Origin of the sequence: Pseudomonas sp. PAMC 26793 (assembly GCF_000313235.1) — a bacterium.
In the GTDB taxonomy this organism is placed as follows: Bacteria; Pseudomonadota; Gammaproteobacteria; order Pseudomonadales; family Pseudomonadaceae; genus Aquipseudomonas; species Aquipseudomonas yamanorum.
This window is the reverse complement of sequence record NZ_AMXG01000040.1, coordinates 1-115,343: the sequence shown is the minus strand read 5'-3', so window position 1 is coordinate 115,343 and position 115,343 is coordinate 1. Positions and strand designations below refer to the sequence as shown.

The following is a 115,343-nucleotide window of genomic DNA, read 5'->3' as shown; positions in this document are numbered from 1 at the left end:
CTGCGATAGCGGTAGGTCAGGCGACCCGGTATCCAGGCCGAACAATCTTCATGCTCAGCACACAGGTCAAAACAAATGGCACGACAATCGCAACGACCATGCCGATGACAAAACTTGGGATGTATTGCGGGATGATCGAGATGAACCCGGGCAAGCCACCCACGCCAATGGCCGAGGCCTGGACCTTGTTCAGCGACAGGAAAATACTGCCCAGCGCCGAGCCGGTCAGGGCGGCATAGAACGGAAACTTGAAGCGCAGGTTGACCCCGAACATCGCCGGCTCCGTGATGCCGAAGTAAGCGGAAATCGCCGAGGTGGACGCCATGCTTTTGTCCCGCGCATTGCGGCTCATGTAGAACACGCCAAGCGCCGCGCTGCCCTGGGCCAGGTTGGACATGACGATCATCGGCCAGATAAAGGTGCCGCCCTGGGTGGAGATCAGTTGCAGGTCCACGGCGAGGAACATGTGGTGCATGCCGGTGATCACCAGCGGTGCGTACAGCAGGCCGAAAATGGCGCCGCCGACCATGGGCGCCAGGTCGAACAAAGTGACCACGCCTTCGGTGATCAGGATGCCGAGGTGACGGGTCACCGGGCCGATGATCGCCAGTGCCAGCACGCCGGTGACGACGATGGTAGTGATCGGCACTACCAGCAATTGGATGGCATTCGGCACCCGCGCCCGCAGCCATTTTTCAATCACGCTCATCACGTAGGCGGCCAGCAGGATCGGCAGGATCTGGCCCTGGTAACCAACCTTCTCGATCTTGAACCAGCCGAAAATATCGAAGTACGGCAGGCTCTGGCCGTCGAGGCCGGCGACCGCCTTGCCGTAGTTCCAGGCGTTGAGCAAATCGGGGTGCACCAGCATCAGGCCGAGGACGATGCCGAGGATTTCACTGCCACCAAAGCGCTTGGCCGCCGACCAGCCCACCAGCGCCGGCAGGAACACGAACGAGGTGTTGGCCATCAGGTTGATCAGGCTCCACAGGCCATCCAGGTTCGGATAGGCGTCGAGCAGGGTCTTGTCCGCGATGAACATGCCCTTGGCGCCCATCAGGTTGTTCACCCCCATGAGCAAGCCGGCAATGATCAGCGCCGGCAAAATCGGCATGAACACGTCGGAGAACACCCGCACGAGGCGCTGCATCGGGTTTATTTTGTCGGCGCTTTTCTGTTTCACATCCGCGATGGTCGACGCGGCGAGGCCGGTTTGCTCACGCAGGGCGGCGTAGACCTTTTCCACTTCGCCGGGGCCGATCACGATCTGGAACAGGCCGCCGGTGAAGAACGAACCCTTGACCAGATCGACCTGGTTCAGAGCGCCGCTGTTGGCCAGGCTCGGGTCCTTGAGAGCCAGGCGCAGGCGGGTGACGCAGTGGGCAGCTTGCTCAAGGTTGTCGCTGCCACCGAGGTTCTTGAGAATCTCGCGGGCAATATTCGGATAGTCGTGGCTCATGCTTGGTATCCACTTTGGTTTTTTTTATTGGGGCGGTCATAGGCAGCACGCCGAGGCCAAAAGTACTCGTCTGTACGAGTTAAAGCAATAACTCGTATGTACGAGTTTGAAAATGATTAATTTTCTGTTTTTCGAGTCAGAAATTTCCGAGTTCTAAAATGGGTTGCATGGACAAACCCCATCGCTGCCACTAAGGTTCCTGCCTTGAACGCCAACGCGGCACAGAGCCCTCCCCCATGAGTAAATACAACCAGATCTATACCGATCTGCTTGCCAGCATCACCACCGAACGCCTGCAACGCGGCACGCGCCTGCCCTCCGAAACCGAACTGATGGACGCCTACCAGGCCAGCCGTGGCACGGTGCGCCGGGCGATCGAGCAATTGCAGGAGCGTGGGTTCGCACAAAAAATCCATGGCAAGGGCACGTTCGTACTGTCGCCCAACCCCATCGAATTCCAGCTCGGTGGCATCGTCAGCTTTCGCGAGACCCATGCCGCCCTCGGCGATGACGTCAGCACCGAAGTGGTGGAGTTCAGCCAATTCCCCCTGGAAGGGCCGCTGATGCAACACATCGAAGCCGAAGCCGGCAGCCTGATAACCCGGGTCAAACGGGTACGGCGGATCGACGGCAAGCGGGTGATCCTCGACATCAACCACTTCGTCGCCGATCTGATTCCGGGGCTGGACCGCTCGATTGCCGAGCAGTCGATCTATGCGTTTATCGAGCAGACGCTGCAGCTTCAGATCAGCTATGCGCAGCGCACCATCGAAGCGCTGCCGCGGGGGAAGGACGATCAGACACACTTGGACCTCGAAGGTCAGAGCCATGTGATCGTGGTGAGCAACCAGACGTTTTTGCAGGATGGACGGCAGTTCGAGTACACCGAGTCGCGGCATACGCTGGATAAGTTTTACTTTTCGGATATTGCGCGGCGGTGAGGCCTCACGCTGCCCACTGCACAAGCCAGCCTCCTCCAGATATGTCATGGGGCTGGCGCGCTTCTCCTCGACGAATGCCAAACACCTCGCGCTGACACTGATCAACTCGTCGATCGAGGCAACTGGCCGAGCCGCTTGAAAGCGTTGGATCAGGCAATGTCTTCCGCCATCGCCAATGGTTCAGGGCAGGCGAAGATGAATGTCAGACTGGAGTTACTAAGAGGGCTTGGAAATTGAGAGACGAATTTTTTTCAATCATTGATCGATAATCTAGGCGAACCAAACTCGCGTCGAGAAGTGCCCAAGTCAAGTATCGACAAGTATCACTCAATATTACCCAAGGCTCTGCTTGGTTATTGGCAGAATGAAGGTTGGTGCTCGTATGCTGATGGGCTGTTCTGGATTGTAGATCCGGAGCCATACAAGGCGACGCTCGATAGATGGCAGCAGGGCAGTGGCTTGGCAGAAGTCGACAACTATAATGTGATCGCCAGGGATGCATTTGGTTCGTTGTATGCATGGGGTGAGCGTTACCAGCGCAAAATTACAATATCAAGTCTAGCGGGCGGCATTGTTGCGCTGAAGAACCAATTGAGTAAGCCCAACCCGGTCCCGGATAGAACGCTGGGTATATTCCTTGGTTCTACCAGTCGAGAAAGTCTCGACTTCGAGGACAATCTAGGCAAGCCGCTGTTCCAGCGCGCACTGGCAAAGCTTGGGCCGGTTGGCGCAGATGAGATGTACGCATTCGAGCCTGCCCTTTGCATTGGAGGAAAGGCTGAGCTGAAGCATATGAAAAAGGTGGATATCCATGCTCACCTGATGATTCTTGATCAATTACGACGTTGAATAAGATTAAATAAATAAAAATAACTATTCCGTTCGCAACAGGATCAATTGTGGAATTAACCAGTACTCATCATGGGTCTAAGGAAAATGGTGCATGATGGGCGATTGGCTTGGGACGGTGTACTCAGCAGAGGAATAGCTAAATGATTCGCGCACCATTAGAGTAGATAAGCTACTGGTCTGAGTGGATTGAGCACAACGACGATTACATAAAAAATAATCTGTAGCCGCTGATAACAACTCAGGTGACCAGGATTATGCGCCCCAATTCCAATTTACACTTGCTCAGAAATACTGGCACTAAATCCTGCGCAAATACTCTTCCGAATACCCAATTACTGACTTGGCGCATTATTTCCCCGGCCTGTTAGAGGCGCGGGAAGAAGCTGAGCGTCTCGGGGCAGCAGTGTGGACTGCAGAGCAGCAATTTACCTGGCACTACTGGCGCTTCAATTACGACCACTACATCATTTGCTTCTGGCTGGTCGGCTTAGCACTCGCACTCGAAATTCCAAACGAGCAATGGCATCGCTTGCTGGCCTTGATCGACAATGATGGCGAAGATTTACTGCTTGATCGGATCATTGTCAGCCGCAGCCCAGACCGCAAGATAGGAACCGTGCTTCTCTACCCCAAGCCGTATGGTCGTTTGTTGAAGGCCGTGGATGCCCCAGCAGACTCTCAGGCACCGCTGCTCAAAGCCTTTGTTGAACACTGGTACCAGGCGCCAAATCCGGATAAGACCCGCAGGCGGTCAGCTATCGGCATCCTTATTGGTTTACCTATGGCGCCTCACGTGTTTACGACTTAAAGCGCCCCACCAGCCCGTTCAGCTCACTCGACAGATGCGAAAGCCGGCCCGAGTCTTCCTGCGCAGAACTGGCAAGGCTCTCGACCAGTCGCGCTTCGTCGTAGATCTGTTGGATATGCCGGTTGATTTCTTCGGCGACGCTGTGCTGCTCTTCGGCCGCGGCGGATATCTGCAGGTTCTGATCCCTGATTTCATTCACCGACAGTTGGATGCCTTCAAAGCTTTCACGTGCGTTTTCAATAGCGGACACGCTGGCGCGTGAGAGGTCCAGGCAGCTTTCCATCTTCTGCGACACTTCCTGGGTCTTGCCGCCGAGCGCGCTGAGCAACTGGTCGATTTCCCCAGTGGAATCCGAGGTACGCTTGGCCAACGCGCGGACTTCATCCGCGACCACCGCAAACCCTCGGCCCTGGTCACCGGCCCGTGCCGCTTCGATTGCCGCGTTCAGTGCCAGCAGGTTGGTCTGCTCAGCGATGGCGCGGATGGTGCCCAGAATCTGGTTGATGCTGCGGCTACCCTCCTCCAGCTCCACCATGGCCTGCGAAGACTCGGTCAGGCGACGCCCAAGGCGATTGACGTTGTCGGTAGTCAACTCGATCTGCTCTTTGCCTTCGGCGACACGATGATGGCCACTCTCGGCGGAATTGGCCGCAGCGCTACACGAGCGTGCCACTTCATTGGCAGTAGCCACCATTTCATTGAACGCCGTGGACACCAGTTCCACCGCCTCACGCTGGCGTCCAGCCGCCTGGTTCATGTTATTGGCCACTTCACTGTTAACACGTGAGGCATCCTGCAGATTGGTCGATGCAGCGCCGATGCTCTGGATCAACTGGCGTATCGCGGTGAGAAACTTGTTGAACCAGCCTGCCAGCTCTGCCGTTTCGTCTTTGCCCTGTACCTCAAGATCACGGCGCAGGTCGCCCTCACCTTCAGCAATCGACTGCAGCCCGGTGCTGACCTGGCCGATAGGCTTGACAATGACCTTGGCGAAGGCCGCCGCCAGCAGTGCAAACAGCAGCACCAGTACCACCACGATAGCGACCGTCAGGTAGGTCATGCGTGTGGCCTCGGCCATGACTTCGCTGTACTCGATCAACCCTACGTAACGCCAGCCCAGACCGGGCGATGTCCACACGTTGGCCATATAACGGACGCCGTTGATCTGCACCTCGGTGGCCCCTTGCGCAGTGGCGGCCAGTTTGGCGTAAGGCTCACCCAAATCCTTGAGCTGCTTGAAGCTGTGCCCGGCATCACGCGGGTCGACCAAGACTGTGCCGTCCTCGATGAGCATCACGTAGCCGCTTTCGCCGAGCTTGATGCTTTTGACCAGTTCGGTGAGGTTGGCCAGCGATACGCTCACCACAAACACGCCCTTGGCCTTGCCCGCTTCATCGAGCATGGCCCTGGCGCTACCGACCAGTGCTACCGCGTCCTTGTCGTAGTAATACGCTGCGGTTCTTACAGCCTTACCGGGGCTGGCCATGGCGGCCTTGTACCACGGGCGCGTACGCGGGTCGTAGTTGGACAACTGCGGGTCATCCGGCCATTTCGCGTAACTGCCGTCTTCCAGACCAATGGACAGGATTGCCGCTGCCGGATGCGTCGCGCCATACCGCGCAAACGCGTCTATGACTTGCCGGGCTGCCGCAGGCAACGGCTGGCTGGCTGCGTCGGCAGCCTCATAGTGTTTGAGGCTGCCGACCGATGTGTAGGTGGGGTCTGTGGCCATCTGATCGACGTTTTGCTGCGTGCCATCAAAAAACTGCCGGATGTTACCGTCGATCTGGCGTATTTCTCGGGTGCTGCCATCCATGAACTGGTTGACCGCTTCAGACCGGGTATTGAGCACGGATATCACGGCTACCAGGCTTACGGGAATGAACGCGACGAGCACAAAAGCCAGGACGAGCTTGTTCTTTATTTTCATTTTGCAGAGCACTGCCTGAATAAGTGAGATAAGCACCCGAAGCAACCCTGCTGGAAGCGAGTCGCGACCGAAATTATATCGGCCTGTGTCGCGCAACCTTTACTGTCACCTACTGTGAATCGGCTTCAGAACAAATGATTGTTACGGTTGCCACTGATGCCATCTTGACCGAGGCTGCCAAAAGTCACTGACCTGCGGGGATATTCAACGAACGAGGAAAGAGGTCTTTGCGCGGAATTTCAGGGGCCACCCACATAATGCGACTCTTTAATAAGCAACAATAAGCCCTTATCGCGGGCATGAAAAAACCGGCAAAAGCCGGTTTTTTCATGCCTCACTGTGGGCTCACTCCCACTCAATCGTCGCCGGCGGCTTGCTCGACACGTCATAAGTCACGCGCGAAATACCTTCGATCTCATTGATGATACGACCGCTGACGGTTTCCAGCAGCTCGTACGGCAGGTGTGCCCAACGGGCGGTCATGAAGTCGATGGTTTCCACCGCACGCAGGGCCACGACCCATGCGTAACGACGGCCATCGCCGACCACGCCAACCGACTTGACTGGCTGGAACACTACGAACGCCTGGCTGACCTTGTGGTACCAGTCGGCCTTGCGCAGTTCTTCGATGAAGATGTGGTCAGCGCGACGCAGCAGGTCGGCGTATTCCTTCTTCACTTCACCCAGGATCCGCACGCCCAGGCCCGGGCCCGGGAAGGGGTGGCGGTAGACCATGTCGTACGGCAGGCCCAGTTCCAGGCCCAGACGACGGACTTCGTCCTTGAACAGTTCACGCAGCGGTTCTACCAGCTTGAGGTTCATTTCCTCAGGCAGGCCACCCACGTTGTGGTGGGACTTGATCACGTGGGCCTTGCCGCTCTTGGCGCCTGCCGACTCGATCACGTCCGGGTAGATGGTGCCCTGGGCGAGGTACTTGATGTTGTCCAGTTTGTTGGACTGGGCATCGAATACGTCGATGAAGGTGCGGCCGATGATCTTGCGCTTCTTCTCCGGGTCGGACTCGCCGGCCAGGTTGTTCAGGAACTGATCTTCAGCGTTGGCGCGGATCACCTTGACGCCCATGTTCTCGGCGAACATGGCCATCACCTGCTCGCCTTCGTGCAGGCGCAGCAGGCCGTTGTCGACGAAGACGCAAGTCAGCTGGTCGCCGATGGCCTTGTGCAGCAATGCCGCAACCACGGAGGAGTCAACGCCGCCGGACAGGCCCAGCAGGACGTTGTCGGTGCCGACCTGGGCACGCACGTTGGCGATGGCGTCTTCAGCGATCTTCGACGGGGTCCACAGGGCTTCGCACTGGCAGATGTCGAGGATGAAGCGCGACAGGATGCGACCGCCTTGCTTGGTGTGGGTCACTTCCGGGTGGAACTGCACGCCGTAGTAGCCGCGCTCGTCGTTGAACATGCCGGCAATCGGGCAGCTCGGGGTGCTGGCCAGGATGTGGAAGTCTTCCGGCATCCTGGTGACCTTGTCACCGTGGCTCATCCATACGTCGAGGCCGAACAGGCCGTCGGCATCGATATGGTCTTCGATGCCGTCCAGCAGGCGGCTCTTGCCGACCACGTCGACACGGGCGTAACCGAATTCACGCAGCTCGGAACCTTCAACCTTGCCGCCCAGTTGCTCGGCCATGGTCTGCATGCCGTAGCAGATACCGAAGACCGGCACGCCCAGGTCAAACACTGCCTGCGGGCAACGCGGGCTGTTGGCTTCGTGTACGGACTCGGGGCCGCCGGCGAGAATGACGCCTTTTGGAGCGAATTCGCGAATCGCTTCGTCGTCCATGTCGAACGGATGCAGTTCGCAGTACACGCCGATTTCACGCACGCGGCGGGCGATCAGCTGGGTGTACTGGGAACCGAAGTCGAGGATCAGGATGCGGTGGGCGTGAATGTCGAGGGCCATGAGATCAGTCTCGTCTAATGAATCAGAAACAACTCGGGGCTGAATAAGACAGCCCCGGTTACTTAACTATTTGCTGGAAGCATCAACCTACGCGGTAGTTTGGCGCTTCCTTGGTGATCTGTACGTCGTGGACGTGGGACTCGGCCATGCCGGCACCGGTGATCCGCACGAACTCAGGCTTGGTGCGCATTTCTTCGATGTCGGCGCTGCCGGTGTAGCCCATCGAGGAACGCAGGCCACCCATCAGTTGATGGATGATGGCGCTCAGGGTGCCCTTGTACGGAACACGCCCTTCAATGCCTTCCGGTACCAGCTTCTCGGCGCCCGCGGAGGAGTCCTGGAAGTAGCGGTCGGAAGAACCTTGAGCCTGGGACATGGCGCCCAGGGAACCCATGCCACGGTAAGCCTTGTACGAACGACCCTGGAACAGTTCGATCTCGCCCGGCGCTTCTTCAGTACCGGCGAACATCGAGCCCATCATCACGCAGGAAGCACCGGCGACGATGGCCTTGGACAGGTCACCGGAGAAACGGATGCCGCCGTCGGCGATCAACGGTACGCCGGTGCCTTCAAGGGCAGCGGCAACGTTGGCGATAGCGCTGATTTGCGGCACGCCTACACCGGCCACGATACGGGTGGTGCAGATCGAGCCAGGGCCGATACCGACCTTGACCGCATCAGCACCGGCTTCGGCGAGGGCCTTGGCGGCAGCACCGGTGGCAATGTTGCCGCCGATCACTTGCACTTCAGGGAAATTCTGTTTGACCCAGCGAACGCGGTCGATCACGCCTTTGGAGTGGCCGTGGGCAGTGTCGACCACCACCACGTCAACACCTGCAGCCACCAGGGCTGCTACACGGTCACCGGTGTCTTTGCCGGTACCGACCGCAGCGCCTACGCGCAGACGACCTTGATCGTCCTTGCTGGCCAGCGGGTAAGCTTTGGCTTTTTCGATGTCGTTGACAGTCATCATGCCCTTGAGGGCGAATTTGTCGTCGACGATCAGTACGCGTTCGATGCGGTGCTTGTGCAGCAGTTCACGCACATCGTTCTTGTCGGCGCCTTCCTTGACAGTCACGAGGCGCTCTTTAGGCGTCATCACTTCGCGGACGGTGACTTCAAGACGGTTCTCGAAACGCACGTCACGGGACGTGACGATGCCGACCAGGTCGCCATCGTGCAGCACCGGAACGCCGGAGATGTTGTGCAGGCGGGTCAGGTCGAACAGGTCACGAACGGTGGCATCGGCCTCGATGGTGATCGGGTCCTTGACCACACCGGCTTCGTAACGCTTGACCTTGCGAACTTCGGCAGCTTGCTGCTCGATGGTCATGTTCTTGTGGATGATGCCGATGCCGCCTTCCTGAGCCATGGCGATTGCCAAACGGGCTTCGGTGACGGTATCCATGGCAGCGGAAACCAGGGGAATATTCAGCTCGATGCCACGGGTTAGGCGGGTCTTGAGACTGACTTCGTTAGGAAGCACCTCGGAATAACCGGGCACTAGGAGAATGTCGTCGAATGTCAGAGCTTCTTGGCTGATACGCAGCATCGCGGGGGCTCCCGAGCGGGAAAATGGAAGCGCGCCATTATAGTCAGACACCCCCTCGGGTTCAATGTAAAACTCTGACAAACTTGGTAATACTGATAGATGGATGATTTTTGCAGCACTGATCGTTCACACGCTCTGCGTGGGAATGCCGCTTTGGACGCTCCGCGTCCTGGCCAGGGCGACGCGGAGCGTCAGGGGAAGCGTTCCCACGCGGGAGCGTGGGAACGATTACATCGGGTCAAAGCTCGACTTTGACCCAACTCATCTTCTGGTCCAGCCAGTCGGCAAATTCGTCGATAAAACTCTGCTTGAACCCCGCCTCCGCCCAGTTATTGAAGATAAATCCCAGGTTGGAAAAGCCGCATTCCTGCAGGAACAGGAAGCCATTGATGTCGTCTTCATGCCCACACAACGGGCAGGTGAAGTTATCGGTGTGACCGGGCATCCAGTCTTCCAGGCTTTCGAACAGGGCTTCGCCGACTTCCTTCAGGCATTCCGGGCAGCCGGCTTCTTCGAGAAAACCCTTGGCCGGGGTGTAGATGCAGCGCTTGTAGATAATCTCCAGGCCGTTGATTGGCTCGTTGAACGGTAGCGCATCGGGATGCAGCACCACGGCGCGGGCACCGTCGGCCAAGGCATAGCCCATGCGGTTGCCGGTGCGCCCGCAAGTGGTGAGTTCTTCCTTGACGATGTTCTTGCGCACCAGCCAGCGCACAATCGCCCGGGCGCGGGGTTCGTGGACGGGCAAGGTGGAGATCTTGGGGACAAGGATGCTTTGGGAGTTCATGGTGCCTGGGTGTCCTGCGGTGTGGCTTCTGACGCCTTCGCGAGCAAGCCCGCTCCCACATTCGACCGCATTCCTACAGGATAAATGCAGTCGAATGTGGGAGCGGGCTTGCTCGCGAAGAGGCCCTAAAGCCCGGCAGCTTAATCCCTGACACCCACAGGTCAAGTACTCAAGTAACGGGCAATCAAGGCAATGCCACTGGCCAGCACCAGCCAGGTCACCAACCGCACGAATGCCTCGCGAGACATGCGCAGGGTCAACCGCCGGCCCGCCCACAGCCCGAGCGCCATGGCCGGCAACAGGCACACCGCCAACATCAATAAGGGTAGCTCGGCATACACGCCCGCGATCAGAAACAGGCCCAGGCGCACCACTGTGCTGCAACTGATCAACGCGCTCTGGGTCGCCCGCGCGCCGTCCTTGGGCAAGCGGCTGTTGAGGTAGATCGCATATAAAAAGCCGCCGCTGCCGAACAACGCCCCGAACAGCCCACCGACAACCCCCATGGGAATCGCCCAGCCGGCCGCCAGCTGTGTGGGCTTGGCCTTCACCGCCAGGCTGTAGATCGCATAGGCACTGATAAACAGCCCCATCAATAGCAACAATAAATCAGAGTGCAGGTTGAGCAGGAAGATCACCCCAAGGGTGCAGCCAATCGCCATGCACGGCAGCAGCCTCAGCAATTCCGGTTTCACCACATCCCGCCGCGATTGCAGGAGGTTGCCAAAGGCCGCGACAAAATCCAGCAGCACCAGCAACGGAATGATCTTCGACAACGGCATGAACAGAATCAGGATCGGCCCCGCCACCAGCGCGGTACCAAAGCCTGCGATACCGAACACGATATACGCTAGGGCAATCGCCACGCCGATCACCAGCCAGTCAACACCGCCAAACGACCAATGACTCAACAGTTCGACCGGGCTCATGAGGTATTCCTTATTGGAGATGGCCATCACTTTAGCCATTGGCGAGGGTTGCGACTAATATCTTCAAAGCCCATCACTCATCTCGAAAAGGCATGACTTGTGATTTCCACCCGGCAGTTGCGTTACTTCGTCGAAATCGCCGAGAGCGGTAGCTTCAGCGCGGCGGCCGAGCGGCTGTTTGTGGCGCAATCGGCCCTCAGCCGGCAGATCAAGGAACTGGAAAACCTGCTGCAAACGCCCTTGTTCGAACGCACTGCGCGCCAGCCGCGGCTGACGGCTGCGGGCGAGGCGTTTTACCCACGGGCACGCAACCTGCTGGGCGAACTGCACAAAGCCAGTGAAATGGCGACGCAAGTGGGCAATGGCCAACTCGGTACCCTGCGCATGAGCCATTCGAGCACGGTACCGATGAGTGGCCGCTTGCTGCGCGGCATCGGTGCCTGGTTGGAACAGTGCCCGGGCGTGTCGATGGACATCGCCAAACTGTCCTCCGAAGCCCAGCTGGAAGAAATCGCCGACGGTCGGCTGGAAGTCGGGCTGTTGCGCTTGCCGGTGTTGCGCCAGCGCGAGGGCGTGCGCATCGTGCCTTTATATAGCGAGCGGCTGTTGCTGGCGGTGCCGCCGAATCACCGGCTGGCCGGGCACACATCCGGTATCGATTTGGCGCAACTGAAGAACGAAGCGTTTATCTCGATCCCTCACCCCCAGCGTGGAGGGCTGAGTTACCTGTCAGCCGAGTTGTGCATGCGTGCAGGATTTTTCCCAAAGGCCGCTCGGGTGATGTCGCGCAAGACCACGCAGTTGCAGCTGATCCAGGCCGGATTCGGGATCGCCCTGCTGCCGGAGTCGATGCAGGACATCGCGCCGGCCAACATTCATTTTCTGCCCTTGGCCGACCCCGATTGCCAAAGCACCGTCGCCCTCGCCTGCCAGCACACGCCGAGTGCGCTGGTGGAGCAGTTCTGTCAAACCCTGCACGAATGCCTATAAACTGCCGCCCATGATTAAAGATCCCTTTGCCCGTCTGGGCCTGGACCGCGAAGTCCTGACTGTCAGCCAGCTCAACGGCCGTGCGCGGGTGTTGCTGGAAGACGTGTTCACCAATATCTGGGTCGAAGGCGAGATCTCCAACCTCGCCCGCCCGGCCTCCGGCCACGTGTACTTCACCCTCAAGGACAGCGGCGCCCAAGTGCGTTGTGCGCTGTTCCGGCAGAACGCCGCACGGGTGCGCCAGGCGTTGAAAGACGGCCTGGCGGTGAAGGTACGGGGCAAGGTCTCGCTGTTTGAAGGCCGTGGCGACTATCAGTTGATTCTCGACACGGTGGAGCCCGCCGGTGACGGCGCATTGCGCCTGGCCTTCGACGCGCTGAAGGAAAAACTCAGCGCCGAAGGCCTGTTCAGCGCCGAGCGCAAGGTGCCGCTGCCCGCCCACCCAAGGCGTATCGGCATTATCAGCTCGCCCACCGGCGCGGTGATTCGCGACATCATCAGCGTGTTCCGCCGCCGGGCACCCAACGTGGAGCTGACGTTGATCCCGACGGCCGTGCAAGGCCGTGAAGCGGTCGCGCAAATCGTCCGCGCACTGAAGCTGGCCGACGCACGGGGCTTCGACGCGTTGATCCTGGCCCGTGGCGGCGGCTCGCTGGAAGACCTCTGGTGCTTCAACGAAGAAGCAGTAGCGCGTGCGGTGGACGCCTGCGTGACGCCCATCGTCAGCGCCGTTGGCCATGAGACCGATGTGTCGATCAGTGACTTTGTCGCCGACGTACGCGCCCCGACCCCCTCCGCCGCTGCCGAACTGTTAGCGCCGGACTCCAGTCACCTGACTCGCCAGGTAGAGAATCTGCACCGTCGCCTGGTGATGCTGATGCGCAACCGCCTGACCCACGACCGCCTGCGCCTGGAAGGCATGGCCCGTCGCCTGCGTCACCCGGGCGAACGCCTGCGCCAGCAAGCCCAACGCCTCGACGACCTGGACATGCGCCTGCGCCGGGCCTTCGAGCGCAACCTGAATACCCGTCGTGAACGGCTGATCCGCCTGGAAACCCGCCTCGCCGGCCAACACCCAGGCCGTCAACTGGCCCTGCTCCGCCAGCGCCTGGACAGCCTTGCCGAACGCCTGCCCCGCGCCATGCGCGAAGGCCTCAAGGCCCGTCGCCTGCAACTGCAAAGCCAGGTGCAGACGCTGCACGTGGTCAGCCCGCTGGCTACTCTCGGACGCGGCTACAGCATCCTGCTCGACGAACGCGGCCAGGCGATTCGCAATGCCGCGCAAACCCACACCGGCCAGCGTCTCACCGCGCGCCTCGGTGAAGGCCAATTGCAAGTGCGGGTGGAAGACAACCACCTGACGCCCGTCACCCTCTCGTTACTGGATTGATTGATGCCACGCTTTTTAAGTTTGTTGATGCTGCTGTGCCTGACCTTTAACGCCCATGCCGACAGCTACATCACCCGGCTGCTGAACAAGCCGGTGCCCGGTGGCGTCGCGGTGGTCGACCTCGGCACATCGGCGACAGCGCCCAAAGCCACCTACCTGAACCGGCCAGTGCTGGTGGTGAAGGAACAGAACAACTGGCTGGCGATTGTGGGCATTCCGCTGACGGTCAAACCCGGCACCCAACGCATCACCAGCGGCAGCCAGAACCTGCCGTTTGTCGTGGGGTTCAAGAAGTACCCCGAGCAGCACATCACCCTGAAGAACAAAAGCCAGGTGAACCCGGACCCGGCGCAACTCAAGCGCATCGAAGGCGAACTGGCGGTCCAGCTCAAGGCGTATCGCAGCTTCAGCCCGAACACGCCAAGCAACCTGCTGCTGGACAAGCCGGTGAACGGGCCACTGTCGAGCAAGTTCGGCGTGCGACGTTTCTTCAATGGCGAGGAGCGTAATCCGCATTCCGGCCTGGACTTTGCCGTAGGCGCCGGCACGCCGATCAAGACCCCGGCAGCGGGCAAGGTGATTCTGACCGGCAACTACTTCTTTAACGGCAACACCGTGTTTGTGGACCATGGCCAGGGCTTTATCAGCATGTTCTGCCATATGTCGAAGATTGACGTGAGCGTAGGCCAGCAACTGGCCCGTGGTGCGGTGGTGGGCAAGGTCGGTTCCACGGGCCGGGCGACCGGGCCGCATATGCATTGGAACATCAGCCTGAACGACGCCCGGGTGGATCCAGCGATCTTTATCGGCGCGTTTCAGCCCTGACACTCAATTGCGCACCCGGCAACGGGTGCGCAAACAAAACAGCATCACGCACAATTCTCAACCATAAAATCTCGTTTTCCGCACCAATATCAGAACTTCTCTCAATTTTTTTCGACTGCTTGCCATCTTTCACCCCGGCGGTTAGGGTTGGACCTATGAAAACCTCTCACACCCTCATTCAGCTCCGCCAGCACCGCAGCCTGTGCCTAGTCAGCGCACGACTGCCAGGCTGAATCGATCTGCCTCGTCTTCTGCTTTTCCCCCAATAACAGTTTTACGGCAGGCCGCCTTTTTTCGGCCCTTAAACAAAGGATTTCCCGATGAGCATGCTCAAAGATCCGTCTTCGAAATACCGCGCGTTCCCGACCATTGATATCCCGGACCGCACCTGGCCGTCGAAGACCATCACCACCGCGCCGATCTGGTGCAGTTCCGACCTGCGCGACGGCAACCAGTCGCTGATCGAGCCGATGGACGCGGTGAAAAAGCTGCGCTTCTGGAAGACCCTGGTCGCCGTCGGCGTGAAGGAAATCGAAGCCTCCTTCCCGGCCGCATCGCAAACCGATTTCGACTTCGTGCGCACCCTGATCGAAGACAACCACATCCCCGAGGACACCACCATCCAGGTGCTGACCCAGGGCCGTGAAGACTTGATCGCACGCACCTTCGAATCCCTGCGCGGGGCGAAAAAAGCCATCGTTCACTTGTACAACGCCACGTCGCCGTCGTTCCGCCGCATCGTGTTCAACCAGGACAAGGACGGCATCAAGGCCATCGCGGTCAACGCGGCCAAGCTGTTCGTCAAATACGCCGCCCAGCAGCCGGAAACCCAGTGGACCTTCGAATACTCGCCAGAGACCTTCAGCGCCACCGAGCTTGAGTTCGCCAAGGAAGTCTGTGACGCGGTGATCGAGGTCTGGAACCCGACGCCTGAGCACAAGGTGATCCTCAACCTGCCGGCCACCGTTGAATGCGCCACCCCGAACATCTATGCCGACCAGATCGAGTGGTTCGGTCGCCATATCAACCGTCGTGACAGCGTGATCATCAGCCTGCACACCCACAACGACCGTGGCACCGGCGTGGCGGCTACCGAGTTGGGCCTGATGGCTGGCGCCGACCGTGTCGAAGGCTGCCTGTTCGGCAACGGCGAGCGTACCGGTAACGTCGACCTGGTGACCGTGGCGTTGAACATGTACACCCAGGGCCTCGACCCTCAGTTGGACTTCTCCGACATCGACGGCATCCGCAAGGTTGTCGAAGAGTGCAACCAGATCCCGGTGCACCCGCGTCACCCGTACGTCGGCGACCTGGTTCACACCGCCTTCTCCGGCTCCCACCAGGACGCCATCCGCAAGGGCTTCTCCCAGCAGAAAGACGATGCCCTGTGGGAAGTCCCGTACTTGCCGATCGACCCGGCCGACATTGGCCGCAGCTACGAAGCGGTGATTCGCGTCAACAGCCAGTCGGGCAAAGGCGGCATCGCTTACCTGTTGGAGCAGGAATACGGCATCAGCTTGCCGCGCCGCATGCAGATCGAGTTCAGCCAGGTGGTACAGGCCGAAACCGACCGCGTGGGGCTGGAGATGACTGCCGCACAGATCTACAGCTTGTTGCAGCGTGAATACCTGCAAGCCAACATTCCTTACGCGCTGGTGAGCCATCGCTTGCAGGAAGAGAACGGCAACAGCTCGGTGGAAGTTGAAGTCTCCGGCAAGGGCCAGGGCGAAACCAACCTGCGCTGGCACGGTAAAGGCAACGGCGCCCTGGAAGCGCTGGTGGCCGGCCTGCCGATTGGTGTCGAGATCATGGACTACAACGAACACGCGATTGGTGCCGGCACCCATGCCAAGGCCGCTGCTTACATCGAGCTGCGGGTGAACGGTGAGCGTCCGGTGCACGGTGTGGGTATTGATGAAAACATCACCACGGCGAGCTTCAAGGCGGTGTTCAGTGCGCTGAACCGCTCGCTGAGCCAGCTGGAAGCGAAAGCGGCGTAAGCACTGACCGCTGACATGCAAAAGGCCCCGGGATGAAAATCCAGGGGCCTTTTTTATGATCGTTCCCACGCTCCGCGTGGGAGTGCAGCTCGGACGCTCCGCGTCCCGAAGCGTGACGCGGAGCGTCACAAGAGGCGTGCCCACGCAGAGCGTGGGAACGATCTATACGAACTCGAAAATGTCCGCATCCAGGTTCGCCGGGAAGCGTGTGCGGTACTCCGCCAATTCCGCTGCGTCCAGGCACACCTGGAACACCCCGTCCGCCTCCCCTGCGCTCAGCAGGCTTTCGCCCTGGAAGTCCACGACCTGGCTGTCGCCGGTGTAGGCAAAACCCTTCCCGTCCGTACCCACCCGATTCACCGCCGCCACGTAGCACAGGTTTTCAATGGCCCGTGCCGGCAACAAGCGGTTCCAGTGCTGACGCCGTGCACCCGGCCAGTTGGCGGTGTACAGCAGCAGGTCCGTGTCCTGGGCGTCACGGCTCCACACTGGGAAGCGCAGGTCGTAGCAGATCAACGGACGAATCCGCCAACCCTTGAGTTCAAACTGCACCTGACGCTCGCCCGGGGTGTAGTGGTCGTGCTCACCGGCCATGCGGAACAGATGACGCTTGTCGTAGTGCAGCACCTCACCATCCGGGCGCGCCCACAGCAGGCGATTGCGGTGGCTGCCGTCGGCGGCCTGGATGATCACGCTGCCGGTGATCACGGCGTTGTACTTCTTCGCCTGGGCCAGCAACCATTGATGGGTGGGGCCGTTTTCAGGCTCGGCGAGGGTTTGCGATTCCATGGAAAAACCGGTGGTAAACATCTCCGGTAGCACGATCAGGTCGGCACCCTTGGCCTGTTCCAGCAGCAGTTCGAAATGCTCCAGGTTGGCCTGGCGGTCGTGCCAGGCCAGGGTGGTTTGCACCAGGGCAATGTTCAGGTTGGGCAGTGCACTCAGATCACGCATAGTTTCTCGGCTGCTTGGCGCAGCGTCTCCTCACGTTTGGCAAAGCACAGTCGCACCAGGCGCTGGCCTTGCGGTGGGTTCTGGTAGAACACCGAGACCGGGATGGTCGCCACGCCATGTTCGCGGGTCATCCACAGTGACATGGCGACGTCATCCAGGTCCGGGCGAATCTGTGAGTAATCCACCAGTTGGAAGTAAGTTCCGGCCACCCGGGTAAAGCTGAAACGCGACGGCTCCAGCAGGTCGCAGAACAGGTCGCGCTTGGCTTGATAGAAAGCCGGCAGTTCCTCGACGTGTTCCGGGTGTTCGGCCATGAAGTCTGCCAAAGCGTACTGCAACGGGGTCACCCCGCAAAAGTTGACATATTGATGCACCTTGCGCAGCTCGGCGCTGAGGGCCGGCGGCGCGACCACATAGCCGGTTTTCCAGCCGGTAACGTGGTAGGTCTTGCCGAAGGAGCTGACCACGAAGGCGCGCTGGTACAGTTCCTCGTGGGCCAGCACGCTGACGTGGGGTACACCGTCGAATACCAGGTGCTCGTAGACCTCGTCGCTGACCAGGTAGATGTCACGGTCGCGTATCAACGCGGCCAACTGGTCCAGCTTGGCGCGGCTGATCAGGGCACCGGTGGGGTTGTGCGGGCTGTTGAGGATGATCATGCGGGTGCGCGGGGACAGCGCCGCCTTGATCTGTTCGAAGTCCAGAGCGAAGTCATGCAGCCCCAGTTGCACGTGTACGCAGCGACCGCCTGCCAGCTCCACAGAAGGCTCATAGCTGTCGTAGGCCGGATCGAACACGATCACTTCATCACCGCTGCGGATCACCGCCTGGATCGCGCAGAAGATCGCCTCAGTGGCGCCAGGGGTGATGGTCACTTCGCTGTCGGCATTCACCGTGGCGCCATAGCTGCGGGCGATCTTGGCCGCCACCTGCTGGCGCAGCACCGGCAGGCCGGTCATGGGTGCGTATTGGTTATGGCCAAGGGCAATGTGCTTGCCCACGCCATCGAGCAAACCTTGAGGCCCGTTGAAGTCGGGAAACCCCTGGGACAGGTTGAGCGCACCGGTTTCGGCGGCAAGTTGCGACATGGTGGTGAAGATGGTGGTGCCGACATTCGGCAGCTTACTGGTGATCATCGGTGCGCCCCTTGCGGTGAGCCCCAAGTTTTAAGCTGCATGCCGCGAAGGGTCAACCGCCAGGCACAAAAAAGGGCTCTTAAAGAGCCCTTTTTCAACCGATCAGGATCAGCGCTTGTCGCGGCGCTTTTTGTCGGCTTTCTTGTGGTGCGTCATCATCCGGCGCTTTTTGTTGACCTGGCGGTCGGTGAGGCTGTTCTTGTTACCTTCGTACGGGTTCTCGCCACCTTTGAACTCGATACGGATCGGCGTGCCGACCAGTTTCAAGACACGGCGATAGGTGTTTTCCAGGTAACGCACGTAGGACTTCGGCACCTTCTCCAGCTGGTTACCGTGGATCACGATAATCGGCGGGTTGGCACCACCCAAGTGGGCGTAACGCAGCTTGATCCGACGGTTGTTGACCATCGGTGGCGCGTGCTCGCTGACCGCATCTTCCAGAATCTGGGTCAGGCGGTTGGTCGGCCAGCGGGTAACCGCGGACTTGAACGAGTTCTGCACCGAAGCGTAGAGGTTGCCCACGCCGGTACCGTGCAGTGCCGAGATAAAGTGAATATCGGCAAACTCGACGAAGAACAGGCGACGCTGCAGCTCGACCTTGACGTAGTCGCGCTCGCTCGGCGTCATGCCGTCCCACTTGTTGATCGCGATCACCAGGGCACGACCGGCTTCCAGGGCAAAGCCCAGCAAGTTCAGGTCGTGGTCTACCACGCCTTCGCGGGCATCCATGACGAAGATCACCACGTTGGCGTCTTTGATCGCCTGCAGGGTTTTCACCACGGAGAACTTTTCAACTTCCTCGTGGATCTTGCCGCGCTTGCGCACACCAGCGGTGTCGATCAGCGTGTACTTCTCGTCGTTACGCTCGAACGGGATGTAGATACTGTCGCGGGTGGTGCCGGGCTCGTCGTAGACGATTACCCGATCTTCACCGAGCATACGGTTGACCAGGGTCGACTTGCCGACGTTCGGACGGCCGATGATCGCGATCTTGATACCGTCTTTTTCGCTTGGGCCAGGAATGCGCTTGGCTTCCTCGCCTTCGGCAACGATTTCTTCTTCGCCTTCGACTTCATCCACGTCATCACGCGGGAAATCGCGCAGCGCGATTTCCAGCATCTGGGTGATGCCGCGACCGTGGGCACCGGCGATAGGGATCGCGTCGCCCAGGCCCATCGGGCTGAACTCGGCACGGGCCATTTCAGGATCGATGTTGTCGATCTTGTTGGCCACCACATAGGAACGCTTGTTGCGCTTGCGCAGGTGCTCGCCAATCATCTGGTCAGCAGCGGTGTAGCCCGCGCGGGCGTCCACCAGGAACAACACGACATCAGCTTCTTCAATGGCCAGCAGCGACTGCTCGGCCATCTTTTCGTCCATGCCATGCTCGTCACCGGAGATACCACCGGTGTCGACAATAATGTAGGAGCGCCCTTGCCACTTTGCCTCACCGTATTGGCGATCACGGGTCAGACCGGACAAGTCGCCGACAATGGCGTCGCGAGTCCTGGTCAGGCGGTTGAACAAGGTGGACTTGCCGACGTTCGGTCGGCCCACCAGGGCGATTACGGGAACCATGCGGCTCTCCACTTCGTTATTTCAGAAAATACAAAAGCCGCTGCAAGGCAGCGGCTGGTGCTCGGGGCAGCATATTCAAATGCCGCATGCCCCGCCGAAGCGGGGCCGCCTGGGTGTTACCCCAAGCATAGTCAAACCATTACTTGATGGTCAGCGCTTCCAGTTTGCCGCTGTTGCCATACACGTAAAGCATGTTACCCACCACCAGCGGACGGGCACGCAGGCCGTCGCTGTCGATGCGTTCGCGACCGACGAAGCGACCGTCCACCTGGCTCAGCAGGTGCAGGTAGCCTTCAAAATCGCCTACCGCTACGTAGCTGGAGAACACTTCCGGTGCCGACAACTGACGGCGAGCCAGGGAGTCGTTGCTCCACAATGCAGTGGTGGAACGCTCGTCGACACTTTCAACCGTGCCAGACGCCAGGCTTACGTAGACGCTGCCAAACCCTTGGGCGACACCGGCGTAGCTGGAAGCATCACGCTGCCAGTTGATCCGGCCGCTTTGCACGTCCAGCGCCGCGACGCGGCCCTGGTAAGTGGCGACGTAAAGGGTATCACCCGACAGCAGCAAGCCACCGTCGATGTCCACTACGCGGTCCAGTTCCGAACGCCCCTGAGGAATAGCGACCCGGGTTTCCCAGGCCGGCACGCCGTTCTGGGTGTCCAGGGCGACCACTTTACCGGTCGACAGGCCTGCCAGTGCGAGGTTGCTGGTCACAACCGGACCGCTGGTACCGCGCAAGGTCAGGACTGCCGGCGTGCTGTCGTACAACCAGCGCTGGTTACCGGTGGCAGCGTCGAGGCCGATCACACGGTCATCCTGGGTCTGCACGACAACGATGTCGCCGTTGGTAGCCGGTGGCGAGAGCACTTCACTGGTCACGCGAGCGCGCCATTTCTCTTCACCAGTGCTCTCATCCAGCGCCACCACATCGCCTTTCAGCGTGCCGAGCAGCACCATGCCGGAACCCACGCCAACGGCGCCGGACACAGGCAAGTCGAGATCTTTCTTCCATTTGACGTCGCCGTTCATGCGATCCATGGAGACCACAACGCCGGTGGAGTCAGCAGCGAAGATGGTGTCACCGTCGATAGCCGGAACCATCAGGTTGTACAGATCACCCTGACCGTCACCAATGGAGCGGCTCCACTGCTTTTGCAGGACCACTTCTTCCTTGAAGCTGGTCAGCTCGGCCGGAGGCAGTTCTTTTTTGCTGTTGCTGCTGCAACCCGCGGCCAAAACGGCCAGAGCCAGCAATGCTGCATGTTTCCAACGGATCACGTCACGCATCCCCTTTGGCCAAGTCGTCGAGCTTGATTTGTAAGCCACCGACCGCCGCTTCATCAGACAGCGCCGCCTTGGCTTTTTGGTACGCAGCATTGGCTTCGTCGGTACGACCCAATTGGACCAGGAGGTCGCCCTTGAGCTCTTCACGAGTGGCCAGGAATGCCTTGTCAGCATCGCCGTCGAGCAGTTTCAGTGCTTCGTCGGCCTTGTTCTGTGCCGCGAGTACCTGAGCCAGACGCTGACGTGCGATTTCACCCAGTGTCGGGTTGGCCGGCTTGTCGGTGATGGCTTTCAGCTCGGAGGCTGCGTCATCCAGCTTGCCATTGTCGACCGCAACTTTTGCGACGAACAGGCTGCCGTATTGCGCGTAGGTGCTACCGCCGAACTCGCTCTTCAGCTTGCCGGCCAGGTCTGCAACCTGGGCAAGGTCAGGCTTGCCGTTTGGCGTCAGCGTGGTTTCCAGCAGTTGCTGATAGATAATCGAGGCGCCTTGCGACTGGTTAGCCTGATACTTGTGCCAGGCTTGCCAGCCGAACACCACTACTAAAGCCAGCAAGCCGCCAGTGACCAGGGGCTTGCCGTTGCGCTGCCACCAGTCTTTGAACTCGGCCAGCTGGTCATCATCAGTACTCGACACCCCAATACTCCTTAATCGCTAAATCGGCTGTTTGACAGCTTCAACCCTGCACGATGCAGGTGGCCAGGTGCGCTGCAAGCGCATCAAAGGCAATGCTTTGTTGTTCACCCTGACCACGCAGGGGTTTGAAACTTACCACTTGCTGGGCCAACTCATCATCACCCAGGATCAGTGCATACAACGCACCGCTCTTGTCGGCTTTCTTGAACTGGCTTTTGAAGCTGCCGGCACCGGCATTGACTTGCAGGCGCAGGTTCGGCAGTTGGTCGCGCAGCTTCTCGCTTAGGGCCAGGGCAGCCAGTTCGGCCGCCTCGCCAAAGGCACAGAAGTACACGTCCACCTGACGGGAGATTTCTTCGGGGACCTGCTCCAGGGTTTCCAGCAGCAGGATCAGCCGCTCAATACCCATGGCGAAGCCAACACCAGAGGTCGGCTTGCCGCCCATCTGCTCGACCAGGCCGTCGTAACGGCCACCGGCACAGACGGTGCCTTGGGCGCCGAGCTTGTCAGTCACCCACTCGAACACGGTCTTGCTGTAGTAATCGAGGCCACGCACCAGTTTCGGATTGATGACGTATGGAATACCGGCTGCATCCAGGCGAGCCTTGAGGCCCTCGAAGTGGATGCGGGACTCGTCGTCCAGGTAGTCGGCCATTTTCGGCGCGTCCACCAGTACGGCCTGGGTCTCGGCGTTCTTGGTGTCCAGTACCCGCAGCGGGTTGGTTTTCAGGCGGCGCCGGCTGTCTTCGTCCAGCTTGTCCAGGTGGGCCGACAGGAATTCCACCAGGGCTTCGCGGTAGCGGCCCCGGGACTCGCTGGTGCCCAGGCTGTTGAGTTCAAGCTTGACCGCATCGCGGATGCCCAACATGCCCCACAGGCGCCAGGTCAGCACGATCAACTCGGCGTCGATGTCCGGACCATCGAGGTTGAACACCTCCAGGCCGATCTGGTGGAACTGGCGATAACGGCCTTTCTGCGGACGCTCGTGGCGGAACATCGGGCCGATGTACCAGAGCTTCTGCGGCTGGCCACCGCCGGTGAGGCCATGCTCGAGCACCGCACGCACGCACGCCGCAGTACCTTCCGGACGCAGGGTCAGGGAGTCGCCGTTGCGGTCGTCGAAGGTGTACATCTCTTTTTCGACGATGTCGGTCACTTCACCGATGGAGCGCTTGAACAGCTCGGTGAACTCGACGATCGGCATGCGGATCTGCTTGTAACCGTAGTTATCCAGCAGGCGCGCGACAGTGCCCTCGAAGTAGCGCCACAGGGGCGTCTGCTCAGGCAGGATGTCGTTCATGCCACGAATGGCTTGCAGAGACTTGCTCACATCAAATCCTTAAATTCGTTCTTAGCCGCGCGCGATCAGCGCTGCGTCAGCCGCGACCTTCTCGGCCGCTTTCTGGCGGATCAGCCGTTCCAGCTCATCCACCAGATTGTCATTCGTCAGTTTCTGCGACGGCTTGCCGTCGATGTAAATCAGGTTTGGCGTACCACCGGTCAGGCCCACATGAGCCTCTTTGGCCTCACCCGGCCCGTTGACCACACACCCAATCACCGCAACATCCAGCGGCACCAGCAGGTCTTCGAGGCGTACTTCCAGTTCGTTCATGGTTTTCACCACGTCGAAGTTCTGCCGCGAGCAGCTCGGGCAGGCAATGAAGTTGATGCCACGGGAACGCAAATGCAGGGATTTGAGAATGTCGTAACCGACTTTCACTTCCTCTACCGGGTCTGCCGCGAGGGAGATGCGAATAGTATCGCCAATCCCGTCGGCCAGCAGCATACCGAGACCCACCGCAGATTTCACTGTGCCTGAGCGTAAACCACCGGCTTCGGTGATACCCAGGTGCAATGGCTGGACGATTTCCTTGGCCAGCAGGCGGTACGCTTCTACCGCCATGAAAACGTCGGAAGCCTTTACGCTGACTTTGAAGTCCTGAAAATTCAGGCGCTCAAGGTGTTCAACGTGGCGCAACGCGGACTCGACCAGGGCAGCCGGAGTCGGCTCGCCGTATTTCTTTTGCAGGTCTTTTTCCAGGGAACCGGCGTTGACGCCGATGCGGATGGGAATCCCGCGATCACGGGCGGCATCCACCACGGCGCGAACCCGGTCTTCACGGCCGATGTTGCCCGGGTTGATCCGCAGACAGTCGACGCCCAGTTCGGCCACGCGCAACGCGATCTTGTAGTCGAAGTGGATATCGGCGACCAGCGGAACCTTGACCAGTTGCTTGATGCGGCCAAAGGCTTCGGCAGCGTCCATGTCCGGTACGGAAACCCGCACGATGTCGACGCCCGCCGCTTCCAGGCGATTGATCTGGGCGACAGTGGCCGCCACGTCATTGGTGTCGCTGTTGGTCATGCTTTGTACGGCGATGGGGGCATCGCCGCCCACCGGCACCGAGCCGACCCAGATCTTGCGCGATACGCGACGTTTGATTGGAGATTCGCCGTGCATGACTTTATTGTCCCAACTTCAGGCGAGCAGTCTCGCCACTGGTGAACGGCGCCACGTCCACAGGCTGGCCGTTGTAGGCCACTTGCGCGCCACGGGCAAAGCCCAGACGCAGCGTCAAAGGAGGCTTGCCGCCCTGGTCAAGCGTATCTCCCTTACGCTTCAGACCACTGAACAGCACCTTGCCGTTGCCATCGGAGACTTGCGTCCAGCAGTCAGCGACGTAGGTAATTTGTACTCGGCCATCACCGGCGATAAGCGCTGGGGTGGTTGGCGCGGAAATCGCCGGGGCGGCCGGAGCGGCTGGAGCCGGAGCCTGCACCGGGGCGGCTGGCGTATGAACAGGAGCAACTGGCGTCGCGGCGACCACTGGAGCGGGAGCGACAGGAGTCGTGGCAGGTGCAGTACCCGCTTCAGGAGCAGGCTGCTCGGCGCTCGGCTCTGCCTCAGGCGCCGCCTGGCCCTGGGCCACGGCCTGGTCTTCCGGCTCGTCCAATGGATGAATCTGGGTGGTGCCGTCGGCACTTTCGACTTCGACATGCTCCATGGCGTTGGTGGACAGATCCTTGCCACGTTGGGAGGTCTGATCCTGCCACCATACAAAACCACCACCTATCACGGCGATCAGCAGCAACAGGCTGACAATTCGCAAAATCGTGTGGGAAACACGCACAGGCTCTTCAATGCGCCCCAGGCCATGGACATTGCTGCCCTGGGAATCGGTACCGGTGATCTGGTCGAATTCCTGGACCAATGCGGCCTGGTCGATACCAAGCAACTTGGCATAGGCGCGGATATAGCCGCGGGCAAAGGTATGCCCTGGCAGCTTGTCGAACGCGCCAGCTTCAAGGTTGCCCAATGAAGTCGTGGTCAAATTGAGCTTGAGGGCCACTTCTGCCAGCGACCAACCATTGCTTTCGCGGGCCTGACGCAAGGTCTCGCCTGGGTTTCCACGATTAGCTGCTACAACTTCCGGGTGCGCCGCTTTCATCATTGCTCCGACAGGTATTGCTGATATTCCGGCGTACCGGGATAGAGTCGTTCGAGTTGCTGGCCAAAACGTGCGGCCTTGTCGCGTTCTTCATGAACCGTCGCCAGGCGCACACCGAGCAATAGACTACGTGCATTTTGCCCGCTCAGCAGGCTAAAACGCTCGTAATAGTCACGTGCCGGCACATAATGCCTGTCTTCGAAGGACAACTCAGCCATTTCGAGCAAGGCTCGAGGCTGACGCTGGTTCAGGTGCAGGGCTTTTTCCAGTTGCTGGCGGGCGGTGTCGCGCTGGCCGAGAAGCATTGAGGTCACCCCAAGATTCTCGAAAACCCGCGAGCGCTCAGGATAGAGGGTATCGGCCGCAGCCTGCTGGAAATATTCGGACGCCTGTTGATAACGCTTCTGCGCAAACAAAAAACTGCCGTAATTATTCAGCAGTCTTGGGTCGCCAGGACGTATGGCCAGGGCCTTTTGGAAATATTGATCGGCCAATTCAGGCTCGGCCTGGGCCTGGAACACCAAGGCTAACGCAGCATTGGCGTCTGCGTCGCTGCCATCCAGTTCAAGGGCCTTCTTCAGCGGCACCTTGGCCTGTTCGGCCATTCCTTGCTGCAAGTACCCCAAGCCCAACTGCACATAGGCCACACGCGCCTCGTCACGGCCCTTGCCGGTTTGCAACGGGCTGTCATGGCCCGATGAAACACAGCCAGCCGCAAGGCTGGCAACAAGCAAAAGCAGCGCAAGGCGCAAGGGCATAGAGATCCTCTCTCAGGTTCGAGTCGCGGCGCTTTGCGGCATATCGTCGGCGGCACTCAGTTCACGCACGGCGATATAACGTTCGCTGCGACGGGTGCGATCCAGCACCTGTCCTACCAATTGGCCACATGCCGCATCGATGTCTTCGCCGCGGGTGGTGCGCACGGTGACATTGAAGCCTGCATGGTGCAGTTGATCCTGGAAACGGCGGATGGCGTTGTTGCTCGGCCGCTCGTAGCCAGAATGGGGAAACGGGTTAAACGGAATCAGGTTGATCTTGCACGGTACGTTCTTGAGCAACTCGATCATCTCGACCGCATGCTCGACCTTGTCGTTGATGTCCTTGAGCATGGTGTACTCAATGGTCAACACACGTTTCTCACCCAAGGTCGCCATATAACGCTGGCAAGATTCGAGCAGCATCTTAAGCGGATACTTCTTGTTGATCGGCACCAATTGGTTACGCAATGCGTCATTCGGTGCGTGCAGCGACAACGCCAGGGAGACGTCGATGTGCTTGGCCAGCTCATCGATCATCGGTACCACGCCGGAGGTCGACAGGGTCACACGGCGCTTGGAAATGCCGTAGCCCAGGTCATCCATCATCAGGTGCATGGCCGCAACAACGTTGTCGAAGTTCAGCAGCGGCTCGCCCATGCCCATCATCACCACGTTGGTGATGGCACGGTCGGCGGTCGCCGGGATGCTGCCGAACGATTTATTGGCAATCCACACCTGGCCGATGACTTCGGCGGCGGTGAGGTTGCTGTTGAAACCTTGCTTGCCGGTGGAGCAGAAACTGCAGTCCAGGGCACAGCCTGCCTGGGACGAAACGCACAGAGTGCCGCGCTTGCCCTGGGGAATGTAAACGGTCTCGACGCAGCTGCCGGACGCCACGCGCACCACCCACTTACGGGTGCCATCGGTGGAGATGTCCTCGCTGACCACTTCGGGGCCGCGAACTTCGGCAATGGCCTTGAGCTTGTCGCGCAGGGCCTTGCTGACGTTCGTCATGGCGTCGAAATCATCGACGCCAAGATGGTGAATCCACTTCATTACCTGAGCGGCACGAAAACGCTTCTCCCCGATTGAGTCGAAGAATTTTTCCATTTCCTGTTGAGTCAGACCCAGCAGGTTGGTTTTTGCAGTCAATGTAGTCATGGATTCACCTTCGCTCTTTTAAGCCAATGCTTAGCGAGCGGTTACTTCAGTAGCAGCGAAAAAGTACGAGATTTCGCGGGCAGCAGCGGCTTCGGAGTCCGAACCGTGAACGGCGTTGGCGTCGATCGATTCAGCGAAGTCAGCACGGATGGTGCCGGCAGCCGCTTCTTTAGGGTTGGTAGCGCCCATCAGCTCACGGTTCAGAGCGATAGCGTTTTCGCCTTCCAGAACCTGAACAACAACAGGACCGGAGATCATGAAGGCAACCAGGTCGCCGAAGAAACCACGAGCGCTGTGCTCAGCGTAGAAGCCTTCAGCTTCAGCTTTGGACAGTTGCTTGAGTTTCGAAGCTACAACCTTCAGGCCGGCTTTTTCGAAACGAGTGGTGATCTCGCCGATGACGTTTTTTGCAACAGCGTCAGGCTTGATGATGGAGAAAGTACGTTGAACAGCCATGGTGTAACTCCAGAAACGGTAATTTGCGAAAAATTAAACCCGCGAATTATACGCGGGTTCTTGGGTATTGCCTAACCTGCGGGGATGATCAGTCTATTTCTTCGATCCAGAGGGCCTGGACCGCTTCCAATACCTTCTCGCCGCAGCGGCCAGAGGTATTGTCGAAATCCGGAAGCTCCATGATCCATCGCTGCAGGTCGACGAAGTTGACAGTGAGCGGGCTCACATCGGGCTTGGATTCAGCCAGTTCTTCAGCAATGCGTTGTACATCATTCCAACCGTAACTCATGACAGTTCTACCAGTCAGTGCGGCGCTTCGGCGGCATGGTTAAGCGAATATTTCGGAATTTCAACAGTGAGGTCTTCTGTGCCCACTTTTGCCTGGCAGCTCAAGCGCGATGTCGGCTCCAGACCCCACGCCCTATCAAGATAGTCCTCTTCCAGCTCATCAGCCTCTTCGAGGCTATTGAAACCTTCGCGAATGATGCAATGGCACGTGGTACAGGCGTTAACGCCGCCGCAGGCGCTTTCGATCTCGATGTGGTTGTCGTGAGCGACTTCGAGAATGGACTTGCCGGTCTCAGCCTCCACGACCATACCGTCCGGGCAATGCTCGGCGTGTGGCAGAAAAATGATCTGCGGCATCAGTTAATCCTCAAGTTCGTTCAAGTTGCGGCCCGCCAGGGCGGCTTTCACCGACTGGTCCATACGACGGGCGGCAAAGGCATCCGTCACTTGCGACAGACGCTTGGTCTGCTGCTCGATGGCGTAACCATCGGTGCCTTTCATCAATTCAGCCAGCTCCTGCATCTGCAGGTCGATAACCATGCGCTCTTCGGCATCCAGCAGGCGCTCGCCGTCAGCCTCAAGGGCGCCCTGCACCGCTTCGAGCAGGCGCTGGGCGTCGACTTGCTGCTCTCGCAACACGCGGGCGACCTTGTCGTCACCGGCGTACTGGAACGAATCCTTGAGCATCTTGGCGATTTCGCCGTCGGTCAGGCCGTAGGACGGCTTGACCTGGATGCTGGCTTCAACGCCGGAGGCCAGTTCGCGGGCGGCGACGCTGAGCAAGCCGTCGGCGTCGACCTGGAAGGTCACGCGAATCTTCGCCGCACCGGCCACCATCGCCGGAATCCCGCGCAACTCGAAGCGAGCCAGGGAACGGCAGTCGCTGATCAGTTCACGCTCACCTTGCAGCACATGAATCATCATGGCCGTCTGGCCATCTTTGTACGTCGTGAAGTCCTGGGCACGGGCAACGGGGATGGTGGTGTTGCGTGGAATCACCTTCTCCATCAGGCCGCCCATGGTTTCCAGCCCCAGGGACAACGGAATCACGTCAAGCAGAAGCAGTTCGCCACCATCGCGCTTGTTACCGGCGAGGGTGTCGGCCTGGATCGCGGCACCAATGGCCACCACTTGATCCGGGTCGATTTCAGTCAGCGGCTGGCGACCGAAGGCTTCAGCGACCGCCTCACGAACACGTGGCACGCGGGTCGAACCGCCCACCATGACCACGGCAGCCACGTCTTCCAACTCGACACCTGAGTCACGTACGGCTCGGCGGCAGGCTTTCAGGCTGCGGGCGACCATCGGCTCGATCAAGGAATCGAACGCTTCACGGGTCAGTTGGGCCGACCAGCTACCGTAGGAAACTTCCACCGACGCAGCCTCAGTCAGCGCTTCTTTGGCGGCACAGGCGGTTTGCAGCAGATTACGTTGAGCGCCCGGATCCAGGTCGGCAGACAAGCCGGCGCTGGTGATGATCCAGCCCGCGATGGCGTGATCGAAGTCATCGCCGCCCAGGGCCGTATCGCCACCGGTAGCCAGCACTTCGAAGACACCGCCGGTCAGGCGCAGGATCGAAATATCAAAGGTACCGCCGCCCAGGTCGTAAATAGCCACCAGGCCTTCGGCGTGCTGGTCCAGGCCGTAAGCCACAGCGGCCGCAGTCGGCTCGTTGAGCAGGCGCAGCACGTTCAGGCCGGCGAGCTTCGCCGCATCCTTGGTGGCTTGGCGCTGAGCGTCATCGAAGTACGCAGGAACAGTAATCACCGCCCCCACCAGTTCGCCACCCAAGGTGGTTTCCGCACGCTGGCGCAGCACCTTGAGGATATCGGCCGACACTTCCACCGGGCTTTTCGGGCCCTGGATGGTGTCGATGAACGGCATATGGGATTCACCGCCAACGAAGCGGTAAGGCAGTTGGTCACCCAGCTGCTTGACGTCGGACAGACCACGACCCATCAAGCGCTTGACCGACAGCACGGTGTTCAAAGGATCGGTAGACGCTGCCAGCTTGGCCGACTCGCCCACTTCAGTGCGGTCAGCGTGATAGCGCACGGCAGACGGCAGGATGACCTGGCCATCCGCGTCAGGCAGCGGCTCGGAAAGACCGCTGCGCAATGCAGCGACCAGCGAATTGGTAGTGCCCAAGTCAATCCCGACCGCCAGACGACGCTGGTGCGGTTGAGGACTTTGGCCGGGTTCGGCGATCTGCAGTAGGGCCATGGTAATCAGGACTTATCTGTATATCAGGCGTGCAACCTGGGCGGCACTGGGTTAATCGTCGAGGCGCTCTTCTAACTGGCGCACTTCGTAGGTGAGCTTGTCGAGGAACTGCATGCGCCGCATCAGGCGTTCGGCCTGTTCACGTTGCGCTGCATCATCCCAACAGGCTGCGAAGCTTTCGTTGAGTTCATCCTGGGCCATTTTCAGACGGCGCTTGAAGACCGCGACGCCGGCCAGATCGGCCTCGTCCTGCAGCTCTTCGAGCTCCTCGCGCCATTGCATCTGCTGCATCAGGAAATCAGGGTCCTGGACCGTGACCTCAAGCGGCAGCTCGCGACCGCCCATGGCGAGCAGGTAGCGCGCGCGTTTGGGAGGGTTCTTGAGCGTCTGATAGGCTTCATTGAGGCTGGCTGATTGCTCCAGCGCCAAGCGTTGCTCACGCTCGGAAGCGTCAGCAAATCGGTCCGGATGCACCCCACGCGCCAGTTCACGGTAGCGCGTGGCAAGCTGTTCAAGGTCCAGTCGAAAACTCGGCTGCAGCTCGAATAAAGCGAAATGACAAGGAGTACCCACAATCAGCCTCAGATGTTGAAGCTTTCGCCGCAGCCACATTCACCGCGTACGTTGGGGTTGTTGAACTTGAAGCCTTCGTTCAACCCTTCCTTGACGAAATCGAGTTCGGTGCCGTCCAGGTAGGTCAGGCTTTTCGGGTCGATGATCACTTTTTCGCCGTGACTTTCGAACACCTGATCCTCCTCGACCACCTCGTCGACGAACTCCAGCACGTAGGCAAGGCCGGAACAGCCCGTGGTGCGAACACCCAGACGAATCCCCTCACCTTTGCCGCGCCCGTCAAGGGAGCGTCGCACGTGTTTAGCCGCCGCTTCTGTCATGCTGATAGCCATCGTGACTCCTTACTCGTCGCCAAATGCTTAGATCAAGCCTTTCTTCTGCTTGTAGTCGCGAACAGCCGCCTTGATGGCGTCTTCTGCGAGTACCGAGCAGTGGATTTTCACTGGCGGCAAGGCCAGTTCTTCGGCCAGCTGGGTGTTGCTGATAGTCACAGCCTCATCCAGGGTCTTGCCTTTCATCCATTCGGTCGCCAGGGAGCTGGAGGCGATGGCCGAACCGCAGCCGTAAGTCTTGAACTTGGCGTCTTCGATAACGCCAGCTTCGTTGACCTTGATCTGCAGGCGCATGACGTCGCCGCACGCCGGAGCGCCGACCATGCCGGTGCCGACATCAGGGTCTTCCGCGTTCATCTTGCCGACGTTGCGCGGGTTTTCGTAGTGGTCGATGACCTTTTCGCTGTAAGCCATGGTACTGAATCCTCACTCATCAGGGCCGCTCTGGAACCCTGTAAACACGCCTGCGTTTTCCGCCACGTCTTTACAGAGCCTTTTGGGTGGCGGCTTCTATAGTTAGTGTGCCGCCCACTCGATCTTGGAAATGTCGACACCGTCCTTGTACATGTCCCACAGCGGGGACAAGGTACGCAGCTTGGTGACGGCCTCGCAGACTTTCTGCGCGGCGTAGTCGACTTCTTCTTCGGTGGTGAAACGGCCGAACGTAAAGCGGATCGAGCTGTGAGCCAGTTCGTCGTTGCGGCCCAGGGCGCGCAGGACGTAGGACGGCTCAAGGGAAGCCGAGGTGCAGGCCGAACCGGACGAAACCGCCAGGTCCTTGAGCGCCATGATCAGCGACTCGCCTTCGACGTAGTTGAAGCTCAAATTCAGGTTGTGCGGTACACGGGCGGTCATGCTGCCGTTGATGTACAGCTCTTCAAGGTGCTCGACCTGCTTGTAGAAGCGATCGCTCAGGGCCTTGATGCGCACGTTTTCAGCAGCCATGTCTTCCTTGGCCACACGGAACGCTTCGCCGATGCCGACAATCTGGTGGGTCGCCAGGGTGCCCGAACGCATGCCGCGCTCGTGACCGCCGCCGTGCATGGTGGCTTCGATACGTACGCGAGGCTTGCGGCTCACGTAGAGGGCGCCGATGCCTTTAGGGCCGTAGGTCTTGTGGGCAGAAAACGACATCAGGTCGACTTTCAGTTTCGACAGGTCGATATCGACCTTGCCGGTGGACTGAGCAGCATCGACGTGCAGCAACACGCCCTTGGAACGGGTCAGCTCGCCGATGGCGGCGATGTCGTTGATGGTGCCGATTTCGTTGTTCACGTGGATCACGGAAACCAGGATGGTGTCTTCACGCATCGCGGCTTCGATCATCGCAGGGGTCACGATACCGTCGGTGGTTGGCTCGAGGTAGGTAACCTCAAAACCTTCACGCTCCAGTTGGCGCATTGTGTCGAGGACAGCCTTGTGCTCAATCTTGGTGGTGATCAGGTGTTTGCCTTTGGTCGCGTAGAAATGCGCCGCACCCTTGATTGCCAGGTTGTCGGACTCGGTGGCACCGGAGGTCCAGACGATTTCACGTGCGTCGGCATTCACCAGGTCAGCGACCTGGCGACGAGCGTTTTCCACGGCTTCTTCAGCTTTCCAGCCGAAAACGTGGGAACGGGACGCCGGGTTACCGAAGTTTCCGTCAACCAGCAGGCATTCGCTCATCTTTTGCGCGACACGCGGATCAACCGGGGTGGTCGCTGAGTAATCAAGGTAAATCGGCAATTTCATGGACTTTCTCCTAAATCAGGCTGGCTGGCGTGCCGTTAGCTCTTCGGCTGTCACTCGACGGCGGACGCTTCAATCTTGTCCAGACGCGGCGCCTTGGTGTTGCAACGGCGCTGGTCCTGACGCTGGGCTACTTCTTGCACCTCACGGCGAGTCACAAGATCAGCCAAGCTGATACCACTCAAAAACTCATGGATCTGCAGGCTCAGGTCACACCACAAGTGGTGCGTAAGGCAGGTGTCACCGGCATGGCAGTCACCCAGGCCCTGGCATTTGGTGGCATCGACGGATTCATTCACCGCGTCGATCACCTGGGCGACCTGGATGCCCTGCATGTCGCGGGACAGTTGATAGCCGCCGCCTGGACCACGAACGCTGGAAACCAGATTGCTGCGGCGCAACTTGGCGAACAACTGCTCGAGGTAGGACAGGGAAATGCCTTGGCGCTCGGAGATATCGGCCAGGGACACCGGCCCATTTTGCGCGTGCAAGGCCAGGTCAAGCATGGCGGTCACCGCGTATCGGCCTTTTGTAGTCAGTCTCATGGACAAGTACCAAGGTGTTTCAGAATGGGAGCAAGTATGCGATTCCCGAGTATTTAAGTCAACTATAAGACCTAGTACTTTAGTCAGGATTACCCGTAAAAAGGGCGCGCGAATAATAGCAGGGCGGGACGGGATGGACCAGCGGGAACAGGGCCAAGCCGGGAATGCGGGACCAATGGAGGTCAAAATGTGGGAGCGGGCTTGCTCGCGAATGCGGTGGATCAGTCAATATATTCGGCGACTGACACGCAGCTTTCGCGAGCAAGCCCGCTCCCACATGGGCTTTGCAGCGATTGAGAGACTTCAGCCAGCCTTGGTGGCGGCGCTTTCGTCCTTGATCTCGGCGAAGTCCTCGGTGCGCAGCTCAGGCAAGTCCTTGGCGCAGTAGTTGCTGCCAAGGTCTTTCAGGGCACCGCACATACCGTCCAGCTTGCCATCCACCGCTTGCAGGTGGTCGAGCAATTGGCCAATCGCTCGCGCCACCGGGTCGGGCATGTCTTCGCTGACACCATAGGCATCGAAGCCGATTTTCTCGGCCATGGCCTTGCGCTTGGCTTCCTGCTCATCACCGACTTCCGGCTTGACGATAATCCGCCCCGGAATGCCGACAACCGTTGCGCCAGGCGGCACGGCCTTGGTCACCACGGCGTTGGAGCCGACCTTGGCACCCGCACCGACGGTAAACGGGCCGAGGACTTTGGCGCCCGCCCCTACTACAACGCCATCTTCCAGCGTCGGGTGGCGCTTGCCCTTGTTCCAAGTGGTGCCGCCCAGGGTCACGCCCTGATACAGGGTCACATCGTCACCAATCTCGGCAGTTTCACCAATAACGATGCCCATGCCGTGGTCGATAAAGAAGCGGCGACCGACCTTGGCGCCCGGATGAATCTCGATCCCGGTCAACCAGCGGCCAAAGTTGGAGACCAGCCGCGCCAGCCACTTCCAACCCATATTCCACAAGGCGCCGGACAGGCGGTGGATCCAGATCGCGTGCATGCCCGGGTAGCAGGTCAGCACTTCAAAGGCGTTGCGCGCCGCCGGGTCACGGTGAAAAACACTCTGGATATCTTCTCGCAAACGCTCGAACATTTTTAATCCTTCCGCTTAAGAAGCTCGCCACGGGCCGCTTTCTGGGTTTCCGTGAGGATGCCACGCAATATATTCATTTCCGCCCGGCTGACCGAACTGCGTCCGTACAACCGACGCAGGCGCGCCATCAAGTGCCGTGGTTTTTCCGGATCGAGGAATTCGATGGCCACCAGGGTTTGCTCCAGGTGCTCATAGAACCGCTCCAGCTCATCCATGGTGGCCAACTCGCCACTCTTGGTCGATGCAACCTCGTCCTTCTCTACCTTGCTTGGCTGGCCTTCAGCGGCCAGCCAGGCCATGCGCACTTCATAACTCAACACCTGCACCGCTGCCCCGAGGTTCAGCGAACTGAACTCAGGGTCTGATGGGATGTGCACGTGATAATGACATCGCTGCAGCTCTTCATTGGTCAGGCCGGAGTCTTCACGGCCAAAGACCAAGGCGATTTCAGCGCCGCCGGCGGCCTCTTCCACGACTTTGGTCCCGCATTCGCGAGGATCCAGCAGCGGCCAGGGGATACGACGGTCGCGAGCGCTGGTGCCGAGCACCAGGTTGCAGCCGACCAGAGCGTCTTCCAGCGTGGCGACGACCTGGGCTTTTTCGAGGATGTCATTGGCGCCGGACGCGCGAGCATCGGCCTCGTGGTGCGGGAACACACGCGGCTCCACCAGCACCAGGCGCGTCAGCCCCATGTTCTTCATGGCGCGCGCCACGCCGCCGATATTGCCGGGATGACTGGTATTGACGAGGACGACACGGATGTTTTGCAGCAAGGGAGGCGCTCTCGGACACGGGAAAGGGGAGCAAATCTTACAGAACAGCCTAAGGTTATGCCATGAAAGGTAACGTCGTCCTTCACCTGAAGAAAGTTTCTGCTAGAATGCTCGGCTTTCTTTAACAACCTTAGGTGACACATCCATGCAGCCCATGCTGAATATCGCGCTGCGCGCCGCCCGCAGCGCCAGTGAATTGATCTTCCGCTCCATCGAGCGCCTGGATACCATCAAGGTCGACGAAAAAGACGCCAAGGATTACGTATCCGAGGTGGATCGCGCCGCCGAGCAGAAAATCATCGACGCGCTGCGCAAGGCCTACCCTACCCACGGCATCCTCGGTGAAGAAACCGGTTTGCACAAAGGTAGCGGCGAAGGCGAAGACTACCTGTGGATCATCGACCCACTGGATGGCACCACCAACTTCCTGCGCGGCATCCCGCACTTTGCCGTGAGCATCGCCTGCAAATACCGCGGCCGCCTGGAGCACGCTGTTGTTCTGGACCCGGTTCGCCAGGAAGAATTCACCGCCAGCCGTGGCCGTGGCGCCCAACTTAACGGTCGTCGCCTGCGTGTCAGCGGTCGCACCAGCCTGGACGGCGCCCTGCTGGGTACCGGCTTCCCGTTCCGTGATGACCAGATGGACAACCTGGAAAACTACCTGGGCATGTTCCGCGCCCTGGTTGGCCAGACCGCCGGCATCCGTCGCGCCGGCGCAGCCAGCCTGGACCTGGCTTATGTCGCTGCCGGTCGTTTTGATGCGTTCTGGGAGTCGGGCCTGTCCGAGTGGGACATGGCTGCAGGCGCACTGCTGATTCAAGAAGCGGGCGGCCTGGTGAGCGACTTCACCGGCGGTCACGACTTCCTAGAGAAGGGTCACGTCGTTGCCGGCAACACCAAATGCTTCAAGGCAGTACTGACGGCGATCCAGCCGCACCTGCCGGCCTCGCTGAAGCGCTAAGCGAGCGAGCACAAAAAAGCACCCCTCGGGGTGCTTTTTTTATATCTGAAATTACTGCTGCGGCTGGTTCTGACCGATAACCAGGCGCCCTTCCTTGTCGACCGGGATCTGATTGCCTGGATCACGATCCATGCGCACGGAGCCTTCCTTGCCGTCCAGGGTGTAACGCACGTCGTACCCGACAACCTTGTCGCTGATGTCGTTAACGGTGTTACAACGGGTTTGCGTCGTGGTGTAGGTATCGCGGTTCTGCATGCCTTCCTGAACCTTGTTACCGGCATAACCGCCACCGACCGCACCGGCCACCGTGGCCAGCTTCTTGCCATTACCGCCGCCGACCTGATTACCCAACAGGCCGCCCGCCAGCGCACCGACCACCGTACCGACGATCTGATGCTGATCCTGCACAGGCTTCTGCCGGGTTACGGCAACGTCCTTGCAGACTTCACGCGGGGTTTTAATCTGGGTTTTCACCGGCTGCACCGCCAGCACTTGCGCATACTCAGGGCCGCTTTTTACCAGGCTGTAGGTGGCAACAGCACCCCCGGCAGTCACACCGACAGCACCCAATACCGCACCAACCAGTAACGACTTGTTCACGTGAACCTCCTGACCATCACAAACGGACCGAACGATCCGCGCTATACCCAGCCTTGGAGCAAAAAAAAAGGCGCGAGTTCAATACTCACGCCTTTTTTGTAACAGCTGATCAACAAACACCCATCAAGGGCGGTCGTCGACCTCCTTGCCGGTGCTGGCAGGAGGGATCAGGTCTTCGCTGTTGAGGTTCAGCCAGATCAGTACCACGTTGGCGATGTAGATCGACGAGTAGGTACCCGCCAGTACGCCGATGAACAGCGACAGCGAGAAGCCCCACAGGTTGTCACCACCGAACACCATCAGTGCGGCAATTGCCAGCAAGGTGGAGATCGAGGTCGCCATGGTGCGCAGCAGGGTCTGGGTGGTGGAGATGTTGATGTTCTCGATCAACGTCGCCTTGCGCAGCACCCGGAAGTTCTCACGAACCCGGTCGAATACCACGATGGTGTCGTTGAGGGAGTAACCAATGATCGCCAGCACAGCCGCCAATACCGTCAGGTCGAAGGTAATCTGGAAGTAGGCCAGGATGCCCACGGTCACGATCACGTCGTGGATCAGCGACACAATGGCGCCGACACCGAACTTCCACTGAAAGCGGAAAGCCAGGTAGATCATGATGCCGACCAGCGCCATCAGCATGCCGAGGCCGCCCTGATCGCGCAACTCTTCACCCACTTGCGGGCCCACGAACTCGACGCGCTTGACCGACGCCGGGTTGTCACCACCGACCTTCTGCAAGGCCTCGGCTACCTGGTGACCCAGTTGCGGGTCTTCGCCCGGCATACGCACCAGCAGGTCAGTGGTAGCACCAAAGCTCTGCACGATAGCTTCGTGATAGCCGGCCTTGACCAGCTCGTTGCGCACCAGGCTAACGTCGGCCGGCTTCTCGTAGGTCAGCTCGATGAGCGTACCGCCGGTGAAGTCCAGACCGTAGTTCAGGCCCTTATGGAACCAGCTGAACAACGCCAGAACGGTAAGGAGCACGGTGAAGCTGAACGCAACGTTGCGAACGCCCATGAAGTTGATTGTACGTAACATGGCAGCCCCTTAAATCCACAACTTCTTGAAGTCACGTCCGCCAAAGATCAGGTTGACCATTGCGCGGGTCACCATGATGGCCGTGAACATCGAGGTAAAGATACCGAGGGACATGGTCACCGCAAAACCCTTGACCGGGCCGGTGCCCATGGCAAAGAGAATCCCGCCGACCAACAGAGTGGTCAGGTTGGAGTCGAGAATCGCGGTAAATGCCCGGCCGAAGCCTTCGTTGATTGCCCGTTGAACGGTCATGCCCGCAGCAATCTCTTCACGAATCCGCGAGAAGATCAGTACGTTGGCGTCTACCGCCATACCCATGGTGAGTACGATACCGGCGATACCCGGCAGGGTCAGCGTTGCACCCAGCAGCGACATCAGGGCCAGCAGCATCACCATGTTGCCCGCCAGTGCGACGGTAGCGATGATGCCGAAGAAGCGGTAGATGGCGATGATGAACAGAGAGACGAACAGCATGCCCCACAGTGCAGCGTCGATACCCTTGGTGATGTTGTCAGCACCCAGGCTCGGGCCGATGGTACGCTCTTCAGCGAAGTACATCGGGGCCGCCAGGCCACCGGCACGCAGCAGCAGCGCCAGTTCGGACGACTCACCCTGGCCGTTCAGGCCAGTGATGCGGAATTGAGCACCCAGCGGCGACTGGATGGTCGCCAGGCTGATGATCTTCTTCTCTTCTTTAAAGGTTTGTACCGGTACGTCTTTCTCGACGCCGTCGACCACTTGCTTGGTGTAAGTAGTGACAGGACGCTGCTCGATGAAGATCACCGCCATGCTGCGACCGACGTTGCTGCGGGTTGCGCGGCTCATCAGTTCGCCGCCGTGGCCATCCAGGCGGATGTTCACTTCAGGCGTACCGTGCTCGCCGAAACCGGCCTTGGCGTCAGTAACCTGGTCACCGGTGATGATCAAGCCACGCTCGATCAGTGCAGGTGGACGATTGCCTTCACGGAACTCGAACTCTTCAGCAGTCGCGCGGGTAGCACCCGGCTCAGCCGCCAGACGGAATTCCAGGTTGGCAGTCTTGCCCAGGATACGCTTGGCTTCAGCAGTGTCCTGCACGCCCGGCAACTCAACCACGATGCGGTTGGCACCCTGCCGCTGAACGATCGGCTCGGCCACACCCAGCTCGTTGACGCGGTTACGTACCGTGGTCAAGTTCTGCTTGATGGAGTATTCACGGATTTCCGCCAGCTTGGCCGGGGTCATCGCCAGACGCAGTACCGCCTGACCATTGAGGTCGGCCGGAACAATGTCGAAATCGTTGAAGTTCTTGCGGATCAGTGCACGGGCCTGTTCGCGGGTTGCTTCGTCAGCAAAGCCCAGCTGGATGGCACCGTTGAGCTGCGGCAGGCTGCGATAACGCAGACGCTCTTTACGCAGCAGGCTCTTCACATCGCCCTCGTAGACTTTCAGGCGAGCATCGAGGGCCTTGTCCATGTCCACTTCCAGCAGGAAGTGCACACCACCGGACAAGTCCAGACCCAGCTTCATCGGGTGCGCGCCAATCGCGCGCAGCCATTTTGGCGTGGTCTGTGCCAGGTTCAGCGCGACGACGTAGTCATCACCCATGACCTTGCGCACAACGTCTTTGGCCGGCAATTGGTCTTCTTGCTTGGTCAGGCGCAACAAGCCGCCCTTCGCATCAGCTGCCAAACTTGCCGCTTTAACCTGGATACCCGCGTCAGTGAGCGCTTTGCTCGCACGGTCCAGATCAGCCTGATTGACCTGCAACGCAGTGCTGGCGCCAGTGATCTGGATCGCCGGGTCATCAGGATAGAGATTGGGAGCGGAATAAATAAAACCGATCGCCAGCACCGCCAGGATCAGTACGTATTTCCACAGAGGGTATTTGTTCAGCATCACGCCGCCCGCTTATAACGCGGGGCGCCTTGCGCGCCCCGTCGATTGGTAAAGGTTGTTACTTAGATCGCTTTGAGCGTGCCTTTTGGCAGCGTGGCAGCGATGGCGCCCTTCTGGAACTTCATTTCTACGGTGTCGGAGACTTCCAGAACCACGAAAGCGTCGGACACTTTAGTGATCTTGCCGGCGATGCCGCCAGTGGTCACGACTTCGTCGCCTTTCTGCAAGCTGCCCAGCAGGTTCTTCTGCTCTTTGGCGCGCTTGGCCTGTGGACGCCAGATCATCAGGTAGAAGATGACCAGGAAGCCGACCAGGAAAATCCACTCAAAACCACCGCCCATAGGACCGGCAGCGGCCGGTGCAGCGGCATCAGCCATGGCATTAGAGATAAAAAAGCTCATTTAGCACTCCAGTTGCAAATAGTGAATCTTAGGGTCGGAAAACTCAGTCCAAGGGCGGCACAGGCAGCCCGCGCTTGGCATAGAAGGCATCGACGAAGGCGGCCAATGTACCCTGTTGAATAGCCTCGCGCAAACCAGCCATCAGGACTTGGTAGTGGCGCAAATTGTGGATGGTATTCAACATGCTACCCAGCATTTCCCCACACTTGTCCAGATGGTGCAGATAAGCACGCGAGAAGTTCTGGCAGGTGTAGCAGTCACAGGTAGGATCCAGCGGCGATTCATCATGGCGATGGAACGCGTTACGGATCTTCAGCACGCCTGTATCGATGAACAGATGCCCATTGCGGGCATTACGGGTTGGCATCACGCAATCGAACATGTCCACACCGCGGCGCACACCCTCTACGAGATCTTCCGGTTTGCCAACGCCCATAAGGTAACGAGGTTTGTCAGCCGGCATCAGGCCCGGCAGGTAGTCCAGCACTTTGATCATCTCGTGCTTGGGCTCGCCCACCGACAGACCGCCGATGGCCAGGCCGTCAAAACCGATCTTGTCCAGGCCTTCCAGCGAGCGCTTGCGCAAGCTTTCATGCATGCCGCCCTGCACGATACCGAACAGCGCCGCGGTGTTATCGCCATGGGCATTTTTCGAGCGCTGGGCCCAACGCAGCGACAGCTCCATGGAGATCCGCGCGACGTCTTCATCGGCCGGGTACGGCGTGCATTCGTCAAAAATCATCACGATGTCGGAACCCAGGTCACGCTGGACCTGCATCGACTCTTCCGGGCCCATGAACACTTTGGCGCCGTCCACCGGGGAGGCGAAGGTCACGCCCTCCTCCTTGATCTTGCGCATGGCGCCCAGGCTGAACACCTGGAAGCCACCCGAGTCGGTCAGGATCGGGCCTTGCCACTTCATGAAGTCATGCAAGTCGCCATGCTTCTTGATCACTTCCGTGCCCGGGCGCAGCCACAGGTGGAAGGTGTTGCCCAGGATGATCTCGGCGCCGGTGGCGACGATGTCACGCGGCAGCATGCCTTTTACCGTGCCGTAGGTACCGACCGGCATAAAGGCCGGGGTCTCGACGGTACCGCGAGGGAAGGTCAAACGGCCGCGGCGAGCTTTACCATCCGTGGCCAGCAATTCAAACGACATACGACTCATGATTGTTCCTCTGGGCCGCACGGCGCCGGGTTACGGGTGATAAACATCGCATCACCGTAGCTGAAAAAACGGTATCCGTTATCGATGGCGGCTTGATAAGCGGCCATGGTCTCGGGATAACCGGCAAATGCCGACACCAGCATCAACAGCGTGGATTCCGGCAAATGGAAATTGGTCACCAGGGCATCGACCACATGAAACGGCCGGCCCGGGTAGATAAAGATGTCGGTGTCGCCACTGAACGGCTTGAGCACGCCATCACGTGCCGCACTTTCCAGCGAACGCACGCTGGTGGTACCGACCGCCACCACCCGCCCGCCACGCGCCTTGCACGCGTCAACCGCATCCACGACTTCCTGGCTGACTTCCAGCCACTCGCTGTGCATATGGTGGTCTTCGATGTTATCCACACGCACCGGCTGAAACGTGCCGGCCCCCACGTGCAGGGTCACATAGGCCGTTTCAACGCCTTTGGCGGCGATCGCATCCAGCAGCGGCTGGTCAAAATGCAGCCCCGCAGTCGGTGCCGCCACGGCACCCAGGCGCTGGGAGTACACCGTCTGATAACGCTCGCGGTCCGAGTCTTCGTCGGGGCGGTCTATATAAGGAGGCAACGGCATGTGGCCGACACGCTCCAGCAGCGGCAACACTTCCTCGGCAAACCCAAGCTCGAACAACGCATCGTGACGGGCCAGCATTTCAGCTTCGCCACCGCCATCGATGAGAATCTTCGAACCCGGTTTCGGCGACTTGCTGGAGCGCACATGGGCCAGCACGCGGTGGCTGTCCAGCACCCGCTCCACCAGAATTTCCAGCTTGCCACCGGACGCTTTCTGGCCAAACAGCCGTGCCGGAATCACCCGGGTATTGTTGAAAACCATCAAGTCGCCCGGGCGTAAATGCTCAAGCAAATCAGTGAATTGACGGTGTGCGAGGGCACCGCTGACCCCGTCCAGGGTCAGCAGTCGACTGGCGCGACGCTCGGCCAAAGGGTGGCGAGCGATCAGCGAATCAGGGAGCTCAAAAGTAAAGTCAGCAACGCGCATGATGGGGTTCGTCTAGCAGGGCCGGGAAGTCTAGCGGAAATAGTGAAAATTGACCATGAAACGTGATTGACCAACGGTAATCTCATCTCTATACTTCGCCGCCATTGAGCCCTGATGGCGGAATTGGTAGACGCGGCGGATTCAAAATCCGTTTTCGAAAGGAGTGGGAGTTCGAGTCTCCCTCGGGGCACCATACAGCAGTATCTGAAAGTCTCTACCAGACTCTCAGCAACAGAGAAACCGGCCACTTGAGCCGGTTTTTTTGTGTCTGGCTATCTACCTCTGTACCCCCTTATCCGTTGTATCCCTGTATCCCTGCTTGTATCCTGAGAAAAATACCTAACTTTGGGATACAAGGATGAAGCGCGCAGATATCAAGCGCCGCCCTCTCGCCGACACGACGCTTGCAGGGCTGGAGCCGGAGTCGAAGGAATACCGGGAGCTAGACGGAAACGGTCTCTACTTCAGGGTCAAACCTGATGGTGGTAAATCCTGGCAGCTCCGCTACAAACGCCCGGCAGGCAATTGGGCTTGGATGGGGCTCGGGGGTTACCCAGAGGTCAGTGGTGCGCTGGCAAGAGACAAAGCTGCCGATCTACGCAAAGTAGTGAGTAGCGGCGCCGATCCCCTTGAGCAGAAACGATCCGCTAAAGCTGCAATCGATGCGGCCAAGGCCCGAACGTTTAGAGCTGCTGCTGAAGCTTGGCTCAAGGCCAAGGAAGAAAAGGGCCTCGCACCCTCCACCCTTCACAAAATTCGCACCTACCTCGACAAGGACATACTCCCTGCATTGGGAGATAAGCCCCTCGACGAAATCACCCGTACCGACTGTGCAGATCTCCAGGCATCCCTCGAAGCCAGAGACGCTCACAACGTGGCAGAAAAGTGCCGCACCTGGATCAACCAAATCTTCGGCCGAGCGATTGGTTTAGGACTCACCGAAAACGATCCAGGTAGCCGACTTCGCGATATTGCCGCCCAGGCACCCAAGACTCAGCAGCATCCACACTTGCTAGAGCCTGAACTGGCTGAGTTCCTCCAAGCACTCAAAAACACTCCGAGCAGACTGACGGCACGCACCGCCGCATGGCTTTGTATCTGGACGGCTTCCCGACCAGGCATGGTTCGCTTAGCTGAATGGAAAGAGTTCGACCTTGAGAAGGCAATTTGGACGACGCCTGCTGCCAAGATGAAGATGCGCCGGGATTTTGTATGCCCCCTTCCCCATCAAGCAGTGACAGCTTTGAGGGATCTGCACAGTTTAACGGGGCGGAGTCGTTGGCTTTTCCCCGGTGTGGGAGCGAAGAACCCAACCATCAGCGAAAACACAATCAACAAAGTCTTCGCAACCATCGGCTACAAAGGTCGTCTCGTAGGCCACGGCACTCGACACACCGCGAGCACGTTACTTAGAGAGCATGGCTGGCCGAAGGAACATGTTGAAGCGCAGCTGGCTCACAAAGAGGAAGGCATCTCGGGGGTATACAACAAGGCTCAATACTTTGAGCAACGTGTAAAAATGATGCAATGGTACGCCGATCATCTTGAGTCCCTAGTGGCCGGAAATGTAGTGCAAGGTCAGTTTGGGAAGGCCGTGTGAAGGCGTTAACCCTACACCCCCTCAAAAATCGTGTTACTGGTGTTACGCGTGTTACAAACACCAATAACCCATTGTATTTATTGAATATATTTAGCGTTACACGCACTGCAAAGTTTCTGAGCACCACGTGTTACATCGAGCAGTCGTGTTACAGAAAGGCCACCCCCTCAACCCTGCTGGCATTGGCGCTTCCAGCCGCAAATCGCTGTAACAGCCTACCGGCTTCGGGGCGGCGGGGAGATCTAAATGGACTTTGAGCTGGGCATCGAGACAGAAGAGCTCGAACTCGAAATCGCAGGTTTCGACGTAACATGCCTCATGTGGGATCAGGACGACGTGGAGGCAGCCGTTCGCAGCCTTGTGCTGTTTCCGCAGTTCAAGGAACACTTCAAAGGTGCCTTCGATCTGATCAACACCGCCACATCGTTCTGGCTTGAGGAGGGTTCCCACTTCCCAGGTGCAGAGTTGATTACACGAACCCTTTACTCCCGACGTGATGCAATCTACGACCATGCCGACTCTGCGGAAGCAGGCTCATTGCCAAGCGTGATTCGAGGGCTACTTAGGGTCAGCTGTTCCGCAGAAGATTCACAGCTCGTGGCTACCTACGCCCTGGTACTTGGAACACAGGCCGTTGAGATGCTCGCAAATTGGCTATTCGACCTTGAACTCGCGACCTACGACATTGATGCAGACCTGATAGAGCAACTGAGACATGACTCACCCCGCCAGTACCTTGCCCTGATCAAAAAGGCGCGGGATCGCAGCAGCGGGAATGAGATCAGGGCACGAGAAGAATTCGCGACGTTACTAGGCGAGGCGAATCAAGCGCTGCTGATGGCGAGTCTTTATCGCCAGGTGGAGCAGATGGATGTGTTCAAAAAAGGCTTCAACACATCAAGCCTGATGCATCGAATTCTCGACGACGCTTTCTCGACAAAGGCGACGAAGAGGGGCCAGGAAGCAGGCAATGGGAACCGCAATCCAGACTCAGCGATAAAAACCGCCGCTATGAATAGGCGAGCAAAAATCAAGGCAGCCGCAGAGCAAATCATCAGTGGTCGGAAAAGTGAAAAGCGCAATCTGACCGATGCTGAACTGACCAATCTGCTTTTCGACCAGGCGGGCAACGGCACGAAAAAAACCATTCGAGAGCACTTGATCGCTCTGGGCCTTAGACCTCTGAAATAAAAAAGGAAGCGGACACAGTCCACTCCCCCTCCCCTGCGTAGCGTATGACCCGTTGTCTCAATTAACAAAGGGTTAGCTCGCTATGACTACCGTATTAAAAGCAATTCCCTCGCATGACCCCTCCATGACCCTCATCCGCATGCCCGAGGTCATTTCAATCGTAGGGCTCGCACGCCCGACTATCTACAAGCTGATGCGTCAACCTGAAAGCGGATTCCCGTTGCCGGTAAAGCTGAGTAACAGCAATGCCCGAAGCGCTCCGGTTGCGTGGGTATTGGGGGAAGTTCAGGCATGGACACGGGCGCGCATCGCTGCCCGCGATCAGGTGGCAGCATGAAAAATCGAGCTACCAATAGGGCCATCTTGCAGCCCTTTTCTGTACTCAGAAAAGTCGGGTTCTCATCACGCGGTATGCAGCGTTTTGAGCGTTACCGCACGGAGCAAAAACGCCTTAACCGGGACGTCATGGTGATGCGATGGAGAGATGGCATCTGGTGCGCATTGTCAGTTCCATGCCAAGCCCCTCAAGCAATCATCGTCGACGAAGGCCAACAAGTCGACGCCTACGAGGATGCACGCGCCTGCCTCGAAGGCGACCTGTTGCCCTTTGTTTCCCTGCGCTGGGACGTCCATGCCTGAAACGAAAACGCCCCCGGCGGCAACCGGAGGCGTTGAGGTAAATCTACATGCCTAATCAATTTATGCCGCATCGAAAAAATCCGCAAGCGATCCACACAGTTGCACTTTCAAAAAACGGACGTTACTCTCTGGCCGTCGCTGCAAATTCAGCGAGCGGGCGTGGAAACCCGTTTGAAAACTTGGCGCACAGGCGCCCCCATTACGATTGCAGGCGTCTTTTTTTACGCCTTCGATTTCGAGTTATGGCGGCTGTGTGTGGGCAGGCTTCGGCCTGGCCGGGTTCCAAGTTTCCCGGTATTTCCACCCCATGCACAGCTGCCACCCAATCCCGTGGAAAGGATCGTGGCAGTTCCGTAGTCAAAACTTGGAGCGCCACCTATGCACGCCCTAAATCCGTCCAAAATTCGCGCCGCCGCTCATCGAGCAATGGCTCTCGCCGCTTTACACGCCAACTCCAGCCTCGCTACACGCCTTTCCCGTTACAACGCCCATATGTCCAAGGCGCGCGCCCTGGAAGCCGCAGGAGGTGCCAAATGAGCATGCTCCCAGGCTTTGCACTGCCCGAGGATCTCCTCTGCGTCAGCCAAGACGCCGAAGCCGGTCTGCCTATCGACGCCATCACCTGTGCCCTCGACCGTGCCAATTCAGTCCTCATGCTGCTGGAAGATCACTTAGACAGCGATAAACCCCAGCTCTCGAACCGCGTGCTGTCATCCGTAATTTGGGACGTGCGCGGCACCTTGGGCTTGATCAAAACACTCGCCATGTACGGTGATGCCTCCTCTGTGCCGCTGGGCCAGAAAGGCGGTGCGCTGTGACCCACTCCAGCACGCGTGGACGCTCCGAGTTTTCCCCTGCCAACGGTAACGGCCAAAACCTGTTTCGGGTGAATGCCGGTATCCCGCTGGAAGATGCACTTGAAGCCGTCTCCCAGATACTGCACCACGCCAATCAACTGATCCTCGACGCCGCCATCAGCGATGCAGGCGAGCGTTTTAGTTGGCCTGCGTTCTACCTCGGCGAGATGGCCAAGGCGCTGATCGACGACGTGAACGAGGCGTTGCTTGAGTCGAGGACCGCACCATGACTCAGCGCACCGGCAACACCTCAAAACGCCCCAGCTTTGCCGACGTAAAAAGCGTTGCCCTGAAGAACATTGACCGTGTGCTTGCGCACTGGCTGCCAAACGGCAAACGTGTCGACGGCGGCAAGGAATACACCGCACCGAATCCCACACGCACGGACAAGCGCGCAGGCTCACTCAAGGTCAATTTGAGCAAAGGCACTTGGGCGGATTTTGCCACCGGCGATAAGGGCGGTGACCTGATCGACCTAGTGCGCTACATCGACGGCAGCACCGACGTTGATGCCTGCAACAAGCTGGCGGATCTGCTCAGCGTTTCCGCTGGCTCCGCTACAACCAAAAGCGCACCTGCCAAGAGCGCAACACCGGAGTGGATCGCGGTTCAGCCGATCCCGGCTGAGGCCATGAACAAGTGCCCACCCAAACACCGGCAACACGGCGCTCCGTCGAAGGTGTGGATCTATCGCGATGTTCAGGGTCACCCGGTCATGGCGCTGTATCGCTTCGACCTGGGCCCCGATGAAGACGGCAAGCCGCGAAAAGTCTTTGCACCGTTGACCTGGTGCAAACGCTCCGATGGGCAAGCCACACAATGGCGCTGGCAAGGCTTGCCAGAGCCTCGGCCACTGCTGCGCCTGGATGAGCTGGCACAGCGCGCCGATGCGCCCGCGGTGTTGTGTGAGGGTGAGAAAGCAGCTGATGCCGCTGCTGAGCTGATGCCGGACTACGTCGCCACGTGCTGGCCGAACGGCTCCAACTCTTGGCACAAGGCCGATTTGACGCCGCTCAAAGGGCGTAGCGTTGCGCTGTGGCCGGATAACGATGTCAGCGGCAAGACCTGCATGGACGCCATTGAGCTCAAGCTGATTGAGCTAGGCGCCGCCTCGGTACAACGAATCTCGCTCGACGTATTCAAGCTCAAGCCCAGCAGCAAAGGCGGAAAGCCCACGCTCATCACGGGTGGAAAATGGGCAGACGGAGATGATGCAGCGGATGCGTTAGCCAAAGGCTGGACCGCCGGCCACATCGCCGAGCTGGTGCACAACGGCGAGCTTTTCGGCAGTGTTGCTGAGACCACTGAACCTCAACAATCGAAGGCCAAGGCGCCCGCCAAACGCCCTGCGAAATCGAAAAATGACCTGTTGCCCGGCGGCTTTCGCGTGACGCCTGAAGGGGTGTTTTATTCAGGCGATGATGGCGAGGCACGCCCCGTATGTTCGCCTCTCGAAATCATCGCTCGCACTCGCGACGACAAGGGCCACAACTGGGGCTTACTGGTCGAATTCGACGACCCGGACGGAGCCAAAAAGCGCTGGAACATTCCAGCCAGAACCATGACTGGCGACTTCGGTAAGGACGTACTCGGCCCACTGGTAGACATGGGCCTGCGACTTGCTGGGAGCCGATCAGGGCGCAACGCACGTAACGACCTGCAGAGTTACCTCGGCGGCTTCGACAGTGCCCAGCGCGCACGCTTGGTGACGCGGTTGGGCTGGCACGACAACGCCTTCCTTTTGCCCGAACAGCAAATCGGTTCACATGCCGAACACCTGCATTTTTATGAAGCCGGTGCACAGTTGCCACCGATCAGCGAGGCGGGCTCTCTGGAGCAATGGCAGCAGCAAATCGGCGCATTGTGCGTTGGCAACCGCCGCTTGGCATTTGTCGTGTCTGTGGCGTTTGCAGGGCCTCTGTTGAACCTGCTCGGGCACGAGTCGGGCGGCTTCCACCTCTACGGCGACAGCTCTGGCGGCAAGACCACCCACTTGCAGGTCGCTGCCTCGGTCTATGGCGGGCCACGTCTGGTGCGTTCGTGGCGCTCCACCGATAACGCCCTGGAGTCCATCGCCGCTGCACACTCAGACGGCCTCCTGGTGCTGGATGAAATCGGTATGTGTGACCCGCGCATCATTGGCGAAACGGTGTACATGCTCGGCAATGGCACCGGTAAAGCCCGGGCGAATGATCGAGGACAATCGGGCCGACAGGTGCAGGAGTGGCGCTTGCTGTTTCTCTCGACCGGCGAGAAGACGCTGGCGCAGCACATGGCAGACGCAAACAAGGAGCTGAAAGCCGGTATGGAGGTGCGCATGCTCGCCGTGCCAGCGGATGCTAGCAAAGGTCTCGGCATGTTCGATGTGCTGAATGGTTTTGAGGATCCTGCTGCCCTCTCCGATGCGCTCAAGGCCCGTGTCGCCAAATACTACGGCACACCCCTCACCGCCTTCCTGCAAGCACTGTGTGCGCCTGGAGAAATGCTCAGGTGGTCGGTGATCGTTCGCCGCACGGTGGAGCAGTTCATCACCCAAAACCTGCCCGCCTCGGCCAGTGGTCAGGCCCAGCGTGCCGCCCTTCGCTTTGGCCTCGCTGCAGCGGCCGGAGAGTTGGCCACCGCCTTCGGCGTCACCGGCTGGCCGGATGGCACTGCCACGACCGCAGCACGGGTGTGTCTGCATGCATGGCTGGCTGAGCGCGGCGGCGCCGGAAACTTTGAGGGAGATGCGATCTTGGCGCGGTTACACCAGGTCATCGAACGGTTCGGAGAAAGCCGCTTTACCCGCTGGGAATCTGCCGCCGCCAAGATCGATGAGCACGGCCCACGCACGATTGACCGGCTTGGCTTTCGCAAGACGATGGAACACGGCATGGGCGATGCACTGCACACCACCAACACCTACTTCGTACTGCCGGAAGCCTGGAGGGCCGAAATCTTCAAGGGCATGAACATCAGTGCGGTGAACAAGGAGCTGCTGCAACGAGGCGTGCTGGAACCGTCCAGCGACGGCAAGGCGTCGAGTCTGGTTCGGTTACCCGGTCTGGGTCAGCACCGCTGCTACATCGTGAAGACGATCCGGGCACGGAAGAGAGCGAGGCCGGGGCTGCCTGACCGCATGCTTGCCGATCGAGGTAGCGCCGGCTGATTCCCGGCCTCGCCAGCCGTTCGACAACCATCCCTATCAACCGCGATACCCAGAGACAATACAGATGAACACTATCCAAGAACTGAAAGACCGCCGCGACACACTGACCCTCGAAATGGAGAGCATACAGCGCGACCTGGCGCCCTTCGAAGACGCGCTGGAAAGCCCAGAGGTTATCCAGCAAGGCCGTCAACGCGCAGTGCAAGATGAAATCAACGATCACAAAAGACGCATCGACTCACGAGATCATGAGATCTATCGCCTGAATCAAAAAATCGATCGCCTCGAGGAACTGGCGAACCGTGAGAGCTTGGCTGCGGGTTACCTCAGCGGCATTGCGAACTGGAAAGCCGACGAGATGGAGCTTAACGAAAAGCGCAGCAGCATCGAGACCAGGTTGCAGCAGGTCCGCCAGAGCGATCATGAAGATATGGCAAAGGCTCGACAAGCTGAAACGGACGCAGCCACCGCCTACGCGCAGGCGGTAGCCTGGGGCGATGTGGAGGGCGAAAAAGCCGCTAACGCGGAAGCCCAAAAGGCAGCTAAAAGTCTCACGGCGGCGGTTGAGCATCACCGCCGCCAACAACTGCTGATCACCGCGCTGGAACAAGAGCTGGTGACGATTGATATGCACATCACAGAGGCACAAACAGAACGCGCCAAGATCGAGAACAACGCGGCTCACCTGGCGAACACTGTGCTGGAAGAACAGTGGAACGAGGCTGCGAAAGCACTGCTGGAGACCGGCGGCAAGCTGTGGGCTGCCCGCAAACTTATTAATCGTGATCCGGTTGCGCTGCTGAATCTGGACATACCTGAGCAAGGTGAAAACTTCGGAAGCTGGACCTTCCGAGAGCTTGCAGAACGCTCACACCAACACAGCCTGCTTGACCTGTTGGCGGCCTAACCTCAACCCTCCCCGAAGCAATCGGTGAAGGCGGGTTGCTTTGGGCCAACAGTCGGTTGAACCATGAATAAAACAACACAGAACAGCGCTCAGATGCCCAATTACCTAAAGGCCCGAAAGCTTCATTTGAATGGGATAATCGTCGTCCTGGTTGGCATGAAAGCAGAGTCGAGGCACTTACGATTGATGCAGTCAAGGCAGAGCTTGATTTCATTAACCTCCAGCTTAAAAGAATAGCGATTGATGAAGAATCAGAAGCCTAAGCAACTTTCACCTCACTAGATTCTATATTAAAAAGATTTTAGATTTTTTCGGCATCTGTTATATGGCGGCCCTAGACTTATGACGACTTTGGGCCAATGGCGAAAAATAGACCCGATACATCTACGGCGAGATCAGGATCGGCAGCGTTGAACTTTTAAAAACCAAGAAATCTTAAAGTCGGATGACCGAACATTAAAACCCTATAATTTCAACATGAGCATCACAAATACTTATCTTAAATGAGTGCTATCTATTAGCAGATGAATATTGTCGCGCTCAACTGAGCGCGACAAACTCAAACATCTAAATAATTACTGGATCGAATGAAACGACCTTATAACGATCCTCCAAAACCTGCCGAATAACGCGCAACCTTAAATCACCTAATTTTTTCGCGCTCAAAAAAGTAGGTAAAGAGACGTGAGAAGATTTTCGCTCTCTTTCCTCCATACTCCGCGCACTACTTAGCACAAAGCTTGAGAACCCCCTAACAAGGTGGGGGTGATTCAATAAAGAAGAATCAGTTCTGAGCCAATAGATAAGCTCATGAACATCACTAGCAGAACACAAAACATCAACATCAGAACTTTCTGTTGCTTTTAAAGCGTTTAAGCGCGCCTGCCACCTCCGAAACCGCGCTCGACCTTTATAGAAAGACATCGCAGTAAGGGGAACTCCAAAAGAATAGAATAAGACCATAAAACTACCGAAGCCCAGTCCAATTAATTTTGAAACAGAAGGGTTTTCCACCTCAACCAGATCAATACCAAGCAACGAACTAGATATAAAGTCTACAATATAACCCAAGGGCCACATAGCAGCTACAAAAACTGCCATAAGCATACACAGCAGCGTCACAAAACCGACTCTACGGAAAGTCACGCATTTAAACACCCATCTAAAAACATCAAATAAATTTACTTTCCCCCCATAGGATCGGATGAGAAAGGGAAAGAACATCAATCCGAACGAAACAATACAAACCGCAGTAAGCCCGACTAACATCAATGTAGTATTACTAGGCTCTCGAAATAGCTTTAATGATAAAGCCGCCAAAACCACCCCCATAAAAAACGAAGGGATAACAAAAAGCGAAACAGACGGTACAGACCGAGTGCTTTTCTGATCAGTTTCAAATGATACTGCGGAAACCCCTAGGATAAGCTCTACTGAATGTTCCATTAATCGAAGCGGGAATAATACACCAAAAAAACTTCCAAACTTTTGAAGCAACTGAAATTTTCGGCGTAGTCGGCCACAACGAGACACAACAAAGTTTGCGCCCATACTCGGAGGAAGACGTGCTGCTAATGCTTCGACTCTAAGTTGATCTGCACGATCGTGCGCCAAAAGGACTTCATCAGACAACATTTGGAGTACAGACGCCCGGGACTTCTCCGGTAACGTTTGAGCAAAGATAGCCTGCTTGAATGCCTGCTCACGCTCACCTCTTGTGCCACTAGAAAAAGATGAAGATAAATACTCAACTAAAACCTCATGAGGAAGTATCCCACCTAGTCTAATAACTTCACAGCGATCCAAAGTATCACCATTTTCCCAGCGAGGTTTCAGAAAGTGATAAGCGGCCTGCGATAGTGACAACGGAACGTCTTGAAGCCTGCGTGAAAGACCTTCTTGAAGTAGCGTAAGAAGCGGCACTGCAACTTCATTATTCCAATCAAAGAAAAAGGAATATGGGGTACTAGAGTGATCCGAACTTTCTGAATCCATCTGTTGTGCAGCACGCTCTTCCAGTATTTGACATGCGGCCTCCAACAAATTTTGAATCTCACTCCGCTCACGAGTCTGCAATAACGTAACAGCATATTCCCGCCAGCGAAGCTCGGTTAGGAGATTATAAGGAGGGATTGCTTCGGGATGGCGAGTAAGGTAGCGCACAAATAATGCTTCTTGATATCGTCGATGAGCAAATGCAAAGCGGCGATCACCGTGTGCGGCATTTGGGACGTCTGCGCGCCCAATTTTACAATCTACAAGGGCTGATATCAGACGCTCAATTGACGTGCTAGGAATTTGACTATCGGGAAGACGTCTAATTATTTGATCTAATGTGGGCGCGAGACTTAAACTTTCATCCTCTGCAAAAAGCTGGGCGAGACGCTCCGCGCCATCAACCAACTCTTCCACACTTAGACTGTATTTGCGCTTTAGATATTCCGGCTCTCGCCGAGCCAGTCGCTCTACGTGCTGCAATAGTATGTCATGGTCGTTACTTGGTGCTTTTTGCTCATCCCGAATATAACGACATAGCAACGTTAAAAAAAGAGGCGTCGCACCGATACTATTATCCGAAATTGCAAGATGCTGGCGCACTAAACTCATCTGCCGCACATTTAAGAACGAGTTTTGAATTAACTCGTCTTGCTTAGATCCACTTAAGGGAAGTATGCGCAGCTTTTTCCAAGGTAGAGCTTCTGGCCCCTTAAACTCACGTGAAGCTAGAATGCCTTTACACTCTCCCATACCTTCAAGAAATTGTCGGATAGCTTGGCTGTATTGGCGAACTACATTACTTCCCGACTCCGCATGAAGAACGGCTGGAATTTCATCAAATGAATCAAAAAGAAAAAGCCAAATTCCTTTATTGCAATAATCATCCCAATTTTCTCTTACGAAGGATGAAGTATCTGCATCGCCTCGCCGTATATTGTCTAACACGAACTCACGCACGTTGTCGGCTGTGACCCCCACTTCGCAACTCGTATCCATTTCGCGCAGGTTTACATACAACGGAACGATCGCATCTTTGTCGTTCGATCTTTTTCCTTGTTCTGCGAATTGTTTGGCCAGATGGCGTAGTGCAACGCTTTTACCTGATCCAGGTTCGCCGACCAATTGCATTGCCCGCTCAGTGCTTGAAGTAATAGCTCGAATAAGAGATTTCTCTTTACGCAAACCGGTGGACTTTTTTCTTCGTATTCGATGCCACGCAGTCGCATAATAACCTCCTTCAGTTTCAACTTCGGCCTCGAGATCGGTAAAATACTGATCATTCCAATTCTCCGCCTTAGCTAAATAAGACAAATCTGCATCGAGAACACCGCAAAATTGCTTTCGGCGCCTAACACGTGACTTATTGTCTTGACTAAGCAACATCGGAAGCCCGCTAGACTTGTAAACCTCCACTAGTTTTATTAGTAGCTCTATTACCTTACCAAGTGCCTTAAATGAAATTGTAGATAAGACCCCCAATGCAACCAATGCAATCAACAATAATACTACCCAGTGCCAAACATCATGCGTACTTTCTGAATTCCATACTGCGTGGAATACTTTCTCCGCAAACCTCAACAAATTATCGGAAAACGTGGTCGAGTCGGGTTTATCTGTCATCTCAAATTCCATTTAATCCTGATTGTTTTTTTTACAAGTACTAAATATTACCGAATATAGTAGCCCTACATTCGGGCGTATTGATGGTTCGTAGAAAACCAGCCTATTGCAAGCACCAAAAAATCCAGCTATTAAGCGCATATGCAGAACTCGTCTAAGCGCCCAATCCTGACCGAAAACGGACGATCGATGATCGATGATCAAACTACGCTAGTTACGTAATGATAGCCGTTATCATTCGATGCCGAATCGATTTTTTCCAGCGCTGGCCATCTTCGCACTGGAGTAACTTAGATACCCAGTCTCACTTACGCTTCCTATTTACCTCAATCACTCCCTTATTATTAACATCGTAGCTACTTACAGTCCTTTCCTGGTGAAGACGGCCCAAGAGTTCACGATCGGCAAGTGTATCCGGCACTCGTAATTTACCACGGCCCACCTCAGTGAGCTTAGGGTAATCACCGTCAAGCGCTTGCAGGATAGCGAAGAGCTGCTCACGACTGATCACATCTAGGTGTGATTTTAGTAGAAGTACGATCTGCTGTGATACGACATTTTCTTGCGCCATCTTCTGCACAACATCGGGCGATAGTTCGCATCCGCATCGGGTAGCGAACTGCGCCAGTTCATTCAGCCCTCGACGGCCTGCCACCTCCGCATACTTTGTGGCTTGCTCAACAACCACATTCTTGATTACCGAATCGATCTCATCGCTTTTCAGAATCTCTGCCAAATCCGCCCCCACCAACGCCGGGGTCATATAGCTCGAAAACTCCCGTGACTCTCGGATAAACACTTTGCGCGTAGGCCAATCAGTGGCTGCAAGGCACTCATAGGATGATGCGTCATCTGCAATGATGTCGTGCTTGAGCAACTGCGCGAAGAGGTCGCCAACTTCCGCCTCGATTTCGCCAACCTCGAGGTAATGGCGCAGGCTCAAGCTCGCGACCAGCTTCGTACGGAGCACTGCGGATGGGAGCTGATCCGTTGCTGCCAAGATCGCTGCTGCCAATGTACTCTTCGACTGGTCGTCGGTCGTATTGGTGTCGGTGATCTCGGCAGCGGCCGTCAAGTTTTTCGCTAGGTGCGCATCGACCGCCCCAAGAACACTAACATAGCGGCTAACGTTGCTGAACGTTGCTGGGACACGCCTATGTTCGGCCAACGCCGGCCACGCGCCCTCAGACACCTCTGCGAGATCTGCAACTTCACAATCTGCAGCAGCACGCTCGATCACATCACCAAGACGAGGCGCATCTAGCGAGAGTACATCTTCGATCACTACAAGGAAGTGTTCGTTCGCATCTATCGTCGTGGAAGAGCCATCGATAGCCTCCAAGTACCTGCTTAAATGCCTGAGCACATAGTCGTACACCGTCTCGCTCCGATCCCGGATCACGTCGAGAGCCAAGGTTTTTGCATTATTGATGGCGATCGCGAGGTTCTGGTACGTGATCTCATACAAATTGCGTGACACGAACGATGCACGAGTCTGACGGCCCAACAGTTCCAGACGAGGCACGGTAATACCAGCATCCCCAAAGAGTACGCTGATATGTTCGGCCTGGGCCGGCAAGGTCGCGTCGGACGTAAGTACCGTGAACTCAGCGTAGTGCGCTGTAAGGTACGAGGACACCGCAGAATCTATCCGCTGCTTTGAAGGCGTCAGGTGTGCTAGCGCTACATTCACAAGCGCTAGTCGTGAAGAGTCATCTAGGTCCGCCTGACTTACGAGATAGGTGAGCACTTGCGTGGATGCGACCGTGAACCGTTCAATGAGCCGTAGGCGCTCGTTACCTGCGGTAAGGTACGCCTGCAGAAAACTAGCCTGACGCTCCCCGAGACCTACTAGGGAGTGAATCATGATGTCAGCCGCGTCTATATGTTTGGCCAGAAGGTGGTCTAGGATAGCGATGTTGTAAAGCGAAGGCTCCTTCAGCGAGCTCTTGCCGCGCTCCCGGACAACAGCGTCCACGTCCTCCGGACCAAGCTCGAAGTGCTGGTCCATCAGGTCTCGCTCGACGTGATGGATAATGAAATTCGTGGCAGCTGACCCAACACGATCCCCGTGGAAGGTTGACGTGTAGAGTGTGAAGTTGCGGTTGATATACCCAGCACGGACGATCTGGTACGCCAAGCCTGGCGTTAGGATGATCTTGGCGATTGCCTCGAAGGACCGCATGCTCTCCTTATACAGGACGAGAAATTCCGTACGTTTAACGAGATCTCCAAGATCAGCGCTGCGCAGGAACCTGATGTCCTCCATCTTCTCATCGGTCTGCTCAGCGAGCGCATCCCGATCTGCTTCATTCCAGCTTTCGGCGTCCAGAGGATCACCAAGTGCAGCCACAAGACTGTCGCGAGTAAACGAAAGCGTACGACCTTGGTAGTGGTCATAATATTCAAGTACCAAGTCTTCGTCTGGTGAGACGAAGGTTGTCCAGAACTGCGCTCCCTTGAGGTCTTTCGGAGACTTCGCAGCAGCCGCAAGAGAGAAGGTTGCATTCTGGGTCCGGAAGCCAGAAGCCTCAGCTGTCCGCTGCACGTGCGCAAGCAGGAGTTCGCCCAACTGATTACTGCGGGTAGCAGCCCAATTGATCCGCGTGATCTTCTGGCGAAGCACGCGAAGCTCGCCCTCGATTCGCTTGATGTTCTCAGTCACCAATTCACGGCTAAGTTTGTAGAGCATGTCCAGCTTGCTATGGCCGAGCCGGATAATCTCGAAGTCTGCTAGGTGCGTGCTCTTGTATAACATCATCGCAAACAGTTCAGTCTCACTTAGGTTGAGCTGCTTGCCGTCGCCGGAGAAGATTCGGTCGCGGAAGACGATGAATTCGTTACGGACGTTCTTGAGCAGCCGCATATCTGGTACGTACTGCGTCGCTAAGTCGAGTAACTCCGGTGCTACCTGGTGCTCGACTTGATCAAGTAGCTTTAGTGCTAGGTTGCGAGCACTTCGGTGCGTAATAAATGGAACCACCGGGATGACAAGATCGAAAAATTTAGTGCGGTTGGTGCGTATAGCCTCAGCCTGCGCCGGATCGTCCGTCGTAAGCACTTCTGTATTGTGCCTACGACCTTCTATCTCCAGGCCGATGCGATCGAAGATGCTGTCTTTGATAGCATAGATGAATCGGATCGGCTTCTTGATCTGGGGCGAGGCGTTGAGCAAAGTGTTCAACGCTCGAAGCGTCTCGAAGATATGAGAGTCGTTGAACCGGTCGATGTCCTCGAAAAGAACAACATCGCGGTCTGAAACTTCAAAAAAGTAGACGATCTCGTCGAGGTATTGATCGAAGTACGAAACAGAGCTTTCGTTGAGCGTGACGGTTGCAGACCCTGCGGAGAATTGCTGGATATGCAGTTTCCCATAGAACAACCAGCTCACCAGCAGAGTAATCAGCGCCGCAGCGCCCCAAATGACAGCGTGAGCCCAAACACCAATATCCAAATGTGGCGTGAATACAGAAGCAATCTTTAGCGTCCATCCAGTCAGTAGGAAAATTACAGCAGCGACAAATCCCAGCAATACCGAGGTTCCGATCGCCCGCCACCATCGGAAACGCTCAATACGCCGAAACCGTGAGCCAGGGGTTCTACTCGGATATTCTCGATAGAGCAGCTGTTTGACAATTTCCTGCTGGATGCGGTTGGTCGGGGTCGTGGCCTGGATAGGCACTGAATTATCAAGCTGGGAAGCTTCGATAGGCGCGAGCGTCGAGAGCGATAGCTCTACGATACGATTATCCTGCCGCCGGGCGACCTCCCGCATGATACTGCTCTTACCGACCCCATAGTTGCCTGACAACGCTATGTTGCGTATCTGATCCTTCGCAAGGGCAGCTTCGATAGCGGCGACATAGCCGCCATGCTCTTCCGCCAGGTACTCAGGAGTAAGCGGGACCAACAGCCACGATTCCGTGGCAGGCCCCGGTTCAGAACAGAAAATGTCCCGAACGCGATTACGGATGCCGTGCAAAAAATTAAAGAACACATGTCCTCCTGACGAAAAATCCTAGATTGCAGCTTTACCACACCCATACTAAAAAGCCGAACAAATCCGCTGGGCTGATATGCACGCGCTCATGCTGATCCTTCGTCCCTTGCATGCGGCAGCCCGTTGTAGCGTTAATGCCAAAGTGGCGACTCAAGTAGATGTTCACAGCGGAGCGGTTTGACTCGAGTGCGGCAGACGGATGCCATAGTTCGCTACTGTCGGGTGATGGTTCTTCTGAGGGAAAGGCTCTAGCCCGATGACATCATGCTTAACAATCAAAAACCGTTCCTTCCAAAGCGTTCATTGATGTAACACCCAATCGCCACGTAACACGTATATCGGCAAATGAAGCACAGTTGTGTAACACCATATAAATCAATTTAAATCATATAGTTATAGGTAAATGTAACATACGTAACAGGGTTTAAAAGGGTATCCCCCTAGCCCCATTAGTATTGCTCCTCCAGCGAAACGAGATCGATCTCGCTCTTGGCTTGGTTAGATGCGGGGACCCTGCGAGGTTTCGCTTCACACGGGGTAGGAAACCCGCGGAATCGTGTTAGCGGGAGGTCTCCCAGCTTAGTGAACAGGTGAACCTGGTGAACTCCAGTTTACCTGTGCATTTGCCCTACCGTTTGGGCGATCTGAAGGCATCGTTACCAGTACGGTAACGATGCCCTCTTTTCTTCAAAATCCTTTCAATTTCAACGATTGAAATTTCAGTAACTTCCCACGCCTCCCACTAGCTCGATCCCGCGGGTTTCATGCCCCGTGTCCCTCGAAAACCGCCAGGGTCCCCGGCGTTAATCCTCTTGGAATGGGGAGGCTGGCTAGCTGAAGTCAAGTGACTCGAAAGCTCCTCCTGTGGCCTCCCCGGTGGAAATGCAGACTTTGAACGGATACCAAGAGTCCTCCAAGTACCAACCATCCCCCGTAATGAACCCATCAGTGAGAGAAACTTGGATATCCCTAATCCCATCTAAAGACAAACGCTCAGTGCACCAGACCTCAGCGTCTCCTTTGAAAAGCCTAAGCCACAGCCCATTTGAAACGAGGGTGCTACCCAGCTCTGGAATGCTGATCAAATTCTCAATATCCCCACCGAAGTGCTTCAAGAGCAGTCCGTTACGAACGTCCACGATGTAACCCTGACCACCGGCAACTACGATCACGTGAAAACTCGACTCCACTTCCAACACACAGTTGAAGCGGCAAAAACCGGGTTGGAAGTTCCCCACCCAAGAAGGCATCCCTTCCGGCAAGAACCTGATAACGATCCCCTCACTGTGCTGCCCTTGGCCGGTTGCACTGAACTGGAGAGGAAGAGGGCCATCACCCGGCAGCCCAGCAAGAAGCTGATGTTGCGGCGTATCGGTCATAGATTTGGCTGGCTGCGAAGTTCATTTCCATCGAATCATGACACTACCTACCCCTCCGTTACAGAGGCGTGACCTTCCAAAGGCGCGGGACCGCTTCGTTTACCAGCAACATATAGCGATGGAATACCTTGCCGTACATGTCCTCCAGGTAGCCTGCCCACAACGTCTGGATGCTGACTTTAGCGTTACACGCACGGGCAGCGTTACATCAGATGTACGCTATGTCGCTCAACTGTGTAACAGCCGTGAAAGCCAATGAAACCGGGGGTTCTGGAAAGGGCGTTACACTCGTAACACCGGTTACACCAGTTTTGGAGGGGGGGGGCTGGATATGTGCTCTCATGCTGCCTTTCCAAATTGGCCTACACCCCATTGTTGGCCTCTGGTGAGTCAAGATGATCAGCGTGATTCCTGATCACCAGGTGTTGAGGACAGCTGATATGCAATGCGACCGGCTCGAGGTAGATTGACTACCTGACAACACGGCGGGAGAACACCATGGAAGACATCCCTTTGCTTGCGTCATTACTCAAGCGCATGAATGAAAACCAACTGGCGCTGGGGGCAGCTATCGAGGAATTGTCAAACTGGGTTGAGCAAAGAGGATCTACAGAAGTGGCACAGAACATCCGAGGGGCACTAGAAACCCTGGATGGGAATGCAGGATTCATCACCCTTGCCCTCGCCTCACTGTCGGCAGAAGGTCGGACAAAGAAGTGACTAGCTGGCCGAATGGCTACACATCACCTACCAACTGGTGGTGCTTTACCTAGCAGGAATACCACTACATCTGTAGGCAGAAGCAAGCAGCGTGTATGCCTACATGTATGCCTAACCGATAGGCACCGCACAAAACCCTTTAAATACATTGCTCTACACAATCAGTTCAAATGACTGTGTACCACCAAGTACTAAAAACGGCTTACCGAAAGGTAGGCCGTTTTTTTATGCCTCAAGAAAAGTATCCACACCGCCCGGCGCTTACGGCTCCCCGCCCATCCCACAACGGACAGGCGGGCTCGTCTCTCAATGGGATTTGCTTTCAATGAGCGTGCCACTGACCGCCCGCTCCAGCGCAGCGGTGGTCCGACCATTTAGCTCAATGCGCAGCGCCACTGCCCGTTCTACCCCGATCTGCAACGCGGGTCCGAGGCGACTGATGTCCAGCCCCAGACGAATCAGCATCTTCTCGACACCGACCGTGGTGACAGTAACGAACTGCTCCACGCCATACCCGATGGCGAAGTTCACAATGGCGTGAATGGCAAGGGTGGTGCCCTGTGAGAAACCGAACCGGTTGCCGTGGGGCATCTCGATCGCGAACCGGCTCAGTTCCCACACCGATTCCGAGCAAGGCGCCGGCTGGCCATGCAGAAGCTCAGGAAATGTATGCGCCAGCATATTAGGGCCGGTTGTAGGAAGAATACGCCAGCAACCACAGACATAAGCCTGCTCGGCACTTCGGTTGATGATCATGTAATAAGGATCGAGTGCGTCGTACCCATCGATCTCCATGCCATTGATAAGGGGTATATCCCACATCTTTTTTTGTTTAAAGATACGCGCCCGAAGTTCATGCATGGCATTCAACGCTTGCGGGTTGAAGTTATTGCGGCGATCGATGGAAATAAACATGGGAGATAATACCGAAGGGGCCAAATTCTCCGTGCACGATATATTCACAATGAATAAATAAGACCCTCCCAGATCAGGGAGGTGGTTCAGGAGGGGCGGCTTTGCTAGTTTTCGGCTTTTGAAGGATTCGTTCAGATGAAGCTACTCAATAGCTCGGCAGTGCGCGAGATTGCGCACAAAGCCATCAGCTTGCGCCTGGACCAGAAACAGAGCCAGACCGAGTTCTGGTCGAGATTCGGTATCAGTCAGGCGTGTGCCAGCCGCATCGAGTGCACCAGTCAAGTGCCCGCCCCGGTCTACATCTTGCTGTGCCTGTACCTGAGCGGGCGCCTGCAGGAAAGCGACCTGCCCCAACGCTTACGGTGATACTCAAGGGGTGATGAGCTTCTGCTGGATAGCCTTGATCACCGCCATTTGACGCGAGCTGACCTGAAACTTGCGGCGGATGTTCTTGAAGTGAAAGTCGATTGCCGAGACGGTAGAGGACAGTATCATCGCGATTTCCCAAGTCGTCTTGCCCGCTGCACTCCACTGCAGCACCTCGCGCTCCCGAGTTGTCAGGTGTACCGGTGCGCAGCATTCTGCCCGAGCCCTGAGCACCTGCCCGATAGCGTAATCGCGCAGCAGGGTCGCCATGGGCAGAGAATGAATCATCGTGCAGACAGAACGCACACCGCGCTCGTCAGGCTTGAGGCAGAGCATACCCGCCTCGCCTCCCGGACCGTGCAAGGGCAATGCGAGCCCTTGCTGGAGCCCGTGCACCGCCGCCTCTTCGAAAAATGCCGTTTCCGAGGGACGGCGATAGTTCTCGCGGTTCCAGAACAATGGCTGGTTCGAGTTCAGGCAATGACGAACGATTGGATCGAGTGCGACATAAGCCTTCGCGTCGTAACGAGCGCGCCATGCTTCGGGATAATCGGTGTGGATCAACACTTGCTGGTGGGTTGCAGCAGGACCGGACTTGATGCCCAGCAGGAAGTTCGAGTAACCCAGCTTGAGGGTCAGTGTCTTTAGCCTCCCCAGCCAGTCATCGTGACAATTTGTCTCGCAAAGCTGCAGCAGTTCATCCATTACCAGCACGATCTTCCCTTTCCCTGCGGCACCGTTCAACGGTGTTCTCATCCTGAGACAGCACACGAGGGAAATCGGCCCCCCTGTGTGAGGCCGACAAGATAGCGATATAGCACTTTGAAATCAATTCATGGGCAACATGCCCCGTTAAGGGCTCAGGCGCCCGTCGGAACGGGGGTTTTCCTGCCCAGACGGACCAGTTCATTGGAGAAGCACAGCCCGATGATGATCAGAACCGCCCCCGCGTAGAGACTGTCTCGCGGTACTTCGTTGAGCACGGCGAACGCCAGCAACGCGGCGAACAGTGGCTCGGTCAGCTCCAGCGCCTGCACCTGGGACGGCTTCAGGTACTCGATGGCCTTGGTGGTACAGAAGAAGCCCAGGATGGTCGGCAGCGCGGCCAGCGCCAGCAGTGCGGCAATCGTCAGCGGCGACAGCGCGCCGATCACGAAACCATCGGCCGCCGCCGGCATCAGCAGATACAGGCTACCGAAGAACAGCAACTGGCGAGTAAAGTGCAGGCCGCCGGACACCCCCATGCGCTTCATGGCCACCGAAAAAGCCCCATAGCCACAGCCGGCTGTCGCAGCCAGCGCCGCGCCCTGCAAGGTGAAACCTTGCTGCAAGTCGGCACCAAAGATCACCGCGATACCGGCGATAGCCAGGGCGGCGCCGACGGTAGCGTTAGCGGTGATGGCATCCTTCAGGAAGATACGCCCCAGCAGGATCGACGAAATGGACGCGCTGGCCATCAGCACCACCACCACACCGGCTGCCGCGTAATGCCGGTAGGCGGATGTTTCGAAGTGAAACAGCACGAAGATGCCGAGGAACGCGCAGAGCGCGGCCTGGGCCCATTTGGCCTTCGACGCAGGACGCTTGAGAAACAGCAGCAAGGCCGAGAGCAGCACACAGCCCAGAACGGTCTTGAGGACGGCAACACTGCTGGCGGTGAAGCCGTTGCTCATGAGCACTTTGCTGAGTACACCGATAGTTGCGTTCAGCGCCGCGGCGGAGAGTGCAAAGGCGATGCCTTTGCTGAAATTAGCTTGCATTGATGACTGTCCCTGTCACTGGTTTGTCGCTCGATAGAATGCCGGCCCACATCGACGGGGCGAAGTTCGAGGACACGAAGATTCCGCCAAACCCCGCATTGGTCGTGGCATAGGCCGGGTCGCTCAGCAGGATACGATGGGCCTTCTTGAGATTCCAGTATGGAATGGCTGGAAACAGATGGTGGATGAGGTGGAAGTTCTCTCCGTGCATGGCCGTGAAGAAGTGTTCAACCGGATGGCTGAAGCGGTTACGGGTGGCCTGCAGATCAAGCTTGGCCCTGGCGATCATCGGGTAGTGCTCGGCCAGTTCGATGAACCAGGTCAGGGCCTGGAAAGTAGTGAGGTAAGGCAGGAGCCAATAGAGGAAATAACCTTTGGCCCCAAGCACCATCGTCAGGCACAACGCGAGCATTCCCTGGCACGCCAGCAATGAAAGCAGCTCGCCTTTCCTGGGGCTGCGGACCAACCGGTTGACCAGCAGGTATTTCAGGCTCCCCGGGGCACTCAAGAACAGCATCGGCTTCACCAGATGCACGAGCACAAAACTGAACTTCGACCTGGCGTTGAATACGCCGGACTGTCGATAGTACTGGTAGTCGGGGTCGCGATCAGGGTCGCCCAGCTTGTGATGGTGATCCAGGGTATGGGAGCGCTTGTAGCTGGCCCAGGCCTGAAAGATCAGGTAGCCGGAGCACCAGGTACCGAGGAACTTCTCCAGTCGTTTGCTGCGGCATAACGCACCGTGCGCGGCCTCATGCAAGAGCGTGGCCAGCGCCCGTTGCCGAGAACCGATCAGCAGGATGGCCAGTGGCAGCAGCCAAGGGTTGGACTCCCCCAGGTAGATTGCCAGGCTGATCCAGAACAGGTTCTGCAGCAGTGCGAAGGGGCCATGGTAATTGTCGTACAGGTACAACGTCTTGATTTGGTCTTTGATCTCTTTCGAGAATCGGTGTCTGGGTAACATCGATAGTCCTGTTGATTCACCATGCAAACCTGGGAAGGCGGACGCTGCGCCTGGCCGCATTCGAGGGGGGCGCAGAATTTATTGAGATACCCGGGCTGCAACAACCTCCCTGTTCCGGGAGGTACCAGGCCTTGCACAAACCCTGTTGACTAGGGTGTTACTCCGGCCTGTACCAGGCAAGGCAGTACCACTTCGCACACGGGAGCAAGGGGCGTGACCAATGCCAGGTTCTAATCAGGATTACCTCACTTACGATTTCGACATTACTTTCCAGGACAATGTCGCGCTGGTGGCCTTCACCGACTCGCACCGGCACAACCTGTGGTCGATGCCCCGGATGGCGCAACTGACCCGGCTGCTGAAACAGCTGAACACGGATGAAGCCGTGGGTGCCGTGCTGCTGCACAGCGGTGAAGGCCGGTCGTTTGGCGCCGGTGGCAGCTTCCACGAAACCTCGACATTCACCGGGGGAGACGAGGTCGATGTATGGATCGATCACGTCACTGACCTTTACATCGCAGCCCTGCAACTGAACCGCCCACTGATCGTCGCCATCGACGGATACGCCATCGGTATCGGCCTGCAAATCGCCCTGACCGCGGACTACCGGATCGGCAGTGATCGCTGTGTGTTGAAGATGCCCGAATTCGAGTTGGGCATCGCCTGTACCTTCGGCGGTTTCATGCTTGAAAAGATCATCGGCCGCAGCCTGATGCAGAACATGCTGATGTCTTGCGCCGCCTGGCCCGCCCAGCGTGCCCTGGCTGACGGCTTGCTGCATGCCGTGGCCGATGCAGGGCAACTGCTCGACAGCGCCCTGGAGCAAGCGCGCCGCGCGGCCGCATTCACCGATGCAGCGTTCCGCAACACCAAGACCTACCTGAACAGTGACTTCATCGCCGGCCTGGAGCGGACACGCATCGCCGGCAAGCAGGCGCACCGCGCGGCGTTCGCCGCCGGCGAGGCGCAGGGTCGGATGAAGACGGTGTTGAACAGATCCTCCGTGCAGGCGAGCCCGGAGGTGGTCTCTTGAGCGCACAACCCTGGCTGCTGCTCACCAGCCGCAGGCTTGAACACTTCGAAGGCGCCCGCCTGCCCTTGACCGCGTCGGCATTCCATACCTATGCCTCGGCCTGGCCGGTGCCCTCCTTCGAAGACCGCATAGATGCGCTGGGGCGCCCCTTTACACGCATGAGCGTCGACGGTGACAACCTGATCGATGTGCAAAGTCACCAACTGACCGTGATGACCAGCAGCCGCAACATCACCCCGTTGTACTGGAGCGCCGACCATGACGGCAATTTCGTCCTGTCGACCGATCTTCTCATTGCTGCCAGCGCCTGGGTGAGCCTGACCGATTGCCAAGTGGGCGTACGAACGGACGCGGGGGTGCGCCTGGATGATCGCTCAAGCCTCCATGGTATTGACCGGCTGCCTCACAGCAGCCGCCTGCAGGTCATCCTGGAGGGTCGCCAGACACGTATCGAACGCAGTGCAACGCAAGACAGCCTGGCGCTGCAGAGCGCCCGCCACCAAGACGCCCTGCTCGCCGGCCAGGCGCAGATCGCGGCCTTGCAGCAGGGTATCGCCGGCCATCTGCAACGGCCGGGCAAGGTCGCTGCGCTGGTCTCCGGCGGCGTCGACTCGGGACTGGTCGCTGCGCTGCTCGCCGCGCAGTGCCCGAACTTCGAAGCCTTCAGCATCGGCACGCCTTGGGGTAATGAGTTCGATGACGCCCAGCAACTGGCTGACGCACTTGACCGCCCACTGAACCGTGTCGAACTCGATCCGCAGTCGATCCTCCTGGCGCTGCCCCAGACCATTCGTGCCTTCGGCCATCCTCAGGCCCTGGCCGTGGAGATCGGCGTGGCGATCACCGCGTTCTGCCGGCAGTTGGAACCAGGCCGGCTGATTTTCACAGGCTACGGCTCGGACCTGATCAACTCGGGGTTGGCCACCGGCGACGGCCTGGCCGAAGACATCCGCAGCAGCATCGCCATCGAGGTCAACAAGACCCGCTATTCAAGCGAACTCACGAGCCTCGCCGCCCAGTCCTGCGGCAGCGCACTGGCCCACCCCTACTGGGACCTGCCGGTGCTGCGCGCAGCGCTGGACACCTGTCCCTCAGTGAAGACCACGCGCGGCCGCGAGAAAGGCCACCTGCGCCTTGCCGCCGAGCAATGGCTCCCGGCCGAGGCTGCCTGGCGCAAGAAAACGGCCATTCACCATGGCAACGGACTGGGTACCGCACTGGCGCAATTTATCGATGCAACCACCGGCCAGGCCGCCAGTGCCGCAGCGTTGTACCGGCAAATCCTGGTAACCCAACTGGATCAGGCCATACATGCGCCGCTGGCGCCCCTGAGCGTTGAAGAAGTGCTCGACCGTTCACTGCAATCAATCACCCACCGTCGCTGAAGGAGCAGCCCTTGAACTCATTCACTTCCCCGCGTGACCTGCGTGGCCAGCCCCTTACCGCCTCCGGCCTGGGCATTCAGCTGCCGGAAAATACGCCCCTGAGCGCAGTTCGCCAGGCCGTGCTCGATCATGGCGTGGCGCTGTTGCAGAACCTCGAGTTTGACCAGAACAGCTTCCGGCAGTTTGTAGAGAGCCTGGGCGACAAAGTGTCCTACGCCGAGGATAAGGCAAAGGTTGGCTACGGTTTTGCCGACATCCTCAATCTCGACGGTTCCCACGACAAGGAAAAGGTCATCACCGGCCGTGGCAGCCTGCCGCTGCATACCGATGGCATCCTGCTCGGCACGCAGGTCGACCTGATCATCCTGTATGCCGCCGACGTCAAAGACATCGACGAGGATGGCGCCACCGTCGTGTGCGACCAGCTCGCCGCCTGGAACGACATGCCTGCATCGCTGCGCAAGCCGCTGTTGCACGGCGAGCTTGAATACATGGCCTTTGAGCGCGGCTACTTTGCGACGGTACCCGAAGGCTGGTACCCAATTTCCACCTTCCGCGATTACGGCCGTGTCCGCTCGCTCAACCTTGCCTTGCCCTTCGACGGCCAAGCCAAGGCCAGTTGGGACGTGCGCGTGCCCGGACTCAATGAACAAGCGTCGGCCGCCTGGTTCGCGGAACTGGAACAGCACCTGACGGCAGCCCCCTACCTGTATAGCCATCGCTGGCGCAAGGGCGACCTGCTGGTCATCGACAACCAGCGCACCCTGCACGGCCGACGCGGGCTGCAGCCCAATACCTGCCGCAAGCTGTTGCGCGGCCAGGTGACGTTTGAAGCCGTTGCCTCGGCGCCAGGCGCTACGCTGGCGAGTACCTGAGGATGTGCACGATTATTGCGGCGATCGGCCTTTCGCCACAGTGGCCGGTACTGCTGGCGGCGGTGCGCGACGAGTCGGTCGAACGCCCATGGCAGCCCCCCGCCATGCACTGGCCAGAGCATCACCCGCAGGTGATCGGCGGCCTGGACCTGCAGTCCGGCGGTACTTGGCTGGCGTTGGATCCCCGCCAGAATCGCGCAAGTTTTCTGGTCAATCGCGCCGAGTGCACAGTGGGTGAATCCCGCAGCCGTGGCGACCTCCCACTGATCGCACTGCAAGCGCCCGAAAGAGACTGGGCCGCCGCCGACCTGCGCCAGTACAACGGTTTCGTGCTGGGGCAGGCCGATGCCCACGGCCTGCGGCTCCATCAGTGGGACACCCACACGCTCCATTCGGTGCACTTGGGTAGGGGTATCCATGGCCTGTGCTATCGCGGCATCGGCAAGGACCACCCGCGCCTGGCACGGCACCTGCCCCGGTTCGCCGCCAGTCCCCTGCCCCAGCCGACCGCGACGGCATCTGCGGAACAGGCATGGGGGCAGTGGCTGCAGCTGCTGGCCGGTGATGGCCAGTACCGCAGCGACCACGACGCGCTGTTGTGGCGCCGGGATATCGATGGCACTCGCTGGGCGTCCCAGTCGGCCGCCTGCATCGCGCTGGGCGAGGGACAGTCGCGATTCGATTTCAGCGCCTCGCCCTTGGATCCAGCCAGTTGGCACAACGTGCCTTCCTCCTTATCTCATTAGAACGAGCATGCCGCCTTGAACATCCAATCCCTTGCACCGGAACATTACCCCCAGTTGCTGAGGTTCATCCAGCAGTCGGATGACGCCGATGCCCAGTTGTTCCTCGTGGGAGCATTGAGTACTCCCGCCGAGCACCTGCAGGTGTTCGTGCGCCGGAACGGTAACCGTCTGTTGGGCGCTGTCGCACTGCTGCCGAGCCTGGCGCCGTTCGCCGTACCGGTCATCCTCGTGGCCGGCCAACCAGACGCTGCGTTGCTGGCACACATAGCCACGAGCCACGCCAGCCCTCAGATGGCAATCGGTCCCAAGTCCGTTCTGGAGTGCCTGCTCGACAACTGGCCGGCCACCTGGTTGCCGTTGATCGGCCGGCGCGACGAAGTGTTGCTCAAGCAGTTCGACACCTTTCCCACCAGCCCGGCCCCAGCGCTCGCCACTCGCCTGGCGGGGCCGGAGGACGAGGCGACGCTGGTCGACTACCGGATCCAGATGGAGAAGGATTCCGGCGTCAAGCTGGTTTCCAGCCGCGAACAGGCCACCCAGACCGTCCGCCAGCTCACCCAACGCGAGGCGCTGCATGTGGTCGAGGTGGACGGCCAACTGGGTGGCTGTACCGCCCTGACCAGCCGGGACGAGCAGCACGAACAATTGGGCTTCATCTTCGTTGAGGCACGGCACCGGCTGCGGGGTGTCTCGGACAAACTGTTGAGCGACGTGTGCGCCGGCATCCATCGTCGCCACCGCAAGCCGCTGACGTTTACCTGCGTCGGTGGTCCGTTGCGTCATCGCTTGGGCGAGATCGGCTTTCGCCAGGTGGGCGAACACCTGAAGCTGTATTTCGGCTGATTAACCAGAGAGACCGATGAATGTTCCAGCAACAGTTCTTAAAAGTGGCTGCGCGCTATCAAGACCATCCAGCCGTCATCGACAGCCACGGTAAAGCCAGTACCTACGGCGAATTGCTGCAGGACATCGAGCGACTGCGCGCCCGCCTGCATAGAGCCGGCCTGCGCGAAGGGGACGTAGTCTCGACCCAACTGGGCAACAGCACCGGCTATGTGGCATTGCTGTTTGCCCTCGCCAGCCTTGGGTTGGTGCACTGCCCAGTGAGCGTGGCCAGCCATGCCGAGCATCGCGCGATGCGCCTGAGCCAGGTCGGGGCCGCGGTGCTGGTCACTGAGTCGGGCAGCACGCCTGAGGGCCTCGACGTGCCAGGTTTCGCCCTGTGCGCTCCAGCCCCCAGCGACCTGGATATTCCCGCCTGCCAGGCGCGTACCGGGCTGATGCGCATGCAGGAAACTTCCGGTAGCACGGGTACACCAAAGCTCGCCTTATGGCGCCAGGACCGCCTGTATCGGGAAATCCTGCACTGGGTCGAGTGCTCCGGGCTCGATGCCAGCGCTCGCTACCTGAACATTCATACCCTCGATGGCGGCCACGCCGTGGACCTGCATGTGTTCCCGGCCTTGCTGACCGGCGCCACGCTGTACCTGGGCGAGGCGGCCCGAATTGAGGACAACCTGAAGACACTCGACGAACAGCGCATCAGCGTGATGAGCGCCCTGCCTTCCCAGTACCTGGCACTGGCACACGCTGCGCAACGGTGCGGCACCCGCCTGCCAGCGCTGACCCTGCCTTTTTGTGGGGGAGCCTACCTGGACGATCAAGTGGTGCTGGAAGCCGAGCGCTGCCTGGGTGTACACATCAAGCGGATCTACGGCTCCACGGAGTTTGGCATGATCCTGGCCAACTTCGCGCCCGGCCTGCAGGCTAGCTGCGGCATGTGGCCGGTGGGCGATGTCGACGTTACGCTGGCGATCCTCGAACCCGAGCAGCCGGAGGTCGGGGAAGTCATCGCACGGTCCACGCACCGGGGCTCGGGTTACTTCCCCCTGCCGGCAAACCCGGTCGAGGACGATGCCTATCCCACAGGAGACATCGCCCGGCGGCTTGCCGATGGCAGCATCATGCTTCTGGGGCGCACGAGCGATGCCCTGCTCACCGCCCACGGCACACAATTCGCACCGGCCCTGGAAGGGAATTTCGCACAGACACTGAGGGTCGAGCGGGTAATCGTGCTGGTCGATGAACACGATCGTCGTCGTGCCCAGGTGGTGGTGCAGGCGACCCCCACCATGATCGCGGATTGGCAATCGGTGCTTACCGCAATGCTGGAACAACAGGGTATTGATGCTGGCATCGCCGTACTCGAACGGATACCGTTGACGCCGACCGGCAAGCCGGACCGTGCGCGCCTTCGCAAGCAACTCGGCGCACAGCCCGCGGACAAGGACACAATCACTTATCTGAAGGACCTGATATGAGCGACACGCACATCCAGCCGAAAGGCTTTCGCAGCATAATCGCCAACCTGGGTATCAAGGACAACCGTGACGACTTCATGGCCGTCATATCCGACGTCCCGGCCAACATCAGCGCCGTGTTCACCCAGTCACGCTTCGCCGGTCCTAGCGTGACGCTGTCCCGTGAAGTCGCCAGGCGCGATACCGCACGGGGGGTGGTAGTGATCGCGCGCAACGCTAACGTCGCCACCGGTCCTGAAGGCCTGGCCAATGCCCTTGAGGTGCGTACCGGGCTGGCCAGGGCGGTAGAGGTCGAACCACTGGACCTGGTGCTCGCCTCGACTGGCGTGATCGGTCGCCAATACCCGATGGAGAAAGTCCGCGCCTTCCTGAGCGATGTCCCCCCCTTGCAGCCTGCCGACTTCCAGCGTTGCGCGGCAGCGATCATGACCACCGACACCCATGCCAAGCACGCCGCCCGCAAAGTCGGTAACGCGAGCCTGGTGGGCATTGCCAAGGGCGTCGGGATGATTGAGCCGAACATGGCGACTCTGCTGACCTTCTTCTTTACTGACGCAAAGATCGCACCCGATGTATTGGACGCGATGTTCCGCCGCGTGATCGACAAGACCTTCAATGCCCTGAGCATCGATACCGACACGTCCACCAGCGACTCGGCAGCGATCCTCGCCAACGGTCTGGCTGGCGACGTGGACCTGGTTGAGTTCGAACAGGCCCTTTACGAAATATCCCTGGGCCTGGTGCGCATGATCGCCTCGGACGGCGAAGGTGCGAGCAAGGCACTGGAGGTGCAGGTCACCGGTGCACGGGATGATGCGCAAGCCAAGCGCGTGGCCAAGGCCATCGTCAACTCGCCGTTGGTCAAGACTGCAGTACATGGCGCTGACCCTAATTGGGGCCGGGTGGCCATGGCCATCGGCAAGTGCGAGTCAGAGCAAGACATCGATCCAGACAAGGTACGTATCGTGTTTGGCACGACCGAAGCCTATCCACGACAGCTGGACGAGGCTGGATTGCTTGCGGTCAAAAGCTACCTGCGCGGAAAGGAAGTGCTGATTTCGGTGGACCTGAACATCGCCCAGGGGGAATTTACGGTCTATGGTTGCGACCTTTCGGAAGGCTACATCCGGATCAATGCTGACTATACGACCTGAGGTCTCAGCCCATTGCTGCTGACTGTGTAGCTAAAAACGGCTTACCGAAAGGTAGGCCGTTTTTTTATGCCTGAAGAAAAGTCCACGGCCCTATGCCCTAAGAGAAGTCAGTGTTTATGCCGATGGTGCACATCGGGAAAATGCGCGTGACTCGGCGCCTGCAACTTCAGCAACATCGTGCGCGGTGCGTTTCAGGCCTGTCACTTGGGTTATGCGCTGACTGAATCCGCCCAAGGCCAAGGCTTGATGCACGAAGTGCTGACGACGGCGATTGCCCATGTGTTCGACGTCATGCATCTGCCCCGAATCATGGCCAACTACCGGCCAGAGAATGAGCGTAGCGCGCGCCTGCTGGCACGGCTGGGGTTTGAAAGAGAGGGTGAAGCGCGGGCGTATCTCAAGATCAACGGGGTTTGGGCGGATCATGTGTTGACCGCGTTGATCAACCCGGCGGATGTGCCTCGCAATATCCCCCCACCGTCGAAATCCCACTACTGCCGAACAACCTGAAAAAAGGAGCTACACATGGGTTTTCTCGCCGGAAAGCGCGTTTTGATCGTGGGCGTCGCCAGCAAATTGTCCATTGCCTCGGGCATTGCCGCCGCCATGCACCGTGAGGGCGCCGAGTTGGCGTTCACCTATCAGAACGAGAAATTGAAAGGCCGCGTGGAAGAGTTCGCCGCCGGTTGGGGTTCCAGCCCGGCGCTGTGTTTCCCGTGTGATGTGGCCAGTGACGAGCAGATCGCCCAGGTCTTTGCCGAACTGGGCAAGCAGTGGGATGGCCTGGACTGCATCGTGCATTCCGTGGGTTTCGCCCCCGGAGATCAACTGGAAGGTGACTTCACCGACGCCACCACCCGCGAGGGTTTTCGCATCGCTCACGACATCAGCGCCTATAGCTTCGTGGCCCTGGCCAAGGCAGGTCGGGAGTTGATGAAAGGTCGCAATGGCAGTCTGTTGACCCTTTCTTACCTGGGCGCGGAACGCACCATGCCCAACTACAACGTAATGGGCATGGCCAAGGCTTCGCTGGAGGCTGGTGTGCGGTATCTGGCCGGCTCGTTGGGCCCGGAAGGCACGCGGGTTAACGCGGTGTCCGCCGGTCCGATTCGCACCCTCGCCGCTTCCGGCATCAAGAATTTCCGCAAGATGCTGGCGGCCAACGAGGCGCAAACGCCGCTGCGGCGTAACGTCACCATTGAAGAGGTCGGCAACGCCGGCGCCTTCCTGTGCTCGGACCTGGCGTCGGGTATCAGCGGGGAAATCATGTACGTGGACGGCGGTTTCAACACCACCGCCATGGGCAATCTCGACGAGTGATCTTCAGGCCGTAACGGCGCCCCGTTGACTGGAGCGCCGTTACGTCAAACTCCTTGCCGCACAAAACACTGCTCCACCACCGACTTGCCCCACTGCTGCCCCTCCTGCTCGGACTCCAGCACAAAGCCCGCGTTTTCATAGAGCTTGCGCGCCACATCCAGGCCCTTGAACGTCCACAGCCGCACCGCCGGGAACCGGTGCCCGTCACAAAAATCCAGCGCCTCTTGCAACAGCCGTTTACCCACCCCCTGGCCGTGGGCCGACGGGTCCAGGATGAAGCAGCGCAAAATTGCCTCGCCGTTTTCGCCCTCGCCATCAATAGCGATCGAACCGACGATCTGCGTTCCATCCAGTACCGCCCACACTTCGTTGCGCGGGTTGGCCAGGCGCCCCATCAACTCGGCCATGTCCGCCGCCACCAGACTTTCAAATGGTTGGCCAAAATTCGCATGCTTGGCGTAGTACTCGGCGTGCATTTGCGCGATGCGCCCAATCACCCCAGGCCGGTAGCCACGGGCGATGCTGTAGTGCCTTGGCTGCCGGGCGCCGGTGCGTTGGGTTTGCAGGGCTGCGGCGTACTGATCAAGCCCACGGCTGACGGCCTGTTGCTGTTCGCTGGACAAGTCACCAATGGCCTCGCCCACCTGGCGCCGGGCAAACGTTTCGATGTCACCTAACGTCTTTTGGCCTCGCACGGTGAGCCGCAGCTTTTTCGAGCGGGCATCGTCCTCGTTGGCAAACTCTTCCAGCTCGCCCGCCTCGATCAGCTTGCGCACCATGCGGCTCACCGACGATTTTTCCAGGCCCAGCAAGGTGACCAGTTCAGCCGCTGTCAGTGCGCCACGCTCGCCGATTTCAACAATCGTGTGCACCGATGACGGTGGATAACGGCTGGCTGCCAACTTCGGCTGCATGAAGCCCAGCTCCTGCACCATAAGGCGCGAGGCACAGCGGATCTGATCGATAAGGTCTGGCCTGGAACGGTTCACGGGAAAACCTCTTGCCCGAATGAAGAGAGATATAGTTGTACCGCACAACCAAATACAGATCAATCTCCCTTCTCCCAAAGCGCTGAGGTACATTCCCTACACGGACAACAGATCATTCTCAAATGAACGGAGTCATCGCGTGCTTTCGATTTTCCACCGCCAACGCCTTACCACCCTCTCGCTGATTACCGCCGCCCTCACCCTCGCCGCCTGCCACAGCGCCACCGCGCCTGAACTGCCGCCCGCCCCGGAACTCGGTTCGGGCTATCGCACCGATATGAACACCCGCCACGCCGAGCGCCATATGGCCGCCGCCGCCAACCCGCTGGCCGCCGAAGCCGGTCGGGAAATCCTGCGCAAGGGCGGCTCGGCCATCGATGCGGCAATTGCCATGCAGGCCGTGCTGACGCTGGTGGAACCGCAGTCGTCCGGGATCGGCGGCGGCGCGTTCATCATGCTGTGGGACGGCAAACAGGTGCACGCCTACGACGGTCGCGAAACCGCACCGGCGGGCGCCACCGAGCGGTTGTTCCTGAAGGCCGACGGTACGCCGATGGCCTTCCCCGAGGCACAGATTGGCGGGCGTTCCGTGGCAACTCCGGGCGTGTTGCGCGCCTTGGAGATGGCCCACAAAAAGACCGGCCACCTGCAATGGGCGACGCTGTTCGAGCCGGCCATTCGCCTGGCTGAACAGGGCTTTCCGATTTCTGCGCGCTTGCACAGCCTGATCGCCGCCGACCGCTACATCACCCGCTCGCCGGAAATGACCGCGTACTTCCTGAACGCCGATGGCAGCCCGAAGGCCACCGGTACGCTGCTGAAAAACCCGGCTCTGGCCAACGTCTTCAAACGCATCGCCAAGGAAGGGCCGGATGCGCTGTACTACGGCCCGATTGCCGAAGAAATCACCCGCAAGGTGCAGGGCAACAGCAACGCCGGCAGCCTGACGCTGACTGACCTCAAAAGCTACAGCGCGGTTGAGCGGGCGCCGTTGTGCACCGACTACAAGCGCTGGAAAGTCTGCGGCATGCCGCCACCGTCGTCCGGCGGGATCGCCATTGCGCAGATCCTCGGCACGTTGCAGGCCCTGGAAGCCCGCGACCCGCGCATGGCGCTCGCGCCGTTGAAGCCGGTGAAGAGCGACTCACCAGCAGGCCTGGAGCCGGTGCCCGAAGCGGTGCACCTGATCGCCGAGGCCGACCGCCTGGCCTACGCCGACCGCGCCCAGTACGTGGCCGATTCGGACTACGTGCCGGTGCCGGTTGCCGGGCTGATCGCTCCGAATTACCTGGCCAGCCGCGCTGCGTTGATTGGTGAGCGCAGCATGGGCGTCGCCAAGCCGGGCAAGCCGGCCGGGATTGAAGTGGCCTATGCGCCGGATCGCTCGCCGTTGCGCATTTCCACCTCGCAAGTGGTGGCAGTGGATGACGTAGGTGGCGCGGTGTCGATGACCACTACGGTGGAAGCGGCGTTCGGCTCCCATGTGATGGTCCAGGGCTTTTTGCTGAATAACCAGATGACCGACTTTTCTTTCATTCCCGAAGAGAACGGCCAGCCGGTGGCCAACCGGATCGAGCCGGGCAAGCGCCCGCGTTCGTCCATGGCGCCGACCCTGGTGTTTGATCGTCAGAGCGGCGAGCTGGTGGCCACCGTTGGCTCGCCGGGCGGTTCGCAGATCATCGAATATGTGAGCAAATCCCTGGTGGCCATGCTCGACTGGAACCTCGACCCGCAAGCCGCCGTCGGCCTGCCCAACTTTGGCAGCCGCAATGGCGCGACCGAGCTGGAAGCCGGGTTGTTCAGTGCACCGTTGAAACAGGCGCTGAAGGACAAGGGCCACGCCCTGAGCGAAATCGACATGACCAGCGGCGCCCAGGCGATCGTCCGGGTGCGCGATGCGCAGGGCAAGGCGTCGTTGATCGGCGGGGCTGATCCACGCCGTGAAGGCGAAGCGCTGGGGGATTGAGTTGACTCATTGGAGAGCTGCGCGTGCACAAGGCAAATAACCTCGGCGCCCTGGTGGGCGTCGATCATGGGTTTTGTTCGATTGACGATCCGTTGCGGCCTGACGAAGTGTTCATCTGCAAGCAGGTGCACAGCGCCACGACCCTTGAATGGCGCCCGGAGCTGGCAGCCAATACGGTTGAAGCCGATGGGGTTTTCAGCCGGGATATGCAGCCGATTGCGGTGATTACCGCCGACTGCCTGCCGCTGCTGATGGCCTCGGAGGACGGGGACTTTGTCGCGGCGATACATGGCGGCTGGAAAGGACTGCAAGGCGGGATCATCGCCAATGCCATGCAACGGTTTACCGCCGAGGGTGTCGCGTTGGATCAGTTGCGGATTGCGATTGGGCCTTCGATCAAGCCTTGTTGTTATGAGGTGAGTGGCGAGTTTGTGGCGCAGTTGCAGGCGAGTCAGGGGCATTTGTGGCGGGATGGGAATGCGCCTTGGACGTTTGAGCAGCCAGGGCCACTGTTGACGCCACAGATTGCGCCGCCTGAGCCGAGGCAGGATTTGAGTGCGTGGTTTGATCTGAGCCGGTACGCACTGATTTTGCTGGAGGCGGCAGGGATAAAACGTAAGCAGGTTGAGGTGAGCGAAGTGTGTACGTATTGCACCTCGCCGGCGTTTGCGAGTTATCGCAGAAGGACCCATGACAGTACGGAGAGGAAGACGTTGTTGTACTCGTGGGTTGCTCGCGCAGTGTAATGGGACGACGCCCACAGCTCTCTTAGCTATTAGCCTTAGAAAATCTGTGGGCTGTCATTTTTTGCGAAACAACGTTTCTTGAATCCCTCTCCATCCGCTGACATTTTCTGGCCCCTTCTTGCCAGAGACTACGTCAAAGACGTAGGTTTTTTGCGTGTTAACGATCATCGAGTCACCATTATTCAGCAAGCTATGGCCCGATTACTGGACCGAAGAAGAACGGGGTATTTTTATGGCTTTTCTAGCCAACCACCCCGATTCAGGTACTGTCATTTCAGGTTCTGGTGGTTGCCGAAAAGTACGCTGGAGCTTGGAAGGCCGGGACAAGAGCAGCTCAGTACGGATCATTTACACAACGCAATTGGCGTGCGGCGCACTAGTTGCCTTGCTGATTTATGGCAAAGGTGCCACCGAGAATATTCCCGCGCATGTCCTCTACAAAATCGCCAAGGAGATGAACCATGCCACTCACTGAGAAACAGCTGAAGGAACGTGACGCCAAGCGCAACATCGGCGAGGAATTGCTGGCTGCCGTTATCGACGTCAAGGAAGGGCGTCATGGTCACGTCCATCACGTCGAAATTACCCAAGCGGCTGAGGCGCGCAGCAAGACCGGGTTGTCACAGCCCAAGTTTGCCGAACTGCTGGGGGTCTCTGTACGAACGCTTCAAGAATGGGAGCAAGGGCGCCGTTCTCCTTCCGGCGCAGCACGTTCCTTGCTGCACATAGCAGCCATCAGGCCAGACGTTTTTCGAGAAGTCCTCAGTAACGCCTGATGGCGTTACTGGTCTACCGGCTAATCTTCAACCCCTTACGCCCCGCATGCCGCTCCAGCGCCAGCTCGATCAACCGGCTCACCAGCTCGCTGTAGCTCATGCCTGCCGCCTGCCACAACTTCGGGTACATGCTGATGCGGGTGAACCCAGGCAACGAGTTGATTTCGTTGATCAGCACCTCGCCCTCATCCGTCAAGAACACATCCACCCGCGCCAGCCCGGCACAGCCCAGGGTTTCAAACGCTTCGATGGCCAACGCACGAATGCGCTCGCTGGCTTCGTCACTGATGTCCGCCGGCACCACCACCTGGGCTGCCTGGTCATCGATGTATTTGCTGTCGTAGGAATAGAACCCGTCCCGCACCACGATCTCGCCACAACCGCTGGCGATGGGGTTCTCGTTGCCCAACACGGCGCATTCGATTTCCCGGCCTTTTACCGCCGACTCCACCAGCACCTTTTCATCAAACCCAAGTGCCAGCTCTACAGCAGCGTGATATTCAGCCTCGCTGCCCACCTTGCTCACCCCCACGGACGAACCCTGGTTCGCCGGTTTCACGAACATCGGCAATCCGAGTTTCTGTTGGGCGTGTTCGAAGGTGGTACGCGCCGCATTCCTGCGGTTGAGGGTAATGAACGGCGTCACGGCAATCCCGGCATCGCGCAGCAGGCGTTTGCTGATGTCCTTGTCCATGCACACCGCCGAGCCCAGCACGTCGGAGCCGACAAACGGCAGGTCCGCCATGCGCAGCAGGCCTTGCAGGCAGCCGTCTTCGCCGAGGGTGCCGTGGACGATTGGAAAGATCACATCTACGTGTTCCAACGAGGCCTGGCTGGCGGTTTCCACCAGTTGCTGGCTGGCCTTGCCCGGCACCACCGCCAGTTCACGATTGGATTGATTGAGGGCGATCAGTGCCGGGTTTTCTTCGTTGAGCAGAAAGCCCGAGGTGTTGTTGAGGTGCCAGTGGCCGGCCTTGTCGATGCCGATCAGGATCGGCTCGAAGCGCGAACGGTCCAGCGCGTCGACGATATTACGCGCCGATTGCAGCGACACTTCATGCTCGGCCGAACGGCCACCAAAAATAATCCCTACCCGCAGCTTGCTCATGATCGGCCTCACGTTTGAAAGTAAGGCTTCTTACCATGAGCCGTCAGCGATTCGCTACCAGCGTGGCCCCGAACAGCACATAACAACCGCCGGCGAATCGGTCCAGCCACTTGCGCGAGCGGCTGTAGACGTTGGCCATCCGCTCACTGGAAAACACCAGTGCCACGCAGGTGTACCAGCTGAATGACAGCGTCGCCATGGTGATCACGGCCAGGGTCAGCAGCATCGGCGACGGTGATGGGGGCATGGTGGACGCAAAGATCGTCGCGACGAACAGCGCCGCCTTGGGATTGGACAGGTTGCCCAATAAACCCAGGCGCCAGGCGGAAAACAACGAACGCCGAGGTTCGTCGGGCAACAGGTTCTGGGCCATGGAAGGTGCCGAGCGCCGGAACAGTTTCAATCCCAGGTAAATCAGGTAGCAGCCGCCGATGATCTTGAACGCCAGGTACAGCATCGGCGCTGCGGTAAACAATGACTTGATCCCCAAGCCGCCGGCCAGGCCCCACATCACGGTGCCAGTGGCCACGCCAGCGGACGCCACTACGCCATGGCGGCGCGAGCAGCTGGCGGCCAATTGCGCCGTGTTGAAGAAGTTCGGGCCTGGCGTCACGACCGCAACGGTCCAGAGCAAGGCCAGGGAGAACAGAGGAGCCGCGTAGGCCGGATTGAACAATTCCATGTGGGATTCCGCCGAGGGCAGTGCAGGAATACTGATCATAGGCCGGGCCCGAACCGCGCACAATCGTACAAGACCCCGGCAGACAGCGGATTCAGACTGGGTTAACGTATTTCTACTTCTTTGCACGACAACTCATCATGGCGACCAATATCGACTGGCTGCACCGCGCGCCCCACGCCAGTGGCCTGGAGCGTATCGAGGCGTATTTTGCCGGGTTTGGCTTCGACCCTCATCGCCACGACACCTATGCCATCGGCCGTACCCTGTTCGGGGTGCAGAGTTTTCACTATCGCGGCGGCATGACCCACAGTCTGCCGGGGCGGACCATGGTGATCCATCCCGATGAAGTGCATGACGGGTGGGCCGGCAGCGAGGAAGGCTTCAAATACCGGATGATTTACGTGGAGCCGGCGCTCATCCAACAGGTGCTGGGCGGCAAGCCGCTGCCGTTTATTCCCGGCGGGCTGTCCAGCGACCCGTGGCTGTACCGCGCCAGTGAAGTGTTGCTGCAAAGCCTGGATTGCCCGATTGATCCGTTGCAGGAACAGGACGCGATGTTTGACCTGGCCCAGGCGCTGAACAACGCGTCGGGCATCACGGTGAGTCGCAAGACCTTCGACTACCGCGCCGCCGAACGCGCGCGGGAGTTTATCCACAGCGCCCTGGGCCGGCCGATCACCCTCGACGAAATGGCGGAATACGCCAACCGCGACCGCTGGGCGTTGTCGCGGGATTTTCGGTTGTTGTTCGGGACCAGTCCCTATCGCTACCTGACCATGCGCCGCCTGGACCTGGTGCGCAGTTTGCTGGGCCAGGGCCAGTCACTGGTGGATGCGGCACTGACCGCCGGCTTTACCGACCAGAGCCACATGACCCGGCAATTCCGCAGCACCTTCGGCATGCCGCCGTCGCGCTGGGTGAAGATGCTCGGGCGCTGAAATCCCACCTTGAAATGCGACCAACCTGTGGGAGCTGGCTTGCCTGCGATAGCGGTGAATCAGCTAATAAATGATTGACTGACACTCCCCCATCGCGGGCAAGCCACACAGTTGATCTATGTCGCTGCTGAAATCGCATTCGACTCTAGAGCTCGCTCTTTAAGCGCTAACACCAGCTCAATCCCGCTCGCCTGCACCGCGCCCGTCGACCAAGCGGCGGCCCACCCCCATCGCCGTCCATGTCATGCCCTGGCCGATGCTCAAGATGAAAATCCCCGCAGGCACTCAGCAAAACCCAGTGGTAACACTACCTTATGTGGCGAGGGAGCTTGCTCCCGCTCGGCTGCGCAGCAGTCGTATATCTACCGACCAAGTGTATTGGCAGGAAAGCAATGGGACCGCTTCGCGCTCCAGCGGGAGCAAGCTCCCTCGCCACAGCAAGCTCCCTGGCCGCAAAACCAGGCTCTACCGGAAGAGTTCGGCACTGGACTTAAAGCTGCCGCCCATCAATGGGCTCACCAATCGTCAGGAAATGCCCCCCCGCCACATGGTGCAAGGTACGCAGCGCGTCGTGCCCTTCAAAATGCCAACGACCGTCGCAGAACACCCGCTCATCCGCTTCGGCCGCCACTACTTCGGCGAGGAACAAGTCGTAGGTCTGCTGGTTATGCGGCTCCGGCAGCAACCGGCACTCCAGCCACGCCACGCAGCCTTCGAGCATCGGCGCTTCGGTGTGTTCGCCGCTGAAGGTCTGCAAGCCATATGCCGCGAACTTGTCCGTCTCGCTGCCGGTGGTGTTGCCCACGGTCTGCACGATATCCGCCTGGGCCGCACACGGCACGTTGAGCACGAAGGTGCCGGCGCCTTCCAGCAGGTGCCGGGTCCAGGTGGCCTTGTCGAGTACGACGGCGACTTTGGGCGGTTCGAAATCCAGCGGCATGGCCCAGGCAGCCGCCATGATGTTGCGCTGGCCATTGTGCGCAGCGCTGACCAGCACGGTCGGGCCGTGGTTGAGCAAGCGGTAGGCCTTGGACAGTGGGACGGGACGGCGATGGTTAGGGCTCATGGACGAAAGGCTCGGAAAAAAACCTACGATACCTCAAGCTTGAGCCCCGGTGACTAGCTGCTCAGCTGATTGGCGAATTGCCCAACGGCGCTGACCACCTTCTGGGCACCGTCCTGGATCTCCACGATCACCGTGCCCGCCTCGGCCGCCAACGCCAGGCCTTGTTCGGCCTGCAGGCGGCCATCGGTCATCAGCGCCACCGCGTCGCGGGCCATGTCCTGGTTCTGGCGCACCACGCCGACGATTTCTTCGGTGGCCTTGCTGGTACGCGACGCCAGTTGCCGAACCTCATCGGCCACCACCGCAAAACCACGGCCTTGCTCACCGGCGCGGGCGGCTTCGATGGCGGCGTTGAGCGCCAGCAGGTTGGTCTGCTCGGCGATGCCGCTGATGGTCTTGACGATGCTGCCGATCACCTGGGACTGGGCGTTCAGCGCTTCAATGCCGTCGCCCGCTTGCTGCATATGCTTGGCCAGGTCGCGCATCACGTCCACCGCCTGGGTGACCACGGTGGTGCCGCGCTGGGCGCTGCTGTCGGTATGCAGCGAGGTGCTGTAGGCGATGCTGGCCGCGTCGGCCACGGCCTGTTCCTGGTTGACCTGGTCGGTGATCACGGTGGCGAACTTGACCACTTTGTACAGCCGCTCATTGGCGTCGAGTACCGGGTTATACGAGGCCTCCAGCCACACCACGCGCCCGTGGCTGTCCACACGCTTGAAGCGGCCGGCGACGAATTCCCCGGCGTTCAGGCGTTTCCAGAACTGCTGATACTCGACGCTGTTGGCGTCCTGCTGCTCGCAAAATATCCGGTGATGTTTGCCCTGGATCTGCGCCAGGCTGTAGCCCATGCCGTTGAGGAAACGGTCGTTGGCCGTCAGCACATTACCGTTGAGGTCGAACTCAATCACCGCTGTGGAACGCACCAGCGCGGTGATCAGGTTTTCGTGCTCGCGGGAGGCCTCGATGGTGCGGGTCAGGTCGCTGGAAAACATCGAAATATGCTTGATACGTCCGTCGCTGCTGCGCACTGGTTGCACGATGGAGCGCAACCACGCCTCGTTGCCGTTGCCCCGCGTCAGGCGCACGGTACCGGCGAAATGTTCGCCTCGCACCAGTGCGTTTTTGAAGCGCAGTTGAAACGCGTCCTGCTTGACGTGCGCCGGCACCAGGTCTTCGATCAAGCGGCCTTCCAGCTGGCTGCCCTGGTAAGCCATCTCTTGAAGAAAGATGGCATTGACCGACTCGATACGCCCTTCGGGGTCCAGGGTCAGGGTCATCATTTCGGTTTCCAGGCTCTCTCTCACTTGGTGCAGGCTGGACAATTCTTCGCGAAGAGCAGACAGCTCCTGCTTGAGACGGGTGTTGAACATGGAGGCACCGATGGGCAAGTAAGGACGTGGGTCTGACCTGCATCGGCGCTGCCGGCATTTTCTGAAGAGAGCGTTAGCGCGTTGCTCAACTATATTTTTACGCCCCCTCAACTGCCATTGTTACGGCAGATACCCATGACCTGGTATTGGAGGGTATTGAGCTTGCCGGTGGAATCTTCATAGGTCATGCGCGACGGTACCGCGTTGCACGAACGGATCGGCGGTGTGACGTTGACCACCTTGGCAATGTCCAGCTTCATGCCGTAGCGATAGTCCTGGACCACGGGCATCGCCTTGCCTTTTTTCGCGGCATAGGCGGCCATGGCTTGCTCGTTGTTTTGCATCATCTGGGCGAAGGTGCGGTCACCGCCGCCTTCAGCCATTGCGCCGACGGAAACGATCAGGGCCAATGCAGCGACAGTGGTTTTCAGGGTCTTCATGAGGGCGTCCTCGTCTGATTTCATTGATTGAAAGTTCAGAGCAAGCGTAACTAACCAAGCCTGTCGCAAAGTTCACCGAAAGATTACTTATCCGTTATGTCTTGTTGAAATTCCAAAATTGTAATCTGTGCGCCACCTCGTCGTTATCTCGTGTTTGCAACTATCTGCGCGGGCACCCCTAAAACAAGAATGCCCCATCGATAAGAAGCTAATAGCTGCCACTACCGAGGAGCGCTACATGAGTACTCACCGCACACTTTCACTTTCCATGATTGCCGCCCTGGCGGGGCTCACCCCGCTTTCAGGCATGGCCGTGGAAGACAAACCCGAAGGGTTTATCGAAGGCAGCACCTTGAACGTGCTGGCCCGCAACTTCTACTTCAACCGTGACGATCGCAAGGGCCAGTCGAGCCCCACCGGCAATGGCTACTCCGAAGCCTGGGCCCAGGGTTTTATCGGCAAGTTCGAGTCCGGATTCACTCAGGGTTCGCTGGGTTTCGGCCTGGACGCGTTTGCGATGTATGGCCTGAAACTCGACTCCGGCACCGGCCGCAGCGGCGGCAAGGGCTCGTTCGGCGTGCTGCCGGTAGACAGCGACAACCACCCGGAGGACGGCTACAGCAAGCTCGGCGGTGCGGTAAAAATGCGCCTGCTGGATACCGTGATCAAGGCCGGTGATGTGTTCCCGCTGACCCCGGTGGTGGCCTACGGTGACTCGCGGGTACTGCCGGAAAGCTTTCGTGGCGTCACCGCACAAAACACCAGCATTGAAGGCCTGAGCCTGCAAGGCGGCCACCTGAGCGGCATGAGTCAGCCCACCCAAAGCGGCATGGATAAAGGCTTTGCGACGTTTTATGCGGGCAAGGTGGATTCACCCTGGATCGGCTATGCCGGTGGTGACTACCAGGTGAACAAACACCTCAGCGTCAGCCTGTACACCAGCCGCCTGAAGGATGCCTGGGACCAGTACTACTTCGGCAGCGCCGCCAGCTACCCGCTGAACGATGACGTTTCGCTGTTTGGCGACTTCAACTATTACAAGGCGGTGGACGAGGGCAAGAAACGCCTGGGCGAGTTCGATAACAACATCTGGAGCGCCAGGCTCGGGGTCAAGGTGGGCGCCCACAGCCTGGCCTTGTCCCACCAGCGCAACAACGGTGATGACGACTTTGACTACCTGCGCATGTCCGACTCGATCTTCCTCAACAACTCGATCCAGTACAGCGACTTCAACTCGCCCAAGGAACGCTCGTGGATGCTCGCCTATAACCTCGACATGCAGGCCTTCGGCATTCCCGGGCTGACCTTCATGACCCGCTACGGCAAAGGCACCGGCGCCGACTACAGCAACGCCAACGCGGTGTACATGCGCCGCGACGCGGCCGGCGACCCGTTGACCGACCAACGCCGCTGGGAGCGGGATATCGAGGCCAAGTACGTGGTACAGGGCGGCAACTTGAAGGACCTGTCGCTGCGCTTGCGCCAGGCGACGGTTCGCTCAAGTGCCTTTGAGTCGGATTTGGAAGAAGTTCGGCTGATTATCGAATATCCATTGGCGATTCTCTAAACACTGCCCGTTGTAGGAGCGAGCTTGCTCGCGAAGAACCTGAGAGCGCTGCGTTAAACCAGAAGCCCCGCGTTATCGTTAATGACTTTCGTGAGCAAGCTCGCTCCTACAATTGAATAACATCTGTTCACAATTTGAAGCCTGTCAGAACTGTAATATGCGCCTCACCTTCTCGTTAAGTTGCGCTTCTTATACTGGCTACAACTAACGGCACACGCCTTATTTGGAGAACAGCCATGAAGCCCTCTCACTTGTTATTGATCAGTTTTCTCGGCGCCACTTCCAGCCTCGCCTTGGCCGACGACGGTGCCGACCGTTCCCGGCAGTTCCTCGCCGAGTTCCGCCAGCAACAGCAGCAGGTCCACGGCGAACAGTCCGTGGCCGAAGCCGCGCCCGCCGACGCACAGAAGCAGTCGATCTGAACGGCGCACACCGAGCACATTCATCTCTGAAGCTTTTGTGTAGCTCCTTTGGAAAGAGATGAATTTTTTACGCCCCGCATGGGGCGTTTTTTTTGTCTGCCGGTTTTGCAGCGCAACAAGCAGTCACAAACTGGTTGGTTGACCCTGTAGCTACTTCAGCCTTCAGGCTTCGGAAAATCTGAATCGCAGTCTCTCTCTATCAATAAAAGGTAAATCCCCATGCGTATCCTTGTGGTTGAGGACGAGCAAAAAACCGCTGCCTACCTGCAGCAGGGCTTGAGCGAAAGTGGTTACGTGGTCGACTGTGCCGCCAGCGGCGTGGACGGCCTGCACCTGGCCGGGCAACACGGCTACGAACTGGTGATTCTCGATGTGAACCTGCCGGGCAAGGATGGCTGGGAAGTACTTGAACAGCTGCGCCGTGACGGAACCCAACGGGTGATGATGCTGACGGCCCGTGGCCGGCTCACCGACAAGATCAAGGGCCTGGACATGGGCGCCGATGATTACCTGGTCAAGCCCTTCGAGTTCCCCGAGCTACTGGCTCGCGTGCGCACGCTGCTGCGGCGCAGCGAGCAGATCGCGGTGCCGGAAGTCTTGCGTGTGTCGGACCTGGAGCTGGACCCACGCCGCCACCGCGCATACCGCGGCAACCGACGCATCGACCTGACCACCAAGGAATTCGCGCTGCTGCATGTGCTGATGCGTCAGTCCGGCGAAGTACTGACCCGCACGCAGATTATTTCCCTGGTCTGGGACATGAATTTCGACTGCGACACCAACGTGGTGGAAGTCTCCATCAGCCGCTTGAGGGCCAAGGTCGATGACCAGAGTGACGTCAAGCTGATCCATACCATTCGCGGCGTGGGTTATGTGCTGGAGGCCCGTCAATGAAAGCCAGCAGCCTGTCGATGCGCCTGGGGCTGACGGTGAGCCTGATGGGCGCCGGCCTGGTGGTGTTGCTCGCGACCTTGGCGTACCTGGCGCTGACTCACGAGCTCGAGAAACTGGCACGCAAGGGCCTGGAAAGCAAGATGGAACAGATCCAGCACAGCCTCGCCCTCGGCCTGGACACCCGCGACATCCGGGCCCGCCCGCACTCGCTGATGGACCTGGTGATGGGGCACGACAATTTCTACCTGACCATCGTTGGCACCGCGCCCGATGAAGTGGTGCTGCTCAGTGTCGGCGCCAAGCCACAGGAACCGTTGCTGACCGCCTTCGCCCCGTCCCAAAACCTCGGTTACTTGAACTGGGATGACACCAATGGCAATCAAGTACTCAGTGCCTCCAGCCTGATGCGCCTGGCCAGCGGCGAACGCGTGCGGGTCCTGTTATCGCTGGATCGCCGGGACGATCAGGCGCTGCTCAGTGCGTACCTGCGTTCCACGGTGATCGCCCTGCCGCTGCTGTTGCTGCTGATCGGCATCGGCGCCTGGTGGGTGGTGCAACGCGGGCTGGCGCCGCTGCAACAGTTCAGCCGCGTCGCCGCAAAAGTCACCACGCAGGACCTGACCCACCGCCTGGCTGTGGATAACTTGCCCCAGGAGCTGGGCGAGTTGGCCCAAGGCATCAACTTCATGTTGCAGCGCCTGGACGGCGGCGTGCAGCAGCTGTCGCAGTTCTCCGATGACCTGGCCCACGAGCTGCGCGCGCCGCTGACCAACTTGATGGGCAAGGCCCAGGTGACGTTGTCCCGGGAGCGCCCGCCGCAGGAGTACAAAGCGGTGCTGGAATCCAGCACTGAAGAGATGGAGCGCCTGGCGCGGATCGTCTCCGACATGCTGTTCCTGGCGCAGGTCAGCCACCCCACGGCGCGGGTTTCGTTTGCGCCGGTGTCCCTGGCCGCTGAAGCGCGCCGGGTGATGGAGCTATTTGCCTTGAGTGCCGAAGACAAGCAATTGACCCTGAGCCTCGACGGCGATGCGTCCGTGCATGGCGACCGCTTGATGATTCAGCGGGCGATTTCCAATTTGCTGTCCAATGCCATCCGTCATACGCCCCACGCCTCCACGGTTTCGGTGCGGGTGGAAACCCACGGGCGGCAAGTGTCGCTGTCGGTGGGCAACCCCGGCCCCGGGATTGAAGTGCAACACCTGCCGAACCTGTTCGAACGCTTCTACCGCGTCGACAGCAGCCGCGCCCGCTCCGAAGGTGGCACCGGGCTGGGGCTGGCGATTGTGCGGTCGATCATGGTCCTGCATCAGGGGCGGGCTGAAGTCAGCAGCGAGCCCGGAGATTTCACGGTGTTTCGGTTGGTGTTTCCCCTTCATACCAACGCTCTCTGCCAATAAACCATTGTGGCGAGGGAGCTTGCTCCCTCGCCACAGGTTATTGGTCAGGCATCAGGCGGTCTTCCTGTTCTTCACGCCGATGCGCCCAGTGATACAGCGCCGGCAATACCAGCAGGGTCAGCAGTGTCGACGAGATAATCCCGCCAATCACCACCGTCGCCAACGGTCGCTGCACCTCGGCGCCGGTGCCGGTGGCGAGGGCCATGGGGATAAACCCGAGGGAGGCCACCAGCGCCGTCATCAACACCGGGCGCAAACGCGTCAGAGCGCCTTCGTTGATGGCCACCGACAGTGAACGCCCCTCCTCCCGCAGGCTACGGATGAACGCGATCATCACCAGCCCGTTCAGCACCGCCACCCCCGACAGCGCGATAAAGCCCACGCCCGCCGAGATCGACAGCGGAATATCCCGCAGCCACAGCGCCATGATTCCGCCGGTCAACGCGAAGGGAATCCCGGTGAACACCAGCAGCCCGTCCTTGAGGTTGTTGAACATCATGAACAACAGCCCGAACACCAGCAGCAACGCCACCGGCACCACGATGCGCAAGCGCTCGGAAGCTTCCTTCAACTGCTCGAACTGACCGCCCCAGGTGGTCCAGTAGCCTGCGGGGATTTTCACCTGGGTGTCGATGGCGGCGCCGGCTTCTTCAACAAACGAACCGATATCCCGCCCACGCACGTTGGCGCTGACGATCACCAGGCGCTTGCCGTTTTCGCGGCTGATCTGGTTGGGGCCGAGCACCAGGTCCAGGCTGGCGACTTCCGACAGCGCGATAAACCCCAACTGCCCTGCCGCGTTATTCGCCAGCGCCGGAATCGGGATCAGCAACCGCGACAGGCCTTCGATATCGGTACGCAGTGCATCGGACAAACGCACGACCATGTCGAAACGCCGGTCGCCTTCGTACATCGTCCCGGCCTGGCGCCCACCCACGGCGACGGCAATCGTGTCTTGCACATCACCCACGTTCAGGCCAAAGCGCGCCGCCTTGTCGCGGTCGATATTGATGGTCAGCACCGGCAGGCCGGAGGTCTGCTCCACCTTCACTTCCGAGGCGCCCTTGAGGGTTTGCAAGGTCTCGGCGATTTCCCCGGCGGTCTTGTTGAGCACCGCCATGTCGTCACCAAACACCTTCACCGCCACGTCGCTGCGCACCCCGGAAATCAGCTCGTTGAAGCGCAGCTGGATCGGTTGCGACAGTTCATACACGCTGCCCGGCACAATCGCACTGGCGCGCTGGATGTCGGCGATGATCGCCTCGCGGGACTTCTTCGGGTCGGGCCACTGGTCCTTGGGCTTGAGCATCACGTAGCTGTCGGAGATGTTCGGCGGCATCGGGTCGGAGGCGATTTCCGCGGTGCCGGTGCGGGCGAATACCCGCTCGATTTCCGGCACTTCGGCCATCAAGGTCTTTTCCAGTTGCTGCTGCATCTGTACCGACTGTGTCAGGCTGGTGCCCGGCACCCGCAACGCTTGTTGGGCGAAATCGCCCTCGCTGAGGCTGGGGATAAATTCACTGCCCATGCGACTGGCCACCGCCCCCGACACCACGATGGTCAGCACCGCCAGGCCGAACACCAACGGGCGGCGCGCCATCACCCAATCCAGCACCGGCGCGTAGACGCGACGTGCGCTGCGCATCACCAGGTTTTCTTCTTCCTTGACCTTACCGGTGACGAACAGCGCAATGGCCGCCGGCACGAAGGTCACCGACAGAATCATCGCCCCCAGCAGCGCGATCACCACGGTGAACGCCATCGGGTGGAACATCTTCCCGGCCACCCCGGTAAGGGCAAAGATCGGCAGGTACACCACCATGATGATCAGTTGCCCGAAGATCAGCGCGCGCCGCGCTTCCTTGGCCGCCGCGAACACTTCATGCAGGCGCTCGCTACGGGTCAACAATCGCCCGTGGCGCTGCTGGGCATGGGCCAGGCGGCGGATGGCGTTCTCAACGATCACCACCGCGCCATCGACGATAATCCCGAAATCCAGGGCGCCGAGGCTCATCAGGTTAGCGCTGACCTTGTTGGTAAACATCCCGGTAAAGGTGAACAACATTGCAAGCGGAATCACCATCGCGGTGATCAGGGCGGCGCGGATATTACCGAGGAACAGGAACAGCACCGCCACCACCAGCAGCGCGCCTTCGAAGAGGTTTTTCTTCACGGTGCTGATGGCTTTTTCCACCAGGTTGGTACGGTCGTAGACGGTGACGGCGACCACACCTTCAGGCAGCGAACGGTTGATCTCTTCGAGTCTTTTCGCGACGGCCTGGGACACGGTGCGGCTGTTTTCGCCGATCAACATGAACACCGTGCCCAGCACCACTTCGCGGCCATTTTCCGTGGCGGCACCGGTACGCAGCTCGCGACCAATGTCGACCTGAGCGACGTTGCGCACCCGAATCGGCGTACCGTCGGAGGTGGTGATCACGATGTTGGCGATGTCGTCGATGGACGCGACTTGCCCCGGTGCACGGATCAGCAACTGCTCGCCGCTGCGCTCGATGTAGCCGGCGCCGACGTTGGCGTTGTTACGCTCCAGCGCCGTGACCAGGTCGCTCAAGGTCAGGTTGTAGGCCGCCAGGCGCTTGGGGTCCGGGGCGATCTGGTACTCCTTGGCAAAGCCGCCGATGGTATTGATCTCGGCCACGCCCGGCACGTTGCGCAGTTGCGGCTTGATGATCCAGTCCTGAATCACCCGCAGGTCGGTCGGCGTGTAGGCTGAGCCGTCCTCCTTGCGCGCGCCGTCTTTCGCCTCCACGGTCCACAGGAAGATTTCCCCGAGCCCGGTGGAAATCGGCCCCATCATGGTTTCGATGCCATCGGGCAATTGCTCGCGGGCCACCTGCAAGCGTTCGTTGACCAGTTGGCGGGCGAAGAACAGATCAGTGCCATCCTTGAAAATCACCGTGACCTGGGACAAGCCCGAGCGCGACAGCGAGCGGGTCTGCTGCAAGCCCGGTAGCCCGGCCATGGCGGTCTCGATGGGAAAGGTGATGCGCTGCTCGGTTTCCAGCGGCGAAAACCCCGCCGCCGCCGAGTTGATCTGCACCTGGACGTTGGTGATATCCGGCACCGCGTCGATGGGCAACTTCTGATAGCTGGCGATGCCGACACCGGCCATCAACAGCACCGCCAGCAACACGATGATGCGCTGCTCGATGGCGAATTGGATAAGGCGCTCAAACATGGGAAATCACTCGCAGGGTCAATGGGCGTGCTCGGCCGAGGCCTTGCCCAACTCGGACTTGAGGATGAAGCTGCCGACGGTGGCCACCTGCGCGCCGGCGTCGAGGCCCTGGCGGACTTCGACGAAACCGTTTTCGCTGACGCCCAGTTCGATATGCCGGGTCATGAAGCCGTCGCCGGTGCGCACGAACACCGAGGGTTTGTCTTCGACGGTCTGGATCGCTTCCTGCGGGACCGTGACCTTGGCCTGGTAAGTGTCGGTGGCAACTTGCACAGAGACGAACAGCCCAGGACGCCACGAGGCGTCGGGGTTCGGCACCGTGACGCGCACGGTGGCCGTGCGGGTCTGCTCCCCCAGCAAGTTGCCGACATAGGCCACAGTGCCGAGCACTTCGGTGCCCATCTCCGAGGAGGTGACCTTTACCGGTTTGCCGACCCGGACCTTGTTCAAATCCTTGGGGAACACGCCGAAGGTGACCCACACCTGGGACAGGTCCGAGAGGGTGAAGGCGTTGCTGGTCTCGCTCACCACTTCGCCGACACCCAGGTGTTTTTCCACCACCACACCATCAAACGGCGCACGCAATTCGTAGCGATTGCCGCCGACCAATACGGCGCTGCCGCTCAGGGCGCTCATCTTTTGCCGGGCATTGTTCAGAGCGATTTCGGCCTCTTGCAGCGCCTGGCGCGCCAGCAGGTAATCCTGTTCGGCGGAGATCTTGTCCTGCCACAACTGGCGCTCGCGCTGGAAGGTGGTGCGGGCCAGGACTACCCGGCGTTCGCTGGCGGCCAGTTCACTGCGCTGATCGGAAATCTGCTGGCTGGCGATCACCGCCAACAGCTCGCCCTTCTTTACCGATTGGCCGAGATCGACCTTCACCGACTCCACTACGCCGGCGGCACGCGGAACGATGTGGGAGGTGCGGTCTTCGTCGAAACGCACCTCGCCCGGCAGTGAAAGCACGGTGCTGATCTGCCGGGACTGCGCCGGGGCGAGCTGAATGCCGGCGGCCTGGATCTGCTGTTCGGTCAGCTCGAGCTTGCCTTCTTCTTCCGCCTCAGCCGCCATGCTGGTAGCCGGCCACGCCAGCATCAGCCCCAGCGCGATGGCCAGCGCCCTACTTTGTGTGTTGTTCATGGAATGCTCCTGGAAATTCAAAACCGGGCGAGGTCGCCGTAAATCCGTTCGATACGCACCCAGGCTTCAGTGGCCTGGGCGGTCGCCGCGAGGTATTGGGTGCGGGCCGCAATCAAGGTGCGCTGGGCGTCGAGCACGTCGAGGAAGTTGAACTTGCCCATCTCGAAGCCACGGGTGGCGCTGTCCACCGCGCTTTGGGCGGCGGGCAGGATCTGTTGGTTGAACGAGCGCACTTCGGTATTCGCGGTTTGCCAGAGGTCCAGGGCCTGGCGGGTTTCGGTGCGCAGGCGCAGTTCGGCGGCGTTGCGCAGGTCGCGGGCCTGGTCGGCACGACGACTGGCGGCGAGCACATTGCCCTGGTTGCGGTTGAACAGCGGGATTGGCATCGACACCCCCACCACGTTGACCCGCTCACGCACGCTGGCGTCGTATTGGCTGCCGATGGACACGTCGAGGTCGGGAATGCGCTGGGCCTTTTCCAGGCCCAGGGCTGCTTCGCTCTGGACGATTTGCAGCTCGGCCAGGCGCAGTTCGGCGGTTTGTTCCAGGCGTGCCAGCAACTGTGATGTCGACGGTAGCGCCGGAGCCGCCTGGGCTTGGCTGGCGACCGCCTGGAAGTCGGTACTGGCCGCGCCGGTACTGGCGGCGAGTCGGCGATAGGCGTCGGTCAGGCCCATCTGCGCGCGGTTGAATTCGAGGCGGATTTCCGAGAGCTGAACCTGGGCGCGGGTGGCTTCCACCGGGGACGATTTGCCGGCAGTGACGCGACCGTTGGCAACCACCAGGCCGCGCTCGGCCAATGCCAATGAGCGCTGGGCCAGGTCGAGGCGTTCCTGGGCGCGAAGTGCGCCGTAGTAACCGTCGATGACCTCCGCACGCAGCCCGTTGCGACGCTGCTCCAGGGTCAGTGCGGCGGCTTCCTGGGCGCGGGTGGCGACATCAATCCGGGCGCCGCGCTTGCCACCCAGTTCCAGGGTCTGGCTCAGTTTGACGGTGGTGGTGCGTGAGTTGCGGCGGGTGTCTTCGGCATCCCAGGAGGCCACCGGGTTCGGGATCAATCCGGCCTGTTGGCGACCGCCCTGGGCAATGTCGATTTCCCACTGTGCGGCGGCCATATCCGGGTTGTTGGCGAAGGCAGTTTGCAGGGCCGATTCGAGGGTCAGGGTTTGCGCATTGACGCCCTGAACCGTCATCAGTAATAGAACGGCGGACCCAATGAAAGTGCTTATAAAAGTTGGCATAACCAGAGTTCCATGCCCATGAATTAACAGGTGGGCAATGTAACTTTCAGTACTTATCAGAGGAGTGGCCAGAACATTACAAATCCGTTAGCAACGGCTCTGGCACGGGCTTTTGCTTTAAGCTCCGGGCAACTTTTCCACTGCCCAGCGGGATCCTTGACATGCGTATTCTGGTTATCGAAGACGAACCTAAAACCGCCGATTATTTACATCAGGGATTGAGCGAAAGTGGCTATATCGTCGACTGTGCCGCCACCGGCGCCGATGGCTTGCATTTGTCTCGCCAGCACGCCTATGACCTGGTGATGCTCGACGTCAATTTGCCGCTGATGGATGGCTGGGATGTGTTGCAACGCATCCGCCAGAACAGCAGCACGCGCATCATGATGCTGACCGCCCAGGGCCGCCTCGCCGACCGGATCAAGGGCCTGGACCTGGGCGCCGATGATTACCTGGTCAAGCCGTTTGAATTCCCTGAATTGCTCGCGCGCGTGCGCACCTTGATGCGCCGCAGCGTGCACTCGCCGGTGCCGGATGTGTTGCGGGTGGCCGACCTGGAACTGGACCAGGGCCGCCACCGGGCGTTTCGCGGCTTGCAGCGCATCGACCTGACCACCAAGGAGTTCGCCCTGCTGCATTTGCTGATGCGTCAGAGCGGGGTGGTGCTGTCTCGCACGCAGATCATCTCGTTCGTATGGGACATGAACTTTGATTGCGACACCAATGTGGTGGAAGTGTCGATCCGCCGTCTGCGGGCAAAGATCGATGACCCGTTCGAGCGCAAGTTGATCCATACCTTGCGCGGTGTGGGTTATGTGCTGGAAGACCGTGAATGACGGTCAGGCGTGCACCTCGTCGTGCTCGTCATGCTGAAAACCTTCGCCTTCGATCTGGATCGTGGCGTGGGAAATATCGAATTGCTCATGCAGTAACTCCGTCACCTGGCTGAGGATCTGTTGCTCGGTGCCTTGCGCAGAATCCGCCACCAGATGAGTACTCAGTACATTTTTGCCGCTGGTGAGGGCCCAAATGTGCAGGTCGTGCACATCCTTGACCCCGGGAACGCCGCGAATTGCCTGTTCCACCTTGTCGATGTCGATGCCGTCCGGCACGCCTTGCAGCAGCACGTTCATGCTTTCCTTGAGCAGCGTCCAGGTGCGTGGCAGCACCCAGAAGCCAATCGCCGCCGCCACCACCGAATCCACCCAGCCCCATCCGGTGTACATGATCACCAGCGCCGCAATGATCACGCCGACGGAGCCGAGCATGTCACTCCAGACTTCCAGGTAAGCGCCCTTCACATTCAGGCTTTCGCCACTGGCCGCACTCAGCAATCGCATGGAAATCAGGTTGACGATCAGCCCCAGCACCGCGATCACCAGCATGCCGGTGGACTGGATCTCGGCGGGCGCCTGCAAGCGTTGATACGCCTCATACAGGATGTAGAACGCCACGCCGAACAGCAGCAGCGCATTAAACGCCGCGGCCAGAATCTCGAACCGCGCATAGCCGAACGTGCGCTTGCGGTCGGCGGCGCGCTTGGCGACCTGGATCGCTACCAGGGAAATCGCAAGGGCCAAGGCGTCGGTCATCATGTGCGCGGCGTCAGACAACAGCGCCAGGCTGCCGGTGATAAAGGCGCCGATCACCTCGGCAATCATAAAGCTGCCGGTCAATGCCAATGCGATCCATAACAGCCGTTCGTGGCCGGCGCGTACTTGGGCGTGGCTGTGTCCTGCACTCATGAAATGTCCTCGTGGGGGGGTGGTCCGGTTGATCATAGAGCTATAGGTCAAAACCACCGGCATGGGTTGCGAAATTGTCATCCCGCCGTCAGTTGGGCGTTACGCCATGCGCACCAAAATTGAACATGAACGCTCTGGAACCGTTGTATCAGGTATGCTTTTCGAGCAGGAAACAAAAAGAAACATATTAGCCAACCTGTTCGATAAGGAGTCCCGTTTTGGAGTTATCGACTGCCGCGTGGATGGTTCACGACACCCGCCTCATGTTCTGCGTATTACTGGCCATCGCCAGCATCATTGTGTTGATCAGCGCGACCAAGCTGCCGCCCTTCCTGTCGATCCTGATCGGTACGTTTATCGCCGGTGTCGGCGCGGGCTTGCCGCCGGAAGAAGTGGCCAAGGCCTTCAGCAAGGGCGCCGGGGCGATTCTCGGTGAAGCCGGGATCATCATTGCCCTGGGCTCGATGCTCGGCGCGTTGATGGCCGAGTCCGGCGCTGCCGACCGTATCGCCACCACCCTGCTGGGGTTGGGCAAAGGCAAGTCGTTGCCCTGGGTAATGGCGCTGGTGGCGATGGTGATTGGCTTGCCGCTGTTCTTCGAAGTGGGCCTGGTGATGATGGTGCCGATCATCTTCGTGATGGCCAAGCGTTCGAACCAGCCGCTGCTGAAAATCGCGATCCCGGCGCTGGCGGGCATGACCACCCTGCACGCGTTGATGCCGCCTCATCCGGGCCCGCTGATTGCGGTGGGCGCATTGCACGCCGACCTGGGCCTGACCATGTTGCTGGGCTTCTGCCTGGCGGTACCGGCCGTGATCCTGGCGGGCCCGTTGTATGGCAACTGGCTGTCCAAGCGCATGCACGTGGACGAGCCGGCCGACATTGGCGCGCTGTTCAGTGCACCACCCAAGGCGCCGCGCCAGCCGAGTTTTGGCGTGTCGCTGCTGATCATCCTGTTGCCGGTGATCCTGATGCTCGGCAGCACTTTGGCCAAGGTCGCCATGTCGCCGGAAAGCCCGGTGGCACTGACCTTGAAATTCCTCGGTGAGCCGTTGATTGCGCTGGGCCTGGCGGTGATTGCCGCAGTGATTTGCCTGGGCTGGGCCAGTGGCATGCCGCGGGCCGATGTGGGCAATACCTTACGCAAGGCGCTGGCGCCGATCGCGGTGCTGTTGCTGACCATCGGCGCGGGCGGCGGGTTGAAGCAAACCCTGCTGGATGCCGGCGTGAGCCAGACCATCAGCAAGGTGGCCGAAGGCGCGCACATGCCGTACCTGTTGCTGGCCTGGTTGATTGCAGTGGCGCTGCGTCAGGCGACGGGTTCGGCGACCGTCGCCACCACGACAACGGCGGGCATCCTGGCGCCGATGATGGCGGGGTTGGCGGCGACGCAAAGCTCACTGGTCGCGCTGGCGATTGGTGCCGGCTCGGTGTTCTTCTGCCACGTCAACGATGCCGGCTTCTGGATGGTGCGGGAGTACTTCGGCTTGCAGTTGAAGCAGACGATCTGGGTGTGGTCGGTGTTGCAGACCATTGTGTCGGTGGTGGGCCTGGTGGGCACATTGCTGATGTGGCACTTCCTGACGTAATGAGCGGACGCGGAGCGTCCAGGGAGGCGTTCCCACGCAGAGCGTGGGAACGATCAGGTGGGGTGGCGCTTGCCAAAATGCGCCGCACTCACTGCGCCCACCGCGCCCATCACCACGCAATAAACCACGCAGATCCACTGGCTGGTGGGCATCAATGCGATCAACATCAGCGGTGTGGTACTCGCCCACAGTGCATAGGCAATGTTGTAGGTGAAGGAAATCCCCGACACCCGCACCTGCGCCGGGAACAGGCTGACCATCACCGACGGCACCGCGCCCACCACCCCGCAACTCAAGCCGGCAATCGCATACGCCGCGCCGAGCCACACTCCGCCGGCAATCAGGCTGGCATAGAGCACGGCAATCCCCACCGGCAGCAACAGGCTGTAGACCAACACCGCACGCCAGGCGCCGATGCGGTCCACCAGCAGCCCGGCCAGCACACAACCGATGTTCAGGAACACGATGCCCAGCGCGCTCAGGGCGAAGGTGTGGCTGGGGCTCATGCCGAAGGTTTTCTGCATCATGGTCGGGGTGATGACCACCAGCACGACGACCGCCGAGGTGAGTACGCAGGTGAGGATCATCGCCGGCAACAGCGCGCTGCGGTGCTCTCGCAAGACGGTGCGCAGGGGCAGTTCGGCGCCAGCTTGGCGGCGGGCCTGCATCTGCAGGAATACCGGGGTTTCACTGAGCCAGCGCCGCAGCCAGACGCCGATCACGCCGAATACGCCGCCCAGCAGGAACGGGAAGCGCCAGGCGTAGTCGAGGATTTCGGTCGGGGTGAAAACCTGCGCCAGCAGGGTCGCGGTCAGCGCGCCGAGCAGGTAGCCGAAGGTCAGCCCGGCTTGCAGGAAGCCCAGGGCATAACCACGATGGTTGTCCGGAGCGTGCTCGGCGACAAATACCCAGGCGCTGGGCACTTCTCCGCCCACCGCCGCGCCCTGGAGGATGCGCAGCGCCAACAGGATCAAGGGCGCGAAATAACCGATTTGTGCGTAGGTGGGCATGATCCCGATCAGCAGGCATGGCAGCGCCATCATCAGAATGCTCAGGCTGAACACCCGCTTGCGTCCCAGGTGATCGGCGAAGTGCGCCATCAGGATCCCGCCCAGCGGGCGCGCGAGGTAGCCGGTGACGAAGATGCCGAAGCTTTGCAGCAGGCGCAGCCACTCAGGCATTTCCGGCGGGAAAAACAGCTGGCTGAGGGTCAGCGCGAAAAATACGAAGATGATGAAGTCGTAGATTTCCAGGGCCCCGCCCAGAGCGGCCAGGCCCAGGGTTTTGTAGTCGGAGCGGGAGAAACGCTGCGCCTGTGGATAAGAGGTGGCAGTCATGGAAAAGCTCGGCAGGCAAACAAAATGGAATGCAGGTTATGAGCTGGGCCGAGTGATGGCAATCACGCTGGATATATTTGCTTTACTCATTGATCAATGAAGATAACTACATTCCCAAATGAATAGCCGTAGAGGAACATGCAGCAAAACTGCCGCCCCCCATAATAAATACAAATAGAGGTACTGAACGTGGCCGATGCTATCGAAGACAGCCGCTACGCCCGATTTGCCCTGCGTTGTTCAAACTTCGCCGAGCGCTGGTTCCCGGACTCCTGGGTGTTTGCCGCCCTCGCCGTGATCATTGTCGCCGTGGCGACCTTGGGCATGGGCGCCGCCCCGACCGAGGCCGCCAAGGCCTTTGGTGACGGTTTCTGGAGCTTGATCCCGTTCACCATGCAAATGGCCTTTGTGGTGATTGGCGGTTATGTGGTCGCCTGCTCCCCACCCGCCGTGAAACTGATCGATCGCCTGGCGCGCATCCCGAAGAACGGCCGCTCTGCGGTGGCGTGGGTGGCGCTGATTTCGATGGTTGCTTCGTTGCTCAACTGGGGCCTGTCCCTGGTGTTCGGCGGTCTGCTGGTGCGTGCACTGGCCCGTCGTACAGATTTGCGCATGGACTATCGCGCGGCCGGTGCTGCGGCCTACCTCGGTCTCGGTGCCGTTTGGGCGCTGGGGCTGTCGTCATCGGCGGCGCAGTTGCAGGCCAACCCGGCCAGTTTGCCGCCGTCGATTCTGTCGATCACCGGGATGATCCCGTTCACGGAGACGATCTTTCTGTGGCAATCCGGGGTGCTGTTGCTGGCACTGATCGTGGTCTCGCTGATCATCGCCTACGCCACCGCGCCCGGGCCGAACTCCGCCCGTGATGCCAAGGCCTGCGGGGTCGACCCGGCCTTCAACCTGCCCAAGCCACAACCGCCGACCCGGCCCGGCGAATGGCTGGAACACAGCCCGTTGCTGACCATCCTGCTGGCGTTGCTGGCAGCCGGGTGGCTGTTCCACGAGTTTTCGACCAAGCCGGCGATCAGCGCGATCTCCGGGCTCAACACCTATAACTTCCTGTTCCTGATGGTCGGTGCGTTGCTGCACTGGCGCCCGCGCAGCTTCCTTGATGCGGTGGCCCGTGCGGTGCCGACCACCACCGGGGTGCTGATCCAGTTCCCGTTGTATGGCTCGATTGCGGCGTTGATGACCGTGGTCAAAGGCAGTGACGGCGCGACCCTGGCGCACCATATCTCGACCTTCTTCACCTCGATTGCGTCCCACGACACCTACGCGCTGTTGATGGGCGTGTACTCGGCGGTGCTGGGCTTCTTTATCCCGTCGGGCGGCGGCAAATGGATCATCGAGGCGCCGTACGTGATGCAGGTTGCCAATGACCTGGAATATCACCTGGGCTGGGCGGTGCAGATCTACAACGCCGCCGAAGCGCTGCCGAACCTGATCAACCCGTTCTATATGCTGCCGCTGCTGGGCGTGCTGGGGCTGAAGGCGCGGGACTTGATCGGCTTTTCGTTTGTGCAGTTGCTGGTGCATACGCCGCTGGTGTTGTTCCTGCTGTGGGCGTTGGGCACGACGCTTAAATATTTGCCGCCGGTGATGCCGTAAACGCTTCTGTCATATTGCCTGCTTAAGCTTCTCACCCAGGCCCGGCAACGCCTCTTGCCCCTTGATCGGCACCTCGCCGATCAAGGGGAAAATCAGTGCGTCGCAGCGCGGTCGCGTTACGAAACCCGTCAGTCACAAACAGTTCCCTTACGCCCTAAGGCCTCGCCTTATAGACTGAAGCGTTTAAGCTTTACCATATTTCACGCCATTTCAATGAAACATCCAGAAATAAAATAAACCAAAAACAGCAGTGAGAAGCCTCGGATGACTGACGAAACAGAAGACCAGAATGCCTCCCAAAACGCCTCCGACACCCTCCCCGACTCCAGCCGTCGGCGCTTTTTGGGTGGGGTCGCTGTACTCGGGGCCGGGGCCACCCTGAGCGCCTGCGGCGGCACAGCTGAGCAGCCGGGCCCGCCCATCGACCGCGAACTGACGCCTGCCGAACTGGACAAGGCCCTGCACGACAACGTGAAAACCGTGGTGGTGATCTACGGCGAGAACCGCAGTTTCAACAATCTGTTTGCCGATTTCCCCGGCGTGGAGAGCCCGCTCTCCGCGCTCAAGCCTGCCGACTACCAGCAACACGACCGCGACGGCAGCCTGCTGGATACCTTGCCTGAGGTGTGGGGCGGCGTGACCCAATTGGGCCCGCAGACCATCGACGGGGTGATCTACCCCAGCGCCACCCAATATCAACAACACTTGCCCAACGCCCCCTTCGCGTTGAAAGGCCCGGACGGTGAAGACCTGCCGCTGGCCTTGATCACCCGTGACCTGTGGCACGTGTTCTATCAAAACCAGATGCAGATCAACGGCGGCAAGAACGACCGTTTTGTCGCCTGGGCCGACTCGGGCGCACTGACCTTTGGCTATTACCCGCAAACGCGCTATTCCCTGCGCCTGTGGGACGTGGCCAAGGAATTTGTGCTGTGCGACAACTTCTTCCAGGGCGCCTTTGGCGGTTCGTACCTCAACCACCAATACCTGATCAGCGCCCAGGTGCCGTTCTACCCGGATGCCGCCAACTCGGTAGCCAAATCACAGATCGCCACGTTGCAGAGCGACGACCCGACCGACACGCGCCTCAAGCCGCTGGACAAATCCCCGGCCAGCGCCATGACCGGCCCGCCGCAATTCGGCCCGAGCGCACTGACCCCGGACGGCTACGCAGTAAACACCATGGCCCCGCCCTACTGGCCCACCTGGATCCGCGACCCGGAACGCCCGGACTACGCCAAGCCGGACCTGCCCAGCGTATTGGTCCCACAGTCTCACGAGCATATCGGCGACAAGCTGTCGAAGAAGAACGTCGACTGGGCCTGGTACGGCGGCGCCTGGCAGGCAACGATTGATGAGCACAAGGATTCGGCAGCGATTCCGAAGATCCCGAGCTTTCAGTACCACCACCAGCCGTTCAACTACTTCAAGCAGCAAGGCCCGGAAAACCCGGTAGAGCGCAAGAAGCGCCTGCGCGATGGCGGCCTGGGCGACGACCCGAGCACCAACCACTTCATGGCCGATGCCCAGGCCGGCACGCTGCCGGCGGTGAGTTTCTACAAGCCCCAGGGCAACCTGAACATGCACGCCGGTTACGCCGACGTGGCTTCGGGCGACCGGCATATCACCCGTACGTTGAAGATGCTGCAGGAAAGCCCGCAGTGGAAAAACATGGTGGTGATCATCACGGTCGACGAGAACGGCGGCTGGTGGGACCACGTGGCACCGCCAAAAGGCGACCGCTGGGGCCCGGGCACACGTATTCCGGCGCTGGTCATTTCTCCATTCGCACGCAAGGGCACGGTGGACCATACGGTGTATGACACGGCGTCGATCCTGCGCCTGATCACCCGGGTCTTCCAACTGGAGAAACTCGACGGCATCAAGCTGCGGGACGAGTCGATGGTCGCCCGTGGCCAGAAACCCATGGGTGACCTGACCAATGCGTTGCACTTCAAGGTGTAGACGCACTTGCTCAAAAGCGACAAGCGCGCAGTTTTTCTACGCGCTTTCCCCGGTCAACCGCTACTGTGTGAGGGTGGGCATTCACCCCGCGCAGACGGGCTTTCGCTGACAGGGAATCATCCATGTTTAAACTCTCCAGGTTGTCCTTCACCCTGGCCGCACTGACCTTGAGTGCGGTCGTACACGCTGACATCACCGTACCGCTGGGTACCCCGCAACGGGTCACCCAGTTGTTCGCGTACCCGAACAATTGCAGCGTCATCTGCTTTCGTCCCTGGACGCTGGAGCAGACCGTCGAGCACTACCTGAACCAAAGCCTGCAACGAGACGGTTACAGCCGGGGCAAAGTCAGTGTAAAAACCGAGCATGACCAGGTGCTTGCCACCTTCAGCGGCGTGCCGGACGGTTACGGCCAGCCGCTGACCACCTTGCTCGACACCGCCGACCTGGCTTACCAGGGCGCCAGCAAGCTCAATGGCGATGGCAAGTGGCAGTTCAACTGGTACCTGTTCCTGCCGCTGGGCATGGCCCTGGAAAACCGCAAGAGCATCGAACTGCTGCACTTCCCGCCGGATTACTCCCTGACCCACTTCCAGGACTACCTGGAGTCGGCCACCACCGACCGCTGGGCGACCTTGCTCACGGCCAACGGCATCCCGGCGACCCAGACGCCGGAATACCAGACCATCATCGACATCGCGCCGATCGCCGCCCCCGCCACGGCGGGCAAGGACCTGGAAGGTGTGTACGGTTACTTCACCGACTACCAGACACGCATGGTCAAGGAGCTGAGCCTGCACGCGGGCGGCGCATTGCCGATGGTGGCTTTTGGGGCGCCAGTGCGCAGCTGGATCAAGCAGCAATACGGGCAAACCGTCGGTGTGTTGGGCCTGGCGCAGATCAGTCCGGCCGATGGCAGCCAGGTCGCCGTGCTGGGGGCCAACCACCCGAGTTACATCTGGTATGCCGCCAACCCCGACACGTATGACGGTGACGAGCAAAAGGCCGACGAGGCCGGCTTGAAGGTGATGGGCCAGGACTTGAGCGCCGCGTGCTGGCAGGCCTCGATGGGCCAGAAGCCCGCCAGCGATCCGAATGTGCAGCTCAAAGGCTGCATGAACACCTGGCAGGTAACACGCAAGGAGCAGACCTGCGAACTGTTCTACACCTCGATCCGCGAACTGACGCCCGAACAAGCGAACGCCAAGTGCGCCCAGCCCGCAATCAAGACTCAGCTAAGGCAATTGAAAAGCGCAGTGCCGGCACCGGCGGTTGATGCACCGGCGCTTTGACACAAGCCGCATACGGGGGAGTTTTCCTACAGAAAAAATAGCCAATTTCTACTGTCAGATTTGACAGTAGAAATTGGCGCTCACTTCAGCGAGTCTTGAGCCGCGCCCATCCGCTGCAAGACTGGCAGCCCAGACACCACCGGCAGGTCGATGCAGCCCCCTCCTGGAGAGTTATGAAAACTCAAGCCATGGATCAGGCTAAAACCGCTGTGAGTGACTGTCTTTACCCCTTCGCGACCGTGCTCACCGAACACGGCTACCCCCGCGCTTGCGACTATGAAGTGGTGCGTACCCGGGAGGGTTCAGGCAAAGGGATCAAGATGCGCGTCGCCTTTGATAGCCGCCTGCGCATCGCCAAGGTGTCCGGCTACGCGCTGAGCGAGCGGCGCCTGCATACGGTGCAGATGTCCTCGCGTATCCACTTGTACGACCCGTGGTTCTGCGGCTTGCTTTCGCACTCGTGCAACCCGAACGTATTTCTCGACATGACGTACCTGGAACTCTGGTCCGTTCAGCCGGTGCCCGCCGGCGCCCTGCTGACCATGGATTACGCCCACACCGAGGACGTACTGTTCCGACAGTTTCGCTGCCAGTGTGGCGAGCTCAACTGTCGGGGCTGGATCACCGGCATGAAGGAGCCGTTGAATGCCGAGGGTCAACAGTTCATGGAGCAGTGGCGCAAACGCAAAAGCCCTTAGACCGCTCCCAGCGGGCGCAGGCGGTATTGCGGCGGCAATTGCTCGAAGCCACTGATGGTGGCGTTCAGGCTTTTCCAGCGGCCATCCTTGATTCCGTAGATACAGCCGTGAACCGACAGGCTCTGCCCACGGTGCCAGGCGTTTTGCACAATGCTGGTATGGCCGACGTTGGCCACTTGCTGGATCACGTTCAACTCGCACAGGCGGTCGACGCGTTCCTCTTCCGTGGGCAACTGGGCCAGCACATCGCGGTTTTCGTAGTACAGGTCACGGATGGTGCGCAGCCAGCCGTCGATCAGGCCCAACTGGTTGTCCTGCATCGAGGCGCGTACACCGCCGCAGCCATAGTGGCCGGTCACCAGGATGTGTTTGACCTTGAGCACGTCAACCGCGTACTGGATCACCGACAGGCAATTGAGGTCGGTGTGCAGCACCACGTTAGCAACGTTGCGATGCACAAACAGGTCGCCCGGCAGCATGCCGACGATCTCGTTGGCCGGTACGCGGGCATCGGAACAGCCGATCCACAGGTATTCCGGGGTTTGCTGGCGGGCAAGCTTGGCGAAGAATTCGGGATCTTCCTGTTTGATCGCATCTGCCCAGCGTTCGTTGTTATCAAGCAGGTCTTGTAGTTCGTTCATCAGGGAAAGCCTCAGGAATGATGCGCAGCTTTGACAGACGACCGCCCATCCGGGTCACGCCGATAATTAAAGATAGCCGGCCGGTAATTTCTTGAATCTTGGGGAGCCATGCCTGTCCACACACTATAAGCCCCACAGTATGAGGAATCGCCATGACTGATTCACGACGTCCATTCGGCGCCACCCAACCGGAGCCGATTGATGACAACGAAGACCGCATGGGCTCCATGCGGGAACTGGATTTTGACAAGGAAGAGCCGACGGCGGAGATCGGCGACGAGATTCCACCTCGTGAACGCGAGCATCTGATGCCCGACGAGCGGGTACGCGAGGCTGGGATGACTGGGGCTTCCACCGCTGATCATGAATCAACCGATGATGATATGAGCCCGGAAACCCTGATCCGTGAGGACGGCGCACGGGATGCCCAGGAAGAAGGTGAAGATGGACAGGCCGATTGGGACCTGAGCATAGTCGATGAAGACGAGATTGGCGGCGGCAATGGCCTGGATGAGGCCGAACTGGCCGATATCGATCCAGTAGACGGCAACCGCTGACACTCTGCCGAACTAGATGTGGGAGCGGGCTTGCTCGCGAAGGCGGTGTGTCAGTCATTACATCTGCCGACTGGACCACCGTATTCGCGAGCAAGCCCGCTCCCACATTGGGCACTGCGTTTAGTCGACCAGGGTGCAGGCCATCACGACCGCATCTTCACGACCACCGACGGCGGGGTAATAATCCCGCCGACGGCCAATCTCGTTGAAACCGTAACGCTCATACAGCCGGAACGCGCCGGTATTGCTGTCGCGCACTTCCAGGAAACATTCCCGCGCCTTGGCCTCGTAGGCCCGGGACATCAGGTGCTCCAACAGGCTCAAACCCAGGCCACGGCCCTGGTTTTCCGGCTTGACGGTGATGTTCAGCAAATGCGCTTCATCGAGGATGATCTGCACCACCCCGTGGCCCACCTGCTGCTCACCTTCGAACATCAGCCAGATCTGGTACTTGCCCAGCCCGTCGAGAAAAATCCCGCGGGTCCAGGGATGGCTGAACGCTGCGTATTCGATCTTCAGTACAGCGTCGAGGTCCGCCTCGGTCATCGGGCGGAAAGATAAAGCTTCACTCATCGGTACTTTTCCAGCGCGCCATCAGCCGGCGCATGGCTTGCCAGACATCAGCCTTACGCTGTGGCTCTTCCATTAATAGTTCCAGGCCCGGCAGGGCCCAGACAGAGCCCAGGCCTTCGACCTGCAGTTCGCGGTACCAGGCCTCGGCATTCGCTTCACCGGCAAAACGCACGGCGGGCAGGCCGATCAGCCACAGGCACACGCAGGGTTCGTCTTCCAGGCGCGCCGAGACAAAACCTTGCACAAAATCCCGCGCGGCTTCCGGCCCCTGGTCCATGGTGCCCCGGGCCAGCAGCGGCCAGCGCACCGGTTCGCCGACGATTTGCGGGCTGTCGGGCAGGCCGGCGGCGCGCAACATGTCCTTGAGCAGCAGATAGGCCGGGTCGCGGGTCTGGAAGCGCTCGCCGGTGGGCAACTCCACCAGCAGCAGGCATCGCCCGGCCCGCAGCAGTTGCAGGGCAAAGCGCGGCGGCGGCACGACCGGAGCCTTGACCACGGCAGGTGCCTCTTCGGCGACGACCGGCTTGGCCACCGGCGATGGGCGCGGCACTTCGACCTTTGGCCGGACCACCGGGGTTTCTGCCACGGGCTTGACCAGCGGCACCGGCGCAGCCGCCTCCTCACCCGAAGGCTCGAAAGCCTCGAACGGTTCCGGGGCCTCCAGCAACTCGGGCCGCGAGGGGGCGGCGAATGGTAATTCAGTGCGCGGCAGCCAGTTGACCACCTGCATGGCGGTCAAGTAAGCGCGACGTCGGGACTCGATAAGCAAAGGTCGGCCACTTGTGGATAACTAAAGAACGGGGATTCTACCGCCCTTCGACGAAGATCGCCCGCAGTTGATCGTTCCGGTGAGCGCCTCACGACCGGCTGTGGATAAATCCCACCCCCGATGCAGTACAATCGCTGCTTTTAATCGCTAACCAGCCGGCCATTCCGATGATCGAACCCAAGCGCGTCTTGCGCGCCCTCGCCGAACACTGGGCCCTGCTTGAGCCACTGTGCGAACACTTCGACCAAGGCACCCTGAGCCTCAGCGAACTGCGCGCCCAACTGGCTGCCCAACAACTGGACAGCACGCCACAGGACATCACCAGCCTGCTGGACGTGTGGATTCGCCTGGATATCCTGGTGCCTGTCGCCAAGAGCCCGAACCGCTTCGAGCTCAACGCACAGATCCACGACTTCCTGGCGTATCTTCGCAAGGAGCACCGGCTCGGCCTGTGCCTGGAGATCGAAGCCTACCTGCGCCACCTTGAGCGCCTGGCGGGTTATATCCAGGACGCCTTCGACATCCGTGACGGCCATGACCTGGCGCGCCAACTGCGCCTGCTGGACATGCGCGTGCGGGACGTGCTGAAAAAACTCGCCAACGACGAACAGGCCCTCGCGGCCGTAGCCGACCGCGCCAAGACCAGCGACCGGCAGATCCCGTTGCGCCAGCGTTACGCCGAAGTCCTGGCGACCTGGGACGAATACGTCGAACCGATGATTCAGTTGGTGAACGCCGACGGCGCCTTCGAACAAGGCGTGCGCAAGGTCGAGAACGTGCTGTTGCGCATGCTCACCGAACAGCAGCGCCTCGGCCACCTGGTGGACGACGACATGCTGCTGCGCACCCATGCGCGCATCCTCGAAATGCAGACCAGCGCTCAACTGACCTTGCGTCACGCCCGGGAACTGCTGCTGCCGTTGCGGGAAGAAGCGCGCCGGCACAACGCCGTGACCCGTGGCGCGGCGCTGGCCTTGTCGGCGATTCGCCGCAAGGGCCTGGACGCGGTGCCGCAAGCGGCGATGCCGATGTTCACCCGGCCGCAAAGCACCTTTCTGGGCAGTGCCAGCCAGGTTGAAGCCTACGTGTACGCCTTGGCCAACTTCGAACCGAAGCCGGCGCGTTTCCCCAAGGCGCACAAATCCCACAAGGGCGAAGCCCCTCGCGCACCGCGCACGGTCAAGGAAATGCTCGAGCGCTGTGAAGACGCGCTGCCGATGCCCGACCTGATGACCTGGCTGCTGGAGCAGGAACCGGACGGCGCAACCGACGAGTTGCTGTACTGGTTCTCACGCCTCTCGCGGGAGAAACGCTTCAAGCGCGAACGTCTGGAACGGCGGGATTACCACACTCACGAGCACCAGGTCAGCCTGCGCTCATTCGCCCTGCTTCCAGCCAGTATTGATACGGCCGGGAATTCTGCGAGCACCCCTCATGCATCTTGATCTATCCGAACTGTCCCAGCTGGCGCCGATCTTTCGCGAGCTGTTCAAGGGTTACCACGTCAGCCGCCGCGACCCGGAGCTGTACGCCCAACTGTCGAACTTCCAGGACCAGTACCGCACGCTGTTCAAGGCCCTGGGCTTTGAGCTGGTGTGCGACACCCGGGGTTTCTACTACTTCGTACCGGACTCGGCCGTGGCTGCCGCGCAGGTCAACAAGACCGCCCAGCGCCTGGCGTTGTTCACCTTCATCATCGTCGAGCACCTGGCCGACCAGGGCCGCGACCCGATCGCTGTGCTTGACGGTGGCAGCCTGGGCCGTGATGAGCTGCCGTCGTTGCTGGAAAAGTACCGCGACCTGTTTATCCAGGCCGAAGTGACGACCGTTGAGGAACTGGAAGAAAAAATCATGCGCCGCATGACCCAGCTGGGTTTTGCCAGTGAAGAGAACGGTATCTACCGCTTCCTGCCGCCGATGCACCGCTTCCTCGATGTGTGCCTCTCGGTGCAGCAGGACCGTGACCTCGCCGCGAGTATCCACAGCGTATTGCCGCTGCCAGCCCCGGTGATCATCGACGAGGACAGCGATGAGAAACTGCTGAAGACCGATGACCCGCTGGACTTGAGTGACTTCGCAGAAGAAAGCGAAGAAGACGCCCTGGCCCGTGCCATTGCCGAAGAACAGGAGACCGACGCATGAGCAAGGAACGCTACGGCATTCGCCGCTTCGCCCTTTTGAACACCGCCGGTTACAGCCTGGGGTTGTTCCCGCTGGAAGAACCGCTGTCGGTGTACGGCGCGAACAACCTCGGCAAATCGGCCTCGATCAACGCCTTGCAGTTCCCGATTCTGGCGCGCATGTCGGACATGAGTTTCGGCAAGTACACCCTGGAGCAATCCCGGCGTTTCTACTTTGCTACCGACACCAGCTACATCCTGGTGGAAGTGGCACTGCCCCATGGCCCACACGTGATCGGCGTGGTCGGTCGCGGCCCGGGCGGTGGTTTCGGTCACCAGTTCTTTGCCTACGCGGGCAAGCTGGACCTGGCGCACTACCAGAAGAACGACACCTGCCTGCGCCAGAAAGAGCTGTTCACCAACCTTGAGCGCGAAGGCCTGAAGGCTTACGAACTGAAGCCGGATGAACTGCGACGTTTGCTGGTGGGCGGCCATACGTCGATCCCGCTGGACCTGACCCTGATTCCGCTGCGCTCCACCAGCGAGCAGAGCCTGAAGACCTTCCGTGCGCTGTTTATCAACTTGCTGCACATGCGGGAAATTACCGCGGCCAAGTTGAAGCAACTGTTCCTGGATGCGTTCGAACACAGCCTGCGTTCCGGCAGTGTCGATTACATCGCGGCGTGTGAAGAAGCCTTCCGTGATGTACGACGCATGGAGCAGGACTACAACTCATTGGTAGCCGCCGGGCCGCTGGTGGAAGCGCTGTCCAATGGCGTGAAACAGCGGGAAATCCTGCGGGGCAAACTGCATCGCCTATCGCCGCTGCTGGATTCGTTGTTGGGCACTTGGTCGGACTACGCCAGTGCGCGCAAGGAAGAGCTGACGATCCAGGCCGAGCATTACCGCAACGAGCAAGACGCACTGCAAAACGACCAGCGCGGCGGCACTCAGGAGCTGATGCGCCTGGAGCGGGAAATCAGCGGCATTCAGCGCTGGCTCGGTGAACTGTCGGTGCTCAAGCATCGCTTCGCCCTGGTGGATGACGTCAAGGTGCTGGAGCAGCAACTGCTGGCGGCCAAGGATGCTCACGATGAATTGGCCGGGGCCTTGGCGCAGTCGCGTCAGTTCAGCGCCGAGGATTTGGACGAGCGTCTGCGGGACCTGGAAAAACGCTTGAAGTCGGTGAAACAGCAACTCGATCACGCCGACAACAACAGCTACGCCAAGCTGCGGGAAGAATTCTCGCAGCAGGATGTCGAGCGTCTGATGCGCCTGTTCAACAGTTCGCTGTTCAGCTTGCCGCTGGGTGAGCATGGCATCACGCTGGACGAGGAAGGCCTGTGGGTGAAATCCCTGGAGCAGATTCTCGATGGCTTCAAGGGCGAGCGTTTTGAAGTGCCGGGACTGGCCATCGACATCTCGCACATCGAGCCACCGGCGTTGCAGGCCCTGGCTGACCGCGCCGCGTTGCGTGACCAGAAAGAACGCCTGGAAAAAGAACTCAAGCAACTGAAAACCCAGCAAGCCGTGGCGGCTGACCGCGCGGCGAGCAAGACCCAGACTGAAGCCCTGTACCAACAGGTATTGGACGCACAGAAGGCGCTGGAAGATTTCCGCCGCTCGCAAACCCTGAGCGCAGAAGAAGGCGAGAAGCTGGAAAGCCTTGCGCAGATGGAAGCGGCCCAGGACGAATTGAAGCGTTCCAGCGATGCGTTTACCGAACGCGTCCAGCAACTGTCGGCCAAGCTGCAACTGGTAGGCCGCCAGATTGGTGATATGGAAGCCAAGCAGCGCACGCTGGATGACGCGTTGCGTCGTCGCCAACTGCTGCCGGCGGACTTGCCGTTTGGTACGCCGTTCATGGATCCGGTCGACGACTCCATGGAAAACCTGCTGCCACTGCTTAATGACTATCAGGACAGTTGGCAAGGTCTGCTGCGCGCTGATGGCCAAATCGACGCACTGTATGCACAGGTGCGCCTCAAGGGCGTGGCCAAGTTCGACAGTGAAGACGATATGGAGCGCCGCCTGCACCTGCTGATCAACGCTTACGCGCACCGTACCGATGAAGCCCTGACGCTGGGCAAGGCGCGGCGTGCGGCGGTCACCGATATCGCGCGCACCTTGCGCAATATCCGCAGCGACTACGACAGCCTTGAGCACCAGTTGGCGTTGTTCAACCGCGAGATCAACAAGCGCCAGGTGTCCAACCTGCAGAGCTTCCGCATCGTGCTGGCGCCGAACAAGGAAGCCCTCAAGCATATCGACCAGATCATCCACAGTGCCGGTCAGTATGAAGAGGGTGAAACCCTGTCGGTCTTCGACCTGAGCCAGAGCGCCGAGCAGGACAACAAGAACGAGGAAGCCAAGGAATACCTGGCGCGCCTGGTTGCGGCCAACCACAACCAGTTGGGCCTCAAGGACTTGTTCGAATTGGCGTTCGAGATCACCAAGGTCAACGGCCAGCCAATCATTCACACCGACATTGATGGCGCCGCCTCCAACGGCACCACCATGACCATCAAGGCGCTGACCAACATGTACTTGTTGCTGCACTTGATGGACCGCGACCAGGCAGGTCGTGTGCGCTTGCCGTACTACCTCGACGAGGCGGCGGATATCGATGAGAAGAACCAGGCGGCGTTGCTGGAAACCAGCTTGCAGCTGGGCTTCGTGCCGATTCTGGCCAGTGTGAAGCCGCAGGTGTCCGCCCAGGTGGCGATTGACCTGGAAGGCGGCAGCGGGCCGAACGGGATCTACATTGATGAGGCAGACTGGAAATACATCCGTCGTCACGATGTGGTGAAGGCGACGGTGAATGTGCAGGCGGATGAACCGGAGTTGGACGAGGTTTAATCAGCCGCGCTGAAATGCAAAAAGGCCGCGATCTTTTGGATCGCGGCCTTTTTTTTGGTGTTCTTGAGGGCCTCTTCGCGAGCAAGCCCGCTCCCACATTCAATCGGGTTCCTTCAGGGGGAACTGGGTCGAATGTGGGAGCGGGCTTGCTCGCGAAGGCCGCGCCTCGGTCTATTTGCCGAGTGGGATTTTAGGTGCCCAGGTCAGCCATTCGTCTTCGAACTTGTCGAACAGCGGGAAGGTTTGCTGGGGTCGAGCGGCATTCCCCATGCGCTCGCCGTCTGGCGTGGCAAAGGCGATGCCGCCGGCGACCAAGGTCTCCAGGGATTCGGTGCGTACCGTCGCGCCTTTGAACAGGCCGAAGTCGAGACCGAAACCGCTGGTGTTCCAGAACCGGCTGCCACTGCGCACCAGCGGCGCGTACTTCGGCTCGATCAGGATATGGATCAGCACGCGGTCGGCGGTCTGGCCCAGCTCGTAGCCTGTGACCTTGCCTACCGTGACTTCGCGGTAGGTGACCGGCACACCTTCCTTCAGCGAACCGCGGCGCGCCGCACTGAGCACCAGGCTCAAGCCCGCGTCCTGATGGACCGCTTCAGGCGGTTGGTCGAGGGCAACGAAGCTCTTTTGCGGGCCGGCGTTTTTTGCTGCGGGCTGCACTTCGATGTACTGACCGGTGACCAGGGTTTCCAGATTCGACGTTTTCATTAGCCCCAGTTCTGGCTTGACCACCCAGAACTGACTGCCGGCCCGGGCGATGCGATCTGCCACTTGGGTGATGCGCGCGCTGAGCAGGACCGATTGCATGTCCGCGCTCAAGTCGACGCTTTCGATCTTGCCGACGTCGAGGCCTTTGAAGCGTACCGGCGTACCTGGGCGCAGACCGTCGGCGCGGTCGACCTTGATGGTCACCAATGTACCGTGCTGGTTGGCGGCTTCGCGGTCCGGGAACAGACGGAAACGCGGGATACGCTTTTTCAGCGGTACATTCGGCTCCGGGGTTTCGAAGGCGATACCGCCGGCCATCAGGCTGGCCAGGGATTCGCTTTTCACCTGGATGCCGCCGGTAAGTCCGCCGGTCAGGGTCACGCCGCTGGCATTCCAGAATCGGGTCGAGCCGTTGACCAGGCCTTCGTACTCTTTCTCGATATGGACGCCAATCACCAGTTGCTTGTTCTTGCGGGAGAACTGGTAGCTCTGTACGGAACCGACCTTGACCTGCTTGTAGAGGATCGGGCTGCCGACATCCAGGGAACCGAGGTTGTCGGTGAACAGCACCATGTGCAGGCCGGGGGAACGCAGGTCCAGTGGCGGCGCCTTGGCCCGGGCGACGTACTCCCGTTGTGGCGCGCTGCCCTTGTCGCCGGGACGGATGGCGATGTAGTTACCTTTGACCAACGCTTCCAGCCCGGTGATGCCGGCCAGGGAGATGGACGGCTTGACCACCCAGAATTGGGTGTCCTGGACGAGGTAGTCTTCGGCCAGTGGGTCGAGGGTCAGCTCGGCATTGGCGCTGGAAAGGTCCGGGTCGATCTTCAGGGTTTTCAGGCTGCCGACCTGGATGCCTTTGTACATCACCGGCGTGCGACCCGCCTGGAGACCTTCGAAGTCGGTGAGTTTGACTTTGACCTTGATGCCTGCGGCTGCTGCATCGAAGTCTTCATACAGGCGGAACGGCAGGCTCGGGTCCGTCGGCGGGCTGTCCTTGCGGTTCTCTGGCGTGGCGAAGGCGATACCGCCGGCAACGATGCTGGCCAGGGATTCACTGCGCACTTTTACGCCGGAGAGGTTGGCGTCGATGCTGATGCCGCTGGCGTTCCAGAAACGCGTGTGTTTGCGCACCAGGCTGGCGTAGGTCGGCTCGATGTAGACCTTGATTTCAACGGTGGTCTGGTCTTCGGAGAGCAGGTAGCTTTTGACCTGGCCGACCTGGATCTGCTTATAGAACACCGGGCTGCCGCGGTTCAGCGAGCCGAGACGATCGGCTTTGATCGTCAGGTGCAGGCCGGGCTTGGCGTCGGATAAGGGCGGTTCTTCAGACAGGGCCTTGAACTTGCGCGTCGGCTCACCATCGCCCGGGCTGGCAGCGATGTAGTTACCCGAGACCAGGGTTTCCAGCCCAGTGATCCCGGCCAGGCTGACACTCGGCTTTACCAGCCAGAAGCGGGTGTTGGTCTTGAGGTATTGCTCCACGTCCTTGTTCATCTCGATGGTGGCGATCACCCCGCGATTGTTACCTTCGTCATCCAGGGCCAGTGTTTTGACCTTACCCACGGACATGCCTTTGTAGACCACTTCGGTCTTGTTGGCCTGGATGCCTTCGCCGCTTTCAAAGCGAACCTGAATCTCGATACCTTGCTGGTTGTACGCACGCCATCCCAACCAGCCACCGATGATCAGGGCAATCAGGGGCAGCACCCAAATGGCCGACCAGTTGGAAGCTGGGCGGGTTTTAGCCTTAGGCAAATCACTCATGGTCGTCGTCCGACTCCGTGTTATCCCAAATCAGTCGGGGATCGAAAGTTACTGCGGCAAGCATCGTCAAGATCACCACACTGGCGAACGCCACGGCACCGAGATTGGCCTCGACACTGGCAAGTCGCCCAAAGTTTACGACCGCCACCAGGATGGCAATCACGAAGATATCCAGCATGGACCAGCGGCCAATAAACTCGATAAAGCGGTACATGATAATGCGTTGTTGCGCGGAAAGTGGTTGGTGACGTTGTACCGAGAACAGCAGCAGCCCAATACCCACCAGCTTGAAGGTGGGTACCAGGATGCTGGCGATAAACACTACAGCGGCGATCGGGAACATTCCGTGCTGCATCAGTTGGATAACGCCGGACATGATGGTGCTCGGATCGCCCTGCCCCAGGGAGCTGACGGTCATGATCGGCAACAGATTGGCCGGGATGTACAGGATGGCTGCGGTGATCAGCAGCGCCCAGGTGCGCGTCAGGCTGTTCGGCCGGCGAGCGTGAACCAGTGCACCGCAACGGGTGCAGGTTTGCTCGTCGGTGTCCGGGTCTTGTTTGTTTAGTTCATGGCATTCGGTACAGATCAGAATGCCCGCATCAATCGCCCGCATGAGCATCCTCTCCTGATAGCGCTTCCCAGATCTGGTGAGGTGACATCACCACCTCCAGCAGTATCTGGACCATTAACAGACTTACGAAGCAGGCCAGGCCAAGCCCAACGGTGATGGTCGCCATGTCGGCCAGTTTTACGATCGCCACCAGCACGCCCATCAGGTAGACCTCGAGCATCCCCCAGTCTTTCAGATGGTGGTAGATGCGATAAAACAGCAGCCCGTAGCTACGGCCAATGTTCCAGCGAATGCTCAACAATACCGCCAGCTGGCACAGGAGCTTGAGCAATGGAATGCCCATGCTGCAGAGGAACACCACCACGGCGACGCCTTGCATACCGGTGTCGAACAGACCGACCACGCCGGTCCATACGGTGTCCTGCGAGGACTGCCCGAGTAGATTGAGCTGCATGATGGGTAAAAAGTTCGCGGGGACGTACAACAATAGCGCGGCAATCACTAACGCCAGGCTTCGTTCAACGACGTTGTGGCGGTGAGCATACAGCTCGTAGCCGCAGCGTGGGCATTGGGCCTTTTCACCGCGGGCAAGCTCCGGCTTGCGCATCAGCAAGTCGCACTCATGGCATGCCACGAGTTCGTCCAGCGGTAAGTCTGACACCTCGAGGGTATCAACCGGGTCGGGCATATAGGGCTCGGACTCTAAAAAAGGTTAGGTGCCTATTCTAGTGTTCTGGTTCAGAAATAACTGTGCAAATTTGTCGGGGTGCCGCTGTATATCGAGCATGTCGGTAAGTTTCCGACCGCCCAAAACAAAACCCCTGATTGCGTTAGCAATCAGGGGCTTCGGAATTTAATCTTGACGATGACCTACTCTCACATGGGGAAACCCCACACTACCATCGGCGATGCATCGTTTCACTGCTGAGTTCGGGATGGGATCAGGTGGTTCCAATGCTCTATGGTCGTCAAGAAATTCGGGTACTGAGTCGTGACCAGATGGCCTCGCTTCAGCAAATTGGGTATGTGATAGCTTTCGGTGTTTGTGAGATTCGAACTTTCGGTTCGTTTCGTCTTCACACACCGCAATCTGGTGCTCTTTCGCTTTTCAGCTCGAAGCATACAAATTGCTTGGGTGTTATATGGTCAAGCCTCACGGGCAATTAGTATTGGTTAGCTCAACGCCTCACAGCGCTTACACACCCAACCTATCAACGTCGTAGTCTTCGACGGCCCTTCAGGGAACTCAAGGTTCC

Annotated in this window: 100 protein-coding genes, 1 tRNA gene, 2 rRNA genes and 6 pseudogenes; 47 read left to right on the top strand and 62 right to left on the bottom strand. The window is 59.3% G+C overall.

Annotated features, from left to right (window positions below):
- Nucleotides 1–16: 16 nt before the first annotated feature.
- On the bottom strand, nt 17–1,459 hold the full coding sequence (gene treP, locus D109_RS0121500; RefSeq protein ID WP_017478678.1) for a PTS system trehalose-specific EIIBC component: 1,443 nt from the start codon (nt 1,457–1,459) through the stop codon (nt 17–19).
- 236 nt (nt 1,460–1,695) lie between these two features.
- On the opposite strand from treP, the gene treR reads away from it, so the two are divergent.
- From treR to D109_RS01000000132065, 3 genes are all read left to right on the top strand, one after another.
- Nucleotides 1,696–2,400, top strand: coding sequence for a trehalose operon repressor (gene treR, locus D109_RS0121495; protein WP_017478677.1), 705 nt, complete (start codon nt 1,696–1,698; stop codon nt 2,398–2,400).
- 258 nt (nt 2,401–2,658) lie between these two features.
- On the top strand, nt 2,659–3,249 hold the full coding sequence (locus D109_RS0121490; protein ID WP_026078129.1) for a GAD-like domain-containing protein: 591 nt from the start codon (nt 2,659–2,661) through the stop codon (nt 3,247–3,249).
- Nucleotides 3,250–3,592: 343 nt separating this feature from the next.
- Nucleotides 3,593–4,060, top strand: coding sequence for a PoNe immunity protein domain-containing protein (locus tag D109_RS01000000132065; protein WP_256219556.1), 468 nt, complete (start codon nt 3,593–3,595; stop codon nt 4,058–4,060).
- On the opposite strand, the gene D109_RS1000000135350 is transcribed toward D109_RS01000000132065, so the two are convergent.
- From D109_RS1000000135350 to D109_RS0121460, 6 genes and pseudogenes are all read right to left on the bottom strand, one after another.
- Entirely contained in the window at nt 4,050–4,817 is a 768-nt protein-coding gene (locus D109_RS1000000135350) for a methyl-accepting chemotaxis protein (protein ID WP_371103584.1), read from the bottom strand. The genes D109_RS01000000132065 and D109_RS1000000135350 overlap by 11 nt on opposite strands.
- Nucleotides 4,818–4,904: 87 nt before the next feature.
- Nucleotides 4,905–5,876 (bottom strand): annotated as a pseudogene (locus D109_RS1000000135345) (cache domain-containing protein); the annotation flags it as partial.
- Nucleotides 5,877–6,335: 459 nt separating this feature from the next.
- Nucleotides 6,336–7,913 (bottom strand): glutamine-hydrolyzing GMP synthase, encoded by a 1,578-nt coding sequence (gene guaA, locus D109_RS0121475; protein WP_003209644.1) that lies wholly within the window; start codon nt 7,911–7,913, stop codon nt 6,336–6,338.
- An 82-nt stretch (nt 7,914–7,995) separates the two neighbouring features.
- Nucleotides 7,996–9,465 (bottom strand): IMP dehydrogenase, encoded by a 1,470-nt coding sequence (gene guaB, locus D109_RS0121470; protein ID WP_017478674.1) that lies wholly within the window; start codon nt 9,463–9,465, stop codon nt 7,996–7,998.
- A 238-nt stretch (nt 9,466–9,703) separates the two neighbouring features.
- Complete coding sequence (locus D109_RS0121465; RefSeq protein WP_003209647.1) at nt 9,704–10,252, bottom strand: hypothetical protein; 549 nt, start codon at nt 10,250–10,252, stop codon at nt 9,704–9,706.
- Nucleotides 10,253–10,413: 161 nt separating this feature from the next.
- Nucleotides 10,414–11,181 (bottom strand): sulfite exporter TauE/SafE family protein, encoded by a 768-nt coding sequence (locus D109_RS0121460; RefSeq protein WP_017478673.1) that lies wholly within the window; start codon nt 11,179–11,181, stop codon nt 10,414–10,416.
- A gap of 99 nt (nt 11,182–11,280) precedes the next feature.
- Between D109_RS0121460 and D109_RS0121455 the strand changes: the two genes are divergently transcribed.
- The 4 genes from D109_RS0121455 (at nt 11,281) to leuA (ending at nt 16,386) form a co-directional block, all read left to right on the top strand.
- Nucleotides 11,281–12,171 carry a LysR family transcriptional regulator gene (locus D109_RS0121455; RefSeq protein ID WP_017478672.1) on the top strand — a complete coding sequence of 297 codons (891 nt, stop codon included), beginning with the start codon at nt 11,281–11,283 and terminating at the stop codon, nt 12,169–12,171.
- 10 nt (nt 12,172–12,181) lie between these two features.
- Nucleotides 12,182–13,561: an exodeoxyribonuclease VII large subunit gene (gene xseA / locus D109_RS0121450; protein WP_017478671.1), complete on the top strand. Its 1,380-nt coding sequence runs from the start codon at nt 12,182–12,184 to the stop codon at nt 13,559–13,561.
- Nucleotides 13,562–13,564: 3 nt separating this feature from the next.
- Nucleotides 13,565–14,386 (top strand): peptidoglycan DD-metalloendopeptidase family protein, encoded by an 822-nt coding sequence (locus D109_RS0121445; RefSeq protein ID WP_017478670.1) that lies wholly within the window; start codon nt 13,565–13,567, stop codon nt 14,384–14,386.
- 320 nt (nt 14,387–14,706) lie between these two features.
- Nucleotides 14,707–16,386, top strand: a complete 1,680-nt coding sequence (gene leuA / locus D109_RS0121440) for a 2-isopropylmalate synthase (RefSeq protein WP_017478669.1) — start codon at nt 14,707–14,709, stop codon at nt 16,384–16,386.
- A gap of 162 nt (nt 16,387–16,548) precedes the next feature.
- On the opposite strand, the gene D109_RS0121435 is transcribed toward leuA, so the two are convergent.
- The 21 genes from D109_RS0121435 to trmJ form a co-directional block, all read right to left on the bottom strand.
- Entirely contained in the window at nt 16,549–17,340 is a 792-nt protein-coding gene (locus D109_RS0121435) for an amidohydrolase (protein ID WP_026078138.1), read from the bottom strand.
- On the bottom strand, nt 17,328–18,476 hold the full coding sequence (locus tag D109_RS0121430) for a pyridoxal phosphate-dependent aminotransferase (protein WP_017478667.1): 1,149 nt from the start codon (nt 18,474–18,476) through the stop codon (nt 17,328–17,330). Before D109_RS0121430 ends, D109_RS0121435 begins: the two co-directional genes overlap by 13 nt.
- Before the next feature lie 108 nt (nt 18,477–18,584).
- Entirely contained in the window at nt 18,585–20,054 is a 1,470-nt protein-coding gene (gene der, locus D109_RS0121425; protein ID WP_003209661.1) for a ribosome biogenesis GTPase Der, read from the bottom strand.
- 139 nt (nt 20,055–20,193) lie between these two features.
- Nucleotides 20,194–21,345: an outer membrane protein assembly factor BamB gene (gene bamB, locus D109_RS0121420; RefSeq protein ID WP_017478666.1), complete on the bottom strand. Its 1,152-nt coding sequence runs from the start codon at nt 21,343–21,345 to the stop codon at nt 20,194–20,196.
- A complete protein-coding gene (locus D109_RS0121415) occupies nt 21,338–21,979 on the bottom strand; it encodes a tetratricopeptide repeat protein (RefSeq protein ID WP_003209663.1) in 642 nt (213 codons plus the stop codon). The genes bamB and D109_RS0121415 overlap by 8 nt, the downstream gene beginning before the upstream one ends.
- Before the next feature lie 40 nt (nt 21,980–22,019).
- On the bottom strand, nt 22,020–23,309 hold the full coding sequence (gene hisS, locus D109_RS0121410) for a histidine--tRNA ligase (RefSeq protein WP_017478665.1): 1,290 nt from the start codon (nt 23,307–23,309) through the stop codon (nt 22,020–22,022).
- A 21-nt stretch (nt 23,310–23,330) separates the two neighbouring features.
- Nucleotides 23,331–24,440, bottom strand: a complete 1,110-nt coding sequence (ispG, locus tag D109_RS0121405; protein ID WP_017478664.1) for a flavodoxin-dependent (E)-4-hydroxy-3-methylbut-2-enyl-diphosphate synthase — start codon at nt 24,438–24,440, stop codon at nt 23,331–23,333.
- A 4-nt stretch (nt 24,441–24,444) separates the two neighbouring features.
- Complete coding sequence (locus D109_RS0121400) at nt 24,445–25,428, bottom strand: RodZ family helix-turn-helix domain-containing protein (RefSeq protein WP_017478663.1); 984 nt, start codon at nt 25,426–25,428, stop codon at nt 24,445–24,447.
- A complete protein-coding gene (gene pilW / locus D109_RS0121395; RefSeq protein WP_017478662.1) occupies nt 25,428–26,186 on the bottom strand; it encodes a type IV pilus biogenesis/stability protein PilW in 759 nt (252 codons plus the stop codon). Before pilW ends, D109_RS0121400 begins: the two co-directional genes overlap by 1 nt.
- A 12-nt stretch (nt 26,187–26,198) precedes the next feature.
- Nucleotides 26,199–27,347: a 23S rRNA (adenine(2503)-C(2))-methyltransferase RlmN gene (gene rlmN / locus D109_RS0121390; protein ID WP_003209670.1), complete on the bottom strand. Its 1,149-nt coding sequence runs from the start codon at nt 27,345–27,347 to the stop codon at nt 26,199–26,201.
- Nucleotides 27,348–27,377: 30 nt separating this feature from the next.
- Complete coding sequence (ndk, locus tag D109_RS0121385; RefSeq protein ID WP_003175956.1) at nt 27,378–27,803, bottom strand: nucleoside-diphosphate kinase; 426 nt, start codon at nt 27,801–27,803, stop codon at nt 27,378–27,380.
- Nucleotides 27,804–27,891: 88 nt separating this feature from the next.
- Nucleotides 27,892–28,092: a Fe-S cluster assembly protein IscX gene (iscX, locus tag D109_RS0121380; RefSeq protein ID WP_017478661.1), complete on the bottom strand. Its 201-nt coding sequence runs from the start codon at nt 28,090–28,092 to the stop codon at nt 27,892–27,894.
- A gap of 14 nt (nt 28,093–28,106) precedes the next feature.
- Nucleotides 28,107–28,448, bottom strand: coding sequence for an ISC system 2Fe-2S type ferredoxin (gene fdx, locus D109_RS0121375; protein ID WP_003209674.1), 342 nt, complete (start codon nt 28,446–28,448; stop codon nt 28,107–28,109).
- 3 nt (nt 28,449–28,451) lie between these two features.
- A complete protein-coding gene (gene hscA, locus D109_RS0121370; protein WP_017478660.1) occupies nt 28,452–30,314 on the bottom strand; it encodes a Fe-S protein assembly chaperone HscA in 1,863 nt (620 codons plus the stop codon).
- Nucleotides 30,315–30,365: 51 nt separating this feature from the next.
- Nucleotides 30,366–30,887, bottom strand: a complete 522-nt coding sequence (hscB, locus tag D109_RS0121365) for a co-chaperone HscB (RefSeq protein ID WP_026078128.1) — start codon at nt 30,885–30,887, stop codon at nt 30,366–30,368.
- Nucleotides 30,888–30,895: 8 nt separating this feature from the next.
- Nucleotides 30,896–31,219: an iron-sulfur cluster assembly protein IscA gene (gene iscA / locus D109_RS0121360; RefSeq protein WP_017478657.1), complete on the bottom strand. Its 324-nt coding sequence runs from the start codon at nt 31,217–31,219 to the stop codon at nt 30,896–30,898.
- Between the two features lie 27 nt (nt 31,220–31,246).
- A complete protein-coding gene (iscU, locus tag D109_RS0121355; RefSeq protein WP_003209682.1) occupies nt 31,247–31,633 on the bottom strand; it encodes a Fe-S cluster assembly scaffold IscU in 387 nt (128 codons plus the stop codon).
- A 102-nt stretch (nt 31,634–31,735) separates the two neighbouring features.
- Nucleotides 31,736–32,950 (bottom strand): IscS subfamily cysteine desulfurase, encoded by a 1,215-nt coding sequence (locus D109_RS0121350; RefSeq protein WP_017478656.1) that lies wholly within the window; start codon nt 32,948–32,950, stop codon nt 31,736–31,738.
- A 50-nt stretch (nt 32,951–33,000) separates the two neighbouring features.
- Nucleotides 33,001–33,492, bottom strand: a complete 492-nt coding sequence (gene iscR, locus D109_RS0121345) for a Fe-S cluster assembly transcriptional regulator IscR (protein ID WP_003210305.1) — start codon at nt 33,490–33,492, stop codon at nt 33,001–33,003.
- A 303-nt stretch (nt 33,493–33,795) separates the two neighbouring features.
- Nucleotides 33,796–34,581, bottom strand: a complete 786-nt coding sequence (gene cysE, locus D109_RS0121340; RefSeq protein WP_017478654.1) for a serine O-acetyltransferase — start codon at nt 34,579–34,581, stop codon at nt 33,796–33,798.
- 2 nt (nt 34,582–34,583) lie between these two features.
- Nucleotides 34,584–35,354: a tRNA (cytosine(32)/uridine(32)-2'-O)-methyltransferase TrmJ gene (trmJ, locus tag D109_RS0121335; RefSeq protein ID WP_003210307.1), complete on the bottom strand. Its 771-nt coding sequence runs from the start codon at nt 35,352–35,354 to the stop codon at nt 34,584–34,586.
- 145 nt (nt 35,355–35,499) lie between these two features.
- Between trmJ and suhB the strand changes: the two genes are divergently transcribed.
- Nucleotides 35,500–36,315, top strand: a complete 816-nt coding sequence (suhB, locus tag D109_RS0121330; RefSeq protein ID WP_003175971.1) for an inositol-phosphate phosphatase — start codon at nt 35,500–35,502, stop codon at nt 36,313–36,315.
- A 51-nt stretch (nt 36,316–36,366) separates the two neighbouring features.
- Here the strand turns inward: suhB and D109_RS0121325 are convergent, their stop codons facing one another.
- The 6 genes from D109_RS0121325 to queA form a co-directional block, all read right to left on the bottom strand.
- Nucleotides 36,367–36,915, bottom strand: coding sequence for a glycine zipper 2TM domain-containing protein (locus D109_RS0121325; RefSeq protein WP_003210309.1), 549 nt, complete (start codon nt 36,913–36,915; stop codon nt 36,367–36,369).
- A gap of 123 nt (nt 36,916–37,038) precedes the next feature.
- Nucleotides 37,039–37,953: a protein translocase subunit SecF gene (gene secF / locus D109_RS0121320; protein WP_017478653.1), complete on the bottom strand. Its 915-nt coding sequence runs from the start codon at nt 37,951–37,953 to the stop codon at nt 37,039–37,041.
- Between the two features lie 9 nt (nt 37,954–37,962).
- Complete coding sequence (gene secD / locus D109_RS0121315; protein WP_010176872.1) at nt 37,963–39,831, bottom strand: protein translocase subunit SecD; 1,869 nt, start codon at nt 39,829–39,831, stop codon at nt 37,963–37,965.
- 62 nt (nt 39,832–39,893) lie between these two features.
- On the bottom strand, nt 39,894–40,232 hold the full coding sequence (gene yajC / locus D109_RS0121310) for a preprotein translocase subunit YajC (RefSeq protein WP_003175975.1): 339 nt from the start codon (nt 40,230–40,232) through the stop codon (nt 39,894–39,896).
- Nucleotides 40,233–40,275: 43 nt separating this feature from the next.
- A complete protein-coding gene (gene tgt, locus D109_RS0121305; RefSeq protein ID WP_003210314.1) occupies nt 40,276–41,391 on the bottom strand; it encodes a tRNA guanosine(34) transglycosylase Tgt in 1,116 nt (371 codons plus the stop codon).
- A 5-nt stretch (nt 41,392–41,396) separates the two neighbouring features.
- The gene (gene queA, locus D109_RS0121300; protein ID WP_017478652.1) at nt 41,397–42,446 is read right to left on the bottom strand and encodes a tRNA preQ1(34) S-adenosylmethionine ribosyltransferase-isomerase QueA; all 1,050 of its coding nucleotides are present in this window, start codon (nt 42,444–42,446) and stop codon (nt 41,397–41,399) included.
- A gap of 108 nt (nt 42,447–42,554) precedes the next feature.
- Here queA and D109_RS0121295 point away from each other — a divergent pair.
- The 9 genes and pseudogenes from D109_RS0121295 to D109_RS0121255 all read left to right on the top strand — a co-directional run bounded on the left by D109_RS0121295 (nt 42,555) and on the right by D109_RS0121255 (nt 50,788).
- A tRNA-Leu gene (locus D109_RS0121295) sits at nt 42,555–42,639 on the top strand.
- 165 nt (nt 42,640–42,804) lie between these two features.
- Nucleotides 42,805–44,046, top strand: a complete 1,242-nt coding sequence (locus D109_RS0121290; protein WP_017478651.1) for a tyrosine-type recombinase/integrase — start codon at nt 42,805–42,807, stop codon at nt 44,044–44,046.
- Nucleotides 44,047–44,292: 246 nt separating this feature from the next.
- Nucleotides 44,293–45,237, top strand: a complete 945-nt coding sequence (locus D109_RS0121285) for a hypothetical protein (RefSeq protein ID WP_017478650.1) — start codon at nt 44,293–44,295, stop codon at nt 45,235–45,237.
- Between the two features lie 82 nt (nt 45,238–45,319).
- Nucleotides 45,320–45,574, top strand: coding sequence for an AlpA family transcriptional regulator (locus tag D109_RS0121280; RefSeq protein ID WP_026078127.1), 255 nt, complete (start codon nt 45,320–45,322; stop codon nt 45,572–45,574).
- A complete protein-coding gene (locus tag D109_RS0121275; protein ID WP_017478648.1) occupies nt 45,571–45,876 on the top strand; it encodes a hypothetical protein in 306 nt (101 codons plus the stop codon). The genes D109_RS0121280 and D109_RS0121275 overlap by 4 nt, the downstream gene beginning before the upstream one ends.
- Before the next feature lie 533 nt (nt 45,877–46,409).
- Nucleotides 46,410–46,694, top strand: coding sequence for a hypothetical protein (locus D109_RS1000000134980; RefSeq protein WP_017478647.1), 285 nt, complete (start codon nt 46,410–46,412; stop codon nt 46,692–46,694).
- The gene (locus D109_RS0121265; RefSeq protein WP_017478646.1) at nt 46,691–46,963 is read left to right on the top strand and encodes a DUF3077 domain-containing protein; all 273 of its coding nucleotides are present in this window, start codon (nt 46,691–46,693) and stop codon (nt 46,961–46,963) included. Before D109_RS1000000134980 ends, D109_RS0121265 begins: the two co-directional genes overlap by 4 nt.
- Nucleotides 46,960–49,847 (top strand): annotated as a pseudogene (locus D109_RS01000000132060) (DUF927 domain-containing protein). The gene D109_RS0121265 and the pseudogene D109_RS01000000132060 overlap by 4 nt, the downstream one beginning before the upstream one ends.
- A gap of 98 nt (nt 49,848–49,945) precedes the next feature.
- On the top strand, nt 49,946–50,788 hold the full coding sequence (locus D109_RS0121255; protein ID WP_017478645.1) for a chromosome segregation SMC protein: 843 nt from the start codon (nt 49,946–49,948) through the stop codon (nt 50,786–50,788).
- A gap of 567 nt (nt 50,789–51,355) precedes the next feature.
- On the opposite strand, the gene D109_RS1000000133065 is transcribed toward D109_RS0121255, so the two are convergent.
- The 4 genes and pseudogenes from D109_RS1000000133065 to D109_RS1000000135340 form a co-directional block, all read right to left on the bottom strand.
- Nucleotides 51,356–54,406 carry an NACHT domain-containing NTPase gene (locus tag D109_RS1000000133065; RefSeq protein ID WP_081585372.1) on the bottom strand — a complete coding sequence of 1,017 codons (3,051 nt, stop codon included), beginning with the start codon at nt 54,404–54,406 and terminating at the stop codon, nt 51,356–51,358.
- A gap of 304 nt (nt 54,407–54,710) precedes the next feature.
- Nucleotides 54,711–58,403, bottom strand: coding sequence for a hypothetical protein (locus D109_RS0121235; protein WP_017478641.1), 3,693 nt, complete (start codon nt 58,401–58,403; stop codon nt 54,711–54,713).
- 833 nt (nt 58,404–59,236) lie between these two features.
- The gene (locus D109_RS0121230) at nt 59,237–59,785 is read right to left on the bottom strand and encodes a hypothetical protein (RefSeq protein ID WP_017478640.1); all 549 of its coding nucleotides are present in this window, start codon (nt 59,783–59,785) and stop codon (nt 59,237–59,239) included.
- Between the two features lie 79 nt (nt 59,786–59,864).
- Nucleotides 59,865–59,936 (bottom strand): annotated as a pseudogene (locus D109_RS1000000135340) (TetR family transcriptional regulator); the annotation flags it as partial.
- A 347-nt stretch (nt 59,937–60,283) separates the two neighbouring features.
- Here D109_RS1000000135340 and D109_RS0121225 point away from each other — a divergent pair.
- The gene (locus tag D109_RS0121225) at nt 60,284–60,505 is read left to right on the top strand and encodes a hypothetical protein (RefSeq protein ID WP_017478639.1); all 222 of its coding nucleotides are present in this window, start codon (nt 60,284–60,286) and stop codon (nt 60,503–60,505) included.
- Between the two features lie 306 nt (nt 60,506–60,811).
- On the opposite strand, the gene D109_RS0121220 is transcribed toward D109_RS0121225, so the two are convergent.
- Nucleotides 60,812–61,420 carry an acyl-homoserine-lactone synthase gene (locus D109_RS0121220; RefSeq protein ID WP_017478638.1) on the bottom strand — a complete coding sequence of 203 codons (609 nt, stop codon included), beginning with the start codon at nt 61,418–61,420 and terminating at the stop codon, nt 60,812–60,814.
- A 135-nt stretch (nt 61,421–61,555) separates the two neighbouring features.
- Here D109_RS0121220 and D109_RS0121215 point away from each other — a divergent pair, with 135 nt between their 5' ends.
- On the top strand, nt 61,556–61,786 hold the full coding sequence (locus D109_RS0121215; RefSeq protein ID WP_017478637.1) for a hypothetical protein: 231 nt from the start codon (nt 61,556–61,558) through the stop codon (nt 61,784–61,786).
- Between the two features lie 3 nt (nt 61,787–61,789).
- Here the strand turns inward: D109_RS0121215 and D109_RS0121210 are convergent, their stop codons facing one another.
- The 3 genes from D109_RS0121210 to gntB all read right to left on the bottom strand — a co-directional run bounded on the left by D109_RS0121210 (nt 61,790) and on the right by gntB (nt 64,510).
- Complete coding sequence (locus D109_RS0121210) at nt 61,790–62,491, bottom strand: LuxR family transcriptional regulator (RefSeq protein WP_177325532.1); 702 nt, start codon at nt 62,489–62,491, stop codon at nt 61,790–61,792.
- Between the two features lie 155 nt (nt 62,492–62,646).
- Entirely contained in the window at nt 62,647–63,546 is a 900-nt protein-coding gene (locus D109_RS0121205; protein ID WP_017478635.1) for a DMT family transporter, read from the bottom strand.
- A complete protein-coding gene (gene gntB / locus D109_RS0121200) occupies nt 63,536–64,510 on the bottom strand; it encodes a guanitoxin biosynthesis L-arginine gamma (S) hydroxylase (RefSeq protein ID WP_017478634.1) in 975 nt (324 codons plus the stop codon). The genes D109_RS0121205 and gntB overlap by 11 nt, the downstream gene beginning before the upstream one ends.
- A 220-nt stretch (nt 64,511–64,730) precedes the next feature.
- Here gntB and D109_RS0121195 point away from each other — a divergent pair, with 220 nt between their 5' ends.
- The 9 genes and pseudogenes from D109_RS0121195 to fabI all read left to right on the top strand — a co-directional run bounded on the left by D109_RS0121195 (nt 64,731) and on the right by fabI (nt 73,344).
- Complete coding sequence (locus D109_RS0121195; protein WP_017478633.1) at nt 64,731–65,543, top strand: enoyl-CoA hydratase/isomerase family protein; 813 nt, start codon at nt 64,731–64,733, stop codon at nt 65,541–65,543.
- A complete protein-coding gene (locus D109_RS0121190; protein ID WP_017478632.1) occupies nt 65,540–66,928 on the top strand; it encodes an asparagine synthase C-terminal domain-containing protein in 1,389 nt (462 codons plus the stop codon). Before D109_RS0121195 ends, D109_RS0121190 begins: the two co-directional genes overlap by 4 nt.
- 11 nt (nt 66,929–66,939) lie before the next feature.
- Nucleotides 66,940–67,803 carry a TauD/TfdA family dioxygenase gene (locus D109_RS0121185; RefSeq protein ID WP_017478631.1) on the top strand — a complete coding sequence of 288 codons (864 nt, stop codon included), beginning with the start codon at nt 66,940–66,942 and terminating at the stop codon, nt 67,801–67,803.
- 2 nt (nt 67,804–67,805) lie between these two features.
- The gene (locus D109_RS0121180) at nt 67,806–68,549 is read left to right on the top strand and encodes an NRDE family protein (protein ID WP_017478630.1); all 744 of its coding nucleotides are present in this window, start codon (nt 67,806–67,808) and stop codon (nt 68,547–68,549) included.
- A 15-nt stretch (nt 68,550–68,564) separates the two neighbouring features.
- Complete coding sequence (locus tag D109_RS0121175) at nt 68,565–69,392, top strand: GNAT family N-acetyltransferase (RefSeq protein WP_017478629.1); 828 nt, start codon at nt 68,565–68,567, stop codon at nt 69,390–69,392.
- A 20-nt stretch (nt 69,393–69,412) separates the two neighbouring features.
- Nucleotides 69,413–70,870, top strand: a complete 1,458-nt coding sequence (locus D109_RS0121170; RefSeq protein WP_017478628.1) for a class I adenylate-forming enzyme family protein — start codon at nt 69,413–69,415, stop codon at nt 70,868–70,870.
- On the top strand, nt 70,867–72,024 hold the full coding sequence (gene argJ / locus D109_RS0121165) for a bifunctional glutamate N-acetyltransferase/amino-acid acetyltransferase ArgJ (RefSeq protein ID WP_017478627.1): 1,158 nt from the start codon (nt 70,867–70,869) through the stop codon (nt 72,022–72,024). The genes D109_RS0121170 and argJ overlap by 4 nt, the downstream gene beginning before the upstream one ends.
- A 150-nt stretch (nt 72,025–72,174) precedes the next feature.
- Nucleotides 72,175–72,534: pseudogene (locus tag D109_RS01000000132055) on the top strand (GNAT family N-acetyltransferase); the annotation flags it as partial.
- A gap of 15 nt (nt 72,535–72,549) precedes the next feature.
- Entirely contained in the window at nt 72,550–73,344 is a 795-nt protein-coding gene (fabI, locus tag D109_RS0121155) for an enoyl-ACP reductase FabI (RefSeq protein WP_017478625.1), read from the top strand.
- Nucleotides 73,345–73,388: 44 nt separating this feature from the next.
- Here the strand turns inward: fabI and D109_RS0121150 are convergent, their stop codons facing one another.
- On the bottom strand, nt 73,389–74,279 hold the full coding sequence (locus D109_RS0121150) for a bifunctional helix-turn-helix transcriptional regulator/GNAT family N-acetyltransferase (RefSeq protein WP_017478624.1): 891 nt from the start codon (nt 74,277–74,279) through the stop codon (nt 73,389–73,391).
- Between the two features lie 193 nt (nt 74,280–74,472).
- Here D109_RS0121150 and ggt point away from each other — a divergent pair, with 193 nt between their 5' ends.
- From ggt to D109_RS0121135, 4 genes are all read left to right on the top strand, one after another.
- On the top strand, nt 74,473–76,299 hold the full coding sequence (gene ggt / locus D109_RS0121145; RefSeq protein ID WP_017478623.1) for a gamma-glutamyltransferase: 1,827 nt from the start codon (nt 74,473–74,475) through the stop codon (nt 76,297–76,299).
- 23 nt (nt 76,300–76,322) lie between these two features.
- Complete coding sequence (locus D109_RS0121140) at nt 76,323–77,045, top strand: polyphenol oxidase family protein (RefSeq protein WP_017478622.1); 723 nt, start codon at nt 76,323–76,325, stop codon at nt 77,043–77,045.
- 154 nt (nt 77,046–77,199) lie between these two features.
- On the top strand, nt 77,200–77,520 hold the full coding sequence (locus tag D109_RS1000000133060) for a transcriptional regulator (protein ID WP_081585369.1): 321 nt from the start codon (nt 77,200–77,202) through the stop codon (nt 77,518–77,520).
- Nucleotides 77,507–77,821, top strand: a complete 315-nt coding sequence (locus D109_RS0121135; RefSeq protein WP_017478621.1) for a DNA-binding transcriptional regulator — start codon at nt 77,507–77,509, stop codon at nt 77,819–77,821. The genes D109_RS1000000133060 and D109_RS0121135 overlap by 14 nt, the downstream gene beginning before the upstream one ends.
- A 13-nt stretch (nt 77,822–77,834) precedes the next feature.
- Here the strand turns inward: D109_RS0121135 and ddlA are convergent, their stop codons facing one another.
- Nucleotides 77,835–78,929 (bottom strand): D-alanine--D-alanine ligase, encoded by a 1,095-nt coding sequence (gene ddlA, locus D109_RS0121130; protein WP_017478620.1) that lies wholly within the window; start codon nt 78,927–78,929, stop codon nt 77,835–77,837.
- 43 nt (nt 78,930–78,972) lie between these two features.
- A complete protein-coding gene (locus D109_RS0121125) occupies nt 78,973–79,611 on the bottom strand; it encodes a LysE family transporter (protein ID WP_017478619.1) in 639 nt (212 codons plus the stop codon).
- A 137-nt stretch (nt 79,612–79,748) separates the two neighbouring features.
- Here D109_RS0121125 and D109_RS0121120 point away from each other — a divergent pair, with 137 nt between their 5' ends.
- The gene (locus D109_RS0121120) at nt 79,749–80,549 is read left to right on the top strand and encodes an AraC family transcriptional regulator (protein ID WP_017478618.1); all 801 of its coding nucleotides are present in this window, start codon (nt 79,749–79,751) and stop codon (nt 80,547–80,549) included.
- Nucleotides 80,550–81,039: 490 nt separating this feature from the next.
- Here D109_RS0121120 and D109_RS0121115 read toward each other — a convergent pair whose 3' ends face one another.
- The 4 genes and pseudogenes from D109_RS0121115 to D109_RS0121105 form a co-directional block, all read right to left on the bottom strand.
- On the bottom strand, nt 81,040–81,615 hold the full coding sequence (locus tag D109_RS0121115) for a flavin reductase family protein (RefSeq protein ID WP_017478617.1): 576 nt from the start codon (nt 81,613–81,615) through the stop codon (nt 81,040–81,042).
- 53 nt (nt 81,616–81,668) lie between these two features.
- Nucleotides 81,669–82,097: pseudogene (locus D109_RS1000000135335) on the bottom strand (methyl-accepting chemotaxis protein); the annotation flags it as partial.
- Between the two features lie 111 nt (nt 82,098–82,208).
- Nucleotides 82,209–82,985 (bottom strand): annotated as a pseudogene (locus D109_RS1000000135330) (PAS domain-containing protein); the annotation flags it as partial.
- 107 nt (nt 82,986–83,092) lie between these two features.
- Nucleotides 83,093–83,425: a DUF2790 domain-containing protein gene (locus D109_RS0121105; RefSeq protein ID WP_017478615.1), complete on the bottom strand. Its 333-nt coding sequence runs from the start codon at nt 83,423–83,425 to the stop codon at nt 83,093–83,095.
- 238 nt (nt 83,426–83,663) lie between these two features.
- Between D109_RS0121105 and D109_RS0121100 the strand changes: the two genes are divergently transcribed.
- From D109_RS0121100 to D109_RS0121085, 4 genes are all read left to right on the top strand, one after another.
- Nucleotides 83,664–84,992, top strand: coding sequence for an OprD family porin (locus D109_RS0121100; RefSeq protein WP_026078123.1), 1,329 nt, complete (start codon nt 83,664–83,666; stop codon nt 84,990–84,992).
- 236 nt (nt 84,993–85,228) lie between these two features.
- Nucleotides 85,229–85,414: a hypothetical protein gene (locus tag D109_RS0121095; protein WP_017478613.1), complete on the top strand. Its 186-nt coding sequence runs from the start codon at nt 85,229–85,231 to the stop codon at nt 85,412–85,414.
- 219 nt (nt 85,415–85,633) lie between these two features.
- Nucleotides 85,634–86,308 (top strand): heavy metal response regulator transcription factor, encoded by a 675-nt coding sequence (locus D109_RS0121090; protein ID WP_017478612.1) that lies wholly within the window; start codon nt 85,634–85,636, stop codon nt 86,306–86,308.
- The gene (locus D109_RS0121085; RefSeq protein WP_017478611.1) at nt 86,305–87,708 is read left to right on the top strand and encodes a heavy metal sensor histidine kinase; all 1,404 of its coding nucleotides are present in this window, start codon (nt 86,305–86,307) and stop codon (nt 87,706–87,708) included. Before D109_RS0121090 ends, D109_RS0121085 begins: the two co-directional genes overlap by 4 nt.
- Nucleotides 87,709–87,745: 37 nt before the next feature.
- On the opposite strand, the gene D109_RS0121080 is transcribed toward D109_RS0121085, so the two are convergent.
- The 3 genes from D109_RS0121080 to D109_RS0121070 are packed head-to-tail and all read right to left on the bottom strand — an operon-like array spanning nt 87,746 to nt 93,285.
- Nucleotides 87,746–90,907, bottom strand: a complete 3,162-nt coding sequence (locus D109_RS0121080) for a CusA/CzcA family heavy metal efflux RND transporter (RefSeq protein ID WP_017478610.1) — start codon at nt 90,905–90,907, stop codon at nt 87,746–87,748.
- A gap of 18 nt (nt 90,908–90,925) precedes the next feature.
- Entirely contained in the window at nt 90,926–92,044 is a 1,119-nt protein-coding gene (locus D109_RS0121075) for an efflux RND transporter periplasmic adaptor subunit (protein ID WP_017478609.1), read from the bottom strand.
- A gap of 17 nt (nt 92,045–92,061) precedes the next feature.
- On the bottom strand, nt 92,062–93,285 hold the full coding sequence (locus D109_RS0121070) for a TolC family protein (protein WP_026078122.1): 1,224 nt from the start codon (nt 93,283–93,285) through the stop codon (nt 92,062–92,064).
- Nucleotides 93,286–93,446: 161 nt separating this feature from the next.
- Between D109_RS0121070 and D109_RS0121065 the strand changes: the two genes are divergently transcribed.
- The gene (locus tag D109_RS0121065) at nt 93,447–94,121 is read left to right on the top strand and encodes a heavy metal response regulator transcription factor (RefSeq protein WP_008437506.1); all 675 of its coding nucleotides are present in this window, start codon (nt 93,447–93,449) and stop codon (nt 94,119–94,121) included.
- Nucleotides 94,122–94,124: 3 nt separating this feature from the next.
- Here D109_RS0121065 and D109_RS0121060 read toward each other — a convergent pair whose 3' ends face one another.
- Nucleotides 94,125–95,030: a cation diffusion facilitator family transporter gene (locus D109_RS0121060; protein ID WP_017478607.1), complete on the bottom strand. Its 906-nt coding sequence runs from the start codon at nt 95,028–95,030 to the stop codon at nt 94,125–94,127.
- Nucleotides 95,031–95,248: 218 nt separating this feature from the next.
- On the opposite strand from D109_RS0121060, the gene D109_RS0121055 reads away from it, so the two are divergent.
- Entirely contained in the window at nt 95,249–96,619 is a 1,371-nt protein-coding gene (locus D109_RS0121055; RefSeq protein ID WP_023659163.1) for a gluconate:H+ symporter, read from the top strand.
- Nucleotides 96,620–96,672: 53 nt separating this feature from the next.
- On the opposite strand, the gene D109_RS0121050 is transcribed toward D109_RS0121055, so the two are convergent.
- Nucleotides 96,673–97,956 carry an MFS transporter gene (locus tag D109_RS0121050; protein WP_017478606.1) on the bottom strand — a complete coding sequence of 428 codons (1,284 nt, stop codon included), beginning with the start codon at nt 97,954–97,956 and terminating at the stop codon, nt 96,673–96,675.
- Nucleotides 97,957–98,145: 189 nt separating this feature from the next.
- Here D109_RS0121050 and D109_RS0121040 point away from each other — a divergent pair, with 189 nt between their 5' ends.
- The 4 genes from D109_RS0121040 (at nt 98,146) to D109_RS0121025 (ending at nt 103,519) form a co-directional block, all read left to right on the top strand.
- Entirely contained in the window at nt 98,146–99,564 is a 1,419-nt protein-coding gene (locus D109_RS0121040; RefSeq protein WP_017478605.1) for a short-chain fatty acid transporter, read from the top strand.
- A 264-nt stretch (nt 99,565–99,828) separates the two neighbouring features.
- The gene (gene acpA, locus D109_RS0121035; RefSeq protein WP_017478604.1) at nt 99,829–101,529 is read left to right on the top strand and encodes an acid phosphatase; all 1,701 of its coding nucleotides are present in this window, start codon (nt 99,829–99,831) and stop codon (nt 101,527–101,529) included.
- Nucleotides 101,530–101,651: 122 nt separating this feature from the next.
- Entirely contained in the window at nt 101,652–102,821 is a 1,170-nt protein-coding gene (locus D109_RS0121030) for a hypothetical protein (RefSeq protein WP_017478603.1), read from the top strand.
- Nucleotides 102,822–102,994: 173 nt separating this feature from the next.
- Nucleotides 102,995–103,519 carry a hypothetical protein gene (locus D109_RS0121025; protein ID WP_017478602.1) on the top strand — a complete coding sequence of 175 codons (525 nt, stop codon included), beginning with the start codon at nt 102,995–102,997 and terminating at the stop codon, nt 103,517–103,519.
- On the opposite strand, the gene can is transcribed toward D109_RS0121025, so the two are convergent.
- Complete coding sequence (can, locus tag D109_RS0121020) at nt 103,516–104,160, bottom strand: carbonate dehydratase (protein ID WP_017478601.1); 645 nt, start codon at nt 104,158–104,160, stop codon at nt 103,516–103,518. The genes D109_RS0121025 and can overlap by 4 nt on opposite strands.
- A gap of 152 nt (nt 104,161–104,312) precedes the next feature.
- On the opposite strand from can, the gene D109_RS0121015 reads away from it, so the two are divergent.
- Entirely contained in the window at nt 104,313–104,717 is a 405-nt protein-coding gene (locus D109_RS0121015; RefSeq protein WP_017478600.1) for a hypothetical protein, read from the top strand.
- A 120-nt stretch (nt 104,718–104,837) separates the two neighbouring features.
- On the opposite strand, the gene rimI is transcribed toward D109_RS0121015, so the two are convergent.
- Nucleotides 104,838–105,290, bottom strand: coding sequence for a ribosomal protein S18-alanine N-acetyltransferase (gene rimI, locus D109_RS0121010; protein WP_003214382.1), 453 nt, complete (start codon nt 105,288–105,290; stop codon nt 104,838–104,840).
- Complete coding sequence (locus D109_RS0121005; RefSeq protein WP_017478599.1) at nt 105,283–106,020, bottom strand: hypothetical protein; 738 nt, start codon at nt 106,018–106,020, stop codon at nt 105,283–105,285. The genes rimI and D109_RS0121005 overlap by 8 nt, the downstream gene beginning before the upstream one ends.
- 206 nt (nt 106,021–106,226) lie before the next feature.
- Between D109_RS0121005 and mksB the strand changes: the two genes are divergently transcribed.
- Genes mksB through mksF form a run of 3 tightly spaced genes read left to right on the top strand, consistent with a single transcriptional unit; the run spans nt 106,227 to nt 111,038 of the window.
- Nucleotides 106,227–107,504 carry an Mks condensin complex protein MksB gene (gene mksB / locus D109_RS0121000; protein ID WP_003214377.1) on the top strand — a complete coding sequence of 426 codons (1,278 nt, stop codon included), beginning with the start codon at nt 106,227–106,229 and terminating at the stop codon, nt 107,502–107,504.
- Nucleotides 107,494–108,201, top strand: coding sequence for an Mks condensin complex protein MksE (gene mksE / locus D109_RS0120995; protein WP_017478598.1), 708 nt, complete (start codon nt 107,494–107,496; stop codon nt 108,199–108,201). The genes mksB and mksE overlap by 11 nt, the downstream gene beginning before the upstream one ends.
- Nucleotides 108,198–111,038 carry an Mks condensin complex protein MksF gene (gene mksF / locus D109_RS0120990; RefSeq protein ID WP_017478597.1) on the top strand — a complete coding sequence of 947 codons (2,841 nt, stop codon included), beginning with the start codon at nt 108,198–108,200 and terminating at the stop codon, nt 111,036–111,038. Before mksE ends, mksF begins: the two co-directional genes overlap by 4 nt.
- A gap of 171 nt (nt 111,039–111,209) precedes the next feature.
- Here mksF and D109_RS0120985 read toward each other — a convergent pair whose 3' ends face one another.
- The 5 genes from D109_RS0120985 to D109_RS0120965 form a co-directional block, all read right to left on the bottom strand.
- Complete coding sequence (locus tag D109_RS0120985) at nt 111,210–113,513, bottom strand: PqiB family protein (protein WP_017478596.1); 2,304 nt, start codon at nt 113,511–113,513, stop codon at nt 111,210–111,212.
- The gene (locus tag D109_RS0120980) at nt 113,506–114,129 is read right to left on the bottom strand and encodes a paraquat-inducible protein A (RefSeq protein ID WP_003214366.1); all 624 of its coding nucleotides are present in this window, start codon (nt 114,127–114,129) and stop codon (nt 113,506–113,508) included. Before D109_RS0120980 ends, D109_RS0120985 begins: the two co-directional genes overlap by 8 nt.
- Complete coding sequence (locus D109_RS0120975) at nt 114,116–114,775, bottom strand: paraquat-inducible protein A (RefSeq protein ID WP_017478595.1); 660 nt, start codon at nt 114,773–114,775, stop codon at nt 114,116–114,118. The genes D109_RS0120980 and D109_RS0120975 overlap by 14 nt, the downstream gene beginning before the upstream one ends.
- A gap of 169 nt (nt 114,776–114,944) precedes the next feature.
- A 5S ribosomal RNA gene (gene rrf / locus D109_RS0120970) occupies nt 114,945–115,060 on the bottom strand.
- A 169-nt stretch (nt 115,061–115,229) separates the two neighbouring features.
- Nucleotides 115,230–115,343, bottom strand: a 23S ribosomal RNA gene (locus D109_RS0120965); the annotation flags it as partial.

Bases quoted from the DNA above. Each gene is read 5' to 3' on its own strand.
- treP (WP_017478678.1), bottom strand. From the start codon at position 1,459: ATGAGCCACGACTATCCGAATATTGCCCGCGAGATTCTCAAGAACCTC.
- treR (WP_017478677.1), top strand. From the start codon at position 1,696: ATGAGTAAATACAACCAGATCTATACCGATCTGCTTGCCAGCATCACC.
- D109_RS1000000135350 (WP_371103584.1), bottom strand. From the start codon at position 4,817: ATGAACCAGGCGGCTGGACGCCAGCGTGAGGCGGTGGAACTGGTGTCC.
- guaA (WP_003209644.1), bottom strand. From the start codon at position 7,913: ATGGCCCTCGACATTCACGCCCACCGCATCCTGATCCTCGACTTCGGT.
- guaB (WP_017478674.1), bottom strand. From the start codon at position 9,465: ATGCTGCGTATCAGCCAAGAAGCTCTGACATTCGACGACATTCTCCTA.
- D109_RS0121465 (WP_003209647.1), bottom strand. From the start codon at position 10,252: ATGAACTCCCAAAGCATCCTTGTCCCCAAGATCTCCACCTTGCCCGTC.
- D109_RS0121460 (WP_017478673.1), bottom strand. From the start codon at position 11,181: ATGAGCCCGGTCGAACTGTTGAGTCATTGGTCGTTTGGCGGTGTTGAC.
- xseA (WP_017478671.1), top strand. From the start codon at position 12,182: ATGATTAAAGATCCCTTTGCCCGTCTGGGCCTGGACCGCGAAGTCCTG.
- D109_RS0121445 (WP_017478670.1), top strand. From the start codon at position 13,565: ATGCCACGCTTTTTAAGTTTGTTGATGCTGCTGTGCCTGACCTTTAAC.
- leuA (WP_017478669.1), top strand. From the start codon at position 14,707: ATGAGCATGCTCAAAGATCCGTCTTCGAAATACCGCGCGTTCCCGACC.
- D109_RS0121435 (WP_026078138.1), bottom strand. From the start codon at position 17,340: ATGCGTGATCTGAGTGCACTGCCCAACCTGAACATTGCCCTGGTGCAA.
- D109_RS0121430 (WP_017478667.1), bottom strand. From the start codon at position 18,476: ATGATCACCAGTAAGCTGCCGAATGTCGGCACCACCATCTTCACCACC.
- der (WP_003209661.1), bottom strand. From the start codon at position 20,054: ATGGTTCCCGTAATCGCCCTGGTGGGCCGACCGAACGTCGGCAAGTCC.
- bamB (WP_017478666.1), bottom strand. From the start codon at position 21,345: ATGCGTGACGTGATCCGTTGGAAACATGCAGCATTGCTGGCTCTGGCC.
- ispG (WP_017478664.1), bottom strand. From the start codon at position 24,440: ATGCACGGCGAATCTCCAATCAAACGTCGCGTATCGCGCAAGATCTGG.
- D109_RS0121400 (WP_017478663.1), bottom strand. From the start codon at position 25,428: ATGAAAGCGGCGCACCCGGAAGTTGTAGCAGCTAATCGTGGAAACCCA.
- pilW (WP_017478662.1), bottom strand. From the start codon at position 26,186: ATGCCCTTGCGCCTTGCGCTGCTTTTGCTTGTTGCCAGCCTTGCGGCT.
- rlmN (WP_003209670.1), bottom strand. From the start codon at position 27,347: ATGACTACATTGACTGCAAAAACCAACCTGCTGGGTCTGACTCAACAG.
- ndk (WP_003175956.1), bottom strand. From the start codon at position 27,803: ATGGCTGTTCAACGTACTTTCTCCATCATCAAGCCTGACGCTGTTGCA.
- iscX (WP_017478661.1), bottom strand. From the start codon at position 28,092: ATGAGTTACGGTTGGAATGATGTACAACGCATTGCTGAAGAACTGGCT.
- fdx (WP_003209674.1), bottom strand. From the start codon at position 28,448: ATGCCGCAGATCATTTTTCTGCCACACGCCGAGCATTGCCCGGACGGT.
- hscA (WP_017478660.1), bottom strand. From the start codon at position 30,314: ATGGCCCTACTGCAGATCGCCGAACCCGGCCAAAGTCCTCAACCGCAC.
- iscA (WP_017478657.1), bottom strand. From the start codon at position 31,219: ATGGCTATCAGCATGACAGAAGCGGCGGCTAAACACGTGCGACGCTCC.
- iscU (WP_003209682.1), bottom strand. From the start codon at position 31,633: ATGGCTTACAGCGAAAAGGTCATCGACCACTACGAAAACCCGCGCAAC.
- D109_RS0121350 (WP_017478656.1), bottom strand. From the start codon at position 32,950: ATGAAATTGCCGATTTACCTTGATTACTCAGCGACCACCCCGGTTGAT.
- iscR (WP_003210305.1), bottom strand. From the start codon at position 33,492: ATGAGACTGACTACAAAAGGCCGATACGCGGTGACCGCCATGCTTGAC.
- cysE (WP_017478654.1), bottom strand. From the start codon at position 34,581: ATGTTCGAGCGTTTGCGAGAAGATATCCAGAGTGTTTTTCACCGTGAC.
- suhB (WP_003175971.1), top strand. From the start codon at position 35,500: ATGCAGCCCATGCTGAATATCGCGCTGCGCGCCGCCCGCAGCGCCAGT.
- secF (WP_017478653.1), bottom strand. From the start codon at position 37,953: ATGTTACGTACAATCAACTTCATGGGCGTTCGCAACGTTGCGTTCAGC.
- secD (WP_010176872.1), bottom strand. From the start codon at position 39,831: ATGCTGAACAAATACCCTCTGTGGAAATACGTACTGATCCTGGCGGTG.
- yajC (WP_003175975.1), bottom strand. From the start codon at position 40,232: ATGAGCTTTTTTATCTCTAATGCCATGGCTGATGCCGCTGCACCGGCC.
- tgt (WP_003210314.1), bottom strand. From the start codon at position 41,391: ATGTCGTTTGAATTGCTGGCCACGGATGGTAAAGCTCGCCGCGGCCGT.
- queA (WP_017478652.1), bottom strand. From the start codon at position 42,446: ATGCGCGTTGCTGACTTTACTTTTGAGCTCCCTGATTCGCTGATCGCT.
- D109_RS0121290 (WP_017478651.1), top strand. From the start codon at position 42,805: ATGAAGCGCGCAGATATCAAGCGCCGCCCTCTCGCCGACACGACGCTT.
- D109_RS0121285 (WP_017478650.1), top strand. From the start codon at position 44,293: ATGGACTTTGAGCTGGGCATCGAGACAGAAGAGCTCGAACTCGAAATC.
- D109_RS0121280 (WP_026078127.1), top strand. From the start codon at position 45,320: ATGACTACCGTATTAAAAGCAATTCCCTCGCATGACCCCTCCATGACC.
- D109_RS0121275 (WP_017478648.1), top strand. From the start codon at position 45,571: ATGAAAAATCGAGCTACCAATAGGGCCATCTTGCAGCCCTTTTCTGTA.
- D109_RS1000000134980 (WP_017478647.1), top strand. From the start codon at position 46,410: ATGAGCATGCTCCCAGGCTTTGCACTGCCCGAGGATCTCCTCTGCGTC.
- D109_RS0121255 (WP_017478645.1), top strand. From the start codon at position 49,946: ATGAACACTATCCAAGAACTGAAAGACCGCCGCGACACACTGACCCTC.
- D109_RS1000000133065 (WP_081585372.1), bottom strand. From the start codon at position 54,406: ATGACAGATAAACCCGACTCGACCACGTTTTCCGATAATTTGTTGAGG.
- D109_RS0121230 (WP_017478640.1), bottom strand. From the start codon at position 59,785: ATGACCGATACGCCGCAACATCAGCTTCTTGCTGGGCTGCCGGGTGAT.
- D109_RS0121225 (WP_017478639.1), top strand. From the start codon at position 60,284: ATGGAAGACATCCCTTTGCTTGCGTCATTACTCAAGCGCATGAATGAA.
- D109_RS0121220 (WP_017478638.1), bottom strand. From the start codon at position 61,420: ATGTTTATTTCCATCGATCGCCGCAATAACTTCAACCCGCAAGCGTTG.
- D109_RS0121215 (WP_017478637.1), top strand. From the start codon at position 61,556: ATGAAGCTACTCAATAGCTCGGCAGTGCGCGAGATTGCGCACAAAGCC.
- D109_RS0121210 (WP_177325532.1), bottom strand. From the start codon at position 62,491: ATGGATGAACTGCTGCAGCTTTGCGAGACAAATTGTCACGATGACTGG.
- D109_RS0121205 (WP_017478635.1), bottom strand. From the start codon at position 63,546: ATGCAAGCTAATTTCAGCAAAGGCATCGCCTTTGCACTCTCCGCCGCG.
- gntB (WP_017478634.1), bottom strand. From the start codon at position 64,510: ATGTTACCCAGACACCGATTCTCGAAAGAGATCAAAGACCAAATCAAG.
- D109_RS0121195 (WP_017478633.1), top strand. From the start codon at position 64,731: ATGCCAGGTTCTAATCAGGATTACCTCACTTACGATTTCGACATTACT.
- D109_RS0121180 (WP_017478630.1), top strand. From the start codon at position 67,806: ATGTGCACGATTATTGCGGCGATCGGCCTTTCGCCACAGTGGCCGGTA.
- D109_RS0121170 (WP_017478628.1), top strand. From the start codon at position 69,413: ATGTTCCAGCAACAGTTCTTAAAAGTGGCTGCGCGCTATCAAGACCAT.
- argJ (WP_017478627.1), top strand. From the start codon at position 70,867: ATGAGCGACACGCACATCCAGCCGAAAGGCTTTCGCAGCATAATCGCC.
- fabI (WP_017478625.1), top strand. From the start codon at position 72,550: ATGGGTTTTCTCGCCGGAAAGCGCGTTTTGATCGTGGGCGTCGCCAGC.
- D109_RS0121150 (WP_017478624.1), bottom strand. From the start codon at position 74,279: ATGGTGCAGGAGCTGGGCTTCATGCAGCCGAAGTTGGCAGCCAGCCGT.
- D109_RS0121135 (WP_017478621.1), top strand. From the start codon at position 77,507: ATGCCACTCACTGAGAAACAGCTGAAGGAACGTGACGCCAAGCGCAAC.
- ddlA (WP_017478620.1), bottom strand. From the start codon at position 78,929: ATGAGCAAGCTGCGGGTAGGGATTATTTTTGGTGGCCGTTCGGCCGAG.
- D109_RS0121125 (WP_017478619.1), bottom strand. From the start codon at position 79,611: ATGGAATTGTTCAATCCGGCCTACGCGGCTCCTCTGTTCTCCCTGGCC.
- D109_RS0121120 (WP_017478618.1), top strand. From the start codon at position 79,749: ATGGCGACCAATATCGACTGGCTGCACCGCGCGCCCCACGCCAGTGGC.
- D109_RS0121115 (WP_017478617.1), bottom strand. From the start codon at position 81,615: ATGAGCCCTAACCATCGCCGTCCCGTCCCACTGTCCAAGGCCTACCGC.
- D109_RS0121105 (WP_017478615.1), bottom strand. From the start codon at position 83,425: ATGAAGACCCTGAAAACCACTGTCGCTGCATTGGCCCTGATCGTTTCC.
- D109_RS0121100 (WP_026078123.1), top strand. From the start codon at position 83,664: ATGAGTACTCACCGCACACTTTCACTTTCCATGATTGCCGCCCTGGCG.
- D109_RS0121095 (WP_017478613.1), top strand. From the start codon at position 85,229: ATGAAGCCCTCTCACTTGTTATTGATCAGTTTTCTCGGCGCCACTTCC.
- D109_RS0121090 (WP_017478612.1), top strand. From the start codon at position 85,634: ATGCGTATCCTTGTGGTTGAGGACGAGCAAAAAACCGCTGCCTACCTG.
- D109_RS0121085 (WP_017478611.1), top strand. From the start codon at position 86,305: ATGAAAGCCAGCAGCCTGTCGATGCGCCTGGGGCTGACGGTGAGCCTG.
- D109_RS0121080 (WP_017478610.1), bottom strand. From the start codon at position 90,907: ATGTTTGAGCGCCTTATCCAATTCGCCATCGAGCAGCGCATCATCGTG.
- D109_RS0121075 (WP_017478609.1), bottom strand. From the start codon at position 92,044: ATGAACAACACACAAAGTAGGGCGCTGGCCATCGCGCTGGGGCTGATG.
- D109_RS0121070 (WP_026078122.1), bottom strand. From the start codon at position 93,285: ATGCCAACTTTTATAAGCACTTTCATTGGGTCCGCCGTTCTATTACTG.
- D109_RS0121065 (WP_008437506.1), top strand. From the start codon at position 93,447: ATGCGTATTCTGGTTATCGAAGACGAACCTAAAACCGCCGATTATTTA.
- D109_RS0121060 (WP_017478607.1), bottom strand. From the start codon at position 95,030: ATGAGTGCAGGACACAGCCACGCCCAAGTACGCGCCGGCCACGAACGG.
- D109_RS0121050 (WP_017478606.1), bottom strand. From the start codon at position 97,956: ATGACTGCCACCTCTTATCCACAGGCGCAGCGTTTCTCCCGCTCCGAC.
- acpA (WP_017478604.1), top strand. From the start codon at position 99,829: ATGACTGACGAAACAGAAGACCAGAATGCCTCCCAAAACGCCTCCGAC.
- D109_RS0121030 (WP_017478603.1), top strand. From the start codon at position 101,652: ATGTTTAAACTCTCCAGGTTGTCCTTCACCCTGGCCGCACTGACCTTG.
- D109_RS0121025 (WP_017478602.1), top strand. From the start codon at position 102,995: ATGAAAACTCAAGCCATGGATCAGGCTAAAACCGCTGTGAGTGACTGT.
- can (WP_017478601.1), bottom strand. From the start codon at position 104,160: ATGAACGAACTACAAGACCTGCTTGATAACAACGAACGCTGGGCAGAT.
- D109_RS0121015 (WP_017478600.1), top strand. From the start codon at position 104,313: ATGACTGATTCACGACGTCCATTCGGCGCCACCCAACCGGAGCCGATT.
- rimI (WP_003214382.1), bottom strand. From the start codon at position 105,290: ATGAGTGAAGCTTTATCTTTCCGCCCGATGACCGAGGCGGACCTCGAC.
- D109_RS0121005 (WP_017478599.1), bottom strand. From the start codon at position 106,020: ATGCAGGTGGTCAACTGGCTGCCGCGCACTGAATTACCATTCGCCGCC.
- mksB (WP_003214377.1), top strand. From the start codon at position 106,227: ATGATCGAACCCAAGCGCGTCTTGCGCGCCCTCGCCGAACACTGGGCC.
- mksE (WP_017478598.1), top strand. From the start codon at position 107,494: ATGCATCTTGATCTATCCGAACTGTCCCAGCTGGCGCCGATCTTTCGC.
- mksF (WP_017478597.1), top strand. From the start codon at position 108,198: ATGAGCAAGGAACGCTACGGCATTCGCCGCTTCGCCCTTTTGAACACC.
- D109_RS0120985 (WP_017478596.1), bottom strand. From the start codon at position 113,513: ATGAGTGATTTGCCTAAGGCTAAAACCCGCCCAGCTTCCAACTGGTCG.
- D109_RS0120980 (WP_003214366.1), bottom strand. From the start codon at position 114,129: ATGCGGGCGATTGATGCGGGCATTCTGATCTGTACCGAATGCCATGAA.
- D109_RS0120975 (WP_017478595.1), bottom strand. From the start codon at position 114,775: ATGCCCGACCCGGTTGATACCCTCGAGGTGTCAGACTTACCGCTGGAC.